This is a genomic window from Nonomuraea sp. NPDC049684 (assembly GCF_044465345.1).
Classification (GTDB): Bacteria; Actinomycetota; Actinomycetes; order Streptosporangiales; family Streptosporangiaceae; genus Nonomuraea.
Genome location: NZ_JBITLO010000018.1, coordinates 40,352 through 151,705, shown reverse-complemented (window position 1 = coordinate 151,705; position 111,354 = coordinate 40,352). Strand labels below are relative to the sequence as shown.

104 protein-coding genes and 4 pseudogenes (1 of these 108 running past the window's edge) are annotated in these 111,354 nt (G+C 71.5%); 56 read left to right on the top strand and 52 right to left on the bottom strand.

The genetic code is table 11. From position 1 onward, the window contains the following. Positions 1–745: the 3' portion of a ribonucleotide-diphosphate reductase subunit beta gene (locus tag ACIBST_RS41145; RefSeq protein WP_397178926.1), read on the top strand. The gene continues 251 nt to the left of window position 1, outside the view; the window shows 745 of its 996 coding nt (coding positions 252–996); its start codon lies beyond the left edge, outside the window; the stop codon is at positions 743–745. Positions 746–802: 57 nt separating this feature from the next. Here ACIBST_RS41145 and ACIBST_RS41140 read toward each other — a convergent pair whose 3' ends face one another. Next, positions 803–1,099, bottom strand: coding sequence for a DUF4287 domain-containing protein (locus tag ACIBST_RS41140; protein ID WP_397178925.1), 297 nt, complete (start codon positions 1,097–1,099; stop codon positions 803–805). Positions 1,100–1,204: 105 nt separating this feature from the next. On the opposite strand from ACIBST_RS41140, the gene ACIBST_RS41135 reads away from it, so the two are divergent. The 3 genes from ACIBST_RS41135 (at position 1,205) to ACIBST_RS41125 (ending at position 3,487) form a co-directional block, all read left to right on the top strand. Continuing rightward, the gene (locus tag ACIBST_RS41135; protein ID WP_397178924.1) at positions 1,205–2,050 is read left to right on the top strand and encodes an acyl-CoA thioester hydrolase/BAAT C-terminal domain-containing protein; all 846 of its coding nucleotides are present in this window, start codon (positions 1,205–1,207) and stop codon (positions 2,048–2,050) included. 81 nt (positions 2,051–2,131) lie between these two features. Then, positions 2,132–2,638, top strand: coding sequence for a GNAT family N-acetyltransferase (locus ACIBST_RS41130; protein ID WP_364418580.1), 507 nt, complete (start codon positions 2,132–2,134; stop codon positions 2,636–2,638). Between the two features lie 132 nt (positions 2,639–2,770). Continuing rightward, on the top strand, positions 2,771–3,487 hold the full coding sequence (locus ACIBST_RS41125; RefSeq protein ID WP_397178923.1) for an alpha/beta hydrolase: 717 nt from the start codon (positions 2,771–2,773) through the stop codon (positions 3,485–3,487). A 23-nt stretch (positions 3,488–3,510) separates the two neighbouring features. Here ACIBST_RS41125 and ACIBST_RS41120 read toward each other — a convergent pair whose 3' ends face one another. The 3 genes from ACIBST_RS41120 to ACIBST_RS41110 are packed head-to-tail and all read right to left on the bottom strand — an operon-like array spanning position 3,511 to position 5,835. Continuing rightward, positions 3,511–4,152: an NAD(P)-dependent oxidoreductase gene (locus ACIBST_RS41120; protein ID WP_397178922.1), complete on the bottom strand. Its 642-nt coding sequence runs from the start codon at positions 4,150–4,152 to the stop codon at positions 3,511–3,513. Beyond that, positions 4,149–5,003 carry an SGNH/GDSL hydrolase family protein gene (locus tag ACIBST_RS41115; protein ID WP_397178921.1) on the bottom strand — a complete coding sequence of 285 codons (855 nt, stop codon included), beginning with the start codon at positions 5,001–5,003 and terminating at the stop codon, positions 4,149–4,151. Before ACIBST_RS41115 ends, ACIBST_RS41120 begins: the two co-directional genes overlap by 4 nt. Positions 5,004–5,058: 55 nt before the next feature. Next, complete coding sequence (locus ACIBST_RS41110; protein WP_397178920.1) at positions 5,059–5,835, bottom strand: SDR family NAD(P)-dependent oxidoreductase; 777 nt, start codon at positions 5,833–5,835, stop codon at positions 5,059–5,061. A gap of 67 nt (positions 5,836–5,902) precedes the next feature. Between ACIBST_RS41110 and ACIBST_RS41105 the strand changes: the two genes are divergently transcribed. Then, a complete protein-coding gene (locus tag ACIBST_RS41105) occupies positions 5,903–6,370 on the top strand; it encodes a MarR family winged helix-turn-helix transcriptional regulator (RefSeq protein ID WP_397178919.1) in 468 nt (155 codons plus the stop codon). 122 nt (positions 6,371–6,492) lie between these two features. Further along, positions 6,493–7,248, top strand: a complete 756-nt coding sequence (locus ACIBST_RS41100; RefSeq protein ID WP_364393565.1) for a sigma 54 modulation/S30EA ribosomal C-terminal domain-containing protein — start codon at positions 6,493–6,495, stop codon at positions 7,246–7,248. 52 nt (positions 7,249–7,300) lie between these two features. Here the strand turns inward: ACIBST_RS41100 and ACIBST_RS41095 are convergent, their stop codons facing one another. Further along, a complete protein-coding gene (locus ACIBST_RS41095) occupies positions 7,301–7,726 on the bottom strand; it encodes a pyridoxamine 5'-phosphate oxidase family protein (RefSeq protein WP_397178918.1) in 426 nt (141 codons plus the stop codon). 211 nt (positions 7,727–7,937) lie between these two features. On the opposite strand from ACIBST_RS41095, the gene ACIBST_RS41090 reads away from it, so the two are divergent. The 9 genes from ACIBST_RS41090 to ACIBST_RS41050 all read left to right on the top strand — a co-directional run bounded on the left by ACIBST_RS41090 (position 7,938) and on the right by ACIBST_RS41050 (position 17,458). Continuing rightward, positions 7,938–9,104, top strand: coding sequence for a globin domain-containing protein (locus ACIBST_RS41090; RefSeq protein ID WP_397178917.1), 1,167 nt, complete (start codon positions 7,938–7,940; stop codon positions 9,102–9,104). A gap of 72 nt (positions 9,105–9,176) precedes the next feature. Continuing rightward, on the top strand, positions 9,177–9,668 hold the full coding sequence (locus tag ACIBST_RS41085) for a hypothetical protein (RefSeq protein WP_397178916.1): 492 nt from the start codon (positions 9,177–9,179) through the stop codon (positions 9,666–9,668). Positions 9,669–9,683: 15 nt separating this feature from the next. Next, positions 9,684–10,241: a hemerythrin domain-containing protein gene (locus ACIBST_RS41080; RefSeq protein WP_397178915.1), complete on the top strand. Its 558-nt coding sequence runs from the start codon at positions 9,684–9,686 to the stop codon at positions 10,239–10,241. Then, complete coding sequence (locus ACIBST_RS41075; RefSeq protein WP_397178914.1) at positions 10,234–11,667, top strand: nitronate monooxygenase; 1,434 nt, start codon at positions 10,234–10,236, stop codon at positions 11,665–11,667. Before ACIBST_RS41080 ends, ACIBST_RS41075 begins: the two co-directional genes overlap by 8 nt. Then, complete coding sequence (locus ACIBST_RS41070) at positions 11,664–12,854, top strand: TIGR04053 family radical SAM/SPASM domain-containing protein (RefSeq protein WP_397178913.1); 1,191 nt, start codon at positions 11,664–11,666, stop codon at positions 12,852–12,854. The genes ACIBST_RS41075 and ACIBST_RS41070 overlap by 4 nt, the downstream gene beginning before the upstream one ends. After that, a complete protein-coding gene (locus ACIBST_RS41065; protein WP_364418554.1) occupies positions 12,847–13,218 on the top strand; it encodes a hypothetical protein in 372 nt (123 codons plus the stop codon). Before ACIBST_RS41070 ends, ACIBST_RS41065 begins: the two co-directional genes overlap by 8 nt. Continuing rightward, on the top strand, positions 13,215–13,652 hold the full coding sequence (locus tag ACIBST_RS41060) for a hypothetical protein (RefSeq protein ID WP_352328625.1): 438 nt from the start codon (positions 13,215–13,217) through the stop codon (positions 13,650–13,652). Before ACIBST_RS41065 ends, ACIBST_RS41060 begins: the two co-directional genes overlap by 4 nt. Positions 13,653–13,762: 110 nt before the next feature. Then, positions 13,763–14,752 carry an Acg family FMN-binding oxidoreductase gene (locus ACIBST_RS41055; protein WP_397178912.1) on the top strand — a complete coding sequence of 330 codons (990 nt, stop codon included), beginning with the start codon at positions 13,763–13,765 and terminating at the stop codon, positions 14,750–14,752. Between the two features lie 72 nt (positions 14,753–14,824). Then, positions 14,825–17,458, top strand: a complete 2,634-nt coding sequence (locus ACIBST_RS41050) for a multicopper oxidase domain-containing protein (protein WP_397178911.1) — start codon at positions 14,825–14,827, stop codon at positions 17,456–17,458. An 89-nt stretch (positions 17,459–17,547) separates the two neighbouring features. Here ACIBST_RS41050 and ACIBST_RS41045 read toward each other — a convergent pair whose 3' ends face one another. Next, positions 17,548–17,997, bottom strand: coding sequence for a hemerythrin domain-containing protein (locus tag ACIBST_RS41045; protein WP_397178910.1), 450 nt, complete (start codon positions 17,995–17,997; stop codon positions 17,548–17,550). Positions 17,998–18,190: 193 nt separating this feature from the next. Between ACIBST_RS41045 and ACIBST_RS41040 the strand changes: the two genes are divergently transcribed. Beyond that, positions 18,191–18,979: a class I SAM-dependent methyltransferase gene (locus tag ACIBST_RS41040; RefSeq protein ID WP_397178909.1), complete on the top strand. Its 789-nt coding sequence runs from the start codon at positions 18,191–18,193 to the stop codon at positions 18,977–18,979. Here the strand turns inward: ACIBST_RS41040 and ACIBST_RS41035 are convergent. After that, complete coding sequence (locus ACIBST_RS41035) at positions 18,948–19,529, bottom strand: hypothetical protein (protein WP_397178908.1); 582 nt, start codon at positions 19,527–19,529, stop codon at positions 18,948–18,950. The genes ACIBST_RS41040 and ACIBST_RS41035 overlap by 32 nt on opposite strands. A 138-nt stretch (positions 19,530–19,667) precedes the next feature. Between ACIBST_RS41035 and ACIBST_RS41030 the strand changes: the two genes are divergently transcribed. Further along, positions 19,668–20,270, top strand: coding sequence for an RICIN domain-containing protein (locus ACIBST_RS41030; RefSeq protein WP_352328617.1), 603 nt, complete (start codon positions 19,668–19,670; stop codon positions 20,268–20,270). A 46-nt stretch (positions 20,271–20,316) separates the two neighbouring features. Here ACIBST_RS41030 and ACIBST_RS41025 read toward each other — a convergent pair whose 3' ends face one another. Then, a complete protein-coding gene (locus ACIBST_RS41025) occupies positions 20,317–21,729 on the bottom strand; it encodes an FAD-binding oxidoreductase (protein ID WP_397178907.1) in 1,413 nt (470 codons plus the stop codon). Positions 21,730–21,824: 95 nt separating this feature from the next. On the opposite strand from ACIBST_RS41025, the gene ACIBST_RS41020 reads away from it, so the two are divergent. Then, entirely contained in the window at positions 21,825–22,304 is a 480-nt protein-coding gene (locus ACIBST_RS41020) for a MarR family winged helix-turn-helix transcriptional regulator (protein WP_397178906.1), read from the top strand. Here the strand turns inward: ACIBST_RS41020 and ACIBST_RS41015 are convergent. Further along, positions 22,243–23,664, bottom strand: coding sequence for an MDR family MFS transporter (locus tag ACIBST_RS41015; protein ID WP_397178905.1), 1,422 nt, complete (start codon positions 23,662–23,664; stop codon positions 22,243–22,245). The two genes, ACIBST_RS41020 and ACIBST_RS41015, sit on opposite strands and share 62 nt — an antisense overlap. Before the next feature lie 98 nt (positions 23,665–23,762). On the opposite strand from ACIBST_RS41015, the gene ACIBST_RS41010 reads away from it, so the two are divergent. Then, positions 23,763–24,407: a TetR/AcrR family transcriptional regulator gene (locus tag ACIBST_RS41010; protein ID WP_397178904.1), complete on the top strand. Its 645-nt coding sequence runs from the start codon at positions 23,763–23,765 to the stop codon at positions 24,405–24,407. Here the strand turns inward: ACIBST_RS41010 and ACIBST_RS41005 are convergent. The 5 genes from ACIBST_RS41005 to ACIBST_RS40985 all read right to left on the bottom strand — a co-directional run bounded on the left by ACIBST_RS41005 (position 24,397) and on the right by ACIBST_RS40985 (position 29,097). Next, positions 24,397–24,987 carry a LuxR C-terminal-related transcriptional regulator gene (locus ACIBST_RS41005; protein WP_397178973.1) on the bottom strand — a complete coding sequence of 197 codons (591 nt, stop codon included), beginning with the start codon at positions 24,985–24,987 and terminating at the stop codon, positions 24,397–24,399. The genes ACIBST_RS41010 and ACIBST_RS41005 overlap by 11 nt on opposite strands. Before the next feature lie 44 nt (positions 24,988–25,031). Continuing rightward, a complete protein-coding gene (locus ACIBST_RS41000) occupies positions 25,032–26,249 on the bottom strand; it encodes a sensor histidine kinase (RefSeq protein WP_397178903.1) in 1,218 nt (405 codons plus the stop codon). Between the two features lie 77 nt (positions 26,250–26,326). Beyond that, a complete protein-coding gene (locus ACIBST_RS40995) occupies positions 26,327–27,838 on the bottom strand; it encodes a nitrilase-related carbon-nitrogen hydrolase (RefSeq protein WP_397178902.1) in 1,512 nt (503 codons plus the stop codon). Between the two features lie 106 nt (positions 27,839–27,944). Further along, positions 27,945–28,559: a TetR/AcrR family transcriptional regulator gene (locus tag ACIBST_RS40990; RefSeq protein WP_397178901.1), complete on the bottom strand. Its 615-nt coding sequence runs from the start codon at positions 28,557–28,559 to the stop codon at positions 27,945–27,947. 43 nt (positions 28,560–28,602) lie between these two features. Next, positions 28,603–29,097 (bottom strand): DUF6653 family protein, encoded by a 495-nt coding sequence (locus ACIBST_RS40985; protein ID WP_397178900.1) that lies wholly within the window; start codon positions 29,095–29,097, stop codon positions 28,603–28,605. A 111-nt stretch (positions 29,098–29,208) separates the two neighbouring features. Here ACIBST_RS40985 and ACIBST_RS40980 point away from each other — a divergent pair, with 111 nt between their 5' ends. Then, positions 29,209–30,186, top strand: coding sequence for a phosphotransferase family protein (locus ACIBST_RS40980; RefSeq protein WP_397178899.1), 978 nt, complete (start codon positions 29,209–29,211; stop codon positions 30,184–30,186). Positions 30,187–30,201: 15 nt separating this feature from the next. Here ACIBST_RS40980 and ACIBST_RS40975 read toward each other — a convergent pair whose 3' ends face one another. After that, the gene (locus ACIBST_RS40975; protein ID WP_397178898.1) at positions 30,202–30,804 is read right to left on the bottom strand and encodes a pyridoxamine 5'-phosphate oxidase family protein; all 603 of its coding nucleotides are present in this window, start codon (positions 30,802–30,804) and stop codon (positions 30,202–30,204) included. Positions 30,805–30,878: 74 nt separating this feature from the next. Between ACIBST_RS40975 and ACIBST_RS40970 the strand changes: the two genes are divergently transcribed. Beyond that, entirely contained in the window at positions 30,879–31,346 is a 468-nt protein-coding gene (locus tag ACIBST_RS40970) for a cupin domain-containing protein (RefSeq protein WP_352326554.1), read from the top strand. Between the two features lie 54 nt (positions 31,347–31,400). Here the strand turns inward: ACIBST_RS40970 and ACIBST_RS40965 are convergent, their stop codons facing one another. Both ACIBST_RS40965 and ACIBST_RS40960 read right to left on the bottom strand, forming a co-directional pair. After that, a complete protein-coding gene (locus ACIBST_RS40965; protein ID WP_397178897.1) occupies positions 31,401–32,303 on the bottom strand; it encodes a GlxA family transcriptional regulator in 903 nt (300 codons plus the stop codon). A 13-nt stretch (positions 32,304–32,316) separates the two neighbouring features. Next, positions 32,317–32,901, bottom strand: a complete 585-nt coding sequence (locus tag ACIBST_RS40960; RefSeq protein ID WP_397178896.1) for a cysteine hydrolase family protein — start codon at positions 32,899–32,901, stop codon at positions 32,317–32,319. Positions 32,902–33,101: 200 nt separating this feature from the next. Between ACIBST_RS40960 and ACIBST_RS40955 the strand changes: the two genes are divergently transcribed. After that, positions 33,102–33,620: a hypothetical protein gene (locus tag ACIBST_RS40955; protein ID WP_397178895.1), complete on the top strand. Its 519-nt coding sequence runs from the start codon at positions 33,102–33,104 to the stop codon at positions 33,618–33,620. Between the two features lie 60 nt (positions 33,621–33,680). Here the strand turns inward: ACIBST_RS40955 and ACIBST_RS40950 are convergent, their stop codons facing one another. Then, a complete protein-coding gene (locus ACIBST_RS40950; RefSeq protein ID WP_397178894.1) occupies positions 33,681–34,598 on the bottom strand; it encodes an AraC family transcriptional regulator in 918 nt (305 codons plus the stop codon). Between the two features lie 115 nt (positions 34,599–34,713). Between ACIBST_RS40950 and ACIBST_RS40945 the strand changes: the two genes are divergently transcribed. The 6 genes from ACIBST_RS40945 to ACIBST_RS40920 all read left to right on the top strand — a co-directional run bounded on the left by ACIBST_RS40945 (position 34,714) and on the right by ACIBST_RS40920 (position 41,856). Then, a complete protein-coding gene (locus ACIBST_RS40945) occupies positions 34,714–35,268 on the top strand; it encodes an NADPH-dependent FMN reductase (RefSeq protein ID WP_397178893.1) in 555 nt (184 codons plus the stop codon). A gap of 57 nt (positions 35,269–35,325) precedes the next feature. Beyond that, a complete protein-coding gene (locus ACIBST_RS40940) occupies positions 35,326–37,659 on the top strand; it encodes an ATP-binding cassette domain-containing protein (RefSeq protein WP_397178892.1) in 2,334 nt (777 codons plus the stop codon). Continuing rightward, complete coding sequence (locus ACIBST_RS40935) at positions 37,659–38,438, top strand: LLM class flavin-dependent oxidoreductase (protein WP_397178891.1); 780 nt, start codon at positions 37,659–37,661, stop codon at positions 38,436–38,438. The genes ACIBST_RS40940 and ACIBST_RS40935 overlap by 1 nt, the downstream gene beginning before the upstream one ends. A 97-nt stretch (positions 38,439–38,535) precedes the next feature. Further along, positions 38,536–40,308, top strand: coding sequence for an IlvD/Edd family dehydratase (locus ACIBST_RS40930; RefSeq protein WP_397178890.1), 1,773 nt, complete (start codon positions 38,536–38,538; stop codon positions 40,306–40,308). Then, positions 40,295–41,299, top strand: a complete 1,005-nt coding sequence (locus ACIBST_RS40925; RefSeq protein ID WP_397178889.1) for a C-terminal binding protein — start codon at positions 40,295–40,297, stop codon at positions 41,297–41,299. The genes ACIBST_RS40930 and ACIBST_RS40925 overlap by 14 nt, the downstream gene beginning before the upstream one ends. 149 nt (positions 41,300–41,448) lie before the next feature. Further along, positions 41,449–41,856, top strand: coding sequence for a nuclear transport factor 2 family protein (locus ACIBST_RS40920; RefSeq protein ID WP_397178888.1), 408 nt, complete (start codon positions 41,449–41,451; stop codon positions 41,854–41,856). Between the two features lie 13 nt (positions 41,857–41,869). On the opposite strand, the gene ACIBST_RS40915 is transcribed toward ACIBST_RS40920, so the two are convergent. From ACIBST_RS40915 to ACIBST_RS40900, 4 genes are all read right to left on the bottom strand, one after another. Beyond that, positions 41,870–42,430, bottom strand: a complete 561-nt coding sequence (locus tag ACIBST_RS40915; protein ID WP_397178887.1) for a GNAT family N-acetyltransferase — start codon at positions 42,428–42,430, stop codon at positions 41,870–41,872. A 21-nt stretch (positions 42,431–42,451) separates the two neighbouring features. Continuing rightward, entirely contained in the window at positions 42,452–43,159 is a 708-nt protein-coding gene (locus ACIBST_RS40910; RefSeq protein ID WP_352326912.1) for a response regulator transcription factor, read from the bottom strand. After that, entirely contained in the window at positions 43,144–44,373 is a 1,230-nt protein-coding gene (locus tag ACIBST_RS40905; RefSeq protein WP_364420580.1) for a histidine kinase, read from the bottom strand. The genes ACIBST_RS40910 and ACIBST_RS40905 overlap by 16 nt, the downstream gene beginning before the upstream one ends. A 935-nt stretch (positions 44,374–45,308) precedes the next feature. After that, on the bottom strand, positions 45,309–46,043 hold the full coding sequence (locus ACIBST_RS40900; protein ID WP_397178886.1) for a TetR/AcrR family transcriptional regulator: 735 nt from the start codon (positions 46,041–46,043) through the stop codon (positions 45,309–45,311). Positions 46,044–46,139: 96 nt separating this feature from the next. Here ACIBST_RS40900 and ACIBST_RS40895 point away from each other — a divergent pair, with 96 nt between their 5' ends. Continuing rightward, on the top strand, positions 46,140–46,826 hold the full coding sequence (locus ACIBST_RS40895; protein WP_397178885.1) for a GNAT family N-acetyltransferase: 687 nt from the start codon (positions 46,140–46,142) through the stop codon (positions 46,824–46,826). Between the two features lie 72 nt (positions 46,827–46,898). After that, positions 46,899–47,309 (top strand): hypothetical protein, encoded by a 411-nt coding sequence (locus ACIBST_RS40890; protein ID WP_397178884.1) that lies wholly within the window; start codon positions 46,899–46,901, stop codon positions 47,307–47,309. A gap of 226 nt (positions 47,310–47,535) precedes the next feature. Here the strand turns inward: ACIBST_RS40890 and ACIBST_RS40885 are convergent, their stop codons facing one another. Next, positions 47,536–48,534 (bottom strand): SDR family NAD(P)-dependent oxidoreductase, encoded by a 999-nt coding sequence (locus ACIBST_RS40885; RefSeq protein WP_397178883.1) that lies wholly within the window; start codon positions 48,532–48,534, stop codon positions 47,536–47,538. 82 nt (positions 48,535–48,616) lie between these two features. Between ACIBST_RS40885 and ACIBST_RS40880 the strand changes: the two genes are divergently transcribed. Continuing rightward, positions 48,617–49,219 (top strand): TetR/AcrR family transcriptional regulator, encoded by a 603-nt coding sequence (locus tag ACIBST_RS40880; protein WP_397178882.1) that lies wholly within the window; start codon positions 48,617–48,619, stop codon positions 49,217–49,219. An 895-nt stretch (positions 49,220–50,114) separates the two neighbouring features. On the opposite strand, the gene ACIBST_RS40875 is transcribed toward ACIBST_RS40880, so the two are convergent. Further along, a complete protein-coding gene (locus ACIBST_RS40875) occupies positions 50,115–50,711 on the bottom strand; it encodes a TetR/AcrR family transcriptional regulator (protein ID WP_397178881.1) in 597 nt (198 codons plus the stop codon). Positions 50,712–50,789: 78 nt separating this feature from the next. Here ACIBST_RS40875 and ACIBST_RS40870 point away from each other — a divergent pair, with 78 nt between their 5' ends. Next, positions 50,790–51,815 carry a hypothetical protein gene (locus tag ACIBST_RS40870; RefSeq protein ID WP_397178880.1) on the top strand — a complete coding sequence of 342 codons (1,026 nt, stop codon included), beginning with the start codon at positions 50,790–50,792 and terminating at the stop codon, positions 51,813–51,815. A 989-nt stretch (positions 51,816–52,804) separates the two neighbouring features. Here the strand turns inward: ACIBST_RS40870 and ACIBST_RS40865 are convergent. After that, positions 52,805–54,181: an MFS transporter gene (locus ACIBST_RS40865; RefSeq protein ID WP_397178972.1), complete on the bottom strand. Its 1,377-nt coding sequence runs from the start codon at positions 54,179–54,181 to the stop codon at positions 52,805–52,807. Between the two features lie 67 nt (positions 54,182–54,248). Between ACIBST_RS40865 and ACIBST_RS40860 the strand changes: the two genes are divergently transcribed. Beyond that, entirely contained in the window at positions 54,249–54,983 is a 735-nt protein-coding gene (locus tag ACIBST_RS40860) for an AraC family transcriptional regulator (RefSeq protein ID WP_397178879.1), read from the top strand. A gap of 473 nt (positions 54,984–55,456) precedes the next feature. On the opposite strand, the gene ACIBST_RS40855 is transcribed toward ACIBST_RS40860, so the two are convergent. Beyond that, entirely contained in the window at positions 55,457–56,581 is a 1,125-nt protein-coding gene (locus ACIBST_RS40855; RefSeq protein ID WP_397178878.1) for an NAD(P)/FAD-dependent oxidoreductase, read from the bottom strand. 544 nt (positions 56,582–57,125) lie between these two features. On the opposite strand from ACIBST_RS40855, the gene ACIBST_RS40850 reads away from it, so the two are divergent. Genes ACIBST_RS40850 through ACIBST_RS40840 form a run of 3 tightly spaced genes read left to right on the top strand, consistent with a single transcriptional unit; the run spans position 57,126 to position 58,388 of the window. Continuing rightward, positions 57,126–57,380 (top strand): transposase, encoded by a 255-nt coding sequence (locus ACIBST_RS40850; RefSeq protein WP_397178877.1) that lies wholly within the window; start codon positions 57,126–57,128, stop codon positions 57,378–57,380. Then, complete coding sequence (locus ACIBST_RS40845) at positions 57,269–57,499, top strand: hypothetical protein (protein WP_397178975.1); 231 nt, start codon at positions 57,269–57,271, stop codon at positions 57,497–57,499. Before ACIBST_RS40850 ends, ACIBST_RS40845 begins: the two co-directional genes overlap by 112 nt. A gap of 43 nt (positions 57,500–57,542) precedes the next feature. Further along, positions 57,543–58,388 (top strand): SDR family oxidoreductase, encoded by an 846-nt coding sequence (locus ACIBST_RS40840; protein ID WP_397178876.1) that lies wholly within the window; start codon positions 57,543–57,545, stop codon positions 58,386–58,388. Positions 58,389–58,543: 155 nt separating this feature from the next. On the opposite strand, the gene ACIBST_RS40835 is transcribed toward ACIBST_RS40840, so the two are convergent. Continuing rightward, positions 58,544–58,855: a hypothetical protein gene (locus tag ACIBST_RS40835; RefSeq protein WP_397178875.1), complete on the bottom strand. Its 312-nt coding sequence runs from the start codon at positions 58,853–58,855 to the stop codon at positions 58,544–58,546. Between the two features lie 246 nt (positions 58,856–59,101). Between ACIBST_RS40835 and ACIBST_RS40830 the strand changes: the two are divergent. Next, positions 59,102–59,936: pseudogene (locus tag ACIBST_RS40830) on the top strand (transposase family protein). A gap of 1,383 nt (positions 59,937–61,319) precedes the next feature. Here the strand turns inward: ACIBST_RS40830 and ACIBST_RS40825 are convergent. Next, positions 61,320–61,559: a hypothetical protein gene (locus ACIBST_RS40825; RefSeq protein WP_397178874.1), complete on the bottom strand. Its 240-nt coding sequence runs from the start codon at positions 61,557–61,559 to the stop codon at positions 61,320–61,322. A gap of 41 nt (positions 61,560–61,600) precedes the next feature. Between ACIBST_RS40825 and ACIBST_RS40820 the strand changes: the two genes are divergently transcribed. After that, complete coding sequence (locus ACIBST_RS40820) at positions 61,601–68,239, top strand: LamG-like jellyroll fold domain-containing protein (RefSeq protein ID WP_397178873.1); 6,639 nt, start codon at positions 61,601–61,603, stop codon at positions 68,237–68,239. Positions 68,240–68,289: 50 nt separating this feature from the next. Here ACIBST_RS40820 and ACIBST_RS40815 read toward each other — a convergent pair whose 3' ends face one another. From ACIBST_RS40815 to ACIBST_RS40805, 3 genes and pseudogenes are all read right to left on the bottom strand, one after another. Further along, a complete protein-coding gene (locus ACIBST_RS40815) occupies positions 68,290–68,517 on the bottom strand; it encodes a hypothetical protein (RefSeq protein WP_397178974.1) in 228 nt (75 codons plus the stop codon). 41 nt (positions 68,518–68,558) lie between these two features. Beyond that, a pseudogene (locus ACIBST_RS40810) lies at positions 68,559–68,876 on the bottom strand (hypothetical protein); the annotation flags it as partial. Between the two features lie 30 nt (positions 68,877–68,906). Further along, on the bottom strand, positions 68,907–69,284 hold the full coding sequence (locus ACIBST_RS40805; RefSeq protein WP_397178872.1) for a hypothetical protein: 378 nt from the start codon (positions 69,282–69,284) through the stop codon (positions 68,907–68,909). A 96-nt stretch (positions 69,285–69,380) separates the two neighbouring features. Here ACIBST_RS40805 and ACIBST_RS40800 point away from each other — a divergent pair. Further along, positions 69,381–69,989 (top strand): annotated as a pseudogene (locus ACIBST_RS40800) (Tn3 family transposase). A gap of 584 nt (positions 69,990–70,573) precedes the next feature. Here ACIBST_RS40800 and ACIBST_RS40795 read toward each other — a convergent pair. From ACIBST_RS40795 to ACIBST_RS40760, 8 genes are all read right to left on the bottom strand, one after another. After that, entirely contained in the window at positions 70,574–72,823 is a 2,250-nt protein-coding gene (locus tag ACIBST_RS40795; protein ID WP_397178871.1) for an alpha/beta fold hydrolase, read from the bottom strand. Beyond that, positions 72,820–73,794, bottom strand: a complete 975-nt coding sequence (locus ACIBST_RS40790) for an ATP-binding cassette domain-containing protein (protein WP_397178870.1) — start codon at positions 73,792–73,794, stop codon at positions 72,820–72,822. The genes ACIBST_RS40795 and ACIBST_RS40790 overlap by 4 nt, the downstream gene beginning before the upstream one ends. A gap of 294 nt (positions 73,795–74,088) precedes the next feature. Next, a complete protein-coding gene (locus tag ACIBST_RS40785) occupies positions 74,089–74,412 on the bottom strand; it encodes a hypothetical protein (protein WP_397178869.1) in 324 nt (107 codons plus the stop codon). Positions 74,413–74,671: 259 nt separating this feature from the next. Further along, the gene (locus ACIBST_RS40780; RefSeq protein ID WP_397178868.1) at positions 74,672–75,826 is read right to left on the bottom strand and encodes an alpha/beta hydrolase family protein; all 1,155 of its coding nucleotides are present in this window, start codon (positions 75,824–75,826) and stop codon (positions 74,672–74,674) included. Between the two features lie 10 nt (positions 75,827–75,836). After that, positions 75,837–77,258, bottom strand: a complete 1,422-nt coding sequence (locus tag ACIBST_RS40775) for a S41 family peptidase (RefSeq protein WP_397178867.1) — start codon at positions 77,256–77,258, stop codon at positions 75,837–75,839. Next, the gene (locus ACIBST_RS40770) at positions 77,255–78,301 is read right to left on the bottom strand and encodes an ABC transporter permease (RefSeq protein WP_397178866.1); all 1,047 of its coding nucleotides are present in this window, start codon (positions 78,299–78,301) and stop codon (positions 77,255–77,257) included. The genes ACIBST_RS40775 and ACIBST_RS40770 overlap by 4 nt, the downstream gene beginning before the upstream one ends. Further along, positions 78,298–79,188 carry an ABC transporter ATP-binding protein gene (locus ACIBST_RS40765; RefSeq protein ID WP_397178865.1) on the bottom strand — a complete coding sequence of 297 codons (891 nt, stop codon included), beginning with the start codon at positions 79,186–79,188 and terminating at the stop codon, positions 78,298–78,300. The genes ACIBST_RS40770 and ACIBST_RS40765 overlap by 4 nt, the downstream gene beginning before the upstream one ends. Next, on the bottom strand, positions 79,185–79,577 hold the full coding sequence (locus ACIBST_RS40760; RefSeq protein WP_352326697.1) for a GntR family transcriptional regulator: 393 nt from the start codon (positions 79,575–79,577) through the stop codon (positions 79,185–79,187). Before ACIBST_RS40760 ends, ACIBST_RS40765 begins: the two co-directional genes overlap by 4 nt. Positions 79,578–79,800: 223 nt before the next feature. On the opposite strand from ACIBST_RS40760, the gene ACIBST_RS40755 reads away from it, so the two are divergent. From ACIBST_RS40755 to ACIBST_RS40725, 7 genes and pseudogenes are all read left to right on the top strand, one after another. Beyond that, positions 79,801–80,016 (top strand): hypothetical protein, encoded by a 216-nt coding sequence (locus tag ACIBST_RS40755; protein ID WP_397178864.1) that lies wholly within the window; start codon positions 79,801–79,803, stop codon positions 80,014–80,016. Between the two features lie 13 nt (positions 80,017–80,029). After that, positions 80,030–80,680, top strand: coding sequence for a DUF3800 domain-containing protein (locus ACIBST_RS40750; RefSeq protein WP_397178863.1), 651 nt, complete (start codon positions 80,030–80,032; stop codon positions 80,678–80,680). Next, entirely contained in the window at positions 80,677–80,997 is a 321-nt protein-coding gene (locus tag ACIBST_RS40745; RefSeq protein WP_397178862.1) for a hypothetical protein, read from the top strand. The genes ACIBST_RS40750 and ACIBST_RS40745 overlap by 4 nt, the downstream gene beginning before the upstream one ends. Positions 80,998–81,015: 18 nt before the next feature. Then, the gene (locus ACIBST_RS40740) at positions 81,016–81,702 is read left to right on the top strand and encodes a tyrosine-type recombinase/integrase (RefSeq protein WP_397178971.1); all 687 of its coding nucleotides are present in this window, start codon (positions 81,016–81,018) and stop codon (positions 81,700–81,702) included. A gap of 1,143 nt (positions 81,703–82,845) precedes the next feature. Continuing rightward, positions 82,846–83,415, top strand: a complete 570-nt coding sequence (locus tag ACIBST_RS40735; RefSeq protein ID WP_352326681.1) for an RNA polymerase sigma factor — start codon at positions 82,846–82,848, stop codon at positions 83,413–83,415. After that, positions 83,415–84,107, top strand: a complete 693-nt coding sequence (locus tag ACIBST_RS40730) for a hypothetical protein (protein WP_397178861.1) — start codon at positions 83,415–83,417, stop codon at positions 84,105–84,107. The genes ACIBST_RS40735 and ACIBST_RS40730 overlap by 1 nt, the downstream gene beginning before the upstream one ends. A gap of 740 nt (positions 84,108–84,847) precedes the next feature. Continuing rightward, positions 84,848–85,807, top strand: a pseudogene (locus ACIBST_RS40725) (tyrosine-type recombinase/integrase); the annotation flags it as partial. A 30-nt stretch (positions 85,808–85,837) separates the two neighbouring features. On the opposite strand, the gene ACIBST_RS40720 reads toward ACIBST_RS40725, so the two are convergent. Together ACIBST_RS40720 and ACIBST_RS40715 are read right to left on the bottom strand one after the other, a co-directional pair. Further along, a complete protein-coding gene (locus tag ACIBST_RS40720; protein ID WP_397178860.1) occupies positions 85,838–86,227 on the bottom strand; it encodes a hypothetical protein in 390 nt (129 codons plus the stop codon). Between the two features lie 104 nt (positions 86,228–86,331). Continuing rightward, positions 86,332–86,859 (bottom strand): hypothetical protein, encoded by a 528-nt coding sequence (locus ACIBST_RS40715; RefSeq protein ID WP_397178859.1) that lies wholly within the window; start codon positions 86,857–86,859, stop codon positions 86,332–86,334. A 92-nt stretch (positions 86,860–86,951) separates the two neighbouring features. Between ACIBST_RS40715 and ACIBST_RS40710 the strand changes: the two genes are divergently transcribed. Continuing rightward, positions 86,952–87,311 (top strand): Tn3 family transposase, encoded by a 360-nt coding sequence (locus ACIBST_RS40710; RefSeq protein ID WP_397178858.1) that lies wholly within the window; start codon positions 86,952–86,954, stop codon positions 87,309–87,311. Between the two features lie 99 nt (positions 87,312–87,410). Then, entirely contained in the window at positions 87,411–87,557 is a 147-nt protein-coding gene (locus ACIBST_RS40705) for a hypothetical protein (protein ID WP_352330667.1), read from the top strand. A gap of 141 nt (positions 87,558–87,698) precedes the next feature. On the opposite strand, the gene ACIBST_RS40700 is transcribed toward ACIBST_RS40705, so the two are convergent. From ACIBST_RS40700 to ACIBST_RS40690, 3 genes are read right to left on the bottom strand one after another with little or no spacing between them, the layout of a single operon-like run. Beyond that, positions 87,699–88,856, bottom strand: coding sequence for a serine hydrolase domain-containing protein (locus tag ACIBST_RS40700; protein ID WP_397178857.1), 1,158 nt, complete (start codon positions 88,854–88,856; stop codon positions 87,699–87,701). A gap of 52 nt (positions 88,857–88,908) precedes the next feature. Next, positions 88,909–89,691, bottom strand: coding sequence for a DUF4097 family beta strand repeat-containing protein (locus ACIBST_RS40695; RefSeq protein ID WP_397178856.1), 783 nt, complete (start codon positions 89,689–89,691; stop codon positions 88,909–88,911). Positions 89,692–89,733: 42 nt separating this feature from the next. Then, a complete protein-coding gene (locus tag ACIBST_RS40690) occupies positions 89,734–90,879 on the bottom strand; it encodes a serine hydrolase domain-containing protein (RefSeq protein ID WP_397178855.1) in 1,146 nt (381 codons plus the stop codon). A gap of 141 nt (positions 90,880–91,020) precedes the next feature. Here ACIBST_RS40690 and ACIBST_RS40685 point away from each other — a divergent pair, with 141 nt between their 5' ends. Next, positions 91,021–94,167, top strand: coding sequence for a BTAD domain-containing putative transcriptional regulator (locus ACIBST_RS40685; protein WP_397178854.1), 3,147 nt, complete (start codon positions 91,021–91,023; stop codon positions 94,165–94,167). A 558-nt stretch (positions 94,168–94,725) separates the two neighbouring features. Here ACIBST_RS40685 and ACIBST_RS40680 read toward each other — a convergent pair. Beyond that, a complete protein-coding gene (locus ACIBST_RS40680; protein ID WP_397178853.1) occupies positions 94,726–96,174 on the bottom strand; it encodes an FAD-dependent monooxygenase in 1,449 nt (482 codons plus the stop codon). 63 nt (positions 96,175–96,237) lie between these two features. On the opposite strand from ACIBST_RS40680, the gene ACIBST_RS40675 reads away from it, so the two are divergent. Next, positions 96,238–96,909, top strand: a complete 672-nt coding sequence (locus ACIBST_RS40675; RefSeq protein ID WP_397178852.1) for a TetR/AcrR family transcriptional regulator — start codon at positions 96,238–96,240, stop codon at positions 96,907–96,909. Positions 96,910–97,274: 365 nt separating this feature from the next. On the opposite strand, the gene ACIBST_RS40670 is transcribed toward ACIBST_RS40675, so the two are convergent. After that, on the bottom strand, positions 97,275–98,093 hold the full coding sequence (locus ACIBST_RS40670; protein ID WP_397178851.1) for a tyrosine-type recombinase/integrase: 819 nt from the start codon (positions 98,091–98,093) through the stop codon (positions 97,275–97,277). Positions 98,094–98,711: 618 nt separating this feature from the next. Between ACIBST_RS40670 and ACIBST_RS40665 the strand changes: the two genes are divergently transcribed. Further along, positions 98,712–99,059, top strand: coding sequence for a VOC family protein (locus ACIBST_RS40665; RefSeq protein ID WP_397178850.1), 348 nt, complete (start codon positions 98,712–98,714; stop codon positions 99,057–99,059). On the opposite strand, the gene ACIBST_RS40660 is transcribed toward ACIBST_RS40665, so the two are convergent. Next, positions 99,025–100,086 carry a DUF4158 domain-containing protein gene (locus tag ACIBST_RS40660; RefSeq protein ID WP_397178849.1) on the bottom strand — a complete coding sequence of 354 codons (1,062 nt, stop codon included), beginning with the start codon at positions 100,084–100,086 and terminating at the stop codon, positions 99,025–99,027. The genes ACIBST_RS40665 and ACIBST_RS40660 overlap by 35 nt on opposite strands. Positions 100,087–100,298: 212 nt before the next feature. On the opposite strand from ACIBST_RS40660, the gene ACIBST_RS40655 reads away from it, so the two are divergent. Then, positions 100,299–101,342, top strand: coding sequence for an IS110 family transposase (locus tag ACIBST_RS40655; protein ID WP_397178970.1), 1,044 nt, complete (start codon positions 100,299–100,301; stop codon positions 101,340–101,342). 53 nt (positions 101,343–101,395) lie between these two features. Here the strand turns inward: ACIBST_RS40655 and ACIBST_RS40650 are convergent, their stop codons facing one another. The 3 genes from ACIBST_RS40650 to ACIBST_RS40640 all read right to left on the bottom strand — a co-directional run bounded on the left by ACIBST_RS40650 (position 101,396) and on the right by ACIBST_RS40640 (position 103,379). Further along, positions 101,396–101,572, bottom strand: a complete 177-nt coding sequence (locus tag ACIBST_RS40650) for a hypothetical protein (protein ID WP_397178848.1) — start codon at positions 101,570–101,572, stop codon at positions 101,396–101,398. A gap of 357 nt (positions 101,573–101,929) precedes the next feature. Next, the gene (locus ACIBST_RS40645) at positions 101,930–102,274 is read right to left on the bottom strand and encodes a hypothetical protein (RefSeq protein ID WP_397178847.1); all 345 of its coding nucleotides are present in this window, start codon (positions 102,272–102,274) and stop codon (positions 101,930–101,932) included. 538 nt (positions 102,275–102,812) lie between these two features. Then, positions 102,813–103,379 carry a helix-turn-helix domain-containing protein gene (locus tag ACIBST_RS40640; RefSeq protein WP_352328251.1) on the bottom strand — a complete coding sequence of 189 codons (567 nt, stop codon included), beginning with the start codon at positions 103,377–103,379 and terminating at the stop codon, positions 102,813–102,815. A gap of 95 nt (positions 103,380–103,474) precedes the next feature. On the opposite strand from ACIBST_RS40640, the gene ACIBST_RS40635 reads away from it, so the two are divergent. Then, positions 103,475–104,398, top strand: a complete 924-nt coding sequence (locus tag ACIBST_RS40635) for an NmrA family NAD(P)-binding protein (protein WP_397178846.1) — start codon at positions 103,475–103,477, stop codon at positions 104,396–104,398. A gap of 317 nt (positions 104,399–104,715) precedes the next feature. Here the strand turns inward: ACIBST_RS40635 and ACIBST_RS40630 are convergent, their stop codons facing one another. Continuing rightward, positions 104,716–105,057 (bottom strand): hypothetical protein, encoded by a 342-nt coding sequence (locus tag ACIBST_RS40630; RefSeq protein ID WP_397178845.1) that lies wholly within the window; start codon positions 105,055–105,057, stop codon positions 104,716–104,718. Between the two features lie 384 nt (positions 105,058–105,441). Between ACIBST_RS40630 and ACIBST_RS40625 the strand changes: the two genes are divergently transcribed. Both ACIBST_RS40625 and ACIBST_RS40620 read left to right on the top strand, forming a co-directional pair. Next, positions 105,442–107,439 carry a sialidase family protein gene (locus tag ACIBST_RS40625; RefSeq protein WP_397178844.1) on the top strand — a complete coding sequence of 666 codons (1,998 nt, stop codon included), beginning with the start codon at positions 105,442–105,444 and terminating at the stop codon, positions 107,437–107,439. A 418-nt stretch (positions 107,440–107,857) separates the two neighbouring features. Then, positions 107,858–108,907 carry a VCBS repeat-containing protein gene (locus tag ACIBST_RS40620; protein ID WP_352328255.1) on the top strand — a complete coding sequence of 350 codons (1,050 nt, stop codon included), beginning with the start codon at positions 107,858–107,860 and terminating at the stop codon, positions 108,905–108,907. Between the two features lie 20 nt (positions 108,908–108,927). Here the strand turns inward: ACIBST_RS40620 and ACIBST_RS40615 are convergent, their stop codons facing one another. After that, positions 108,928–109,893, bottom strand: coding sequence for an IS701 family transposase (locus ACIBST_RS40615; protein ID WP_397178843.1), 966 nt, complete (start codon positions 109,891–109,893; stop codon positions 108,928–108,930). 25 nt (positions 109,894–109,918) lie between these two features. Between ACIBST_RS40615 and ACIBST_RS40610 the strand changes: the two genes are divergently transcribed. Further along, positions 109,919–111,072, top strand: a protein-coding gene (locus tag ACIBST_RS40610) for an IS3 family transposase (protein ID WP_397178969.1) whose coding sequence is annotated in 2 segments (ribosomal slippage) — positions 109,919–110,117 and positions 110,117–111,072 — 1,155 coding nt in all. Because the reading frame shifts where the segments join, the coding sequence is not laid out codon by codon here. Positions 111,073–111,354: the final 282 nt, after the last annotated feature.

The following is a 111,354-nucleotide window of genomic DNA, read 5'->3' as shown; positions in this document are numbered from 1 at the left end:
CCCCGAGGCGCGCCTGTACCTGAGCAGGCAGCTGTTCGAGGAGGCGGTGCACGTCCAGTTCTACCTGAACCTGCTGGACACCTACGTGCCGGACGAGGAGGAGCGGTTCGCGGCGTTCGCGGCGGTGGAGAACATCCCCTCCATCAGGCGCAAGGCCGAGTTCTGCTTCCGCTGGATCGACTCCATCGGCAGCCTCCAGCGACTGGAGACCCGCGAGGACCGGCGGGCGTTCCTGCTCAACCTGATCTGCTTCGCCGCCTGCATCGAGGGCCTGTTCTTCTACGGCGCGTTCGCCTATGTCTACTTCCTGCGCTCGCGCGGCCTGCTGAACGGCCTGGCCTCGGGCACCAACTGGGTCTTCCGCGACGAGTCCATGCACATGGCCTTCGCCTTCGACGTGGTGGACGTCGTCCGGCAGGAGGAGCCGGGCCTCTTCGACGAGGAGATGGCCGGCCAGGTCAGGGAGATGCTGGCCGAGGCGGTCGACTGCGAGGCGCAGTTCGCCGAGGACCTGCTCGGGCAGGGCGTGCCGGGCATGTCGACCGCGGACATGCGCTCCTACCTGGAGCACGTGGCCGACCGGCGGCTGGCCCAGCTCGACATCGAGCCGCTGTACGGGTCGAAGAACCCGTTCGCGTTCATGGAGCTGCAGGACGTGCAGGAGTTGTCGAACTTCTTCGAGCGGCGGGTGTCGGCGTACCAGGTGGGGGTGACCGGCTCGGTCAGCTTCGACGCCGACTTCTGACCCCTACAGATCTACAACGTAAAGCCGCCCGGCGGGAGATGAATCCCCGCCGGGCGGTCAGGCGGGGCCGGGACGGTTGTCCTTGCCGTCCAGCCAGAGGACGTCGGACTCGTCGCGGTGGGAACCGGTGGTGCCGACGTGCCTGGCGTCGATCTGCGGCCCCTTCTTGATCACGTGGACGAGGGCCATGGCGTGGCCGCGTCCGAGCTCGTAGTCCTGCTTGAGCCAGTCGATGATCGTCCCGGCCTTGGTGGACGGGGCGTCGAAGCCGCGTTCCTTGGCCAGGGCGATGAACTCGCGGGGGGTCAGTCCGGTCTTGGCTTCGATGTTGTCCAGGTAAGCCTGGAAGGACATGGTGTGCTCCGCTCGTCATGGGGTGTTCCGGCCATGATGCACCATTTCGGTGAGCGCGCGGTCTCAGTAGAATGCCGTTCCGCCCAAGGCCGAGGGGTGACGGTGATGGACGAGCGCGAACTGAGCTCCCCGTGGGAAGGCGTCCTGGTCACGCCGGGCCCGGCCGTCCGCACGGGCGTGCTCGTGCTGGCGGGGTCGAGCGGGCGGATCGAACGGGACAGGGCCCGCCTGCTGGCCGCGGAGGGGGTGACCGCGCTGTCGATCCGCTGGTTCGGCGGTCCGGGGCAGCCGCCCGGCATCTGCGAGATCCCGCTGGAGACGTTCGTGTCGGCCGTCGATCTGCTGGAGTCCACCGGCGTCCGGCGGGTCTGCGTGCTGGGCATGTCGAAGGGGGCCGAGGCCGCGCTGCTGACCGCCGTCCGGGACCCTCGGATCGGCGGGGTGGTGGCGCTGTCGCCGACCTCGGTCGTGTGGGGCAACGTCGGGCCGGGGCCGGACGGGGAGAGGCGTCCCTACCGGTCGTCCTGGACGTGGCGGGGGCGGCCGCTGCCGTTCGTCCCGTACGACGACGACTGGGCCGAGGCCGAGCCCGAGCACGGCCCGCTGGCCCTGCGCGAGCTGTACGAGCTCAGCGAGCGCACGTTCGCCGGCCTGGTGCCGGCCGCGGAGATCCCGATCGAGGCGGCGGCGGCCGACGTGCTGCTGGTGGCGGGCGGGGACGACGCCATGTGGCCGTCCCTGCCGTTCGCCGGGCGGCTGGCCGCCCGGCGTCGCGCCGCCGGGCTCCCGGTGCGGGTGGTCAGCCGGGCCGAGGCCGGTCACCGTCCGCGCCTGCCGGGGGAGGGGCCCGCCCCCGAGTCTCCTGACTTCCTCTACGGGGGCGACCCGGTCGCCGACGCCGGGCTCGGAGCCGACGCCTGGCCGCACATCCTCGACCTGCTGCGCGGCTGACGCCCGCGGGCCCAAGCGGTGATCGTCTTCTGCTAGTTTTTACCTTCCGGCCGGATGTTGCATCCGGCCGAGAGTGCTTGTATGAGCATTTCTCCGGTAAGCGTGCGGCCCGTCGAGGCCGCGGACCATCCCACCGTCGAACGCCTCTGGCTCATGTTCCGCCACGACATGGCGGACTTCCAGGGCGGGCTGCCCGACCCCGACGGCACCTACCACGGCGACCGCCTGCGCACCGCCCTCGACGGCGAGGACTGGACGGCCTACCTGTTCACCAGCGGCGACCGGCCGGTCGGGTTCGCGTTCGTGCGTGCGGCGGCCGGACCGGTCCGGGTGCTGAACAGCTTCTTCGTCGTGCGCGGGGCGCGCCGGTCCGGGATCGGGCTGCGGGTCGTCCGGGAGGTGATCTCCCGGCATCCCGGGCCGTGGCGGATCGCCTTCCAGGACGCCAACACGGCGGGCGTGGCGTTCTGGCGGCGCGTCGCGACCGAGTTCGCCGGTGCGGCGTGGACGGAGGAGCGCCGGCCCGTCCCGAACCGCCCGGACGTCCCGCCGGACGTGTGGATCTCCTTCACCGCGGCGGAGAACTGATGGTGTGGTACGTTTTGCCACGCATCGAACTGAGGAGGTGAGACCGATCAACGTCGTGACAGGTCGGGGCTCCCTCATGCGCATCGCCTAGGGAGCGCCCGCACAAGGCATCCCGAAAGGCTCAAGACGCGCATGCGTTTTCTCACCCGGACGTCGGCCGACGGCGTCATCGAACGATCCTTCGCCCTCGGCGACATCCCCGGCGTCCTGTGGACCCCGCAGGACGCCGAACCCCGCGGCCTGGTCCTGATCGGGCACGGCGGCGGGCAGCACAAGCAGGCCCCGGGCGTCGTGGGACGCGCGCACCGGCTGGCGGCCGAACGCGGCCTCGCGGCGGCGGCCATCGACGCCCCGGCCCACGGCGACCGGCCTCCGGGCGCCGAGCACGAGCGACTCATCGCCGCGCTGCGGGAGCGGATGGCCGGCGCGGGCGACCCCACCCCGCTGCTGGCCGAGCTGCACGCGCTGCTGGCGGCCCGGACCGTGCCGGAGTGGCGGTCGGTCCTGGACGCGCTCGGCGACCAGGGGCCGGTCGGTTACTGGGGCGTGTCGCTGGGCTGTGCCCTGGGGATCCCGCTGGTGGCCGCCGAGCCGCGGATCGGCGCGGCGGTCCTGGGGCTGAGCGGCACCTCGCTCGCCTCGGCCCAGGCCGCCGCCGGGGTCACCGTCCCGGTGCGGTTCCTGGTGCAGTGGGACGATGAACGGGTGCCGCGGGCCGAGGCCCTGGCCCTGTTCGACGCCCTGGGCTCGGCCGACAAGACCCTGCACGCCAATCCCGGCAGGCACGCCGACGTGCCGGACTTCGAGATCGACAGCGCCCTGCGCTTCCTCGCCACCCGGCTGGGCTGAGACCGCCGCCGGCCGGAAGCGGGTCAGGAGCCGCCGGCGATCTCGACGACGGCGTGCCGGTTGTGCTCGCCGGCGAGGTGGCCGAGCAGGTAGTGGGCCAGGTCGGCGCGGGAGATCGAGCCGGCCTTGGCCAGGGGCGCGTTCTCGGCGGTGCGGTAGCGGCCGGTCAGGGGGCCGTCGGTGAGCATCGGCGGGCGCACGATCGTCCAGTCGATGTCGTGAGCGGCGGTGACGGCGGCCTCCATGCGTCTCATGTCGGCGTAGCCGTGCCGGTAGAGGCGCTGGATCACGTAACGGGTGACCAGGCGGCGGCCCAGCGGCGTGCCCGGCGGGATGTCCAGGCCCGCCGAGGACAGGCACAGCAGGCGGCGCACCCCGCTGTCGCGCATGGCGGCGATGACGTTGGCGGTGCCCTGGGAGTAGACGGTGGTGGGGTGGCCGCGGTCGGTGCTGCCCAGGCACGACAGCACGGCCTCGTTCCCGGCGACGGCGTCCCGCCAGGGGCCGGGGGTGAGCACGTCGCCGCCGATCACGCGCACCCGCTCGCCCGCCGGGACGCGGCCGGGGTCGCGGGCCAGGACGGTGACGTCGTGCCCGGCGGCGACCGCCTGCTCGACCACCTGGCGCCCGGTGCCGCCGGTCGCGCCGAGGACCATCAGCTTCATGCCGCACCGGCCAGGGCCCGTACGACGGCCTCGGCGATCTCGCGCTGGCCCTCGATGCTCAGGTGCACGCCGTCGTCGAGGAAGTGGTGGTCCTCGCGGACGGCGAGCCTGGTGTCCACGACCGGCTCCGGACGGCTCAGCAGGTGGTCGGCGATGGCGTCGACGTCCTTGCCGGCCCAGGTGATGCCGGCGCGCCGGAAGTGCGGGTAGGCGGCGGCGCGCGGCTCGTCGAAGGGGCTGGGGGTGAGCCAGACCCAGCGGACGGGCCCCCGCTGCCGGGCCAGGTCGTGCAGCATGGCCAGGTTGCGCTCGGTCTCGGCGGCGCTGACCAGGGTCGGCGCGCCGGGGGCCAGGTGCTGGGTGTCGTTGGCGCCGATCATGCACAGCACCAGGTCGGGCCGCTGGAAGCCGAGGGCGGGGAGCTGGGCGAGCGCCTGGGTGGTGGTGCTTCCGCTGATCGCCAGGTTGGTGAAGCGGACGGCGTCGCCGGGACGGCGCAGCGCGACGAGCCGGCGCAGGATCTCGAACCAGGACAGGCGGTCGGCGGTGGTGCTCTCCCCGACGGCGACGACATGGAAGGCGTCGCGGGCGTCGCCGGGGTCGCGGGCGTCTTCGGGGTGCAGGGGCAGCCGGTCGACGGCGTCGGCGAGGCCGGGGCGGGCCAGCAGCGTCTCGGCGGCCTGCCGGGTCTGGCGGTCGAAGGCGTCCAGCAGCGCGCGGTAGGCGCCGGCGTCGAGGCCGAACAGGGCGGCGAGGCGGGCCTCGTCGGCGCCGATCAAGTACGGCAGGGCGCCGGGCCGCTGGAACCGGACGAGCCGCTCGGTCATCGGATCGGTCATCGGGTCGGTCATGACATGGCCTCCGTCTGGACGGTGGATGCGGGGGACGGGCGGAGCGCGGCGTTCATCACGAGACCCGTCCGCCGGTGAGGTCGAGGGTCGCCCCGGTCACCCAGGAGGCGGCGGGCGAGGCGAGGTAGAGGACGGCCTGGGCGACGTCGGCGGGTCGGCCGACGCGCCCGAGCGGGAACGCCGCGGCGAGCTGGGCGAGCCGCTCGGCGGGCAGCGCGGCGAGCTTGTCGTTGAGCACGGCCGAGGGCGCCAGGCAGTTGACCCGCACGCCGTCGCCGCCCACCTCGGCGGCCAGGTGCCGGGCGAACATGACGACACCGGCCTTGGCGGCGGCGTAGGCGGCGTTGGCGCCTCCGGGCTGCCGGCCCGCGGTGGACGACATCAGGACGATCGACCCGTCGCGCCTCGCCAGCATGCCCGGCAGGAACTCGTGGACGGTGAGGAACACCGAGGTCAGGTCGGACTCCAGCACGGCGCGCCAGCGGCCGGGGTCGAGCCCCGCGGTCGGCGCGGGCGCGCCCTGCCCGCCGGCGAACGGGGCCAGGATGTCCACCGGCCCGAGCGCGGCCTCCACCGCGGCGCGGATGCGGGCCAGGACGCCGGCGTCGGTCACGTCGCCGGGCGCGGCCAGCGCCCGGCCGCCCTCGGCGGTGATCGAGGCGACGACGCGGTCCACCGCCTCGGTGTCGCGGCCGGTGACCGCGACCTTGACGCCGTTGGCGGCCAGCGCGTGGCAGGTCGCCGCGCCGATGCCGCGGGAGCCGCCGGTGACGAGGGCGACCTTGCCCTCCAGTCCTGGATGTCTGGGCCAGTCAGGCCGGTCGGTGGTCATCGCATTGCTTCTCTCTGGAGAAAGGTTCACCCTTGTGAATGGTTCTGTGCGGAGTACAGTATGCGCTGTGTCCGCGTCCCGCAACCGCCCGATGGGCGTCGCCTTCCTGCTCGCGCAGCTCGGCGCGCACGCCGCCGGCCGGTTCGCCGCGCGGGTCGCCGAGCTCGGCCTGTCGCCGTCCGACGTCGGGCTGCTGCGGATGATCGCCCTCCAGCCGGGCCGCAGCCAGCAGTCGCTCGCCGCCGACCTCGGCGTCGTGCCCAGCCGGGTCACCGCGCTGCTCGACCCGCTCGACCGGGCCGGCCTGGTCGAGCGGCGCCGCTCGGCCGGTGACCGCCGCAACCACGAGCTGCACCTGACCGAGCAGGGCGCGAAGGTGATGGAGGACGTCAGGAAGGCCGCGATGGCGCACGAGGCCGACCTGACCTCGTGCCTCAGCCCCGACCAGCGCGGCCAGTTGCTCGCCCTGCTGGAGCTGGTCGCCGCCGACCAGGGCCTGACGCCGGGCGTGCATCCCGGCTACCGCCGCTCCTGAGTCCGCCCGCCGCCCGGCGGGCCGTAGGTCCCCGCGCGGCGGGACCTACGGCTCTGGCAGCCGCATCCGCCCAGGCCAGAGGCTTGGATCATCACCACCGGATGCGAAGAAGGTGTTCACGAATGAGGCACAGGCCCATCGCCCTTGACGCCGACGACGTGCAGGTCAGGATCCGCGGCGGCGGCGTGCGCGCGGCCGACGTGCGGCGTGCCCGCCACACCGTGGCCGACCTGACCCGGCTCGCCCACGAGCCGGTGCTCGGCGCGACGGTCAAGCTCGCCGCCACACCGCAGGTCGCGGGGGAGCGGCGGACGGCCGAGGCCGTGGTGGACGTCCAGGGCCGGCTCATCAGGGCCCGGGCCGGCGCCGGCTCCACCCGCGCCGCCATCCACCTGCTCGGCGACCGGCTGCGGGCGCGGCTGCTGGAGAGCACCCGCGACTGGGAGAACCGGCGCGGCCGCCACCCCCGGCCGTCCCACCCCGCCCCGCCCGCCGGGGAACGCCGGATCGTCCGGACGTACACGGCCGCCCGCGCCGTGCCCGACGAGGCGGCCGTGGACATGGACGACCTCGACTACGACTTCCTGCTGTTCACCGAGGCCGCGACCGGCCAGGACAGCGTGATCTACCGCACCGGCGACGGCTACCGCCTCGCCCAGCTCGACCCGCGTCCCGACCTGCCGGCGCCGACCTGCGCGGCGATCTCGGTCAGCCCGCTGCCCGCCCCCCGCCTCACCGCCGCGCAGGCCCTCGACCGGCTGGAGCTGACCGGTTTCCCGTTCGTCTTCTTCGCCGACTCCGCGACCGGAGCGGGCTGCCTGCTCTACCGCCGCGACGACGGGGACTACGGCCTGGTGACCACCGCGCACGAGGACTGAGAACCGGCGCCGCCCCCTGGACCGGGGGCGGCGCCGGCCGTTCAGGAACCCGTCACACGACGGCCGCGCGGGCGGGGGCGATGCGCCGGCCGGAGATCTGCTCGGCCTCGACCACGATGTAGTGGTCCCGCTCGCCCGGCGCCCACGTCGTCAGCGGCAGCCCGGCCAGGCGGGCCAGCTCGGCGGCGTCGGTCACCTCGCGCGCGTGCCCCACCGCCGTGACCGACCAGCCGGTACGCCGCCCGGCGTCGAAGTCGTCGGCCTCGAAGGCCACCACGGCCCGCCGGGTGGCCGCCGCCAGCTTCGACCCGGTCGCGGTGCGGATCACGATGGACCGCCCGTCGAGACAGAAGTTGACCGGCTGGACGGCGGGCAGGGCACGATCGGTGAACACGATCCGCCCGATGGGCATCGAGGACAGCAGCAGGAAGCACTCCTCCTCGGAGAGCACCTGCAGTCCGGACGAGTCGAGCTGCATGCTCTCCAGGATCCCGCACCCGCCGCCGCCCGCGGCAGGGACGAAAGTCCCATCTTCCCCGCCGACCGGCCCGCGGGCGGCCGGATGTCCCGTCCGGGACCTTCGGCCCTTCAAGTGCGGACGTTCGCCCCGGTCAGCGGCCGGGCCGCGCTCCCTAGCCTGAGAACCGGCCCGCGGTCGCGGGTCTCACCCCTGGGACTGTGGAGGTCACATGTTGTCCGCGGAATCCGCCGCCGTCGTCCGCGCCACGCTGCCCGTCGTGGGCGCCTCGCTCGACGCGATCACCGAGCGGTTCTACGCGACGATGTTCGCCGACCGGCCCGAGCTGCTGGACGGCCTGTTCAACCGCGGCAACCAGGCCAGCGGCGAGCAGCGCAAGGCGCTGGCGGCCTCCGTCGCGGCCTTCGCCACCACCCTCCTGGACCACCCCGACCAGCGGCCCGACCACCTGCTCGCGCGGATCGCGCACAAGCACACCGCGGTCGGCGTCACCGACGACCAGTACGTGATCGTCCACAAGTACCTGTTCGGCGCGATCGCCGAGGTGCTCGGCGAGGCCGTCACCCCGCAGGTCGCCGCCGCCTGGGACGAGGTCTACTGGCTGATGGCCGGCGCCCTGATCGCCATGGAGGCCCGCCTCTACGCCGAGGCCGGCGCCGTCGAGGGCCGCACGTGGCGGCGCTGGCGGGTGGCCGGCCGCCGCGAGGAGACGCCCGACGTCGCCTCCTTCCTGCTCACCCCGCTCGGCGAGGAGCCCCCGCCGCCCGCCCGCCCCGGCCAGTACGTCAGCGTCCAGGCCGAGATGCCCGACGGCGTGCGCCAGCTCCGCCAGTACACGCTGTCCAACGCCGGCGACGGCCTGCGCCGGATCACCGTCAAGCGCGTGGACGGCGACCCCGCCGGCGAGGTGTCCACCCTGCTGCACGCCACCGTGCGCCAGGGCGACGAGCTCACCCTGTCGGCGCCCTTCGGCGACGTCACCCTGGACGACTCCGAGGCGCCGCTGGTGCTGGTGAGCGCCGGCATCGGCGGCACCCCCATGGTGGCCATGCTCGACCACCTCGCCGCCACCGGCTCCCGCCGCCGCGTCCTGACCCTGCACGCCGACCGCTCGCCCGACCGGCACGCGCTGCGCGAGGACATGACCCGCCTGGCCCCCGACCACGTCTTCTGGTACGAGCGCGGCGCCCAGGCCCCAGACCGCGACGGCCTGATGGACCTCGGCGGCGTGCCGATCCCGAAGGGCGCGGTCGCCTACCTGTGCGGGCCGCTGCCGTTCATGCGCGAGGCGCGCGCCGCGCTGCTCAAGGCCGGCGTGGCGGCCCGCGACGTGCACTACGAGGTCTTCGGGCCCGACCTGTGGCTCGCCGCCGGCTGACCGCCCGCCCCGGCGGCCCCCCGCCGGACCACCCGCCGGTCCACCGGCGATCCACGTGACCAGGAGGATGAGATGAGCGTTGTCCGAGGCGCGGCGAGGGCGCTTCTGGGCGCCGCCGGCGCCGCGATGACGGCCGCCGGTCCCGTCATGGCCGCCCGAGGCGTCCAGGCGCGCGGCGAGATCCGCGACGAGCTGCGCCGGCAGGCCATCAGCTTCCCCGCCAAGGGGCTGCCCGCCGGGCTCGCCGCCCACCAGGGCCGCGCCGTCCTGACCGGCCCGCAGGCCAGGGCCTACGCCCAGGTGATCGGCCGCAACGTGCTGACCGCCACCGGCGGCCGGACGTACGCGCAGGTCAGCGCCGAGCTGTTCGCGGCGGGCGGCGCGGACGCCGGGCTGGAGAGCCTGCGGCAGACCGCCTTCACCGGCCAGATGCTGCGCGCCTCCCTGCTCAACGCCTACCAGGCCTGGCAGCTCGGCAACCTGGCCATCGGCCTGGGCGGGCTGCTGACGCTCACCGGCGCCGCCCTGCTGACCTGCGGCGCCACCCTCGCCGCCGACGAGTGACGGGGGACGGGAACCATGCGACCGGCGACGTCCGGAACGACCCAGCTGGAGGACTGTGTGCTGTCCATCGGCCATCACTTCACCGAGACCTTCCACGCCGAGCACCGCGAGGTCAGGGACCTGCTGCTGGCGCTGATCGACGCCTTCGGCGCCGGCGACGCGGCGCGGGCCGGGAAGCTGGTGGCGGCCCTGTCGGCGGCCGTCGGGCCGCACTTCCGCTACGAGGAGGAGGCCATGTACCCGGGGCTGACGTCCGTCCTCGGCGCGCACTACGTGGACAAGCTGCTCAGCGACCACGACGACACGATCCGCAACATCCGCGAGCTGGCCGAGCTGGCCGACCTGGCCGCGATCGACGGCCTGGGCGAGATCGACGAGAACCAGGCCGCCTGGGGCATCGCCCTGGCACGGGAGATCCTGCCGCACGTCAGCGACTGCGACGGCCTGTCGCTCATGGTCGAGACGCTGCCCGAGGACGACGTCGTGCACATCCTGGCCACCCGCGAGGTGGCCAGGGAGATCAACGCCGACGTGCTCACCTGGGCCGGCACGCTGCGGGCGCGGCGTGTCTGAGGCCGGGCTCCCCGTCCTGATCCAGGGCGGCATGGGCGTCGCGGTGTCCGGATGGCGGCTGGCGCGCGCGGTCGCCCGTACCGGGCAGCTCGGCGTGGTGTCGGGCACCGCCCTGGACGTCGCCCTGGCCCGCCGCCTCCAGCGCGGCGACCCCGGCGGCGACCTGCGCCGGGCGCTGGCCTGCTTCCCGATCCCCGAGATCGCCGACCGGGTGCTCGGACGCTGGTTCGTGCCCGGCGGGATCGCGCCCGGCACGCCGTACCGGCCGGTGCCCCGGCTCGGGCTGCGGCCCAGCCGGGCCCGCGACGAGCTGACCGTGGTCGCCAACTTCGCCGAGGTCTTCCTGGCCAAGCAGGGCCACGACGGGCCGGTCGGCGTCAACTACCTGGAGAAGATCCAGCTCGCCACGCCCGCCGCCGCCTACGGCGCGATGCTGGCCGGCGTGGACTACGTGCTGATGGGCGCCGGCATCCCGGCGGAGATCCCGGCGCTGCTCGATGCCTTCTCCGCGCACCGCCCGGCCGAGCTCACCGTCGCCGTGGCCGAGGCCGGCGACGCCCGCCACACGGTCGGCCTCGACCCGGCCGCCCTGTGGCCCGCGCACCGGCCCGCCCCGGCCGAGCCGCTGCGGCGTCCCAAGCTGCTGGCGATCGTCTCCTCGCACGTGCTGGCCGCCTACCTGGCCCGCTCGCCGGTGACCAGGCCCGACGGGTTCGTCCTGGAGACGCCGGTGGCCGGCGGGCACAGCGCGCCGCCGCGCGGCCGGCTGGTGCTCGACGAGCGCGGCGAACCCGTCTACGGGCCGCGCGACGAGGCCGACACCGCCAAGGTCGCCGCGATCGGCCTGCCGTTCTGGCTGGCCGGCGGCTACGCCACCCCCGGCGGCGCGGCCGGCGCGCGGGCCACCGGAGCCGCCGGCATCCAGGTCGGGACGGCGTTCGCGCTGTGCCGGGAGTCGGGCCTGGACGACGGCCTGCGGCGGCGCATGCTGAGCCGGGCCCGCCGGGGCGCGCTGGAGGTGCGCAACGACCCGCGCGCCTCGCCCACCGGCTTCCCGTTCAAGGTCGCGAGCCTGCCCGGCACCCTGTCGGAGCCCGGGGTGTTCGACCGGCGTCCCCGGCTGTGCGACCTGGGCTACCTGCGCACCCCGTACGTCAGGCCCGGCGGCGCGATCGGCTACCGCTGCCCCGCCGAACCCGTGGACGCCTACGTCCGCAAGGGCCGGCCCGCCGAGGAGGCCGAGGGCCGCCAGTGCCTGTGCAACGGGCTGACCGCCGCCATCGGCCTGGGCCAGCACCGCGCCGACGGCTACCACGAGCCCGCCCTGCTCACCCTGGGCCAGGACCTCGGCTTCCTGGACGGCCTGCCCGACGACCACTCGGCCGCCGACGTCGTGGACCACCTCCTGCGAGGAGCACCCGCATGACCGCACCACCCGGCGGACGGCCGCTGCGCCGCGTCCGGCGCGACGTCGCCGCGAGCCCGTTCATCGTGATCTGGGAGGCCACCCGCGCCTGCCCGCTGGCCTGCCTGCACTGCCGCGCCGAAGCCGTGCCCGACCGGCACCCGGAGGAGCTGACCACCGAGGAGGCGTGCCGGCTCATCGGCCAGGTGGCGGACTTCGGCACGCCCCCGCCGCTGTTCGTGATCACCGGCGGCGACCCGTTCGAGCGGCCCGACCTGCTCGACCTGGTCCGCCACGCCCGCGCCCGCGGCCTGGCCCCGGCCGTGTCCCCGTCGGCCACCCCCGCCCTCGGCCCGGCGAACCTCGCCCGGCTGCGCGAGGCCGGGGCCGCCGCCGTCTCGCTCAGCCTCGACGGCGCGACCGCGCCCGTCCACGACGCCTTCCGCGGCTACGACGGCGTGTTCGCCCGCACCCTGCGCGCCTGGCGGGCGGCCCGCGCGGCCGGGCTCAAGGTGCAGATCAACACCACCGTGACCCGCCACAACCTGGCGAGCCTGCCGGACATCGCCGCCCTGGTCCGCCAGGAGGGCGCGCTGCTGTGGAGCGTGTTCTTCCTCGTGCCCACCGGCCGGGGCCGCGACCTGGCCGCCCTGACCCCGCACGAGACCGAGGACGTGCTGCACTTCCTGCACGACGTCGGCACCGCGATCCCGGTCAAGACCACCGAGGCCCACCACTTCCGGCGGGTCGCCGTGCAGCGGCTCGTCCTGGCCGGGCAGGGCGTGGACCACGCCGGGGCGCTGCGGCTCGGCCCGCTCTACCGCACCCTGCGGCGACGCGCCGAGCAGGCCGGGCTGATCGAGGAGCGGCGCGGCCGCCGCCCGCCCGTCGACGTCAACGCCGGACGCGGGTTCGTCTTCGTCTCCCACACCGGGACCGTGCACCCCTCGGGCTTCCTCCCGCTGGACGCCGGGAACGTGCGCGACCGGCCCCTGACCGGGATCTACCGCTCCTCGCCGCTGTTCACCGCGCTGCGCGACCCCGATCGGCTGACCGGCCGGTGCGGCGCGTGCGAGTTCCGCACGATCTGCGGCGGCTCCCGGTCACGCGCCTACGCTTGCTCGGGAGACGTCCTCGGCGAGGAGCCGTGGTGCGCCTACGAGCCCGGCAGCTTCCCCTACCAGAAGGAACTGGCCGCCCATGTATGAGCGAAGAAGGCCCGGCGGGCTGGCCGCGCCCTACGACACGATGCTGGCCGCCTACGCCGCCGCGCTGGCCGGCTCGCCGCTGGCCGCCTCCAGCAAGGCCAGCTACCTGCGCCGCGTCGGCCGCTACCTGACCTGGGTCGCCGCCGCCGCCGACCGCGGCCTGCTGGCGGGCGAGCCGCTGGCCGACACGACCGTGGCCGTCCGCACCGCCCACGCCTACCACGGCGAGCTGGACGGCCGCTACGCCACCAGCACGATCAACAGCACCCTGGCCGCGCTGGAGGACTTCTACGCCCGCCTCCACCTCGGCGCGACCGGCATCCCGCGCCGGACGGCGCCCGGCGACCGGGCGGGCGCGCGATGACCTGGTGGTCGGTGGTGCGCTTCCTGCACGTGCTGGGGGCCGCGCTGTGGGTCGGCGGCCAGCTCGCCGTCTCCCTCGTCCTGCTGCCGCTGGCCCGCCGCCTGCTGGACGACGAGCGCCGCGCCCTGGTGCTCGGCGCCGTCGGCCGCCGCTTCGGGCTGCTCACCGCCGCCCTGTTCCTGCCCCTCCAGCTCGCCACCGGCGTGGCCATCGCCTGGCACAAGGGCGTCACCTGGGCCTCGCTCGCCGAACCCGGCTACGGCCGCGTCCTGGCCGCCAAACTCCTGCTGTTCTGCGCCGTCATGGCCGCCGCCGCCCTGCACGGCTGGGCCGCCGCCCGCGCCCGCCCCCGCCTGGCCCGGACGATGGCCGTCAGTGCCCTGGTGGGGTCGATCGGCGTCGTGCTGCTGGCCGCCGCGCTGCCCGCCACCTGATCATGGCCGATCGGAGGCGCGGAAAGGGACTTTCGTCCCTGACGGGAGCACCGCCGGCCGCGCCATCGTGGAGACATGCCCGCAGCAACCGTCGTGCCGGGAGCCCCGCGATGACCGGCGTCGCCCGCCCCTGGGACGGACCCTTCGCCTCACATGCCGGCGTGCGCCGGATCGTCGCCTCCGCCGTCGCGGCGCCCTCGGTGCACAACACCCAGCCCTGGCGCTTCCGCCGCCTCGACGACACCACCATGGAGCTGTACGCCGACCTCGACCGGCTGCTCGCCGTCACCGACCCCCTGGGGCGCGGGCTCGGCATCAGCTGCGGGGCCGCGCTGTTCAACCTGCGGCTGGCGGTCCGGATGACCGGGCACGACCCCGTCGTCCTGCCGCTGCCCGACCCGGGCGGCCGGCCCGAGCTGCTGGCGACGGTACGGGCGACTCCCGGCGGGCCGCCCACCCCCGACGAGCGGCTGCTGCACGACATGATCCCGCACCGGCGCACCAACCGCTTCCCCTTCGAGCGCCGCCCGCTGCCCAGGGACGTCCTGCTCGACCTGGTCAACGCCGCCCACGACGAGGACGCCACGCTGCTCCTCGTCAAGGGCGGGACGGCCAGGCGGGTGCTGGACATGGTCGCCCTGGCCGACGACACGCTGACCGCCGACCCCGCCTACCGGGCCGAGCTGGCCCGCTGGACCCGGCCCGAAGGCGGCTCCGACGGCGTCCCCGCCCACGCCTTCGGCCCGCGCCCGCGCTCCGGCGAACTGCCCATGCGCGGCTTCGGCGGCGGCCAGGTCGCCGACTTCGAGCCGGAGCCGCGGCTCGTCGCCCTGTTCACCCGGGGCGACGGCCCGCACGACTGGCTGCGCGCCGGGCAGGCCCTGCAACGCGTCCTGCTGACCGCCACCGCGCACGGCGTGGCGGCCTCGATGTTCAGCCAGCCGCTCGACCTGCGCCCGCCGCAGCACCGCGGCGACCGGCCCGGCCCGTTCGGGCACGTGCAGATGCTGATCAGGCTGGGGTACGGGCCGCCGGTCCCGCGCGTCCCCCGGCGCCCGGTGTACGAGGTCCTCGACCGGACAGGGGCCCGGCGTGCCTGAACGTCCCGGCCCCCGACCCGCCGGCCCCCGATCCGCCGGCCCTCGCCCGCCACAGACAGGAAGGTGCCCGGGATGCCGGTCGACATCCGTATAGAGAGCGGCCGGCCGATCGGCCTGCCGCCGCCGCCGAAGCGGGCCCGCGCGTCCTGGCACCTGCGGGCCAACGCGATCGTCGTCGCCTGGCTGGCGCTGACCGTCGTGGCCGCGACGGCGGGCGACGTGCTCCCGGCGCCGTCGTGGCTGCTGATCCACGTGTTCCTGCTGGGCGCGGTCAGCACGGCCGTGCTCATCTGGAGCGAGCACTTCACGGTGGCGCTGCTGCGCGTCCGCGGCCCGTCCGAGCGGGGGAGCCTGACCCGGCTGGCCCTGCTCAACACGGCCACGGTCGCGGTGCTCGCCGGGGTGGCGTACGGGCCGTGGCACCTGGCGGCGGCGGGCGCGGCGCTGCTGGCGGGCGTGGCGCTGTGGCACGCGGCCGTCCTGGTCCGGCTCGTCCGCGGCGCGCTGCCCGGCCGGTTCGGCCACGTCATCGGCTGGTACGTCACCGCCGCCTGCGCGCTCGCCGCCGGCGGCACCCTCGGCGGGCTGATGGCCGCCCAGACCGTCCAGGGCGCGCTGCACGAGCGCATGAGCGCCGCCCACTCCCAGGTGAACGTCTTCGGCTGGATCGGGCTCACCGTCCTCGGCACCCTGTTCACCCTGTGGCCGACGGTCCTGCGCACCCGCATGTCGGACCGTACCCGCCGGGCCTCGCGCGCGGGCCTGTGGCTGGCCGCGCCGGGACTGGCGGTGGCCGTCACCGGGCTGCTGGCGGGCTGGCGGTGGGTGGCGCTCGCGGGGCTGGCGGCGTACGCGGCGGGCGGGCTGGCGGCGCTCGTCCCCCTGGGCGACGCGCTGCGGCGCAGGAGGCCGCACACCGGCGCGGCGTGGATGCTGGGCGCGGCGATCGTCTGGTTCGAGGTGGCGCTGGCCGCCGATCTGGTGGTGGTGGCCACCAGGCCGGCCCACCAGGTCGCCGCCGCGCTGGCCCCGCTGCTGCCGCTGGTGCTGGCCGGGTTCGTGGCGCAGGTGCTGCTCGGGTCGCTGCTGCACCTGCTGCCCGCGGTGCTGGGCGGCGGTCCGGCCCGCTTCAAGGAGAACGCGGCGCTGCTGGAGCGCGGCTGGCCGGCGCGGCTGGCGGCGCTCAACGCGGGGGTGCCGCTGCTGGTCCTGCCGGTGCCGCGGCCGGTCGCGCTGCTGGGATGGGCCTTGGTGCTGGCCGCCGCGCTGGCCTTCGTCGCCCTGGCGGCCACCGCCCTGACCCGCCCCCGCCCACCCGCCGCCTCCTCGGCGGCCGGGGCAGAGACCGGGCCGGGGTGGCGGCGGGCGTTGCCTGCCGTCGCCGGGGTGGTCGCCGGGTGCCTGGTGACGGCCGCCGCGGTCGTCGTCGCCACGTCCGGCGGGTCGGGACCGGCGGCGGTGACCGCGACCGGCTCCCGCACGGTCGAGGTGACGCTGTCCGGGATGCGCATCCGCCCCGCCGTGATCGAGGCCCCCGTGGGGACCGTGCTGACGTTGCGCGTCACCAACGCCGACGCCCAGCGGCACGACCTGCGCCTGGCGACCGGCGAACGCACCCCGACGCTGGCCCCCGGCCAGAGCGCGACCCTGCGCCTGGCGCCGCTGGGCGGCCCGGTGGACGGCTGGTGCACGGTCGCCGGGCACCGCGCCGCGGGCATGACCATGCTCCTGGCCCCGACCGGCGCCTCGGCGGCGTCCCGCCCCCAGGAGGCCACCGGCCACGCCGGGCACACGTCGGCCGAAGCCGCCCCCGCCATGCACGGCCCGCTCGACCTGGCGGCGCCCATGTCGTCCGGCTGGCGACCCCACGACGCGACGCTCAGGCCCGCGCCCGGCGGCACCGAGCACCACGTCGAGATCCGCGCCGACGACCGGCTCGTCCAGGAGGTCGCGCCCGGGGTGCGCCAGCGCGTCTGGACGTTCAACGGCGCCATGCCCGGCCCGGTGCTGCGCGGCAAGGTCGGGGACGTGTTCGTCGTGACCTTCGTCAACGCCGCCACCATGGGCCACGGCATCGACTTCCACGCCGGCGCCACCGCCCCGGACGGGCCGATGCGCACGATCCAGCCGGGCGAGCGGCTGACCTACCGCTTCCGCGCCGACTACGCCGGGGCCTGGCTCTACCACTGCTCGACCATGCCGATGACCCAGCACATCGCCAACGGCATGTACGGCGCCGTCGTCATCGACCCGCCGGACCTGCCCAAGGCCGACCGCGAGTACCTGCTGGTCCAGGGCGAGCTGTATCTCGGCGAGCCGGGCGGCCCGGCGCAGGTCGCCAAGATCCGGCAGGGCGCCCCGGACGGCTGGATGTTCAACGGCACCGCCGCCGGCTACGACCACGCCCCGCTGGCGGCCACGGCGGGGGAGCGGGTCCGCATCTGGGCGGTGGCCGCCGGTCCCAGCTCGGGCACGTCGCTGCACGTGGTGGGCGCGCCGTTCGACACGGTCTACAAGGAGGGCGCCTACCGGCTGCGCACCGGGGACGCGGGCGGCGCGCAGGCGCTCGACCTGGCCCCGGCGCAGGGCGGCTTCGCCGAGCTGGTCTTCCCGGAGGCGGGCACGTACCCGATCGTGGACCACACGATGCGGCAGGCGGAGGCGGGCGCGCACGGCCTGTTCAAGGTCGGCGCCCCGCAGGACTGACCCGCCGCCGCCAGTACGCGTGAGCCCGGCAGCCGACGGTGAGCAGCCGACGGTGAGCAGCCGACGGTGAGCAGGTGACGGCGAGCCGGTCAGCCGGTCGTCGCCGGGGACTGGCCGGGCGTGATGCGGTCCCAGGCGGCCAGCGGCAGCATGATGACGGCCGCCGGGAACAGGCCGTGCTCCTCGTGGTCGATGTGCCGGTGGAGGCGGTCGACGGCGTCCAGCACGGCGGGCCAGTCGGGCGCGGCCGGGTCGATCGCGCCGAGGACGCCGTGGATGTCGGCGTGCTCGGCGCACAGCCGCTCCACCTCCTCGGCCAGCGACCCCTCGGCGCGCAGCTCGGCGAACAGCCCGCTCTCCTCGGTGTCGGTGTGCGGGACGAGCCGGGCCATCAGGTCCGCCAGCAGCCTCACGGCGTCACCGTGGCGCAGCTCTCCGACGGCGCGGCGCAGCGCCCCCGCGCACTCCTGGATGTCCCAGTGCTCCTGGGACAGGCGGCCGATCAGTGGGAACTCCCGGCAGCCGCAGTAATTGCACATGGTCACGTCCTCACAGCAGGGTCGCTTCGACGGCGGCCGGGGCGCACGCGCGTGCCGCTCCCCGGGCCGCCCCCTCGCCTCCACCCTTCCCGGCGGGACGGCGCGCCGGTCAGGGCCGAAAGTCCCCGATCGCCCCGCCCTCCGTCGGAAAACCACATGACGGACGCCCGCGCCCTCGGGGACGATCCCGGTCATGGAGTACGGCGAACTGGTCGCGCGGGCGTCGGCGGCGGCGATCGAGGGCTGGGACTTCACCGCCCTTCGCGGCCGGGTCGTCGAGGAGCCGCCGCCCTGGAGCTACGAGCGCCTGCTGCGGGACCGGCTGCCCGGCGCGGCCTCGCTGCTGGACATGGGAACCGGCGGCGGCGAGTTCCTGGCCGGGCTGGCCCCGCTGCCGCCGCGCACCGCCGCCACGGAGGGCCACCCGCCCAACCTGCCGATCGCCCGCCGCCGCCTGGAGCCGCTCGGGGCCGAGGTGGCCGCGATCCGGGAGGACGAGGTGCTGCCGTTCCCCGCCGGCGCGTTCACCGTGGTGGCGAACCGGCACGAGTCCTACGACCCGCGCGAGGTCCGCCGCGTGCTGGCCGCCGACGGGGTCTTCGTCACCCAGCAGGTGGGCGGCCGCGACCTCGAAGAGGTCAACCGGGCCCTGGGCGCGCCGCCGCCCGCCTATCGCGGCTGGGACCTCGCCCGTGCCGCCGCGGGGCTGGCCGAGGCCGGGCTCACCGTGACGTGGAGCGCGCGGGCGCGGCTGCGGACGACGTTCCACGACGTCGGGGCGCTCGTGCTGTTCCTGCGGATGGTGCCGTGGCAGGTGCCCGACTTCGACGCCGTCCGGTACGGCCGCCGCCTGCGCGCCCTGCACGAGCGGATGGCGGGCGGCCGGCCGCTGACCGCCCGCGCCCATCGCTTCGCCCTGCTGGCCCGCCCTTCCCGGCCAGGGCCTGCGGTCAGCTGCTCCACGCCTCGTGGACGGTGGTGATGGCCGAGGAGACGGGCCGGCCGCCGGGCCAGGTGACGGCCGGCCGGCCCGGCACGGGGACGCCGTCCACGGTGATCGAGGCGTGCTCGCAGGGGATGATCTGCATCGACAGCCCGTGGCTGACGCCCAGCAGCGGGAAGTCGGCCATCGAGAACGGCCTGGCGTCCAGCGGCCCGGTGATGCTGACCGCCAGGCCGGCCGCGTCGGCGTGCGTGCCCGTGGCGGGGTCCACGCGCAGGTCCACGGCGGCCCGCTCCACCCGCGCGGCGGGCCAGGACGGCAGCGCCGTGGCCTCGTCGAAGTGCCGGACGAAGTGCTCCTCGATCCACGTCCCGAGCTCCGGGGCGTCGCTCACGACGCGCAGCCGGCCGGGCGTCCACACCACCATCACCGCGCCGGCGCCGTGGGTGGACCAGTCGACCTGCCACAGGGAGGCGTACCCGGTGGGGACGTCGCCGTCGTAGAGGGTGACGTACGGGTTGGCGCCGGCGAGCAGCGGCCGGCGGGTCACGTAGGCGCTCGTCGGCGCGCCCTCACTGGTGCTGAGCATGAGCCGATCATGGACGCTCCCACCCCTCGATGGCCAGCCCGCCGCCGCGTCCGGCCCACTTGAGTAGGGCGGTACTCATGCCCTCCCGCCGCCGCGGGCGCACCCTGCAAGGGACGGAACAGCGGAAAGGAGCATACGGTGCGCAAGGGCGTACATCTTCGACGGATCGGCCGCCGGGGGCTGCTGGCCGTGATCATGGTCGTGTCGGTCGCCGTGCCCCTGTGGTCGGCGGCGGCTCCGGCCTCCGGGGCCGTGGCGGCCCGCGAGCGCACGCTCGCCGAGCCCTGGTCCTATTTGTTCGAGATCCGCAGGCGCTTCCCCGCGCCGGAGAAATGCGTGGACGTCGACAACGGCTACACCTTCGACGGCGCGAACGTGAAGCAGTGGGAGTGCGTGAACGTCCCGCAGCAGCACTGGCAGTTCCAGCGGGTGGCCCCCGGGAGCGAGTGGTTCTTCCTGCGCGCCCAGCACAGCGGCAAGTGCCTGGACGTCGACAACGGCTACACCTTCGACGGCGCGAACGTCAAGCAGTGGGAGTGCGTGAACGTCCCGCAGCAGATGTGGCGCTGGAAGTACGCCTACACCGACGCGTGGTGGAACACCTTCTACTTCCTGGAGAACCAGAAGAGCGGCAAGTGCCTCGACGTCGACCACGGCTGGACACACAACGGCGCCAACATCCAGCAGTGGACCTGCGACGAGTACGCGGGCCAGCAGTTGTGGTACTTCCGCCAAGTGTGACCGGGCCGGACGGCGCCGGCCCGGACCGCTCCGGGCCGGCGCCGCCTCACGGCGCGGCCGGGGCGATGTTGTGGTTGACGCGGAACAGCCGGTCCGGGTCGTACCGGGCCTTGAGCGCGGACAGCCGCCGGTGGTCCGCCTCGGACCAGGCCCGCCTGACCCGGTCCGGGGTCACGTCATGGTCGAACAGGAAGCCCGGCAGCATGGCGCCGGTGTCCCAGCGCCGCAGCCGGTCCAGCACCTCGTCGGCGGCCGCGCGCGCCGCCTCGGCCCGTCCGGGCGGGGCCGGCAGCCGCATCCACAGCAGGAAGGCCGCGCCCCGGGTGCCGGCCGCGTGCGGGCGGGCGGGCGGCCGGTCCAGCGCCCCGCCCAGGTGGCGGAGCTGGATGCCGGGGAACGGGCCCTCCGTCCGGGCCGGGTCGATGAACGAGGCCAGCTCCGCGGCGGCGTCGTCGTCCAGCTCGCGCAGCAGCGCGCTGCGCAGGTGCGCCGAGACCGGGTGGCGGGGGTCCTGGTAGATCTCGGTGATCCGGCTGTACGGCATGGCCGCGCAGGTGTCCTTCTCCGGGCCGAGCGCGCGCAACGGCCGCACCAGGCGGGCGCCCTGCTCCTCGTCCCCGACGTACACCGTCCGGACCTGCACCATCGAGCGGCCGCGGAACTCCGGCGGCAACTGCGGCGCGTCGGGGAAGCGCACCAGCGTCACGGAGGAGGACATCTCCTCCGGCTGCTCCCTCGCCCAGGCCAGGTAGGAGCGCAGGACGTGGGCGGTGTGCCCGGGATCCTCGCCCGGGTAGTACAGCTCGCCGCCGTGGACCGTGCGCAGCGGCAGCAGCTCGATCTCGGCCGCGACGACGACGCCGAAGTTGCCCTTGCCGCCGCGTACCGCCCAGAACAGATCCGGCTCCGCGCCGGGCGAGACGGTCCGCAGCCGGCCGTCGGCGGTGACGACGTCGAGCGAGCGGACGCGGTCGGCGGCGAACCCGTACGTGCGGGCGGCCAGCGGGAGCCCGCCGCCGGTCAGGAAGCCCATCACCCCGACCTCGGCCGACGATCCGCACAGCGGCGCGAGCCCGTGGGGGGCCGCGGCGGCGACCACCTCGCCCCAGCGCAGGCCCGCGCCGATCCGCGCGGTGCGGGCGTCCGGGTCCACGGTCAGCTCGCGCAGCCCGCCGGTGGCGATGAGGACGGCTCCGTCGGCGGGCAGCGACTTGCCGTGCCCGGTCGACTGCACGGCGACCGCACGTCCCGTCCGGGCCGCGTAGGTGACGGCGGCGGCCACGTCGCCTGCGTCGGCGGCGACCACGACCACCGCGGGCCGGTGCTCGACCGTCAGCAGCCAGCCGGAGCAGGCGTCCGCGAAGCCGTCGTCGCCCGGCAGGAGCGTGCGGCCCCGGATCAGCGCGGCCAGGGCCGCCACGTCGTGCGTCGGGCGGGGGCTGACATCGGTGTCGGACATGGTGCACCTCGCTAAATAGTTGGTCGGGCCAACGTTGGTTCGGCCAACAATACAGCCAATCGTGGGTGGCGCCAACGAGTTGTTAGATTGCCTCTGTGAACACCCCAGAGGGCGGGCTGCCGGAGCGGCTGCGCGCGCTGCCGAGCAGGCTGGCCAACCACGCGGCGCTGACCGCCAACCGGATCGTGGACCAGGCGTTCGCCCAGGCCCAGGTCCGGCGCTACCACTACGCGCTGCTCGCCGCGCTGGAGGAGTACGGCCCGGCGAGCCAGGCGGAGCTCGGCCGGCGTACCGGCATCGACCGCAGCGACATGGTGGCGACCGTCAACGACCTGGCCGGGCGCGCGCTCGTCGAACGCGCGCCCGACCCGGGGGACCGCCGCCGCAACATCGTCACCATCACGGCGGAGGGCCGCCGCCGGCTGGCCGAGCTCGACCGCCTGCTGGCCCGCGCCCAGGACGAGTTCCTCGCCCCGCTGCCCCCCGCCGACCGCGAGCGCCTGGTCGACCTGCTCACCCGCCTGGCCGACCATCACGGCGGGCCGAGCGGAGGAACGCCACCGGAACCAGGGTGACCAGGCACAGTCCGAAGGCCCACCAGAAGGCGGTGCCGTAGGCGTGCGCCGGGCCGTCGCCCCGGCGCAGCCCGCTGTCCAGGACGGTCGTGAGGATGGCGGTGCCCAGCGCGCCGCCGAGCCGGTTGACGACGTTCAGCGCGCCGGCCGCGCCCGGCGTCTGCCGCCTGTCGACCGAGGCGTACGCCGCGGCCATGGTGGGCGCGGAGACGCCGCCGATACCCAGGCCGTACAGGACCAGGCAGAGGGTCAGCAGCCAGGTGTCCGGACGGGCGGGGGCCTGGGTGAAGGCGAGCAGCCCGGCCAGCGACAGCACGAGCCCGCCGGTCACGACGGCGCGCGGGCCGTGGCGGTCGGCCAGCCGCCCCGCGGCGAACGAGCCCACGGCGGCCCCGAGCGCCTGCGGGGTGAGCAGGAGGCCCGTCGAGAGCGTGCCGGCGTGCCGGTCGTGCTGGAAGAACAGCGGCAGCAGGATCATGGAGCTGTAGAGCGAGGCCCCGAGCAGGAACAGCGCCACGCAGGCCGCGGTGAACCCGCCCCTGGCGAACAGGCGTACGTCGATCAGCGGCTGGCGGCGGGTGCGCAGCGCGTGCACCAGGTAGCCGGCGACCAGCGCCAGCCCCGCGCCGACCAGCACGGACGGCGTCCACGCCCCCTGGCCTCCGCCCGCCGTCGTCAGCCCGTAGACCACCGCCGCCAGGCCGGGGGAGAGCAGTGCCAGGCCCAGGAGGTCGAGCCTGGGCGCGGGCCCGTCCTCGTCGTTCTCGTCCCGGGCCAGGACGCGGGCGGCCACCGGCAGGACGAGCAGGCAGACGGGCAGGTTGAGGTAGAAGATCCAGCGCCAGTCGAGCTGCTGGACGACCAGGCCGCCCACGATCGGCCCGAGCACCGGGGCGAACATGACGGGGATCGTCAGCACGCTCATGGCCCGGCCGATCCGGGACGGCCCGGCCGCCTGGGCCAGGATCGTCTGGCCCACGGGGTTCATCAGCCCGCCGCCCACGGCCTGCACGAGCCGGAACGCGATGAGGGCCGGCAGTGACCAGGCCAGGCCGCACAGGGCCGAGCCGGCGGTGAAGACCGCCACGGCGGCCATCCACGTGCGCCTGGCCCCGAACCGCCGGCTCAGCCAGCCCGACAGGGGCATGACCACCGCGATCGCGAGCAGGTAGCCGGCCGCCACCCACTGCACGTCGGTCAGCGACGTGCGGAAGTGCGCCGCCATCGCGCCGGCCGCGATGCCCACGGCGGTGGCGTCGATGGTGGCCAGGATCGGGGCCGCGATCAGGACGATCCCCATGCGCAGCAGATGCGGATCGAGCCGGTCGCGCGCGGCCCCGGCGGCGGAGGTGCTGGTCATCGAACACCCTTAGGATCGATTGACTAGGACGACTCCAAACACTAGGTCCGACCTAATAGTTAGGTCAAACCTAATGACTGTATGGAAGGGCAGAGCGCGTGACCGAACGATCCAAGGGCTTGCGGGAGCGCCAGAAACACCAGACCCGGCAGCTCATCTCCGACGTCGCGACCGGCCTGTTCCTGGAACGCGGCTACGACGACGTCACCATCGCCGACGTCGCCGCCGCCGCCGGCGTGGCCAAGATGACCGTCACCAACCACTTCCCGCTGAAGGAGGACCTCATCCTCGACCGGCACGAGGAGGTGGTCGGCGGCCTGGCCAGGGCCGTGTCCGGGCGGCAGCCCGGCGAGTCGGCCCTGGAGGCCGCCCAGCGCGACTACGACGAACGGCTGCGCCGCCGCGACGGCGCGATCCCCGACGCGGGCGCCGACTGGCAGCGGATGGTACGCGAGACGCCCGTGCTGCGGGCCCGCCTGCGCCAGCTCCACGACCAGGCCGAGGCCAGGCTCGCCGCCGTCCTGGCCGAGGAGACCGGCGACGGCGGCCTCACGCCCCGCCTGGTCGCCGCCGCGCTAGCCGGGGTGGAGCGGCTGCTGTTCGACGAGGCCCAGCGCCGGGTCCTGGCGGGGGAGGAGTCCGAGCAGATCTTCGCGGCCCTCGCCCGCACCGCCCGGCAGGCGTACGACCTGCTGCGCCCCGCCATCGGCGACTACGCCCGCCGCGCCCCGGTCAGCGGTTGAGATAGGCCAGGACGGCCAGCACCCGGCGGTTGTCGTCCTCGGACTCGGGCAGCTGGAGCTTGCCGAAGATGCCCGCGATGTGCTTGTTGACCGCGCTGGCGGAGATCACGAGCTGGTGCGCGATCGCCGCGTTGGACCGCCCGGCGGCGATCAGGCTCAGCACCTCCCGCTCGCGCGGGCTCAGCTCGCCGGTGCGGCCACGCGCGTCGCCGCGGGTCAGCAGCTTGGCGATGACCTGCGCGTCCATCGCCGTGCCGCCCCGGCTCACCGAGGTGACCGCGTCGATGAACTGCGCGGTGTTGGCCACCCTGTCCTTCAGCAGGTAGCCGACCGCCCCGGCGCCGTCGGCCAGCAGCTCGCGGGCGTAGAGCTGCTCCACGTACTGCGACAGCACCAGCACCGGGAAGCCGGGCCGGTCGCGGCGCGCCTGGATCGCGGCCTGCAGACCCTCGTCGGTGAACGACGGCGGCAGCCGCACGTCGACGACCGCCACGTCCGGCCGCTCCTCGGCCAGCGCCTTGCGCAGCGACGGCCCGTTGTCGACGGCGGCCACGACCGTGAAGCCGTGCTCGGTCAGCATGCGGACCAGCGCGTCCCGGATGAGGAACAGGTCCTCGGCGACGACTACTCGGACCTGATCGCGCACGGCACCTCCAGATGCACCCGGGTGGGCCCGCCGGGCGGGCTGTCGACGGCGATCGTCCCGTCGAAGACGGCCAGCCGGCTCTGGATGCCGCGCAGCCCGGTGCCGTCGGCCGGATCGACGCCGCCGCCGCCGTCGTCCACGACGTCGCAGCTGAGTATCCCGTGCCGGTGGCGCAGCGTGATCTGGACGGTCGCCGCCCCGGCGTGCTTGCTGGTGTTGGCGAGCAGCTCGTTGACCGCGAAGTAGACGGCCGACTCCACCGGCGGCGCGGGCCGTCCGGCCAGGTCGGTGGTGACCTCGACGTCGAGCAGGCAGTCCAGGGCCAGGGCCCGGATCGCGTCGGCCAGGCCGCGGTCGGCCAGGACCGGCGGATGCACGCCGCGTACCAGGTCGCGCAGCTCGTCCAGGGCCTTGGAGGAGGACTCGCGGGCCGTGGACAGCAGGGCGCGGGCCGCCTCCGGGTCCTCGTCGAACAGCCGCTCGGCGTGGCCCAGCCCCATGCCCAGGGCGACCAGCCGGGCCTGCGCGCCGTCGTGCAGGTCGCGCTCGATCCTGCGCAGCTCGGCGGCCTGGGTGTCGACGCTGCCGGCGCGCGTCTCGACCAGCGTCTCGACCCGCTGCTCCAGCGCGGCCGTGCGCGAGGGCCCGAGCAGCGCGCCGCCCCACCGGGCGCGCAGGCGCAGCAGCGGGGGGCCGATGTACAGGCCGAGCGCGATCAGCGCCAGCCCGACCGGGATCGCCGCCAGCGCGGCGGCCGTCGAGGTGACGTGGATGACGCCGTAGGCGTTCGCGCCGCCGGCCCGCAGGTTGGCCCGCCACACGAACGGCTGCACCGCCACGCCGTACAGGCCGTAGAGCGGCATGCCGAGCGCCAGCGCGGACGCCCACGTGCCCATGAGCGGGTCGAGGACGCCCCACAGCACGTCCCGCCAGGTCGCCGGGTCCTTCAGCAGCGCGGACGCGTCCGTCCCGGGCCCGTAGGGACGCTCGACGCGCACGCCGAGCCGGCCCGCCAGCCGCCGGGCCGCGTCGGCGACCGCGCGTTGCAGCGACACCGCCCGCCGGAACGCCCCCCGGCCCACGCCGGCCGCCGCCGGGACCGCGCTGATCACGACCAGGACGGCCGCGAGCACGCCCGCCACCGACAGCCCGATCATGGCCAGCGCGCGCAGCGGCGTCGCGAGTCTCGCCCGCACTCCTCGTCTCCCCGTCATCCGGGTCCTCCCGTTCCGCGCCCGTGGCATCATCGCACCTTCCTCCGGAAATCCCATGGTCAGCCCCGGTACGCGGCCCGCCGGAGCACGGCGAGCCCGGTCAGCCCCGCCAGGGCGGCGGCGCACAGCCCGGCGAACAGGTCGCCGACCAGGCCGTACAGCGTCCAGACGCCGCGGGTCGGGACGGAGACGACCATGCTCTGCTGCGCCGTGCCGAAGTAGTTCGCCCTGGCCAGAGGGGTGCCGTAGGCGTCGACGGTGATCGCCAGGCCGTTACTGGCCGGCCGGACGAGGCTGTAGCCGTTCTCCACCGCCCGGAACACCGCGTTCGCCGCGTGCGTGCGCTCGATGCCCTTCCAGTCGTTGGCCGGCACGAACATCACGTCGGCGCGGGTGCGCAGCGTGGCGGGGAAGTCGGCGTCGAAGCAGACGACGTGGGCCAGCCGCCCGTACGGCGTGCCGGTCACCGGCACGACCCCGTCGCCCGGCCGCAGGCTCTCCATGCCGGGCACCGGATGCGCCTTGTCGAAGACCGACGCCACCCGCCCCTCGGGGGTCACCAGCACGGCCAGGTCGCGGGAGCGCGGCTCCCCGTCGAGGACGACGGCCACCCCCATGTCGAGATAGACGCCCTTCTCCCTGGCCAGGTCCTGGGCCCTGCGCAGGAAGCCGGGGTAGTCCTCGCCGAGCACGACCGCGGCGGTCTCGGCCCAGGCCACGACCCGGGCGCCGCCGTCGGCCTCGATCCGGGTGCGGGCGAACAGGTCGTCGTCGATCACCGCGAACGCCCTGCGCAGCGTCGGCTTCTGCGCGGGCAGGACCCGCGGGGTGTGGACGTCGCCGATCTCCCGCATGCGCTGCTCGGCGGCCAGGGAGGCGCTGATCCCGGCGACGCGTACCAGCTCCGGCGCGGCCGGCGCGGTCGCCAGCCGCAGGCCGCCGCCGAGCAGCGCCGAGACGAGCACCGCGACGTACGTCAGCGTGACGCCCCGGATCGACGGCCAGGCCATCCGGCGTTCCAGCGCGAGGTTGACGACCGGCGCGGCCCAGGCCATCAGGAAGCTGATCCCGTAGACGCCGGTGACGGACGCCGTCTGGAGCAGCGGCAGGTTCGCCGACTGCGTCGCGGCCAGCGGCCCGAAGATCGTGCCCAGCGGGGTGAGCGTGGCGATCAGGAACTCGGCCGTCACCCGGGCGGCCGGGAAGACCAGCGTGCCGGTGAGCGGGCCGAGCCGCCGGACGAGCAGCCGGTCGGCCAGCAGCGGCAGGCTCAGGACCAGGCCGAGCAGCAGGCAGCCGAGCAGGATCGGCAGGACGGTGAGCCGGCCCGCCGCCGCGACGAAGACCACCGTCGTCGCGGCGGCCGACAGGCCGACGGCCGCGAGCCCGGCCGGCACGCCCGAGCTGCGGGTGAAGCGCATGAGGCCGACGGAGAACAGCCATCCGGCCAGCGGGATCGACCATTCGCTGTTCGTGCCGAACAGTCCGAGCACGATCCCCGCCGCCAGCCAGGCGTGTCTTCGCCGGCCGCCGGCCAGGTGGGGGATTGCCGTGGTTGCGGTGTTTGCCATGCTCAGCAGCCTCGCCGATCGCGCGGCGGCCGCCATTGCGGCTGACACTCGACTCCCCCTGCAGTTTTCTGCACCCCCGCCAGCTCACCCCAGGGCGGTCACGACGTCATCCGCCGGGACGGGCCAGCCCCGAGGCGACGACGTCGATGAGCAGGTCGATGATCCTGGGGTGCAGGGCCGGGTCGCCGAGCCGCTCGGCGAATATCGGCACCAGCAGCACGCACTGCAGCACGCCGATGATGACGGCGGGCTCGGCGTCGACCAGCTCGCCCGCGGCCCGGCGGGCGGTGACGTACTCGGTGAGGGCGGCGGCCGGGCTGCCGGACATCGCGGCGACCCGTTCGGGGTCGAGCTTGCGGGCCACCGCCTGCATCTCCTCCGGATGGGTCATCAGGCGGCGCCACAGGGGGTTGACCGACAGCTCCTCGACGGTGGCGTGCAGGAAGCGGCGCAGCGCCTCGCGCGGGTCGTCGGCGCTCATCAGCGCGCCGTCGATGACCCGGCGCCGCACCTCGCCGGTCTGGCGCAGCATCAGCTCCAGGTACAGCGCCTCCTTGGAGTCGAAGAAGACGTAGAAGCTGCTCTTGGCCACCCCCGTGGGGGCCATCAGCTCCTCCAGGGAGGTCTTGCGCAGGCCCTGGCCGGTGAACAGCTTCTCGCCGTTCGCCAGCAACAGGGCGGTGATGCGGGCCTTCTCCTCTGCGGTGAACGCGGGCGGCATCGGGGACAACCTTCCTGCAAACGATCGTGCCGATCGAATGTTGTCACGAACCCGCGGCGGCGGCGCGGCGCAGGCCCTCCTCGTAGATGGCCACGAACCGGTCGATCTGCCACAGCTGGGAGACGATGATGAGCGTCAGGCCGAAGAGGGACGGCCACGGCTCGACCCGGACGAGCCCGTACACCATGACGCCCAGCCCGGCGGCGGCCATGGCGAGCAGCCGGCGGATCGTCCGGCGGTGCGCCGCGGCGGCCGGGGAGTGGTCGGCGGCGTACAGCTTCTCGCCGTAGATGCCCTTCGACGCCCAGCTGCGCGGCTCGTGGACCGGCCGGAACGCGTGGGGGTTGAGCCACATCCAGATCACGCCCGCCGCGATCGGGGCCAGGGACCACCAGCCGAGCGCGTCGCGGAAGTAGATCGGCAGCAGGATGGGGGCCAGCCCGGCCATCCGGGTCCACACGCTCCACGGGTTGGCGTGCCGCTTCCATGCCTCGTCGTCGAGCCCGAACGTGGCCGCAGCGGCCTGGGTGAGCTTCATCGTCGCTCCTTGAGGGGGAACCGCCGGGACCTCCCCGGCGCTCTGCATCCATAAAACCAGATCAGACTTTTGTTTTCAACGGCGGGCTCCCGCAGGTGATAGAAAACGATCATGACCCGGACCTTCCTGCGCGCCGACGACGTCCGCGACCTGGTCGCCGAGCAGTTCGGCGCCGACCGGCGGCCCGCCGCGCTCGACCGGCTGACCGGCGGCAGCAAGAAGGGCGTCTACCGGCTCCGGCTGGACGACGCCACCAGCGTGATCCTCTACGTCTGGGCGGCCGGCGAGAACTACTGGCCGGCGTCCCCCGCGGGCGAGGACGACCCCTTCGCCGACGCGTCGGGGGCGGACCTGTTCGCCGCCGCCCACGCGGCCCTGACCGCGGCGGACGTGCGGGTCCCCCGGCTGCTGGCGCTCGACCCCGGCGGCCGCCACCTCGGCGCGGCCTTCGCCCTGGTCGAGGACGCGGGCGCCACCACGCTGGAGGCCCTGATGGAAGGCGACCCGGCCGCCGCCGCCCGGCCGCTGGCCGCGCTCGGCGACGCCCTGCGCCGCATGCACGCCACCCCCGGCCCGTCCTACGGCAAGCTCGCCCACCTGGCCGACGGCCGGGCCCGGCCCTCCCGGCCCGCCGAGGACGTCGTCCTGGACCGCGCGCTCGCCCACCTCGCCGCCGTCGCCGCCCGCGACGCCAGGATGGGCGAGGCGCACGACCGGATCGCCGCCCACGTACGCCGCCTGCGCGAGGCGGTCGCCCCCCGCGAACGGTACGTGCTCGTGCACGGCGAGCTCGGGCCGGACCACGTGCTCGTCACGCCCGCGGGCGAACCCGTCCTGATCGACTTCGAGGGCCTGACCTACTTCGACGCCGAGTGGGAGCACGCCTGGCTGCGCATGCGCTTCGAGGACGCCTACCCCGCGCTGCGCCCGATCGCCCTCGACCCCCACCGGCTGGAGCTCTACCGGTACGCCCAGGTGCTCTCGCTGATCGAGGGCCCGCTGCGCATCGCCGGGACCGACTTCCCCGGCCGGCGCTGGATGCTGGAGCTGGCCGAGTGGAACATCGCCAAGGCCCTCGCCGTCCTGTGACGGCGGCCCGTCCGGTCAGCCCTCGCGGGGGAGCGGGGGGAGTGGGGGCAGCGGGAGCGGCAGCCCGGGGAGGCCGTCGATGCTGGTCGCCACGTGCTCCTTCTTGTGGAAGTACGCGTCGAGCGACTCGTCGTCCTCGCGGGCGAAGCGGGAGCCGTGCAGCGGGCGGTCGGCGTCGTAGGTCATGAACGGGACGGCGTACCCGCAGGTGTCGCGGATCAGCCGGGCGGTCACGACGATGATCGCGCGCAGGCCGTGCGGGGCCGGGTCGATGTCCGGGAAGTGCCGCAGCAGCCCGGCCCAGCGGGGGTCGTCGCGGAAGACGGGCTCGCCGTGGCCGTGCACGCGCACGATGTTCGGCGGGCCGTCGAAGGCGCACCACATCAGCGTGACGCGGCCGTTCTCGCGCAGGTGGGCGATGGTCTCGGCGTTGCTGCCGGCGAAGTCGAGGTAGGCCACGGTGTGGTCGTCCAGGACGGCGAACGAGCCCTTCAGGCCCTTGGGCGAGAGGTTGACCGTGCCGTCGCCGGCCAAGGGGGCGGTCGCCGTGAAGAAGATGGGTTGTGACTCGATGAACGCGCGCAACCGGCCGTCGATCCGGTCGTAGGTCTTTCCCATGATCCGGATTATCCTCTTTCGCCGTTTCGTGTGGAGGTGAGGGCGTCGTTCCCGCGGGTGGCAGAATGCCGGGCATGATCGCGAACGAGAGCCCGGAACCGCGTCCCCTGCTCCGGCGTCCCGCCGAGGGCGAGCTCATCGACGTCGCCGGGGTCCGGCACTTCTTCCGGCTGACCGGGGAGCACACCGGGGACCGGTTCGCGTTCGAGGAGTTCACGCTGGACCCGGGCGTCGTCGGGGCGCGCCCGCACGTCCACCAGGGCCACGACGAGTACTTCTACGTCCTCGACGGCGAGCTGACCCTGCACGACGGCGACGGCGAGGTGACAGCCGGGCCGGGCCACCTGCTGGCGGCGACGCGCGGCACCCCGCACGGGTTCAGGAACGCCGGCGACGGCGTCGTGCGCGCGCTGTGCCTCTACACGCCCGCGGGCTACGAGGGGTACTTCCGCGAGGTGCACGCGGCCGTCGCCGCGGGCGCGCAGGTCACCGACGAACTGCTGGCCGAGTTCCGCTCCCGCTACCGCACCGCCTCGCTCTGACCCGCAGCTCTCACCCGCCGCCCTGTCCCGCCGCCTGATCCGTCGCGCCCAGTCTCAGGAGGCGGTGGCGCGGGTGCGCAACCGGCGCAGCATCCGGGCGTCGGCGAAGCCCACCTCGCGCGCGGCGACCTCGGCGGTCGCGCCGCGGCCGAGCAGGTGTTCGGCCCGCTCCAGCCGCAGCGCGGTCTGGTAGGCCAGCGGGGTGAGCCCGGTGGCCCGCCGGAACAGCCGGGTCACCGTGCGCTCGCTGCATCCCGCGGCCCCGGCCAGCAGGCTCAACGGCAGCCGCTCGGTGAACCGGGTCTCGATCAGGTCCTGGATGCGGTGGACCGTCTCGTCCACGTGCGAACGCCGTCGCAGCAGCGGGCTGACCTGCTCCGCGGTGCCGTCGCGGTGGGCGTGCACGAGCATCGCGCGGGCCACCTGCCCCGCCGCGTACGGCCCGTGCCGGGTGGTCACCAGGTGCAGCGCCACGTCGATGCCGCTGGCCACGCCCGCCGAGGTGACGACCCGGTCGTCCTCGACGTACAGCGCGTCCCTGACGACGCCGGCCCGCGGGTAGAGGCGGGCCAGCTCGTCCTGGACGCTGTGGTGGGTCGTGCACCGGCGGCCGTCGAGCAGCCCGGCCCGGCCCAGCGCGTCGGCCCCCGCGCACACGCTGGCCACCGTGCCGCCGGACGCGTGGTGCTCGCGCAGCCGGCGCAACGTCTCGCCGCCCGCCGGCCGGGCCGGCCCCCGCCAGCCCGGCACGACGATCAGGTCGTCGGGCGTCAGGGACGGCCACGAGGTGCGGGCGTGCAGCGTCAGCCCCTGCACGCTGGCCACCTCGCGCTCCTCGGCGACGTAGTCGATGGTGTACGGCCGGCCGAGGTCGGCGGCGGTGGAGAACACCTGGGCGGGCCCGGCCACGTCGAGCAGGTGCACCCGCGGGATGAGCAGGAAGACGACTCGGGACATGACCGGCGCCTCCTCAGTTCCCGGTGAGCTCGTCCACGGTCCTGATCGTGGCGAAACGACCCGACAGAGCGTATTCGGTACGGGCGAGGATCTCGTCCACGCCGAGCGTGCGCGGGTCGTGCACGAGCTCGTCGAAGGGGACGTCGTCGGGCGCGTCGCGGTGGGGGACCGGCGTGGTGGCGGTGGCGTCGATGGCGAAGTCGACCTCGAAGCCCAGGTCGGAGGCGAGGCGCGTGGTGGTCTCGCAGCACTGCTCGGTCCGGATGCCGCAGACGGTCAGCCGCCTGACGCCGCGCCGGGTGAGGAACTGGTGGAGGTTGGTGGTGGTGAAGGCGTTGTGCGCCGACTTGGTGAGGATCGGCTCGTCCGGAAGGGGTTCCAGGCCGTCCATCAGCTGGACGAACCCCCGGGCCGGATCGAAGACCGTGCCCGAGCCGGGCCGCGACCCGAGCACCCACACGACCGCGTCCCCGGCCTGCCTGGCGGCCGCGGCCAGCCGGTTGACCTGCGGGACGATGTCCGGCCTGGACGTGTGGCGCCAGTCGGGAAGCTGCAGGAAGGAGTTCTGGACGTCGATGACGACGAGGGCGCTGAGCATGCCACCCAGGCTGGCCGGACGAGGGGCCCCGGCGGAAGGCACGACCTGGTCAGCGTGTGGACCGATCCAGTCGGCGACCCGCCGCCGGGCCGATATCCCCCCAGCGTGACACCGTAATCCGCGGGCCCTCGCAAGGGCCGGTGCCGCCTGCCACCATGGAGTCGCCAGCTGATCCGGACGATCTCTGGAGGGGGCGTGTCATGAAGTGGTGGGAGGGCGACGACGGGCGCCACGAAGGCTGGGATGCCGCCGTCTTCCCGGACGGCCGGGTCTCCACCGGCCCGGCCGACGGCGGGGCGAGGGTGCACCCGATCGGCTCCGACGGCCGCATCGGCTACGGCCGCGGCGACGTCGTGGACGGCCGCACCGCGATCGGCTGGCGCGGCCACTGCGCCTGCGGATGGCAGGGGCCGCTGTGGGAACGCGTGGCCCAGACCCGCCACGACTTCGCGGCCCGGCGCATCTACGCGCTGAGCGAATGCCTGCTGTCCGGCGCCGCCCCCGACGACGTGGCCGTCGCGATCCGCGCGGAGTGGGAGACCCATCTCGACCCGCCGAGCCTGGTCGCCGTCCGCCAGGCCGCCGAGGCCGTGCGCCGGGCCCAGGGCCACCTGGACGCCGCCGTGCGCGCGGCCCGCAAGGACGGCCGCTCCTGGACCCGGATCGGCGAGTCCGCCGGCGTCCGCCGTCAGTACGCCCAGGAACGCTGGGGCCCCTGACCCGCCCGGCTCGCGGGGCCGGGGGACCGGGCCGCCGACCGGCGATGGCGGCCGCGGGGATCAGGCCGCCGAGCGGCGGTAGCGGCCGGGGGCGACGCCGAACTCGCGTTTGAAGGCGTTGCCGAAGGCGAACTCGGACCCGTACCCCACCTGCTCGGCCACCCGCGCCACCGGCGCGTCGGACTCGCGCAGCAGGCGGGCCGCGCTCATCAGCCGCCACCACGTCAGGTACGCCAGCGGCGGCTGCCCCACCAGCCCCGTGAAGCGGCGGGCGAAGCCGGCCCGGGACATGCCCGCGTGCGCGCCGAGCGACTCGACGGTCCAGCGGCGGGCCGGGTCGCGGTGGATGGCGTCGAGCGCCCGGCCGACGACGGGGTCGGCCAGCGCGGCGGCCCAGCCGGAGACCGTGCAGGGCTCGTCCTGGGTCTCGAAGTAGGCGCGCAGGACGTACAGCTGCAACATGTCGAGCAGGGACGACACGACGGTGTCGGTGCCGGGCCGCGGGCTGTCGATCTCGGCGGCCAGCAGCTCGACGGCGGCCCGCAGCTCCGGGCGGCTGCCGAGCGTCGCGGGCAGGTGGATCACGCCGGGCAGCGAGGCCAGGATCGGGTGGGTGCGGTCGAGGTCGAGCCGGTAGCCGCAGGACAGGACCACCGTCTCGGCCCCGGTGCCGCCGAACCCGGCCGACGCGAACAACTCCGAGTGCGGCTCGCAGTCGGCCTCGGCCAGCGGCCGGGCGGGATCGTCGGCCAGCCCGAAGTCGTCGCCGTGCGGCAGGAACACCACGTCGCCCACGCTGAGCGGCACGGGCTCGCCGTCCGGCGGGATCAGCCAGCACGATCCGCGCAGCACCACCTGGAAGCCCGCCGACCCCGGCACCGAGCGGAACGCCACCCCCCAGGGCGCCCGCCAGGAGATGCGGGAGGAGGTGGGGCGCCCGCACCGCATGAAGGCCATCACGTCGCTCAGCACGTCCATGGAGCTGAGTCTAAGGGCTGAGACGCTCGCGTATAAATGGTGGATAGCAGCGCATTCAGTATCTCAGCCGCTCTCCCTACGGTTGGTTTCCGTAACCGAACTGAGGGAGAAGGACATGCTCAGGGTAGGCATCATCCTCGGCAGCACCCGGCCTGGCCGCAACGGCGAGGCGGTGGCCCACTGGGTCCGCGATCTGGCGGCCAAGCGGGGCGACGCCGACTACCGGCTCATCGACCTGAAGGACTACAACCTGGGCAATTTGGACGAACCCGAGCACCCCGCCATGGGCAACTACCGGCACGAGCACACCAGGCGCTGGTCGGCCACGATCTCGGAGCTGGACGCGTTCGTCATCGTGACCCCGGAGTACAACAACTCCTACCCGGGCGCGCTCAAGAACGCCCTCGACTTCCTGTACGCCGAGTGGACCAACAAGGCGGCCGGCTTCGTCGGCTACGGCGTGGACGGCGCGCCCCGGGCCATCGCCCACCTGCGGCACGTGCTCGGCCTGCTCGGCGTGGCCACCGTGGCCAACCAGGTCGGGCTGTCGATCCACACCGACTTCGCCGACGGCTTCCGGCCCGCCGCCGCCCACGAGGACCGGCTGAACGCCGTCCTGGACCAGGTCCTGGCCTGGGGGTCGGCGCTGCGCCCGCTGCGGGCGGCCTGAGCCCGGCCCGGTGGTCGCCCGGCGGTTGCCCGGCGGGCGATGGGTAGATTGCGCAGAGTGGAAGATGAGCTGGGCAGCGGCATCCGGGTGCGCGGCGCGCGGGTGCACAACCTGCGGGACGTCGACGTGGCGATCCCGCGCGACGCGCTGGTGGCGTTCACGGGGGTCTCCGGGTCGGGCAAGTCGTCGCTGGCGTTCGGCACGATCTTCGCCGAGTCGCAGCACCGGTACCTGGAGTCGGTCGCGCCCTACGCGCGGCGGTTGCTGCAGCAGCTGCCGATGCCCGACGTCGACGACATCACCGGCCTGCCGCCCGCGGTCGCGCTCGGCCAGCGGCGGGCCACGCCGTCCGCGCGGTCCACGGTCGGCACGCTGAGCCGGGTCTCCAACTCGCTGCGCATGCTGATGTCCCGCGCCGGCGCCTACCCGGCCGGCGCGCCGCGCCTGGACTCCGACGCGTTCTCGCCCAACACCGTCGCCGGGGCGTGCCCGCAGTGCCAGGGGCAGGGGGTGTTGCACGAGGTCACCGAGGAGTCGCTGGTGCCCGACCCGTCGCTGAGCATCGCGGAGGGCGCGATCGCGTCGTGGCCGGGCGCCTGGCAGGGCAAGAACCAGCGCGACATCCTGGCGACGCTCGGCTACGACATCCACGCGCCCTGGCGGAGCCTGCCGCCGGAGCAGCGCGAATGGATCCTGTTCACCGACGAGGAGCCGGTGGTCACCGTCCATCCCGTCCGCGAGGCGGGCCGGATCCACCGCCCCTACCAGGGCAAGTACGCCAGCGCCCGGCGGCTGGTGCTCAAGGCGTACGCCTCCTCGGCCAGCGAGAAGAGCCGCCTGCGCGCCGAACGGTTCATGACCGCCCGCGCCTGCCCGCTCTGCGGCGGGCGGCGGCTGCGTCCCGAGGCGCTGGCGGTCACGTACGCGGGCCGCACCGTCGTCGAGCTGGCCGCGATGCCGATGGGCGAGCTGGCCGGCGTGCTCCGCCCGCACCGCGACGAGCCGGGACCGGCGGGCGCGCTCACCCGCGACATCCTCGACCGCATCGAGGTGCTGGACGAGCTGGGGCTTGGCTACCTGAGCGTCGCCCGGCCCGCGCCGACCCTGTCCAGCGGCGAGCTGCAGCGGATCCGGCTGGCCACCCAGTTGCGCGCCGGGCTGTTCGGCGTCGTGTACGTGCTGGACGAGCCGTCGGCCGGCCTGCACCCCGCCGACTCCGCCGCGCTGTCGGACCTGCTGCGCCGCCTGCGCGACACCGGCAACACCGTCTGCCTGGTCGAGCACGACATGGACGTCGTGCGCCAGGCCGACTGGGTGGTGGACGTCGGCCCCGGCGCGGGCGGCGACGGCGGGCGCGTCCTGTACAGCGGGCCGGTCGCCGGGCTGCGCGAGGTCGCCGCGTCGGTGACCCGTCGCTACCTGTTCCACACCGTCGTGCCGGAACGCCCGGCGCACCGGCCGGCCGGCTGCCTGGAGCTGCGCGGGCTCACCCGCAACAACCTGCGGGGCGTGGACGTCGACGTGCCGCTGGGCGTGTTCACCGCCGTCACCGGCGTGTCAGGGGCGGGCAAGAGCAGCCTGCTGGCGGCCCTCGCCGAGGCCGCGGAAGGGGAGCGGCGGGTGGTGTGGGTGAACCAGCAGCCCATCGGCCGCACCCCGCGCTCCAACCTGGCCACCTACACCGGCCTGTTCGACACGGTGCGCAAGCTGTTCGCCGCCACCGACGGCGCGCGCTCCCACGGCTACGGCCCGGCCCGGTTCTCCTTCAACGTGCCCGGCGGACGCTGCGAGACCTGCCAGGGCGAGGGGTACGTCGCGGTCGAGCTGCTGTTCCTGCCCACGACGTACGCGCCCTGCCCCGACTGCGGCGGCGCCCGCTACAACCCCGGCACGCTGCGCGTGACCTACCGCGACCGCACGATCGCCCAGGTCCTGGAGATGACGGTCGACGAGGCCACCGGCTTCTTCGGCGACGTCCCCGCGGTACGCCGCCCGCTGGAGACGCTGCACGAGGTGGGGCTCGGCTACCTGCAGCTCGGGCAGCCCGCCACCGAGCTGTCGGGCGGCGAGGCCCAGCGCATCAAGCTCTCCGCCGAGCTGCAGGGCCGCCGCGCCGAGTCCACGCTCTACCTGCTCGACGAGCCGTCCACCGGCCTGCACCCGCACGACACCGACGTGCTCATGGACCGGCTGCACGACCTGGTCGGCGGCGGCGGCACGGTCGTGGTCGCCGAGCACGACATGCGGGTGGTGGCGACCGCCGGCCACGTCATCGACCTCGGGCCGGGAGGCGGCTCGGCCGGCGGCACGGTGGTGGCCGCGGGCACGCCGGCGCAGGTGGCCGCCAGCCCGCGCAGCCGTACCGCGCCGCACCTGAAGGGCCTGCTGTGATGCGCCGGGCGTTGTACCTGCCGCCGTTCGGGGAGCTGGCCGACCCGCGGGTGCTCGCCGACCTGGCCGCCCGCGCCGAGGACGCCGGGTTCGACGGCGTCTTCCTGTGGGACCACGTCGTGCGCCCGCTGAACGCGGAGCTGGCCGTCTGCGACGCCTGGATCGCCCTGGCCGCGATCGCCGCCGCCACCGAGCGCGTCCGCATCGGCACCAGGGTCACGCCGCTGTCGCGGCGCAGGCCGTACGAGGTGGCCAGGCAGGCCGCCGCGCTCGACCATCTCAGCGGCGGGCGGATGGTGCTCGGCGTCGGGCTGGGCTCGGACAACGGCGGGGAGCTGAGCAGGCTCGGCGAGACCGGCGACCCGCGCGTCCGGGCGGAGATGCTCGACGAGGGCCTCGACGTCATCTGCCGGCTCTGGACCGGGCTGCCCGTCCGCCACCGGGGCCGCCACTACCGCGTCGACGACCTGGCGTTCCAGCCGCAGCCCGTGCAGCGGCCGCGGATCCCCGTCTGGGTCGCCGCCCAGTCGGTCAAGCGGGCGCCGCTCCGCCGTGCCGCCCGTTTCGACGGTCTCTGTCCCGAGACGACCCCGGTCGGGCTGCGGGAGATGCTGGCCGTCGTCGCCGAGCACCGAGGCGGGCTGGAGGGCTTCGAGGTCGCGGTCGGCGTCCCGCCCGGAGTGCACCCCGGCCCGTACGAGGACGCCGGCGCGACGTGGTGCCTCATCGAGTTTCCCGAGGTCAGCAGCGTCGAGCAGGTGATGGCGGCGATGATCTGAGGCGTTTGGGCGATGACGGCAGCAGGGTAGGCCAGTCATCGCCGCCCGAGGTGCGCCACCACCCGGCCGGCGGCCCGCGCGAGTGAGGAGCGAGCTGATGCGTCCGACCGGCCATCCCGAGAGCGGCGGCCTGCGCAGCCAGGCCTGGTGGGACAACGCCGGAAATCCGGAGATGACCGCGCTCTACCTCGAACGGTTCCTCAACTTCGGGCTGACCCCGAAGGAGCTCCAGTCCGGCCGGCCGATCATCGGCATCGCCCAGACGGGCAGCGACCTGGTGCCCTGCAACCGCCACCACCTCGCCCTGGCCGACCGGGTCAGGGACGGCATCCGCGACGCCGGCGGCATCCCGCTGGAGTTCCCCGTCCATCCGCTGCAGGAGACCGGCAAGCGCCCGACCGCCGCCCTCGACCGCAACCTCGCCTACCTCGGGCTGGTCGAGGTGCTCTACGGATATCCGCTCGACGGGGTCGTCCTGACGACGGGCTGCGACAAGACCACGCCCGCCTGCCTGGCCGCGGCGGCGACGGTGAACATCCCGGCGATCGTCCTGTCCGGCGGGCCGATGCTCAACGGCTACCACCAGGGCAAGCGCATGGCCGCCTCGGGATCGGGGCTGGTGATCTGGCAGTCGAAGCGGCTGCTGGCCACCGGCGAGATCGACCACGACGAGTTCATGGCGCGCGTGGCCGCCTCCGCGCCGAGCATCGGCCACTGCAACACCATGGGCACCGCCCTGTCGATGAACAGCATGGCCGAGGCGCTGGGCATGTCGCTGCCGTGCTGCGCGGCGATCCCCGCGCCCTACCGCCGCCGGGCGCAGATGGCCTACGACACGGGCCTGCGGGCGGTGGAGCTGGTGCGCGAGGACCTCACCCCGCGCAAGATCATGACCATGCGGGCCTTCGAGAACGCGATCGTCGTCGCCTCGGCCATCGCCGCCTCCACCAACGTGCCCATCCACGTCAACGCCATCGCCCGGCACGTCGGCGTGCCGCTGACGATCCACGACTGGCAGCGCGTCGGGGGCGACGTCCCGGTGCTGGCCGACGTCGCCCCCGCCGGCGAGTTCCTGGGCGAGGACTTCTACCGGGCGGGCGGCGTGCCCGCCGTCATGCGGTCGCTGCTGGCGGCCGGGCGGCTGCACGCCGACGCCATGACCGTCTCCGGCCGTACCGTGGGGGAGAACCTGGCCGACGCCCCGCCCGCCGACCCGGAGGTCATCCGTCCCTACGACGCCCCGCTGGCCGCGCGCGGCGGGCAGCTCGTCATGACGGGCAACCTGTTCGACTCGGCCGTCATGAAGACCTCCGTGCTCAGCGACGAGTTCCGCGCGGTCCGCGACTACCGGGCGATCGTCTTCGAGGGGCCCGAGGACTACCACGCCCGCATCCAGGATCCGGACCTCGGCGTGGACGAGAGCTGCATCCTCGTCATCCGCTACACCGGGCCGATCGGCTACCCCGGGTCGGCCGAGGTGGTGAACATGGAGGCGCCGTCCGCGCTGCTGCGGATGGGCGTCACCACGCTGCCCACGCTCGGCGACGGCCGCCAGAGCGGCACCTCCGACGCGCCGTCCATCCTCAACGCCAGCCCCGAGGCCGCCGCCGGGGGCAACCTGGCCATCCTGCGCACCGGCGACCTCATCCGCGTCGACGTGGACAACGCGCGCGTCGACGTGCTGCTGACGGAGGAGGAGATCGCCGCGCGGTGGGCCAGTCACACGCCGCCGGCGCTGGAGAACCAGACGCCGTGGCAGGAGATCTACCGCGCCACGGTCGGGCAGCTCGACGGCGGGGGATGCCTGGAGCTGGCCCTGTCGTACCAGGACCTCGTACACACCAAGGGGATTCCCCGTGACTCGCACTGACGCCAGAGGCACCATCATGATCGCCGACTCCGACTTCGGCGACGTGGACATCGAACGCGCGATCGTCGAGGCCGCCGGGTTCGCCCTCCTCGCCGAGCAGTGCAAGAGCGAGGACGAGGTGATCGAGAAGGGCCGCGACGCCGACGGCGTGCTGACCCAGTACGCGCAGATCGGCTCCCGCGCCGTCGAGGCCCTCACCCGCTGCCGGGTGATCGCCCGCTACGGCACGGGCGTGGACATCGTCGACGTCGACGCCGCGACCAGGCGCGGCATCCAGGTCACCAACGCGCCGAACGAGTGGTGCGCCGAGGAGGTCGCCGACCACGCCGTCGCGCTCTGGCTGGCCGCCGCCCGCAAGATCTGCCAGTACGACCGCGCCACCCGGCGCGGCGTGTGGCAATGGCAGACCGGCGAGCCGATCCTGCGGCTGCGCGGGCGGGTGTTCGGGCTGCTGTCCTTCGGCGCCATCGCCCAGCTCATCGCCGCCCGCGCGCGGCCCTTCGGCGTCGAGGTCTGGGCGCACGACCCCTTCATGGACGACTCCCGGATCCTCGCGCACCACGTGCGGCCGGTGTCGTTCGACGAGCTCGTGGCGGGCGCCGACTACCTGGTGATCCAGGCCCCGCTCACCCCGGGGACGCACCACGCCTTCGACCGCGAGACGCTGCGCAGGATGAAGCCGGACGCGATCCTCGTCAACACCGCGCGCGGCCCGATCGTGCAGGACGAGGCGCTGTACCAGGCGCTCGCCCAGGGATGGATCGCCGGCGCGGCCCTGGACGACATGGAGGAGGAGCCGGCCAAGCAGCGCGACTGGCGTCCGGACAACCCGCTGTTCACGCTGCCCGGCGTGATCGTCACCCCGCACGCCGCCTACTACTCCGAGCAGGCGATCGAGACGGTGCGGCGGTTCGCCGCCGAGGAGGCCGTCCGGGTCCTGACCGGGCAGGCGCCGCGCAGCCCCGTGAACGACGTGACCGTCCGGCGCTGACGGCGGCCGGGTGGTCCCGGCGCCGTAGCCGCGCGGCAGCGTACGACGGCGGGAGTAGCGCCGGCCGTCTCCGCCCGTACGACGACGGCGGCGGGCGCGGGCGGCGAGGATCGGGACGGCAGCCACCCCCACACCCTCAAGGACGCCGAATGGGCATCACCTGCGAGCGCGACCTCGCCGACTTCCTGACCGCCTACACCCGGGACATGGCCGTCTCCTGCGAGGAGCCCGCCGCCATCATCGACCGCTACTTCGTGCCGGACTTCGAGTACTGCAACGACGGGCTCGTGATCGACCGGCAGCGCATGATCGACCACGCCCGTCCCGTCCGGCGGCAGGTCGACAAGGAGGCGATGGCCGCCGGCGACGGGTCCGGCGTCGAGATCCACGAGACGCTGGTCTCCGGCGACCGGATCGCCGCCCGGTGGACCCTGCGCACGAGGCTGCGCAAGGGCACGACCTTCGCGGCGGAGGTCTTCATGTTCGGCCGCCTGGCCCCGGACGGCCGCATCCGCCGCATCGACCAGACCACCAGGCGACTGGACGAAGCCGGGTAGCCGCGCCCGCGGTTCAGCCCGTCCGGCGGCCGGCCCGCCACTCCGGGGCGAGCACGGACCAGACCTCGACGTCGTGCCGGACGCCCCGGTGGGGGTAGCTCTCGCGCAGGACGCCGTCCTTGCTCATCCCGAGCCGCCGGGCCACCGCGATGCTGGCGGTGTTGCCCGCCGCGGCCTGCCACTCCACGCGGTGGATGCCGCGTTCCTCGACGGCCCAGTCGATGATCACCCGGATGGCCCTGGTCACCAGGCCCTTGCCCGCCGCCGACGGCTCCAGCCAGCAGCCCGCCTCGGCGGTGCCGAGCCGGACGTCCATCGTCCGGAACAGCACGCCGCCGACCAGCGTGCCGCCGGTCCAGATGCCGTAGATGCGCCCGGTGTCGGCCGCGGCCTTGTCCGCGTACGCCTGCAGCACCGACCTGGCGGACTCCAGGTCGGTGACGAGGTCGGGCAGGGAGATGAACCGGCCGATGAACTCGCGCCCGCGGTCCATGTGGCTCAGGAACTCCTCGGCCCGCCAGGGCTCCAGCGGACGCAGCTCCGCACCGTCGTCGCCCAGGGAGATCGCGAACATTGCTGCCTTTCCGTCCAGGCTTCACCCGTCTTGCGGGGGAATCCTCTCACGGGCGGCCGGGCCCGTTGATCGCGGCGGGCCGGGCACGGCCTGCAGGTAGGTCAGCACCGCCATGACGCGCCGGTTGTGGTCGTCGGAGGGAGGCAGGCCGAGCTTGGCGAAGATGTTGTTCGTGTGCTTGCCGACCGCCTTGTCGGTGACCTGGAAGTGGGCGGCGATGGCCAGGTTGGACAGGCCCTGGGCCATGAGCGTCAGCACCTCGCGCTCGCGCGGCGTCAGCGCGGCCAGCGGTTCGTCCCTGTCGCGGCGGGTCAGCAACTGGGAGACGACCTCCGGGTCCATCGCGGTGCCGCCGGCGGCCACCTGGCGCACCGCGTCGACGAACCGGTCCACGTCGCCCACCCGGTCCTTCAGCAGGTAGCCGACCCCGCCGGAGCGGTCGGACAGCAACTCCCTGGCGTACAGCTGCTCCACGTACTGCGACAGGATCAGCACCGGCAGCCCCGGCACCCGGGCGCGCGCCTCCAGCGCGGCGCGCAGGCCCTCGTCGGTGAAGCCGGGCGGCAGCCGCACGTCGATCACCGACACGTCGGGACGGTGCCGGACCAGCGCCGCCAGCAGCATGGGCCCGTTGTCCACCGCCTCCACGACGGTGCAGCCGTGCGCCGACAGCAGGCGGACCAGCCCGTCCCGCAGCAGCGCGAGATCTTCGGCTATGACAACGCGCACGGGACCTCCATGGTCAGTTCGGTCGGGCCGCCGGGACGGCTGCTGACGGTGAGCGAGCCATCGAAGGCGGACAGCCGGTCCTCGATGCCGCGCACGCCGGTGCCCCGGTCGCGGCGGACCGGGCCCCGGCCGTCGTCGCCCACGGTCAGCCGGAGCACGCCGGCGGTGTGCCGCAGCCGCACCCAGGCGCGGGAGGCGCCACTGTGCTTGGTCACGTTGGTCAGCGCCTCGGCCGCGGCGAAGTACACGGCGGACTCCACCGGCGGCTGCGGGCGGCCGGGCAGGTCGATGTCGATCTCCACCGGCATCGGGCACAGCAGCGCGGACGCCTCGATGGCCCCGGCCAGGCCGCGGTCGGTCAGCACCGGGGGATGGATGCCGCGCACCAGGTCGCGCAGGTCGCCCAGCGCCTGCCCGGCGATCTCCCGCGCCTCGTCGATCATCCGCAGGGTCTCGTCCGGGTCGCCGCAGCCGCGGGCCAGCCCCAGGTGCATGCGGATGGCGATCAGCTTGGCCTGCGCGCCGTCGTGCAGGTCGCGTTCGATGCGGCGCAGCTCAGCGGCGCGCGCGTCGACCAGCGCGGCCCGGGACGCGGTCAGCTCCCTGATCCGCGTGTCCGGCGTGGGCCGGGCGTCCAGCAGCCGCCGCGCCAGCCGCGCCTGGCCGGTGCGGAACAGCGGGACGGCCATGAGCACCACCACGGCGATGGCCACCGTGGACATGCTCAGGGCGAACGTGTTGAGCAGGCTCGTCTCCGCCGGCCGCAGCCGGAGGAAGACGTAGTCCAGGGCGGACAACATGGCCCACACCGCCAGCACGGGAGCAGGGCCGGTGACGCCGTGCACGGCCAGCCAGGCCAGCTCCCGCCACCTCCCCGGCCGACCGCCGCCGCTGTTCCCGTCGCCGTCGCTCTCCGGGATGCTGTTTCCGGTGCCTTTCCCGTCGCCGTCCAGGCCGAGCGTCCGGCCCGCCCAGCGGCGCTGGAACCCGGCCAGGCGGCGGGCGGCCGCGAGCAGCCGGCCGAGCGGCGCCCGCCCGAGCCCGGCCACCGGCACCAGGACGGCGCTCACCGGCACCAGGACGAGCAGCCCCAGCGCGGCCACGCCGGTGACGGCGTTCAGCGCCAGGCCGGTCACCGCCTTCAGCGCGTACGCCGCCAGGCCGGTCACCGCCCGCCACGCCGGCCCGCCGGGCGAGGGTCGTCTCCCCGTCACAGCTGCAGTCTGCCCGATCGGCGAGGAGAAGGCGGTGGGGCCGGCCCCACCCCCCGGGGTGGCGTTCTCCCACCCCGGCAGGTGGGCGCGCACCCATGGAGGCCGGGACCGCGGCTCGCCAGGCTCGATTCAGTCCGGCGAACGAGGGAGAGACATGATCGAAGTGAGGGCGCTGACCATGCGCTACGGCCGTACATAGGGCAAGCGACCTTGGACAGGTGGTCCGAGGACCTGCGCGGCGGAGCGACCACATGCCACGTACCCGCGTCGTACCGCCACCCCTTCCCCCGGCGCTCGGTGTCGGTCGTGACCAGGCACCCTTGTTCCTTGTCCAGATGGGGCTTCACCGGCGCCCCGGCCGTGCCGACCACCCAGACTGTCCCGTCCCGCTTGACCGACAGGTCGTCGGGAAACCCGTCCTTGACGGCCATGGCGGGCCATCGGCATTGACATCAACAACATCGCAGGCCCCGCCGATCTCACAGGGTCTTTGTGACCGGCGTTCATTGACGTGTAGCGCTTCCGGCCGCCCCCCCCCGAGAAGGGGAGCTTGTCGGCGAAATCGGTCATGGCAGCGACGAATGCGTGAGGCTTGTCGTTGTGGATGACGTGCTTGGCGTCGATCCGCCGGTAGACGGTCTGCGGGGCGAGCCGGCGTACCCGGCGGGCGTCTTCGTCGTCCATGGCTCCGACGAACCCGTATCTCGTACCAGTTCCAATTGGCGTCCAGCAGCAGGACGGGGCAGGTCGTCGTCTGGAGCGCGGCGCCCTGACATTCGACCTGCCCTGAACAGCCACCACAGCACATCGGAACGGTGGACGGCGACTTCTCGGCCCGCTGATGCTGTTGGCCGTTTGGTCGTTTGTCAAGGGTCTGGAAATGCCCCACCGCCAGGTGATATTCGCGTTCCTCCTCACCCAGCGGCCGGGGCCGGCTACCGGGCTGGGCGGGCGATCAGTGCCTCGATGCCATCCAGCAGGAGGTCGAGGCCGAACCGGAAGTCGGCGTCCTCCGTCCAGCCGGTGGAGTCCCTGAGCAGGCCGGAACGCATCATGGCCGACAGCGCCGGGTACGTCGCGCGGTCCAGGACCTCGGTGAGTATCTCGCCGTACTCGGCGGCTCCCTTGGCCCTGGCCGCGGGGTCCTTGCCGCCGGCGCCGAGCGAGTGCGTCAGTGTGGCGTCGGTGAGGGCGTAGCCGCTCAGCACCGTGGTGGCGTTGAACTTCTGGCCGTCGTCCAGCCCGGTGTCGGACAGCGCGTCCAGGGCCCGGTCGAGCCAGAGCAGTCGGCGGGGGCCCATGGGCGGGGTGCTCTGGCGCAGGTCGAGCAGCCAGGGCCGGGACAGCAGGAGGTCGCGGGTGAGCCGGGTCCAGGTGGCGAGGTAGTCGCGCCAGGACAGGTTCCCGCGTTCGGGCGGTGGGGGCACGGCGCTGTCGGCCATGACGGTCAGCAGTTCGTCCTTGCTGCCGACGTACCGGTAGAGCGCCATCGGAGCGACGCCCACCTGGGCGGCGACGTTGCTCATGGAGACGGCGGCCAGCCCCTCGGTGTCGGCGATCTCGATGGCGGCCGTCGTGATCGTGGCCAGGTCCAGGCGCGGCCTCGGTCCTCTGCGCGTGGTGGGTTCGCGGCCCCACATCCGCGCCACGACGGGTGGCAGCTCTGCCATCGAACATCCTCTCGTGTGCCGGACTCTGTGTACGTCATATAGCCTCATAATCGTGTATGTCGTACAGAGTAGACCGTACATCATGAGGGAGGCGTCATGGAGATACGTACGTTCGCACCGGGCGATCGCGCCGAGCTGCGTGAGCTGTTCGAGCGCGTGGGCGAGGGCGCTCCCACGGCGTCTCTGTGGGGGCATGTGGACTCGGAGGCGGCCGTCTACCTGGACCCCTACATGGAGCTGGAGCCGGACTCGCTCTTCGTCGCCGTCGCCGGGGGCGCCCTGGTGGGCTATCTGACGGGATGCCTCGACAGTGCGCGGTTCCCCGGCGAGGGCGAGCGCATGGAGCAGGCGATGCGGACCTACCGGCTGGTGTTCCGGCCCAGGCCCGCGGCCTTCTTCGCGCGCAGCCTGGCCGATCTGGCGTGGGCCGCGATCCGCAGGCAGCCTGGCGCCGGCGAGTTCGCCGACGCCAGGTGGCCCGCGCACCTGCACATCAACGTGGCACCCGAGGCGCGAGGGACCGGCGCCGCCGATGGGCTGATGAGCCGACGGCTCGACCGGCTGGGGAAGGCCGGATCCCCCGGTTGCCACCTGCAGACCCTGGTCGAGAACACCCGGGCGGTGCGGTTCTTCAAGCGCATGGGGTTCGCCGAGCACGGCCCGGCACCACTGGTGCCCGGCCTCCGGCACGACGGCCGGCGGGTCCACCAGCGGACGATGGTCTGGAGCGCCGGCCGTACTGCCGAGGAGGCGGGAGCGCGGACGTCCGCCAGGCGTCAATAATCCCAGGCCGCCGCACCGCCACCATCGTCGGCCGCCGCACCTGACATCGACCAGTTCGCCACCAAGGCGGCGGTGGCGAACTTCCTGCCGCTGCTGGCCGAGCGCTTCGCCCGCCAGCGGCTGCACGCCTCGGCCCGCGTGGAAGGGGGTGGGGGAGGTGAAGGGTGGCCGATCGTGCGGAAGTTGGCGTCCATTCGGATCTTGGTCATCGTACGGTGCCGCATCAGCGCCAGCCAGGCGTTGACGAGGCCGGCGCCGAGCAGCGCCAGGCCCACCATCCACAGGGTGCCCAAGGCGACCCGGCCCTTCTGCGCCCACGCCAACCAGCACAAATACCGAGCAGCCGCCTTCGTGGCGATCACGCTAGGCCATGGCTTCACCGGCCCGCCGAAGGGGGCTGCTTGCAGCGGCCGACCCAGGATGATCGGCCCCGACCCCGTTCGCCGACCTGACGTTCCCTCCACGGCGACGCCGACACCGTGACCAAGCAGACCGACTCGGTCTGCTGCGCCACGGTGGGGAAGACGAGGAACCGGCGGCCGCAGAGCCGGACCTGGCCGAGGTGTCCCAAGGTCGCTGAGCAGGACCTCGCTAGACTGCGAGATCGCAGAGAACGGACGCATCTCAGAGGCGGTCATCCATGAAACAGACCCCCGTCCATCCTCGGACCGCGTGACTGAGCACGCGGTCCGGGACGTGGTTCATCGCGTCATGCGGAGGCCGTGTCGGAGTGGACTCCCTGGTCGAGCAGGGCGTTGATCATCTCCTGGAGTTGATCGCGTCCGATGGTGCCGAGTGCGCCGGTCAGGGCCTGGGCGAGCTTGTCGAACGGGTCGTCCATCGGCAGTTCCTTCACCTTCTCGGCCAGTTCCGCCACGCTCCACAGCCCGTCCTTGTGGATGTGGGCGCCGAGGGACCAGCCATGATTGACCGTGACCGTTCCGCCCCGTACCGACAGCACCTGACCGGTGAGCGGGCAGGCCGCGCCGGCCAGGTAGGCGGCGACAGGTGCGCAGGCGGCGGGGTGCAGTGGGTCGAACCGGCCCACCGGCGGTTCCTCGCTCATGCCGGGAACGGCGAGAGTGAGGCGGGTCCGGGCCATCGAGGGCGAGATGCAGTTGACCCGCACGCCGTACCGGCCGAGTTCGAGGGCCGCCACGGTGGTCAGCGCCGCGACCCCGGCGTTGCCTGCCGCATAAGAGACCTGCGCGGGCAGGGGGTTGAGCAGCCCGGAGCCGGAGGAGGTGTTGACCACGGCGCGGTCGGCGCGGACTCCGGCCTGATACCGGTCGCGCCAGTGGCGGGCCGCCCAGTGCGTCACCGCGAAGGTGCCCTTCAGCTTGACGGCCGCGACGTCGTCGAAGTCCTCCTCCGACAGGTCGGTCAGGCCCGTGTTCCGTTCGATGGTCGCGTTGTTGACCACGACGTGCAGGTCGCCGAAGGACTCCAGAGCCGTCTCCACCATGCGGCGGGCGCCGTCCCAGTCGGTGACGCTGTCGGTGTTGCCCACGGCCTGTCCGCCGCGCGCGATGATCTCTTCGACGACCTTCGCGGCTACCCCGGCGTCGCCGCCCGTGCCGTCGATGGCGACGCCGGGGTCGTTGACCACGACCTTCGCGCCTTCGGCGGCGAAGAACAGCGCCTCTTCCCGCCCGATGCCGCGCCCCGCTCCGGTGATGAGGACGACGCGTCCGTCCAGACTTCCCATGAATGATCTCCCTCCACTGACTGCAGTCTATGTAGTAATTCACAGTATGCATTAATTCAGAAGATGTCATAGACTGCCGTGCGTGGTGGAGAAGCACGGACTGCGAGAGCGCAAGAAGCAGCGCACCCGGCAGGCACTGATCGAGGCGGCGGTGCGCCTGTTCGAGGACAAGGGCTACGACCAGGTGACGGTGGCCGAGATCGCCGACGCCGCGGAGGTGTCCCCCCGCACCTTCTTCCTCCACTTCCAGACCAAGGAGGATGTGCTTCTGGCCAATGCCGACGTGCGCGTCGATCTGGCGCTGCAGGCGATCGCCGAGCGCCGCGCCGGGGAAGGGCTGCCTGAGGTGCTGGTGCGGGCGATGGACCAGATGATCGCCGACACCTGGGACAGCGACCTCCCCAGCGGGCTCGCGGCACTGCGGGCACGGCTGGCGGCCTCGGTGCCGGCGCTACAGGCCCGCCTGCTTCAGCGATACCTCACGGCGCAGGCCGAACTGGCCCAGGCTCTGCAGCGGGCATTCCCCGGCAGACTCGACACGATCACCGCCTCCGCCCTGGTCGGCGCAATGGTGGGCGCGGTCAGCGCATCCGCAGTGACCGCGCTGCAGCGCGGCGACGGACCCGGCGAGGTACGGAACGCCATGCGGCAGGCCATGGCTCTGGTGGCGCGATCCGTCGCCTGACCCCGTCCGTCCGGCTATGTGCCGAAGCCGTCACTGGCTCGCGTGGGGGAGGCGATTCACCGTCACAGGTGATCAATTGTCCTCAAGGTGCGTGGAAGGTGCAGGTGTGGCGATCAGACTCTTGCGCGCGGCCCCGGCCACCGGCGACACCGCACAACCCGTCCCACGCCGGGCACTCCGTACCGCCTGAGCGCCTCCCTGGGTGCTGCTCCCCACGTGCCTGTGGAGGTTGCCGTTCGCCTTTCACTTCGACATGGGCCAGCTCAACGACGGTCCTGTGTCACCGTTGTGGATCAGCATCCCCCATGTCTTCGGGCTCAGCGTGCTCACCGAGTTGGCGGCGCTACTCGGCATCGGTCTGGTGCGCGGCTGGGGAGAGGTGGTCCAAAGCTGGATCCCGATCATCGGCGGCACACGTCTCTGCCATGGCCGGTGGGCTGCTCCTGCCCGCGGTCTCGGTCTGGATGGTGCTCTCCTGGCTCGGTGTCGCCGACAGCATCGCGTACGAGAACGGCTGGTGGCAGGCGCCGGCGAAGGCGTGCATCGCCCGACGGCGCTCTGGGGCCCGATGGTGCTCGCCCTGGCCTGCTCCTACCACCTGCGCCGCCGCCCCTCCCGCGGTCGAGAGGTCCCAGCAGGATGATCTCCGTTGTGCTCGATCTCTCGCGGTAGCAGAGAGCGCAGGACGGGGCCAAGCCGAAGCCGCGGGGGTCGGTGACGAACTGTGGGCGGTGATCGAGTCGTTGTCGCCCCGGCGTCAGCGGCGTTTCCGCCATCCGGGGCGCAAGCGGCCGGGGCTCGGGCATGACCTGCTGGCGGCGCCCGGCCGAGTGGAACCCGAACACCGGGAGCAAGGCCGTGGCCGCACCGGGGGTGCCGTCCTCGGCGTCGTGTGTCAGGGCGCTGTGACGTAGCCGGTGTCGATACTGCCGATGGTCAGGTCGGTCAGCGCCTCGATCGCCTCGGCGACGGAGGCGCGCCCCCGGTTCAGCTCCCCGGCGATCGCCTCGGCGGCGCCCAGTGCGCCGACGCAGCGCAGCCGGAGGGCTTCCGGCGTGAGCCCGGAGTACGGCCGCAGGGCGGTGGCCATCAGGTCCGTGTAGCCATCGAGCAGTTCGCGCTCGATCGCCTCCATCTCCTGGTTCCCCTTGAGCGCGGCCGAGATCGCGGTCCATTCGGGCATGTCGGTGGCGCAGGCGAAGTAGGCGGCGCTCAGCACGCGGGCGATCTCGCGGGGGACGGCCGGGGCATCGCGCAGCGCCTCCTCCGAGGCGGCCCGGTGCCGCTCGTCGAGCCGCCGGTAGAGCGCGATCAGCAGTCCGGGACGGGTGCCGAAATGGTCGTAGACGACCGGCCTGCTCACTCCGGCGGCCTCTGCCAGGCTGAGCAGCGTGAGGCTGTCGGTGCCGTGGGCGCGCACGATCGCCATGGCGGTGTCGAGCAGTTGCTCCCGCCTGGCCGGCTTGGACAGGCGAGTCGATCCGGTGGCCATCGTCCTCCCTTGCGTTGCCTTCCAGCTTAAGCTACAAAATGTAAGTTACAGAATGTAGGTTAGTGGGAGGACGTCACTGTGGAGCATTCCGTACTGATCATGGGTGGATCCGGCCAGGCAGGCGCGGGGACCGCCACCCTGCTGCGCCGCTGGTACCCGGAGCTGCCGCTGACGATCGCCGGCCGCGATCTCGGCCGCGCCAGACGGGTCGCCGACGAGCTCGGCGGCGCGACAGCCACAACCATCGATCTGCGGCGAGGTGACCTCGGCCTCCGGGAGGCCGACGGCTACTCGGCGGTCGTGGCAACGGTGTGGGACAGCCAGCTGAACGGACTGCGTCACGCCCAGGACCGCGGCCTGCCGTACGTCAGCATCTCCAGCGGCCTGGTCGACATCGGACCCGAAGTCATCGCCACCGGCCTGCGAGCCGGCGCGGCGCCGATCCTGCTGGCCGGCCACTGGTATGCGGGGCTCGTCGTCCTTGCGGTGCTCGGCCTGGTCGGGGAGTTCGCCCGGCTCGACACCATCGAGGTCAGCGGGGTGCTGGACGAACACGACAGCGGCGGGCCCGCGGCCACGGCGGACATGGAACGCCTGCTGGCCGCCACCTCGGCGGGACACGTCCGCCGCGACGGCGTCTTCCACTGGGTCACCGGCCCCGAGGCGGAGGTGGAGGTCACCAGCGTCGACGGCACCGTCCTGCCCGGCCGGATCGTCCCCATTCTCGACGTGCCGAGCCTGGCCCTCGCGACGGGCGCGCCCAACGTCCGCTTCGCGTTCGCGATCGGTGAATCGGCGGACAGGCGGCGCGGCGGCCGCGCCTCCACGGAGGTCAGGATCGACCTCGAAGGCGTGGACCACGCGGGGGCACCACTCAGGACGAGCCGCTACCTCCTCCACCCGGAAGGGCAACGCCCCCTGACGGCGCTCGGCGTCGCCCTCGGCGTCGAGCGACTGCTCGGCCTGCGCGGCGACCCCGTGCCGCCCGGCCTCCACACCCCCGAGGCGTTGATCGACCCCGGCCACGCGGCCGAGCGGATGGCGGAGATCGGCGCCACCTTCACCGACTCCGCCGATCGAGAATCGCGGGCGGTGCACCCGTGAGACGACCTGATTCATGATGGCGCTGTCACGCACTTGACGCGCGTACATCCAGTGCTGACGCCTCGGCCATGGCCCACTGCTTGGTCCCTGCGACGAGCCTCAAAACAACCCTCGTGAATCGGCGCGAGATCTACGTGTGGGGGCACCGACGTCGAGCTGCTCGCGAAGTGGCCGTAATCCTGGGGAATCGGTCGAGTATCGCTGACCTGCACCGATGAGGGGGAGGCGGTCCGCTTGGCGAGTCACTGCCCTGGACTGTCGTCCAGGGGCGCACTGCGGCTGGTGACAGCGTTCTTACCGGCACCCCGTGCATGCCGATGCGGTTGCGGCCCCCGCCTCGCCGCCCCAGCCGAAGCTCACGTACATGAGCGATCATGGCGGCGCGGCGACCAGAAGAACCGTCCGCCGGGGCGGTGCGCGACTCCGGCACGTTTATCCGGTACATCGCCGCCGGGGTCGCGCGGCGGCCGGCATGAGCGTCGCGCCGAAGATCACCGCCCTGCGCGGCGGAGGCGTCCCCCTTGCCGTGGCCGCCGATGCCTTCCTCGCCACAGCGCGCACCGCCAACCCCAACACCCACCGCGCCCACGCCTCGGCCGTCGACCGCGTCATCGCCCTGCCCGGCCGCGACCGGCCGCGCACCGACGTCACCGACACCGAGATCGGCGCCACGCTCACCGAACTGTGTGGCGGACGCGCGGCTGTTCAGAGAGCGTTTTGCAGCCACCCTTGCCCCGCCGATGACGCGAGTGTCGAGAATCGAACTTGGCCTGACAGCAGGAGAGGCACTCGGCGCGCTTGCTGTCGAGATCGAACTTCTTCAGCCCGCCTTCGGTCGGCGGAGAATCTCAGAGAGTCGGGGGCCGGTCAGTGGCCCTGACGCCGACTCCGGCGGCGATGGTGTGGATGGATTCACCGCGCGCGGCAAGCGAGGATGGCGGCGCGTCTGTCGTCATCAATCACTGGCCCAGCGATCCGTGATCTGCTGATCAGTGGGTGCGACGCCGGGGAGCGGTTGCCGGCTTGTTTCGGCCATCGGCTCCATGTCCAGCGGTCTGCCGCGGGCCGCCGGCCCGCGACGGCAGCAGCACGACGATGATCACGGCGCCGAGCGCCACGCAGACGGCGCCCGCCGTGAGCCCGCCCGAGTAGCCCATGATGGCCAGCGCGGCCACCCCGACGGCACCGCCGACCTGCTGAACGGAGGTGAACAGGGCTGCGCCGAGACCGGCGTCCTCCTCGGTGGTGCCATCGACCGCGGCCACTGCCATGACGGGCAGGCTCAGCCCGTTGCCCACACTCAGTATGAGCATGCCGGGCAGGACGTGGGCGATGTGGGAGTCGCCCGCCGCCACGCCGGACAGCAGCAGCAGGCCGGCGATGTTGACCAAGAACGCCAGCGGGAGCGCCCAGCGCGTCCCGATCCTCAGCGAAATGCGGGAGGACAGCCACATGCCTGCCAGGATGCCGGCGCCGTAGGGCAGATAGGCGATGCCGGCCAGGAACGGGCTGTAGCCCAGAACGGTCTGCACTTGGATCATCAGCAGGAACGACATCGCGTACATCGCCATCGAGAACAGCAGGGTCGCGCCGTTGGCCACCGCCCGCGTCCGCGAGGCCAGGAACGATGCGGGCACCAGCGGCGCCGCCGCCCGCGACTCCGCCACCAGGAACGCCGCCGCCAGGGCCCCGGAGAACACGACGGCCCCGTAGACGATCGGATCGCTCCAGCCGGTCTCTCCGGCCCGCAGCAGCCCGTACACCAGCGACACCGCAGCACCGGTGACCAGGACCGCGCCCGCAACGTCGAGGCGGCGTCGGCCGGGGGCGCGGGACTCGGGGACCAGGCGCGGGAGCAACGCCAGGGCCACGGCGACGATGGGCAGGTTGATCAGGAAGATGCCGCGCCAGGACACCAGTTCGGTCAGCGCCCCGGACAGCACGAGGCCCGAGGTTCCGCCCAGGGCCGCGATACCGCCCCAGATGCCCAGCGCCTTGGCCCGCTCCTCCGGCCCCGGATACAGCAACGTGATCATCGACATCGCCGCCGGGCTGGCCATCGCAGCACCGCCGCCCTGCACGAACCGCCCGACCACGAGCTGCCACGGCTCCTGAGCCAGCCCGCAGGCCAGGCTGGCCACCCCGAACAACGCCACCCCGATGAGGAAGACGCGACGGCGGCCCAGCAGATCCGCCATCCGGCCGCACAGCAGCAGCAAACCGCCGAAAGCCAGGAAGTAGGCGTTGACGACCCAGGGCAAGCCGGACGCGCTGAAGCCCAGCTCATCGCGAATGCTGGGCAGGGCAACGTTCACGACGGTGTCATCGAGCACGAGCATGAACTGGACAAGACACAACACAATCATCGGCACCCGACGACGCTATGATCCGCCGTATTTGGCCACAATCCGCGATGAGGCCAGACTATGTCGCATGGAGGACATGAGCGCGATCATCGTCGGCCACTTCCCGCTCGCCTCGGGTGACTGGATCTCCCCGCACAGTCACACCCACCACCAGATCGCCTGGACCCGGCGCGGCGTCCTGAGCGTCGGCGTGGGCGAGGTGTACTGGGTCCTGCCGCCCACCAGGGCACTCTGGCTGCCCGCGGGTGTCACCCACACCACCGGCGCGACCCGCGACGCCGTGCTCTGCAGCCTGTACCTGGCTCCGGAGCGCTGTCCGCTGGACTGGCCCGAGCCCACGGCGGTCGGCGTCGACGGCCTGCTGGCCGAGTTGATCGGGTATCTGGCACGCACCGACCTCACCGACGACGCGCGACTGCGCGCCGAGGCGGTGGTGCCCGACCTGCTACGCCCCCTGCCCACCCGGCCCATCGACGTGCCCCAGCCCACCGACGAGCGGGTCCGGGTGGTGGCGGCCGCCCTGCTGGCCAACCCCGCCGACCCGCGCAGCCTGGAGGCCCACGCCCGCGCGGCGGGCGTGAGCAGGCGGACATTGACGCGGTTGTTCGTGCGCGACACGGGCATGAACTTCGACCGTTGGCGCACGCAGGTACGGCTGCGCGCCGCCCTCCCGCTGCTGGCCGAGGGGCAGCCGGTGTCGCGGGTGGCACACGACGTGGGGTACGCCACGGCGAGCGCCTTCCTGGCCGCCTTCCGCCGCACCGTCGGCACCACCCCCCGGAGTTACCTGCTCAGTCGTTGACTCTGATCTTCTCCACGGTGAGCCGGGGAGAAGACCCTGGCAACGCGCTGACGGCTTGTCCAGCACGATCTAGATGGTCGACGGGCCGCCAGCGCTGGTCGCGAGTGCGGTGAAAGGCCCACCGACACTCGTCGCTGTCGTAGGTGCTTGTGGAAGCGTTCTGTGCGCCGCGTACGGCTCGACCTCGGCCAGCCTGTATCCGGTGGGCTGGTCCCTGTTCACCTGCAGAAATGTCACTGATGGCGGCTGGTGGAGCAAACCTTACCGACAGGCCGAGGCCCGGCGATCCAGCCGGAAGAGGCATCAAGATCAACTCTCTACCGCTGTTTCCTGCAGCCAGCCTCCTCGAAGGCCGGTCCTCCAGGTGGTGCAGCACCAGCGACGCGGTCAGGCGATCGTGCTTCCTCCCTCATGGGCGTTCGTGGTGGTGTGCCCTCGGCAGGCTCAGACCCGCTGCGGGAGAGGTCGTACCGTCAACTTGCCGGGGTGTCATGGGAGAACCGTTCCGGGCGGAAGCCGGCGAGCCTCTCGTCCCTCCTCCCGCTGACGATCTCCGACGCGAGCAGCCGGCCGATCACCGGCCCGAGCGTGATGCCGCTGTGGGAGACGGCCTCGTAGTAGCCCGGCACGGACGGCACCGCTCCCACCGAGGGGTATCCGTCGCCCGGGATGGGCCGGTCGACCACCCGTGTCCTGACGATGCGGGAGTCCTCGAACCCGGGAACGACCTGTCGCGCCGACTCGTGGAGCAGCCATTGGAGCGCCGCCGGATCTTCGCCGGTGTCGATGAGCGCGTCGACCTCGCGGCTGTGGAGGACCACCGAAGCGTCTCCGTCAGGTCGGATCGCGACGCGGGGCGCGTGCATGGTCCGGCGGATCGGCACCTGAGCACACTCGATCCGGGTGACGAGGCCGGGCTCCCGGCGCATCGGCAAGTGCCGCGCGACGAGCCCGGCGACCTGGGCGGCGCCGGGTCCCGCGGCGTTCACGACGGCGTCGACGTCGAGACGGCTGCCGTCGGACAGAGCGACGGTCCGGACGCTCCCGTCGGCGCCGGTGCCGACGTCATGGACCGTGGTGCCGAACCGGGGTTCAGCCCCGGCCGCGACGGCCTGGCCGACCAGGCGGCCGACGAGATGGCGTCCGTGCACCCAGGCTTCGTCGGGAAAGAACACGACCGGAACCTCGTCGGACACCGTGAGCGCGGGTTCGAGGTGGCGGCGTACCTCGGCTCCCGTGCGTACCTCGGCCCGGTAGCCCCAGCCGGCCAGCAGCGCGGCCGTTTCCAGGAGGCTCGCCTCCGCCGCGGGGTCGTCCGCCCAGCGCAGGTGGCCGTCGGGGTGCCACCATGGGTCCGGCCCGATGAGCCCGGCAAGCTCGCGGTACGCCGCCATGCTGGCGACGTTCAGGTCGAAGTAGGGCCTGCTCGCGGTCTTGGCACTGGCGTTGACCCACGAGAACGACCAGTCGGTGATCCCTTCACCCGGCCGGCCCGCGTCGACGAACATCACCTTGACGCCGTGCCGCGCCAAATTCCAGCCCACACAGGCTCCGAGAACGCCTACCCCGATGACAGCAACACATCCAGGCCGCTCCACGACCCGATTCTCTCACGAACACCGTCTCCTGCCCTCTGGCAAGCGTCGCGACTCTCCTCACTACCCGCGCCGTCGGCCGCCCGTCAAGGTAACCGGCGGCGTGCTCGCCGCCGGCGCGGGCGTGGCAGTCCGGGCATCCAGATCGCCCGCGAGCTCGCCGTCGGCAGGTGGATGCTGTACCGGGCGCTCGAGGACGGCGACCCGGGCAGTCCCATGACCTGATCGCTCCAGCCCGCGTCCATCAGAGCCTTCCACCGACACCGAGGGTCAGGCCGAGGCCGACATGGCACATCCCCGCGAGGCGGCCGTGCAAGTGCGCCGACGCCCACCGGGTCTGAGGCGTGTCGCTGATCGTTGAACGTAGAGCTCTCCGGTAGTTGGTTCAACGACCAAGAAGGACGAAACACCGGAGACCTCGTGGCCGGCGTAGTGGTGACGAGGCGGCACGACCTCACTGACGCGCAGTGGGCGGCGCTGGAGCCGCATCTGCCTGCCGCGTTGGGCAAGAGGCGTCCGCCGAGGTGGAGCAGGCGGCAGTTGATCGATGGGATCCGATGGCGTGATCCGGACCGGGGCGCGGTGGCAGGACGTTCCTGCCTGCTACGGCCACTGGTTCACCGTGTATGGCTTGTTCCGGCGCTGGCAGCGGGAGGGGATCTGGTCGCGGATCCTGGCCGCCTTGCAGGCGTGCGCGGACGCCGGTTCGGCGCCGCGTCCTTCGAGGTCATGCTCGGGCGGGCGCTGCCGGTGTTGTCCGTGCGCGAGGTCTCCGAGCGGTGGCGGCTGGCGTTCACGTTGATGCTGGAGGTCTACGGCCGTTCGGTCGCGCCCGCCCCGGCCGCCGCGGTGCCGCTGCCCGAGACCGCGACCGTCATCGCGTTCGTCACCGCGGGGCTGACCGCACCATCCCCTTCCTGAGGAGCATCATGGCCACTTTCGCCGTCACCGGATCGCCTCGGGCATGGGCGCGGCCAGCGCCGCCGCCCTCGCCGAAGCCGGGCACACCGTCATCGGGGTGGACCTGCGCGACGCCGACATCATCGCCGACCTGGACACCGCCGAGGGGCGGAACAAGGCCGCCGGGGAGATCCTCTCCCGCTGCGAAGGGCGTCTGGAGGGGGTCGCCGCCGTCGCGGGCGTCGGCCCGAACCTGCCGGACGCCGCCACGGTGCTGTCGATCGACTACTTCGGCCCGGTCCGGCTGCTGGACCTCCTGCGGCCCGCGCTGGCGGCCTCGGGCGCCGGGCGCGCCGTCGTGATCGGCTCCAACTCCGCCACCACCGTCCCGCTCAGCGACGACCGCCTGGTGGAGCTGGCGCTGGCGGGGCAGGAGGAGGCTGCCCGCGAGCACGCCCGTGCCGCTGCGGAAGCGATGCCCGCCGAACTGCGCGAGCTCGCCCCCAGCACCTCCGCCTACGCCTCCGCCAAGTTCGCGCTCGCCCGCTGGGTGCGCCGCACCGCCGTCACCCCGGAATGGGCGCGGCATGGCGTGCTGCTCAACGCGATCGCGCCGGGCGCCGTGCTCACCCCGCTCATGCTCGGCTCAGCCGGTGGGACCGGCGACGCCGACGACTTCCCGACGCCGATGCCCCTCGGCGTATTCGGCGAGCCGGTGGACATCGCGTTCTGGGTGCACCAGTTCCTCAAGCCCGAGGCCCGCTTCACCACCGGCGCGACCATGCGCCCCGACGCTCAGCCCGTGGCGATGACCATGGGTTGGCAGAAAGGACTCGATCAGCGACGAGGGTCATGTAGAGCGAGGCCCACCACACCACCAGCAGGATGCCTCAAAGCGCTCTGTGCTTGAGCCGCGTAGCTGATGGTCGATGATTTTTTGGACCAAACAGGTTCCCGGGGAAACCCGACACTGCATCCCAGGATGCCCACGGCGGCGAGCGGCATGAGGACCTTCTTTGTATGCCGACCACCGTCGATTACCTTTGTTAGCCGGACTGCAGCTCGCTAGCCTGCGGCGACGAGGTGATTTCCTCGTTTGGTGTTTGCAAACCACCAGCCTGAGCCGCCCATGGGACGCCAATCGAACGCGACGCATGCCTGCTCGATCTCCGCGACGATTTCCGCGACGGAGGCTTCTCGGGGCTCGAAACCTGTCTCACCGAGTTCGCCTGCACGCATCAGCCCTCGATCGAGCAGATCACGGATCACGGCGATGGCAGCTTGAGGGGGCTTCGCGTAGGACAGAATCTCGTCTAGGGAGATCCAGTCATCGAGTCCCGATGTCAGGACCGCACGCACTATCTCTTCTTCAATCATGGCAGGTGAACCTTGTTGTGAACGCCTTCGGCGGTGAAGATGTCCATGGTCGCACCGCCCGAGGCTGACGTGGTGCGCCATTGAGGGGATCTCGGAGAGATAACTCGGGGCGATTGAGGACTTCTCGGACAGGAGCGATGACGTGTCGGGCCTTTCGGGAGGAGTCGTCGAAGGCCGGAGACAGGCGTGGATCCTCCGGTAGTTGAGTTCTCACCGCAAGAAAGCACAGCCGCCGAAAGGCTCCACATGATTACTCATCGTGCCACGCTCGACGTCTCCCGCGCACTCGTTCAGTACGTCGCCCGGTTGCTGCGCAATGAGCGCCAGCTGCGCGGCACCTCGAAGGGCGGCCGGGCCTTGACCCGTTCTGGCAGGCGGTCACGGTGCTGCGCTGGTCCCGAGGCGAGCACGACATCCCCAAGTTCGGCCGCGATCACCACGTTTCCCGGGCCACCGCCTACCGCTACGTCCACGAGGAATCGCAGTTCTCGCTGCTCAAGCACCGGGTCTTGGTGAGACTCTCGACCGCGCCCAAGCCGAGGGACTTGCGTCTGTAATCCTGGACGGCGTGCTGATCCCGATCGATCGCTGTGCCGAGCAGACGCTCAGCGTCATAGGCGAGTCCATCGACGTGTGGTATTCAGGCAAGGCCCACCAGCACGTCGGCAACCTCCAAGCCTTGTCGTCGCCAGGCGGGCTGCCATTGTGGATCGCCGAGGTCGAAGCCGGCTCCGTTCACTACCTCACCGCCGCTCGCATGCACGTGCTGGGCGCGCTGTACGTCGCCGCTGCACACGGCCTGCCCACCCTCGCCGACAGCGGCTACGACGGCGCCGGAATCGGCATTCACACCCCGATCACGCAGCCCGAAGGAGACCAGGTCCTCAGCCCGGACAACCGCACCTACAGCCGACTCCTACGTGCCCTGCGGTGCCTTGGTGAGCGCGGATTCGCCCTGCTCAAAGGTCGATGGCGCACCCTCCAGCACATCGCCATCAGCCCCAGCGGAATCGGCGACATCGCCCGCGCGGCGCTCGTCCTCACCCATTTCGAGCACGACCACCTGCTGGCTATTCGCTGAGATCACGTCAGTGCTCATCAACCAGACTACCGACGCCATCCCTCTGGTACATGGAAATCATTCTTCCCTCGGAAGTAGCGAAAATGAAAGAAATAGGATTCTTTCGAGAGCTTGGCCACGGGGATCCGGGCGGCCCTACGCTTGTTTGCCGGCATAAATAAGGTCAATGCCGATCGACGCTTCGTGATCGAATATCTTCGAAACGGATCACATCTGGCGGTATCGGGGACCGAGGTCCAGGACATCATCTCGGCGGAGCACGTCCTAATCGGTTCGCTCTTTACACAAACCGATGGCTGCTGGATGTGCCGAGCGATATGAGCTACTACGTAGCTAACTACGGAGTCGACCTGCCGGCCGAATTCGTCAGTAGAGTTCACAATTTGAAAGGAGTGCCTCCAAAACTGACCAGAGAGCAATTGATCGAGGTGGAACACGCCATTTTCGGCGGCTAGAGGGTGTCCCGTTCTGGTGGTCCTGTACGACTGGACCACCAGAACATCGATGCTGTTCGATCTAGCCTTCCCCTGTGTACCGCTCAAATATTGTCCGGGTGGTGCGCGCCGTTGGGCTCTGTGTTGGGACGAACTGGCCTTAGCAGAAAACGATGGCCATGCCCAAGACTTGCTCGAAGCGGACTACAGGGGAATATGAACGTGAGAGCCAGCGCCAGTTCGTCACGAGAGTGAGCACCAGTGGCTGATCCTTGGGGCGCGGCATGGTTACGAGCGCAGATCGCGTGCCTGCGCGCGGTCGGGGCCTGCGGTGGGGGCATCGGCGGCCCGGCCGGGGCCCGCGGTCGTAGCGCTGGGTGGTGACGGGGGAGGCGCGCCCCAGGAGCGCCTGGACCTCCTCCACCGGGACGCCCATGGCGGGCCCTGAGCTGCGCGTCGGCCCTTGGCGCCAATACTCGGCCGGATCTTCCCGCTGCCCCGGTTCGCCTCGGCGTCGTCGCAGAGCTCGGCGATGGCATCGGCGCGGTCGGGCGGTGGGGTGGAGGAGTTCGATCCTGCCGGGGCCGGGGCGGGTGCGTTCTTGAGGCCGTGGGAGTCGCGGTCGGGTACGCCCCTCGTTCGGTGGTGCCTGAGCAGGTGTGATGGGCGGTTGTGGGATGGCCGAATGTGGCCATCGTGATCGTCTTGACCTATCGCTTGGTCGGGCTCATCGTCGAGAGGGCTTCGACGGCGAAGCGGGCGGGGAGGGGGGCGATGGGGGCCGGGGATGCACTGATCAACGTCCACGGGGACCTCGCGTACACGCATGTGACGTCGGCGATGGACGCGAGCCGGCGGATCGCCTACAGCGTCCTGGACGCGACCAAGGGGGAGCCGGACGCGGCGTACACGGCCGACGGCCCCGCCGAGCCGCCGTTCAAGCGGAAGGTCACCGATGGTCGGTCACGGGATCGCGGGCGCGGCCGCGATGCCGACGGTCAAACCTGGCGGCAGGATCGAGGCCGGCGCGCCCCCAGTGCCGTCGGAGAACCTGAAAGGCGCCGTCACCTGCGCCGGAGCCCGCAGCGTCGACTTCAACGAGGCCGACCAGGTCGTCCACAGCGTGCCAGCGATCGCCGCTCGAAAAGGCGATGCGCACCGAGAACACCGACAGCAACGACGAACCCATCCAGCGCCTGGATGCGGACTGATCGGCAAGGAGCTCACTTCGTGCACGACAAGAACCTGATCAAGGTCTACAAGGACCGCGAGTACACCTCCACGACAATGGTCCGGCACAACGGCACCGTGGTCGGCTTCGCCCTCGGCGCCGACCGCCGCGTCTACTACAGCGTGCTCAGCCTGGACCAGGCCGATCGGGCGCGCGGCGCACTCGACGCGGCCTACTGGAACGCCGACCCGGCCGTGTTGGTGTTCCCCACCGAGATCGTCGACGTGGGCCCCGAGACGCCCCAGGTGGCGGTCATGCCGGTCGTCAAGAAGCTGGGCTCGGCAGAGGTGCCGCCCTCGGAGAAGCTGCTGCCCGGCGAGGAGGACCCGTTCCTGTCCACGACCGCCCGGCTGACCTCCGAGTTCCCCATCCAGGTGGTTTCCGACGGCCGCTACCTGCTGGTGTTCCGCCAATCGGTGGCGGCGGGCGCGGCCGGCTCGGTCTATGAGACGACCACCGGGCGGCTGACCGGCGACGCCGCCGGAGGCAAGGCGGCCAAGGCCGACGCCGCGCTGCTGTGCGACCGCTTCGTCCTGGTGGGCGCCGAGCTCAAGCCGGTGGTGGACGTCCGCTACCAGCGCAGCCGCAGCCGGATCCTGCCCGCCTCCGGCGGTGACACGCTGGGCACCCGGGACATGGAGGGCCGGCTGTTCTACGAGCCGACCATGAAGCTGTCGTTCGCCGGACGGCTCACCGGCGGCCTGTTCACCGCGCTGACGCTGCCCACGGCCGTCACCGGGCACACCCGCTGGCAGATCTTCACCGCCGACGCCTCCGGCACCGTGCACGGCCACAACCTGGAGCAGACCCCCGACGGGCTGTTCAACCCCGCCGGAACCCAACTGTGGACCAGCCCCGACCCCAAGTACGCCGCCTCGGTGCTGGAACGGTCCCCTGGGATCGACTCGCACACCCGCAAGCTGCTGGTTCCCGTCAAACCGCCGCAAGACCGGGCCGGAACAGCGTTGCGCTTCGACGGCACGGGCGCTCCGGTGATCGCGGGCGTGGACGTCACGGCCGCGCCGGCGGGGCCGTACACGCTGGAGGCCTGGATCAAGCCCGCCGCCGCCACCGGGACCGGGCTGATCATCGGACGCACCCAGCGCACCAGCATGGACAGCCCTGTGCACGTGAGCCTCCAGGCCGACGGCAAACTGCGGTTCGGCCACGGCACGCAGACCCTGACCTCGACGACGGTGGCGCCGATGGGGGTCTGGGCGCACGTGGCGGCCGTCTTCGACGGAGCGGCGCTGCGGCTGTATGTGAACGGCGCGGCGGCGGGCTCGCTCACCACGTCCGAGCAGGTCGACGTCAGCGCCCGGATCGTGGTCGGCGGGCGCGGCCTCGGCCAAGCCTCCGCCGACGTGTTCACCGGCCAGATCGACGAGGTGCGGGTCTGGACGATCGCGCGCGCCGACTTCGCCACCCGGGGCCAGCGCCTGTCGGGCGGCGAGACCGGCCTGTACGCCTACTTCCCCCTCGACGAGGGCGCCGGCGTGGAGGTCCGAGACCGGAGCGCCAACAAGTTCTCCGGCCGCTTCGACCCCGGCCCCGTGTGGGCCGACTCCGATGCCCCCGTCTACGACGGCCCCGGCATCACCCGCCAGTCGTTCACCGTCACCGGCCGAAAGGCTGTCGCGGGCCTGACCGCGACGCTGTACTACCAGCAGCAGTCCTCGGTGACGGGCTACGGCCAGGCGCCGGTGCCCGAACGCAGGCAGGCGCGCGTGATGCTGGCCTTCGCCACCTCCGGGCCGCCGCCCAAGGGCGAACCGGCCGATCGCTCCTACGTCGCCACCCTGGACTTCGCCGTCTCCAAGGACGGCCGGCTGGCCAGGCTGCCCGGCGTCGTCGACCTGGCCTGGATCGGCACACCCGACCCGACCAAGGACACCGAGCGACTCCGTCAGGCGGAGGAGGCGGTGACCGTCGCGCGCGGCAAGCTCTATACCGACCAGCAGCTCACCGACTGGATGCCGAGCAGCGTGGCCCGGCTGAAGCAGCTTGAGGAGGAGTTGACCAGGGGCGGCATCTTCAGCCTGTACACCCTCAACAGGACCATCGTCGGCCCGGCCAGGAACGCGGAGCGGCAGCGGGAGGCCGAGATCATGGCCGAGGCGGTGCCGCTGGCGCAGAGGTACCTGCAGCAGTTGGAGGCCTCCCAGCGGCTCGGCGCCGACAAGGCGGCCCTGGACGCCGCGCTCAACACCCTGGCCACGCTGACCGGCGCGCAGGCGGGCGCGGCCGAGGCGGTGCTGCCGATGCCCACGCTGCACACCGACCGTGCCGGGCTCACCACACTTGGCGCGCTGCTGTCCTTCGCCTGGACGGGCAACGCCCCCGCGCTGCTGGACAGCTCGACCGGCGAGGTGGCGCTGTACTTCCGCGGCGGCGCCGGCCAGTATTTCGCCACCTACTACGCCGCCACGATCGCCCCTGCGGTCAAGCAGTTCACCGTCGCCGACGGCACGTTGCGGCTGTCGGCCCGCGACATGGCCCTGCGCTCGGCCGACTTCGCGGTCAAGGTGACCGCCACCGGGGCGGGCCTGTGCACGGTCGAGGTCAGCCGCGGCACGACCAAGGAGACGTTCCCCTCGGTGCCCGACCGGGCCGACCAGCTGGCCTCGGTGCTGAACGGCACCGCCAAGGGAGCCGAGCTGGGCACGGTGCTGTCGCTCCAGGACAAGGTGGTGACGCTGATAGAGCCGCTGGCGACCGCGCTGACCGCCGGCTCGGCTGTGACGGTCGGCGCCGACAGCCGGACGGCCGAGGCGACCCCGGCCGGCTCGGCGCAGATCACGCTGACCAGCGGCGGCCTGACCGCCGGCACGGGCGCCAAGGTGCGCACCCCCGCCTACGACTACACCAAGGCCACCTGCAGCGCCCCCGGCGTGTCGGTGGCCTCGGGTTCGCTGATCGTCAGCGCGCACGCCCAGAGCGCCACCGGGCCGGTCCCCGCCGGGACCGCCGCCGACGTCAGCCAGCCGCTCGGCCCGCGCTGGCACGGCGACTCCCCCGGCCGGGCGTTCTCCTTCGACCGCGACGCCAAGAACCGTCTGCACCTGGCGGACACCGCCAACATCGCGGCCCTGGCCGCCTCCGGCGACCTGACGATGGAGGCGTGGATCAGGCCGACCGTGGTCAACAACGGCGCCCTGATCCTGGCCACCGACACCGGCCCCACCCGGTACGCGCTGAGCCTGACGCAGCTCTTGAAGGGCGACGGCTCCTTCGCCTACCAGATCGACGCGACCGTCAACGAGCAGAGCGTGCGCACCGTCGACCTGTTCCCGCCGGGGGAATGGGCCCACCTGGCCGTCGCGTTCACCCAGGACTGGGCGATGCGGATGGACGGCGTCGGCTACCTGGACGCCGGCGGTCCCGGCGGCCTGGACATCGTGGAGAACCTGACCATCGAGGCGTTCGTCCAGATCGAGTCCAGCGGCCGGCACGGGCTCGTCGGCAAGGGCGTGCTCGGCGACGGCGGTCAGACGGCCGTGCCCTACTGCCTGTACGTCGACAACGACAACCGCCTTGCCTTCGCCTTCGAGGCCGGATCCGGTACGGCCGCCCCCGTCGTGCACAAATCCACCATGGCCCTCACAACTGGCAGGTTCCACAGGGTGGCCGTCGTGCGCAGGAACCCGACCGGCATCGAGACGGGCGTGGAGATCCGCTTCTACGTCGACGGCGCCGACGCCGGGACGCACCGCTACAAGGGCGCCAAGCCCGTGGGCAACGGCGCGCCCGCCGAGCTGGGCCGCATGGTCGAGGGCAAGACCGTGTCCGGCCTGAAGGGCATCCTGTCGGAGGTGCGGATCTGGAACGTGGCCAGGGACGCCGACCAGATCGGCGTGTCCATCAGTCCCAAAGCGCAGGGGCTGGTCGCCTGGTGGAGGTTCCCGGAGTCCAAGGGCTCCACCACTCAGGACATGTGCGGCTCCTATCCCGCCACGCTGCGCGCCGTGACCCGGGTGCGCACCCCCGACCCGGCGGGCAACAGGTTCACCCTGTACCGCAACGGCAGCCCCGTGGCGACGGAGCCGGCGACGCAGGCGGCCGTTGCCCGGTCCGCCGCGCCACGCTCGGTGGTGGGCGAGGGGTTCACCGGCGACCTGGACGAGATCCGGGTCTGGCGGACCGCCCGTACGCAGGAGCAGATCCTGGACAACATGTTCGGCCGCGTCAAGGGAGACCGGCAGCACCTGCTCGCCTACTACCCGTTCGAGGCCGACGACACGGTGGCCGGGGCGCTGGTCAAGGACGCAGGGCTGAGCGGCCAGCACCTGACTCAGTCGGCGCCCGGTCCGAAGATCGTACTGTCCACGGCGCCGATCTCCACCGACGCCGCCCGGATCCGCTCGGCGCTGACCGGCATCAAGACCTCCTTCCACGGCACGATCGCGACCACCCCGGCCGCCACCGAGTACGGCGACGTGCAGCGGCTCCCGGACGACTCGATCATCGGGGTGCTCAAGCGGGCCTACGGCTACCTCCAGGACGACAAGTCGTGGGCGCTGAGCACCGGTTTCAAGGTCGGCGAACTGGCCACCACCTGGGTCGGCCAGGTGCAGTTCGACCCCCAGCTCATCGGCTACATCGAGGGCGCGCCGCCGATCCCGTCGGAGAACATGATCGACGAGAAGAAGGACTACGCGGGCACCTCGTCGGTCGCCTTCGTGCAGGCCGACAACGTCGTCAACACCTTGTCCTCCCAGCGGGACGTCAGCGTCGACAGCGCGATGAAGATCGCCTTCGACCAGGCGTTCGGCGACGAGGTCTGGGCCGTCCTCGCGCCGCTGGGCGCCGGCACCGCCAAGCCGATGAGCGCGGTCAAGCAGGAGTGGGGCTTCTACCTGTCCCTCGACTTCTCCAACAGCTGGAGCGACACCACGGAGGTGTCCCAGGGCGCCAACACCACCCGTACCAGCAAGGTCACCCTCGCCGGCGGCTGGGAGGACGCCGACGGCACCAAGCACGTCAACCCCACCGTCGGACGCCGCTGGGTGCCCGCCAACACCGGCTTCGCCGTCGTGCAGTCCGAGACCGCCGACATGTACGCATTGCGCTTGACGCACACCGGCGCCGTCGTCGCCTACCGGATGCTGCCCAGCCCCGACATCCCCCGCGACTGGAACCTGATCCCGTTCCCGATCAACCCCCGCTACACCAAACAGGGCACCCTGGACGGGATCGTCGGTTTCCACGAGTACGGCCAGGTACCCGGCCTGCGTCCGTTCCCCGACCCGCACTTCCCCAACGCCGCCGACGGGGTGAGCGGCGAGTACAGCTACTACCGACCCGCCGAGGCCTACCGGATCAAGAAGCGCATCCAGCGCGAGCAGCAGCAGTTGCAGGGCTTCTACGACTCGGTGTCCATCCAGACCCACACCTGGGACCCCACCCACGGCCAGGCGGCCAAGGTGCTGAACGGGATGACGGGCGGCACCGGCGCCACCACCGAGGCCGGTTCCGGCGGCGACCCCGAGGCCAATCGCGCGGCCACCAGATCAGCCTCGCGCCGCAACATCGTCAACACCTACGTGTGGACCGCCGCAGGCGGCTTCTTCGCCGAGACGACGGCCACGACCGACCAGGTCACCGAGACCACCTCGGGGGCGTTCTCCTTCAAGTCCACCTTCGGCGGCAACTACGCCATCAGCTTCGACGTCATGGACTTCGGCCACAAGTTCGGCCTGGAGGCGTCCATGAGTGCCGGGTACAGCGTCACCCGCAAGAAGTCCAAACAGGCCACCCGCACGTTCAGCCTCGATGTGAGCTGCGGGCCCGGCGCCGAGCTGCAGAAGTTCGTCGGCGACAAGCCGCAGTTCGACGCGGCGGGCAAGCCGATCCTGGTGCCCGGCCGGGTCGACGCCTACCGGTTCATGACGCTCTACCTGGACACCACCACCGACAACTTCGAGGACTTCTACGGCAAGGTGATCGACCCCGAGTGGCTGGACCGGGGCACCGACCCGAACGCGCTGGCGCTCAAGCGGGCCCAGCAGGCCGAGACCAAGCCGCCGTGCTGGCGGATCATGCACCGGGTCACGTTCGTCAGCCGGGTGCTGGACACCGGTGTGAGCACACCGTCACTGGCCCAGGAGATGGGGTCGCTCGGCATCGCCAGCGACTACGCGCTCATCACCAAGCTCCAGCCGCACCTGACCGGCGCGACGAAGGACTTCGCCGCACTCAACAAGGCGGCCAGGGCCGCGCTGGTGGGCAACTTCGCCCGGCTGGCCCCGTACGCCGACACGATCGTGGGCCGCCTGGCGGCCTACTACAACCTGCAACCGGACGACGCCCCGCTCACCGCCGCGCCGCCCGCCGCGGCGGCGGCCCCCGACGGCAAGGTCACCCTGGGCGCGACGTCGGTCCCCAAGGGCACGAGCCTGACCTTCACCTACTCCACGCTGCCCGCCACGGTCAGCGACAAGAACTGGATCGGCCTCTACCCGGCCACCAAGGCCCCCAAGGACGGCGAGTCCATCGACTGGCGCTACACCCCCGGCGCGACCGGCACGCTCGTGATGCCGACCGACAGACTCCCCGGCCCGGGCGCGTACGCGGCGTACTACCTCCACAACGACGGCTACACGGTTCTGGCGGGCCCCATCCGCTTCACCGTGACCTGACGTACCAGGCGACGCCGGCCGGCCCCGGCCGGCGTCGCCGACGACAGCGTTCACCCGCGTCCTTGGGAGGCGTCCGCGGTCCGCCCGAGCCGGCCCTCCCACTGCGCGAACACACCTTGCTGCCGATCAGCCTCACCGCGCGTCACGGCCGCAGGTGGGCTGGAATGGTAGCCCGGGAAGTGGGCGGCCCAGTCCTCCGGCATGAGGTCGAAGCGCTGGTAGGGGAGGTGATCGCCGGCGACGTAGAGGACGTCGCCGTCCAGGCTGATGGCCAACACGAGATCGCCGGCAGTGAGAACGGGTGCCCCATGGGTTGCCGTGTTTCGGCGTCCCACAGCTGAATCGCGCCGTTGGCCATCCCGACGGCGAGCACGCGCGCATCCGGGGAGAAGGCCAGGGCGGTGACGTCCGCGGCCGAGGTGGCGTCGTACGTTGCCGTTCCAGAGGGCGGTCTGCCCGCTCCCCGGGCCGACGGCGAGGTAGCGCCGTCGGCGCTGAAGGCCAGCGCGCCGGACGCGCCGATCCTGCCCGCGCGGCGGGTCGGCCCTGCTGCGGTGAGATCGGCGACATGCCCCTGCGAGCTGACCAGTAGCCGCTCGGTGGGGTCGACGGCGAGGCGGCCGCTGATGAAGGGCACGGTCGCGGAGATGCCGCCTTTGATCGGATCCTAGACGATGGTCTTGCTGAGGTGGGAGGCATCGTTGCCGAGGATGGGATTTCCGCCGATCAGGATGCTGTCGCCGGCGAATGCGAGGCTCTTTCCGTCTTGGAGGGGCGGGGAGGTGGCACTGAGGCGTCGGCCGTCGAGATCCCAAAGCCATGCCCTGAACGGCGGTGTCTGCAAGATGTCGCTGTAGGCCAGGACCCGGCCGTCGCGCCGGAAGGCGGCGACCACCAGGCATCCCGCCGGCACTTCTGAGGCGGTTACCGGACAGTGCAGTGGTGGCGGGCCGGGCAGGCACTGCCCGGTGCTGCCGTCGCGTAGCTCGACGCGGTCACCGTACGTGATGGCAAGCCGGTGGCCGTCCGAACTGAACGTCGCCATGGTGACGCGGTCGTCTCTCCGGCCGCCGTCGGAGAGGGCAGTGAGCCGACGCGTGCGGGCGCCTGCGGGACCTGACCCGGGTCACCCTCGTGCGCGATGAGACCCCGACCGAGATCGCCAAGCGCTATCCGCACGCCGGGCCGCTGCTGGGCGCGCTGGAACGAGGACTTGGTGGCCGCCTGCTGGCCGGATCTGCTGCGGATGGCCGGGGCGTTGAAGTACGGGCAGGCCACCGCCTCGCTGATCGTAGGCAAGTGGTCGGCGGCCTCCCGGCAGAACCCCCTGGCTGCCGCGCTGAAGGAGTGGGGCATGCTCAGAAGGACTGTCCACCTGGCCGAATAGCTGTCGGATCCGGCCTTCAGGGGGAAGATCTCGCGGCAGCTGAACAAGGGGGAGAGCCTGCACGCGCTGCGCCGCGACCTGCATCACGCCCAGCAGGGCACGATCATCCGCCCGCATCTGGAGCAGCAGGCCGAACAGGCGTGGTGCCTGACCGTGCTGACCAACTCGGTGGTCGCACATCTCGCCCGGCCACAGCGACAACATCAACTTCCTCGGCGTCATCAACGTCGACGTAGAGGCGGAGCCGGCCAAGCTCGACGCCAGCGGATGGCGGCCACTGCGGCCCGCGCAACAGCGCCAGCTGGGACCGACTCCCTGAGCAGCCATCGCTTCGTGCCGTTGAAGGAGGCACGGGCAGGGTGAGATGGCCCCGCGACCGACGACGGGCCATCGTGCTGCCGGCGGGGCGAGCCGGAGTATGCCGTAGACGTCCGTCATGGGGGCCCGGCCGTGAATGTCACGGTGCGCCTGCGTCTGGCGGCACCCAGGAGACGAGCGCGGGGGTTCGATCGATGCCTTCCGCGTGGCGTGTCAGGCGCGCAGGAGATTGATGGCGCGCTCGTCGAGCTGCTGGGCGCAGCGTAGGCCGCGGGCGCGAAGCGGGACAGGTCGCGCCGCATCTCGGTGATGGTCCTGCGGGTGCGGGCGGAGGCGACGCCGTCCATGTGGTCCATCGCCCGGCCCCATGGGGCGCAGGCTTGTTCGATGTTGCCCTGGGCGAGGAGGAGTTCGGCCTCGGCGGCCAGATCCAGCATGACCGCAATTGGATACCTCGCCGAGTTGGAGGCGCTGGCCGGAGGCGAGTGTCCGGCCCCGGCCCGCACCGCCTGTACGTGGACGAGATCTCCTTCTCCTGCGCGCGCTGCGGCGGCGGCCCCGTGAGGATGCCCGGCGTGACCGGCGCCTGGTACGACGCCCACCCGGAGCCGATCGAGGTGGCCTGCGGCTCACGTGGCCGGCTGTACTCCCTGCGGGCCGCATACGGTGCCCGCCGCAGGTAGGCGCAGGCTGATCAGATAGCGGTTGACGTGGGCGATGATGCAGGATTTGCCGGCGTTGTAGAGGCCGTGACCGTGGTCCTGGTACTCGACCGTCCCCGATCCGGGCACCCGCCGTACGAGGTCCGCGGTGGCCTCGAAGTCCGTCCAGGAGCCGACGCCCAGGTAAGGCGGCAGGCCTGTGGAAGGCAGCGGCGCGGGTGGGTTGGTCGCGGGGGCCGGCCAGCCGACGCAGGCGAGCGGGTGCCACAGCTCGGTTCCGGCCAGGTTCGGCAGCAGGCGCTCGCCCTCGCGGCGCGAGGCCCGGTACTCCGCGTAGTCGCGGAAACCTAGGCCGTCGAGGCAGTGGGTCATGTTCATCCCGGTGAACGAGGGGACCTTCGGGCTCTTCGTGCTCTGCCGGACGTAGTCGGCGAAGCCCGAGGCGTCCCCGCCGGCGGCCCGCTTGATCGCCTCGGCGAGCTCTGTCCACCGGGGGTAGCCGGGCGCGGGGCCTGGGGAGACGATGCTGGGAGCGGCTGCCTCCTTGAGGTCGAAGCCGCTGTAGGCGGCCTGCGGCGGCTCGCCCTCGACGGGCACCGGGACGCGGTCGGCCCGCGCCACCAGCGACCGCCAGACCTCGCCGACGTCCTGGCCGTGCAGCGCGCAGGCAGTGCTCGCCGTGCACCAGGCGGCGAAACGGGCGAACGACTCCTCGTGTGGAAGCCTGGTCTGCGCCCGGGACATATACGGATTGGCCGTGCCGTCGAACACCATCGCGCGCACCCGGCCGGGGAACAGCCGGGAGTAGGCGATCGCGGGGATACCGCCGTAGGAGTTGGCGATGAAGCTCAACTGGTCCTCGCCGAGGGCGGCGCGGACGGCCTCCATGTCGCGCGCCACGGAGGCCGAGTCCATGTGGTCGAAGAAGTCGGGGTCGGCGGCACGGCAGCGCTCGGCCGCCGCCTGGTTGCGCCTGCCCAGCTCGGCGTACTCCGCGCGGGTGTCGGGCCAGGTGATCCAGGGGCCGGAGACGAGGCAGTCGTAGGGCAGCACGCCCTTGTCGATGGTGTTGCGAGGCTCGACGCTGACCACGTCGAACCGGTCGCGCAGCTCGGCGAAGCTGCCCGCGTTCTCGCTCAGCTCCGCCACTCCCGAGGCCCCCGGTCCGCCGGGGATCGCGAACACGGCACCGATCCGCCGCTGGGCGCCGGTGGCGGGCAGCAGGCCGACGGTCAGCTCGATCCGCCGTCCTGACGGCTTCGCCCAGTCCAGCGGGACGGTGACGGATGCGCAACGCAGCTCTTCGGCCAGCCGCTTGTCGGCGCAGTCCGCCCAGGCCGGTGTCGACGGGCCCGTGCCCGTGTCCGGCAGGCCTGTCACAGCCGGGAGCAGGACGACCGTGGCCACGCCGATCGCCGCCACCCTGATCCGGCGCCCGGCGGGCGCCATCACGGTGGCGCCCGCCGTCAACGCGACGGCCACGTACCCGACGAGTAGGACCGCCGCCACGGCGGGTGGCAGGATCCCGCCGCCGGTCCCCGCGATCTGGAACGGCAGGTTTTCGATCATGAACGAACCCGCCTGCGCGCGCAGCGGCATGGGCAGCGTCCTGGCCACCACCGGCAGCACCACGATGATCACGGCCAGGGCGACCAGCGCGCCGGGCGTGGAGCGGACGACGGCACCGACGCCGAGCCCGATCAGCGCGACCGCGGCCATCGACAGCCCGGCGACGATCACCGAGGCGAGCACCCCCGGCTCAGACAGCGGCGTGCCCAGCGTCACCCCGACACGCAGGATCTGCCCGGCCCGATCGCCGAGCACCGCCATGGAGGCCGCGTGCATGGCGAACGCCAGCACCTGGCCCGCCACCAGCGCCACCGCCGCCAGGGCCGGAATCTTGGCCAGCAGCAGTACCTGCCGGCGCGGCACGGCCACCAGGCTCGCCTGGATCGTCCCGGTGCTGTGCTCCGAGGTGATTGTCAGGGCACCCAGGACGGCGAGGACGAAGTAGGCGAGGGCGATCCCGTTGCCGATGCCGTCCCCGTTGGTGGGGAAGGCCAGCCGCTGGTCCAGGGGCTGGCGGTCGAAGCCGCGGCCGATCATGAAAGCTGTCGCGGCGCAGGCTCCGATGGCCGACGCCGAGCAGGCCAGCAGGTAGAGGTTCGAACGCAGAGAGCGGAACTTCAGCCACTCGGAGGCGATCACGTCGATCATCGCGCGGCCCGCCGTACTGGGGCGCGCCCAGAGCCCTCGCCGGTGACGGTCGTGTAGTCGGTCCTGTCCTCGCTCACCGTCGTGTACTCCGTGCTGTCGCCGGTGAGCCGCATGAACGCCTCCTCCAGGGACGCGCCGCGCGGCGACAGCTCCACCAGCGCGATCCCCGCCGCCAGCGCCAGCTCACCGATCCGGGCCGCGCCCAGGCCGCGCACGGACAGGGCGCCGTCGTCCTCGGTGGTCACCGTCGCCCCCTGCGTGCGCATCACGGCGGTGAGCCGTTCGGGACGGGACGTGCGCACCAGCACGTCCCCCTGGAAGTGCCCCGCCAGGTCGTCCATGGTGGTGTCGGCGATCAGCCGGCCCCGCCCGATGACGACGACGTGGTCCGCCGTCACTGCCAGCTCGTTCATCAGATGGCTGGACAGCAGCACCGTGCGGCCTTCGCCGGCGAGCGAGCGCAGCAATCCTCGGAGCCAGCGGATGCCCTCCGGGTCCAGGCCGTTCAGCGGCTCGTCCAGCATCAGCACCGCCGGATCGCCGAGCAGCGCCGCCGCAATGCCCAGCCGCTGCCTCATCCCCAGGGAGAACCCCTTGATCCGCCGGTCCGCGACGCCGGTCAGGCCGACCTGTTCCAGGACCGCGGCCACCCGGGCCATGCCGATGCCGTTGCTGCGGGCCAGGCAGCGCAGGTGGTCACGGGCGGTCCGACCGCCGTGCACCGCCCCGGCATCGAGCAGCGCCCCCATGGTGCGCAACGGACTGCGCAACGACACATACGAACGCCCGTCCACCAGCGTCTCGCCTGCGGCGGGAACCTCCAGCCCGAGCACCGCCCGCATGGTCGTGGACTTCCCCGCGCCGTTCGGCCCCAGGAATCCGGTCACCAGGCCCGGTCTCACGGTGAAACTCAGATCGTCCACGGCGACCGCGCGACCGTACCGCATGGTCAGGCCTCTCACTTCGATCAAAACGCCCCCTCGTCGATGGCCTCGGGACCGCCCGGTTCGGCGGCGTGGCCAGCCTGATGGCCGAGGAGCAGAACCTCCATGGGCCTGCGCCTACGGGGCAGGTGGACAATTGCCACCAAAGCAGGTGGGGCCAGCCCTACCTCCGCAGTCCTGCGAACAAGGCAGACTGCAACGATGATCCGGACACGACCCGCACCCGGCAGCCGGTCAGCCGCCCTCGCGCTCAGAGCGGCGGCCGGCCCGGTGGACCTCCCACCCGCCCACGCGGGAACCGGCCGTGCTGCGTGAAGTACTTCAGCAACAGCGCGAAGGCCAGCGAGTGCCCTCCTGTTTCGCACTGACCAGCCCGACCTCATCGCCCAGCACAGTCCAGTGCTCGATGAGTTCAGCCATGCCAAGCGGCGGACGTTCCATACCCATGGACCCGCGCCAGGCGCTTCGGCATTTCTTGCTGGGGGTCATACTCGAGATGCTCTGCGACAGGTAGTGCTTGCAGGCTTCCTCGGCCTTCGTGAACTCCGGGGTGTTGGCTTTGTCGTTCTTCGCGAAGGAGCCGTCTGCGCCGGGGGCGGGGAACGACGGCACGCCGTTCTCGCGCATGCACTTGGCGAAGGCCACTGCATCGCCCTGTGACGCCCTGGACGCCTCGGTCCGGCCGGGTTCCTCGTCACCTCCGCAGGCCGCGGCGGCCAATGCGACTGCGGCTAGGGCGGACGGCCGCCGTGATGTTCCTGCGCGAGCGCCCCTGACCGGGGATGCCATCCATGTCGATCTCCATCGTCGTATGAATGTCCGAGGTCGTCGGGGCGTCGGTCGTCGGCGCTGCGGGGCGGGGTTGCGGTCGGCCTCACCCGGTCGCTCCACGGCGCGCGGGGATTCATGACCGACCGCAGGCCTCGGGGCAGAATTTGACCTCGGGGTAGCGTGATGACGGCTTGTCCATGAGGGGTTGCCGTTGGGATTTCAGATGCTGGTCGAGGAAGGCTGCCACGTAGGTGCGGGTGAGCTCGGCGGCGCGCGCCGCGGGCAGAATCCCGTACGCGGGCTTGATGCCGAGGGCGCCCGCCAGCAGCGGGCCGTCGGTGAAGGACTGGTGTTCGGCGCCCGACAGCACGATCCAGCGCTTCCACCCGGTCAGCAGCTTCCAGTCGCGGCCCCAGGAGGTGTCTCGGCCTCCGGGGATGTGCTGCGGCGAGCCCAGGAACATGAACGGCCGAGAGAATCCGCTCTTGGGGATGCGGGCGTAGGTGGTGCCGTCCATGTCGATCCCGGCGCGCACCCGGGAGTCCCTCACCATGGCCGCCAGGGCGCCGGCCCCGCCGATCGACTGGCCGGCCATCGCGATCCTGGAGCGGTCGATCCGGTCGGAACCGTCCCACTGCGATGGCAACTGGTCGAGCACGAAGGAGACGTCGGCCGCCCGGCCCTGAACCACTCCCGTGCCGAAACCCGGGTCGGCGTCACTGTCGCAGGCGAGGCATTCGGCGACCCGGCCGTCGGACAGGGTGGTGGCGTAGCTTTCGTAGGTGTGGTCGATGCCGGCCACGACGTACCCGCGGCTGGCCAGGTCCTCGGCCAGGGACGTGAGTGTGCTCATCGGCTTGGTGAAGCCGGGGGACAGCACCACCAGCGGAAGCTTCCGTCCCGTGGGTTCGGCGTCTTTGATGGCGTTCGTGCGCGTCTTGCTCAGCGTGTCGTCCGGCACGCCCGTGATCCCCAAGCTCTTCAGGGTGAGCTCCGATTCCCTCGGCGTCATGTACGGCGCCCGCTGCCCGTCCCGCTGCTTGGTCGGATACCACAGGGTGACCTTGAGCTCCCTGGCGTCGACGTCGAGGTTCCACGGATCGGGGCGGGAGGCGTCCTTCAGATACAGGGCGGTGGTTCCCACCGGCTGGTCGCCGGTGGGGGCCGGCAGGGTGGCCGGCCCGGTCGGCGTGGGCGACGGGGCGGCGGAGCGGGGCGGCGCGGGTGCGGAGCAGGCCGATGCTGCCAGGACGGCCAGTCCCGCGGCGACGGCCAGGAGGTGTCTCATCGAGCGGTCCTCACTGGTGCAGCAGGGTCAGGGCCTTGGCCAGGGCGGGGTCGCGCCCGGCGGCCGCGTCCTTCGGGGTCAGGGGCACGTGGTGGTCGGGCGGCACGCCGATCCGGTCGATCACCTCGCGGTTGGGCCCCAGGTGGTGCCTGGCGGGGAAGCCCAGCGTGGTGTTGTTGCCGAGCAGGTACGACTGCGCCGGGCCGGAGATGACGCCGGCGGTCCTGGTGCCGACCAGCCGGCCGATCCCCAGGTCCTTGACCGCGGAGCTGAAGTGCTCGCACGCCGAGGCGCAGCTGCGGTCGGTGAGCACCATCAGCGGCAGGTTGAGCAGCTCGACGGTGTCGTCGGTCCACGAAGTCTCGCACCTGCCCTCCACCGTGCACTGGTAGGCGGTGACCTTGCCGTGGGCGAACGCGCTCACCAGCCGGATCGCCTCCCTGGGGCTGCCGCCGCCGTTGCCGCGCAGGTCCAGCACGACGCCGGTGAGGGTCCGGCCGGTGCGCAGCCTGGAGATCGCCTTGAACACCCTGGTCGCGGAGTCGGGAGCGAACCCGCGCAGCCGCACATAGGCGATGTTGTCGTCCAGCAGCTTCGACTGCACCACTTGCAGGGTGGTCAGATCCCGCTGGTAGAGGCCGGGCTTGAGCGTCACGCTCCAGCGGCGGCCGGTGCTCTGCCGCAGGAGCCGCAGCCGGACCGGACGCGCCTGCGGATATTGCGGGTTGAGGGCCTCGATCGCGGGCGTGGCCTTCCCCTCGATGAAGGGCGCCGAGCCGTTGATCGATTCGATGATGTCGCCCGGGCGCAGGCCGGCGGCCTGCGCCGCGCCGCCCTGCACTTCGGTGACGAACAGCGGGGCCAGCGCGACGCCGGGGTTGCCCTCCACCTGCGGGCCGTTGACGTTCGCCTGGAGACCCAGGCCGTAGCCGTCGCCGTCGTAGGAGTCGGGGTGCCGCCCCCCTAAGTCGTGCGCCCAGTGGGCGTGATTGTCGCCGAGGCCGGCCACGATGGCCTCGAGGGTGACGACGGCCAGCTTGTCGCGCAGGTCGGGGACCCGATCGGTGATCTTGCGATAGACGGCCTCGAATGCGGTCCAGTCGGCTTTGCGGTCACCGGTCAGCGCCGGCATGGTGGCCTCGGGCAGATCGCGTCCATTGCGGTTGAGCTCTTGGGTCAGGGCGATGAATCCGGCGCCCAGCAGCGAGCGGGCGTCCAGCGTAGCGCCGCTGTAGTAGTTGCCGAGGATGCAGAAGTAGGCCTGCTCGATGACGTCGATCGTGGTGGCCGTCTCCGCCCCGGGAGGTGCCTGGGGCGCTGCGCAGACCGTGCCGGCTGCCGTGTTCGTCTGGCTGCGCGGCGGCGCGGGGGCTGTGCAGGCCGCTGCCAGGAGGAGGGCGAGCCCGGCGGTCGCGGTCCTGATGACGGTCATGACAGGCGCCTGCGGATCCACCAGAAGGACAACCATGTCAGGCCGAGGGTGAGCAGGGCGTAGATCCCGGTCTCGATCCACTGGAAGGGCCAGAAGCGCTCAAGGGGCTGGTAGGTCGCCTGCTGCCGGTAGCCGAGCCGGTTGATCTCGACTAGGCAGCCGTCCCCGGGGCCTGCTGGCGGTGCGCAGGGGCCCGATGTCGTGGAGACCTTGATGGCGGCTCCCTCGCCGCTGGTGGGGATCAGGCGTCCGGATGGGTCGAGCAGGTTGTTGGACAGGATCCAGGAGCCCAGGTGGCCGGGTACGGCCGGATTCAGGGAGAGCCGCGGGGGCGCGCCTCCGTCCCGGGGGATGTTGAGGCCGTCCACGTTCGTTATGCCGAGCTCGAAGGTAGAGGTGATCGGGGGCATCAGGTGGGGCCGGACCAGCAGCGGCATGGCGAGCTGGATCGCGGCGAAGGCGGCCAGGGTGAGGGCCATGGCGGGCAGCGTGCGGCGCACCAGCATGCCCACGGTGATGCCCAGGACGAAGGCGAAGGCCGCATACCCCATCGGGGCGATGCCACGCGCGCCGAACACCAGGGGAGCCATCAGGGCCAGGTCTTCAGCGGCTACTTTGTCCAGAGGGTCGGACCACCAGGTCACCATAAGGCCGCACAGGCCGGCGGCGGCCACGGCGACCAGGCCGGTGAGGGCGAGCTTGACCGCCAGCCAGCGGCCGCGGGTGATGCTCTGGTTCCACACCATCAGGTGCGTGCCCGCCTCCAGCTCGCGGGTGATCAACGGTGCTCCCCAGAAGAGCCCGACGAGAGCGGGCAGGAGCAGCACGACAAGGCTGACGGCCATGAAGGAGAACTCGTGCCCGCCGAAGAATTGGTCGTAGAAGCGGTCGCAGGTGTTGGCCGGGGTACAGGCGGCGATCCCAGCAGAGTATCTGGCGGCCAGGTCCGGGCCGGTCAGAGCCAGCGCGACGGCGAGAATGACGAGTACGGCGGCCATCATCGCGGCCGAGCCGCGCAGCTGGCGCCAGGTCAGCCAGATCATCGCTGCACTTCCAGGGCGACTCGCCGGTTCTCGGTGGCGTGCTTGTCCATGTAGGCCAGGACGATGTCTTCCAGGCTGAGCTGGGTGACCGTCCAGGCGGGGTCGTGGATGGGGGCGTCGGTGCGGATCACGTACGTGCTCTGCCGGTCGGTGTGGCTGGCGGAGATCACGTGCTGGTCGGCAGGGAGCCGGTCGGGATCGCGGCGCGGGCCGGTGAGCCGGTGATGGGTGGCCAGCAGCTTGTCGGTCTCCCCGGCCACCTGCACGCGGGAGTCGACGAGCACGATCAGGTAGTCGCACGTGCGTTCCAGGTCGGAGACCAGGTGAGAGGAGAGCAGCACGCTGAACTTGTGCTCGACGGTCGCCTCCATCAGGCCCTGCAGAAACTCGCGGCGGGCCAGCGGGTCGAGCGAGGCGACCGGCTCGTCCAGGATCAGCAGCTCGGGCCGCTTGGCCAGGCCCACAGTGAGGGCGAGCTGGGCGCGCTGGCCGCCCGACAGCTTGCCCGCCCGGTGGGCGGGATCGAGACCGAGTCGCGCGATTCGTTCGCGCGCCATGGGGGCGTCCCAGCGGGGGTTGAGCCGTGCTCCCAGCCGCAGGTGATCGGCGATGCTGAGCCCGGCGTAGGTGGGGGTGTTCTGGGCCACGAAGCCGACCTTGGCCAGCTGCGCCGGACCGCCGGCGGGCCGGCCGCCGAGCACGGTGATGCCGCCCGCCGAGGGCTGGAGCTGGCCGCTGGCGAGTTTCAGGAGCGTGGTCTTGCCGGCTCCGTTGGGGCCCACGAGCCCGACGACGTGGCCCGCCGGGATGTCGATGGTGCACTCGCGCAGCGCCCAGCGTCTGCCGTATTTCCTGCCCAGTCCCTGGGCCTGCAGGACCGCGTTCACGCTATGTCCTCCTGAGCGAAGGTCCGAAAGGTGGTCATGAAGAGGGCCTCGATGCTTTCCTCGTCGAGGCCGGCCCGGCGGGCCTTGGCCAGCCAGCGCTGCAGCTCCATCCGCAGCGGGCCGTGCGCGGCCAGCGAGGTGTCGGTGAGCGTCGCCGTCACGAACGTCCCCACCCCCGGCCGGGCGGCCACCAAGCCCAAGTGCTCGAGCTCTCGGTAAGCCTTCAGGACGGTGTTGGCGTTGATCGCCAAGTGCGCCACCACCTCCTTGACGGTGGGCAGCTGGTCACCCTCGCGCAGCACGCCGAGCCGCAGCGCCTGCCGTACTTGCTGGACCAGCTGCAGATACGGCGAAACGCCCGACCTGCCGTCCAGATGGAACTCGATCACCTGGATCCTCCATATATCTAGCCTGCTAGCACTTTAGAGTCACAGATGTTAAAGGAGCATAAGCATCGCCGTGAAGGTCTCGCCCAGTGACACCCGAAGTGGTCCATCGCCCCAGCCCGACCGCGGCCCTACTACGCCGAGGCAGATCTTTGCCGCGCCGAATGACTGCCGCAGTACATGCCGCATTTACTGCGGCAATGGTCCTGGAGGCGTCACGGTGCACATGATCTACATCGACGACAGCGGGCAGAAGGAGTCCCGCCGTCGACAGATGGGCGAGCTCGTCTCGGTGGGCGGTGTGATCGTCCCCGAACCTTCGGTCGCGGGGTTCGCGTCCGCGCTCGACGGCATCCGCACGGAGCTGGAGATTCCCGAGGGCGAGGAGATCAAGTGGAAGCCTCACATTCCAGGCATCGGCGGGCGGACAACTGATCACTGAACCGCGCCAGCGGATGCTCCAGGCCGCCATCGAGCAGGGCATCAAGGCTGCCGTCGTGGTGTGGGATCGCGGCCACCTGCCGTGGGAGAAGGCTGATGTCGAAGCCGAGATCCTCAAGTACCTCTACGAGCGGGTCACATTGCATCTGCGGGAGCGGAATGATGTCGGCATCATCATCGCTGATCAGCCGGGCGGTGGCCGCAAGGACGAAGTGAAGTGGCTGGCCGACACCCTCGGCCTGACCCGGGACGGCACTCGCTTCGCCACACCCGATCGCGTCGTCTCGCCCATCCTCACCGCGCCCTCCCATCACGTTCCGCACCTGCAGCTGGCAGACCTCGTCACTGCGGCGACCACCGCGGCGGTCGCCGGCCAATTCGCCGGGATGAAGCTGGCGAAGTGGCTGAAGGAACTGGCCCGCACCAACGCGCATGGACTCGTCGGCCAAGCGGGCGTGGCGCTGTGGCCTCCCGATTTGGTGGACCTGCACTACTGGATTCTCGAAGAAACCCACTACGCCAAGGGATCCTCGGGGTATCCACTCGGTCCGTCCCTCGGCCCTTTCAGCCAGCCTGGACGGACCTACCAGCACGACGATGGCCTGTCTGAGCCTGGTCAGGCCGCGAACGTATCCACATCCATGACGGGGAGCAGCAGCGCATGACCGTTCACGCCCTCGATCGCAGCACGCCCGCCGACTACAGCACCGCCGTGGAGGCATACCTTCTCTCGGCTGGAATAGCTGCCTCCTCCCAGCGGATCTACCGGATCTCACTGCTCACCTGGGCCTGGCTGGCCACGGGGCAGCAACCGCCATTGGGCCGCAACCGGCGCGGCGCCGAGCCACCCGCCGTGGCGGTGGCCTCGTTCGATGAGGTGCCAGCCGACGTGCTCGCCGAGATGTTCGCGCAGCGGGCCCGGCTGGTCGACGCCGATACCGTCAACCGTGAACTGTCGGTGATGAAGGCTGCCGTCACCTGATGGCGCGCCCGCGGATGGCTGGCCCGCAACCCGATCAGCGGCATCGAACGCCGGCCCGCGCCCCCTGACCGGACTCGGGCGCTGCCCCGCGCACAGATCGCCGCGCTGTTCGACCTCAAGATCGGCGTACGCGAACGTACGCTCTGGAAGGCCCTGTACGAGACGTGCGCACGAACCGAGGAGATCCTCTGCCTCGACGTCGAGGACCTGCTGCTGGCCGACAAACGCGGCCGCGTCACCTCCAAGGGCGGCACCATCGAATGGGTGCACTGGCAATCGGGCACCGCCCAACTCCTGCCCCGGCTGCTCAAAGGCCGCACCCGCGGGCCCGTGTTCCTCACCGACCGCCGGGCGCCTGCCCACGTCCCCACGCGTGACACATGCCCGGTTACCGGGCGCGCCCGCCTGTCCCATCGGCGAGCTGCCGAACTCTTCGAGGCCCTCACCCGGCCACTCGCTCATCCGGGCATCACCGACCCAGCCGAACTCGAGGCACGCGGCGGGTGGACGCTGCATCAACTGCGCCACTCCGCTCTGACGCATGAAGCCGAGGACGGCACCAACACCCCAACCTTGTTGGCCCGCTCCCGACACGCCTCCGTACGCTCCCTGGAGCGCTACGCCCGGCCCAGTGTCGACGCCGTGGCCGCCCATGTCGCCGACCGCGATCCCCTGCGCCGCCGGAAGCGAGGCACCACCGCATGAGCTCCGGCGTGGTGCGCTACCGCAAATTCCTGCGGACTTCCTCCTCGACCCCGTGTATGAGGCCCCCCACTCGGGTCCGTGTCACCAGCCACAGAGCTCCGCTCGGGCGCTCCGCCTGAGCGGCGCATCGCATCCACTGCCGGCACCGTCGCTGAGGACTACCGCCAGCTCGGCGCCGAGATCCTGCAGCTCCTGGCCGCCGCGGAACAGCAGTCATGAACCAGCCCAGCATCGACACCCCAGGCAGCCTCGGCAGCGTCTTCGGGGCCAGCGCCGCCGGCGGACTCGGGGGAGCTCGGGTTCGGTTCCGACATGACTGCCTCTCCGTCTCCATGACACGCCCTTGCAAGAGCGAAAGACGGACTACCGCGACTGGCCGGCCCCCGGGGTGCTGGACCTGATTGCCGGTGTGGGCCAGGAGAACTGGGCGCCAGTATTGAGGAGGGACGCCTCCGCGGAGCGAGGTCTATCGGAATCTGTTCATCGCCGCGGCGAGCGGTGCCAGTGTGGTCGGGCAGTACCGGCCAAGGCCGAAGGCAAGGAAGGCTTCCATCCAGGCCAAGAAGGGCTTCCCAGCACCCTGCCCATGCGGCGTGATCAAATGACTGCAGTTACCAGCGGTATGGATACCCTCGTCGGCAAGCCCCTTGCTCTCGCTGACACGTTCTTCCGGTCAGCGAGGCAGGCGTTGCCCCCAATATGTGAGGTTTCCGAACGAGAGCGTCGAAGAAGACCGCAGAGCGGGACACGACGATGCACGTCATCCAGGAGGATCTGCCGGCCACCAGGAGCGGTGGCGAGGCATTCGAGGAAGGGCATGCAGATGGTGCGTTCGGGCCGGACTGCTACGAGGACGGAGCCGTCGTAGTCACCGACGCCTGCACACCCCGTGCGTCCCGGCCGCCTACGCGTCCCGCGACGCCATCCGCGTACCGGCCATCCGCGCCTGCACCTGCTCGGTGAACCGGGCGAAGACTTCACTATGTCCTGGGGGAGGCGGACGAGTAGGCGGTGTTGCCCGACAGCGCCGTTGCGGGGCATGGCCCGGACACTTCATCGGTTCGGGTCGAAGACAGGTGTGAACCATTTCGGTCTGGCGCGACAAGAGTACGTGTGACCGGCATACGCCAAGAAGGGGTCGACATGCATGACCCCATACGCGACGTCATCAAGGCTGACGATGCGACCCTCATCGAGAGGTCGCTGAACGAGCCGGAGACCTTCGCCGTTTTATTCGACCGGCATGCGCCGTACCTCCATGGCTACGTGGTCCGGCGACTGGGTCCCAGCCAGGCCGAGGACGTCGTGGCCGACACCTTTCTGACCGCCTTCCAGCGCCGGGGCGATTACGACAAGGCCCGCGCCAACGCCCGCCCATGGCTGTACGGCATCGCCTCCAATTTGATCGGCAAGCATCGGCGCACCGAGATGAGCCTCTACCGCGCCTACATCCGCAGTGGGGTGCATCCGGCGGAGGTGTCCGGCGCACCGGTCGAGGACGGGGTCGGCACCCTGGCCGTCAACCGGCCGCTGGCACGGGCGTTGCTGAAACTCAATCGAGCCGATCGCGATGTGCTGCTGCTCGTCGCCTGGGCCGAACTGAGCTACCAGGAGGTCGCGGACGCACTAGCCATCCCTGTGGGAACCGTGCGCTCGCGACTCAACCGGGCCCGCACCCGGGTTCGTCAGGCACTAGAACGAGGAGCAGAATGATGGACGAGCTCAAAACCATGTGGGTGACTCCCCCGGGCACTCCGGACGACCTCGCCGGAGCGCGGCGGCGGCTGCTGGACGGAATGGACGGCCCGCCCGCGCGCCGGCGCATCTTCGGGGGAGGCCGGGCGATCTTCACCGGTCCACGGCTGCTGGTCGCGGCCGGCGTCGCGGTGGCCGTTGTCGCCGCACCGCTGGTGATCGGGGACGGCGAGCCCGCTTACGCGGTGGCGAAGAACCCCGACGGCACGCTGATCGTGACGATCAACGAGCTGCAGGATCCCGGAGGCTTGCAGGCCGCGCTGAACGCCCAGGGCATCAAGGCCGACGTCACCTACAACCCACGGGACAAGAAGTGCGCGTCCGGCCGGTTCGTCGGCGCGGACCATATGTACGGCTCGCCCAACCCCAAGAACTTGACCGCGGAGCAACGTAAGGAGTTCTACCGGCCAGAGAACTGGCGGTCCAGGGACGTCATCCGCCCCGTCTCCAAGGGCAAGTTCAGGATCTCCCCGAAGTTCATGAGGCCCGGAGAGACCCTGGTGCTGGAGTTCAGGCTCGGCAACGATCCGGGGGTCAGCTGGAGCCTGGGGGCCTGGCTGGCCAAGGCGGGTAGCTCCGTGCGGCCCTGCACGCTCGTGGATGAGGGAGGGCACGACAAGGAGCACGCCGAGGAGATGGCGGGAGGCTGACAGTGAGGCTCCTGCGGGGCGACCATGGCCCCGCAGGAGTGCAGGCCCGCGCCGACCAACCGGTGCCCGCGGTAGTCAGTTCCTGGTGCCGTTGGCGGCGTACGGCCAGCGGGAGTGTCACCGCGGCGCCGACGCCGGCGCCGGCCGCCGGCGCGGTACGGACGGCGCGCCACAGGCGCTGACGCCTCAGACCGCCGCGCGGCCAGCAGCGCCGCAGGCAGAGCCCACCACCACATCGACCGTGGAGGCCACAGGTCGGGTGGGCGAGACAGCGGCCGGAGAGAGCGTCGGACAAGCCTCACGTACGCGATTCCGCTCCTGGCGGCCTGCTGTTACGAAGCGGGGGCTCAGTTCATCAGCGGGCCCCCGTCACCTGCGATACGTGCGCGACCCCGCGACGGCGAGAAGTGCTGGGACTGCGCCTACCGCCAGGCCTTCGAGTTCAGCCAGGCCACCTGGGGCTCGAGCGTCACATCAACTGGCTGACGCGGCTGCGTGCCGCGCATCGGAGCCTCTCGAGCACCCGGGCCGGGACACCAGGATCTGAGGTCCTAGATCGGCGAAGGTGATGTTCGGTGCAACGGTGGCCAGTAGCCTGGGTGGAGACCGGCTGCCGGTCTCCACCCGGGCTACGGTCAGTGGCCCTCCTGGCTCTCGCGCTCGGCCACGCAGGCCCGCCACCCAAGCCGATTCACGCGGTGACGCCCGACATCGACGGCGTCCCCGACGCATGGGTGGAGATGATCGAACGCTGGCATGCCACCTCCACGCTGTCTCCCAAGGTCAGGGGCACCTATCGGACGATCATGGCCAAGGCGGCACGATGGCTCGCGGCAGAGCATCCCGACGTGATCGAGCCCGGCCGGTGGACTCGGGAGATCTGCGCTGCGTGGGTTGCGGCCATCGACCGGATGACGGTGGGTGACTACGTCCAACGCCAGGCCGGCCTTGAACGACACGGCGGAAAACCGCTGTCTCCCCAGACCAAGGCCGGCTGTCTGAGCGCCACCCGCGCCTTCTTCCGGGACGCTCAGGAGTGGGGTTGGATCGTGCGTCGCTTCGACCCGGCCCGCGCCCTGGCCACCCCCAGAAGCATCGCGGCCCTGCTCGCGCCCAACCCCCGCGTCATCGCCGACGACATCTGGGCCAGGATCCTCTGGGCTGGGCTCAACCTCGAACCCGAGGACTGTCCGACCAACACCTACGGGCTGGGCTATCCGATGGAGCTGATCCGAGCGGTCACGCTCACCTGGCTGTTCGGCGGCCTGCGCAGTGACGAGATCTCCCGGCTGCGCGTCGGATGCATCCGATGGCAGCACGACGGCGTCCCGATCTCCGCCGACGCACGTGACGTGCCGGCCACCGAGGCGGTCTGCCTCCTGGACGTCCCCACGCACAAGACCGGCACCGCGTTCACCAAACCCGTCGACCCGCTGCTCGGCCAGGCGATCGAGGCGTGGCAGACCGTCCGGCCCCAGCAGCCGGCCATGCTGGACCGCAAGACCTCTGAGCAGGTCCACTTCCTGTTCGCCCACCGCGCCAAGCGCATGGCCAAGACCTACATCGACAGCGCGGTCATCCCCTCCCTCTGCCGGAAGGCCGGAGTGCCGAGCACCGACGTCCGCGGCAACATCACCAGCCACCGGGCCCGCTCCACCATCGCCACGCAGCTCTACAACGCCAAGGAGCCGATGACCCTGTTCGAGCTTCAGGCCTGGCTCGGGCACAATTCAGCCGACACCACCCAGCACCACGCCAAGATCACCCCGAACACATTGTCCAGGGCCTACCGCGACGCGGGCTACTTCGAACGCAACGTCCGAACCATCGAGGTCCTGGTCGACCGGGAAGCCGTCGAGAACGGGGCCGCGGCCGCCGGCGAGCCGTGGCAGTACTCCGACCTGGGACACCGGTTCTGCAACCACACCTTCTTCGAGCAGTGCCAGCACCGGATGGCCTGCGCCAAATGCGACTTCTACCCCCCGAAGGACTCCTCCAAGGCGCTGCTGCTGGAGGCCAAGGACAACCTGCAACACATGCTTGCCGCCATCCCCCTCACCGACGACGAACGCGCCGCGGTCGACGACGGCCAGGCTGCCCTGGACCGGCTGCTCGGCCAACTCGCCGACATCCCCACCCCGCCGAGCCCACACCCCGGCACATCAGTGCCCCGGCCCAGGCGACCCTGCTGCCGGTCATCGAGATCAACCGGAGGCCGACCTGGTCAGGCCGCGCCGCAGCCGAGTGGGTGCCGCACCCACTCCGGGTGGGCGTCGCCGACCTCGATGCTGTTCTCATCAAGAGCGTTGGCGATATGGAAGCGGCCAGTGTCGTCGAACACGAACTCCACAGCGAGGGTCCCAGCCGCCATATCGCGACGTGATGGCCGCCACTCAAGCAGCGCCACCTCGCGCAGCTCCTGGCCGATGAACGGCTCAAGCTGTTCATCGGCTCCGGACCACGCCGGAGTCAGCTCGAACCACTCCCAGCCGGCGATCGCAGCCGTCGTGTCGATGGTGTTCCAGCCGATCGACAGCTCATCGAACTTCGAGTGGCTGATCTCTACCTGGACGCCGTCGAAGTCCAGGACGACGGGGCAGTCGGCATACCAGTCCCCGTCCTCGACGAAACGCACGAGCGCGAACCCGGTCAGACACCGGCCGACCAGCGCGGCCAGGCCCGGTCCGTGTTCCTCGCTGATGGCTTTGAGTCCGACGAGGAAGGTCGGCTCGAAGCCGGAGATGCCCATCACGACAGGCGATTGTCCAGGTTCATCGCGAAACCGGCCAGCCGATATCCACTGCCGAGCCGCAGGGCCACGCTTGACAAATCAGATTCCACATAATGCTGCGGTATCTGGCGGGCCCGGCGCTGCGGGCGCGGGTCACCGCGGCGACCAACAAGGTCGAGTCCTACAACGGATTTTCCAAGTGGCTCGGCTTCGGCGGGGTGCTGGCCGACAACGACCCCGAAGAGCAGGAGAAACTGATCAAGTTCAACACGCTGCTGGCCGACCTGGTCGTCTTCCACAACGCCCTGGACATCTCCGACGTCGTGCGGCAGCTGGTTGCCGAGGGCTGGAGCATCACCGCCGACCAGCTCGGCCAGATCGCGCCCTACCTGCGGGCCCACATCAGCCGCTTCGGCGCCTACGCCACTGACGAGCTGCGCCATCGGCCGGATCCGTTCGACCCCCTGCTGTAGGAGGTCGACTTCACCGACGTTGAGCTGGCCGCGTGATCTCCGAGGCGCCGGCGGGGCGTCTGCGCGGAGCCGGTTCAGCAGTCCCGGTAGCGTGCGGTCATGACCGAGATGCTGACGCTAACGCCCGATGATGCCTTGGCGATGCTGCTGGAGGGCGACCAGCGGTTCGTCGCCGGCGCGCCGGAGCATCCCGACCAGGACGCCGCCCGCCGCGCCGAGACCGCGCCGGAATTTCCTGGCCATTGACCACCGGGACTCACAGCCCGGCTGCTGCCGGCGCGCTCCAGGTTCGGCATGGCCGGGAAGGTGTCCGCCGAGTCGCATGCGGTGCGCGAGCTCATCGGGCCTCGTGCTTGTGAGGCCGGATGAGCCGGTGATATCGAGTGATTACCGGGAACTCGGCGGGCACATCTCCGCTTCCATTTCCTTGGTGAGGATGCTGATCGGGTTGTCCCAGTCGCCGTTGATGTTGGTGACGACCATGTGCTTGCCGTCCCGGGTGCCCATCGCGTACGTCCAGGAGCCGTGGATCCTGCCGCCGTTGCCCCAGACCGTCGCGCCGCAGGACAGCTTCTGGGAGAAGACGCCGAGCCCGTAGGCGGTGTTGTCGATCCAGTGCACGCCCTTGGTGGAGACGGTGGTGAACATCTCCTTTTGCTGTGCGGGCGGCAGCACACGGCCGCTCAGCACTGCCCGATAGAAGGTGTGCAGGTCGCTCATGGTCGAGACGATGCTGCCGGCTGCCCCGGCCCAGGAGGGGTTCATGTCGGTGAGGTCGTAGGGGGTTGTGGTGTCCTCGCCGACCAGGAACTTGACGTAGTGCCGTGCGTGCGGCTTGCGCAGCTTCGTGACTTCGCCCGGCAGGTACGTCTTCCTCAGGCCGAGCGGGCGGATGATGCGCCGGTTGATCTCGTCGGCGTAGGACCTGCCGGTGACCTTCTCGATGATCATCCCGGCGAGGATGAAGTTGGTGTTGGAGTAGCCCCACCCCTTGCCGGGCTCGAAGGAGGGTGGGTTGCCCATGGCTGTCTTCACCAGGTCCTCGGGACGGTAGCTGTTGAAACGGACCTTGAGGAAGGCGGTGCTCCACTGTTTGGTCGCCAGGTCCGCGTCCGAGGTGTAGGGGAAGATGCCGCTGGTCTGGTTGAGCAGCTGCCGGATGGTGATCTTGCTGCCGTCGTGGCCGTTGCCCTTCACCACGCCGGGCAGCCACTTGTCCACGGTGTCATCCAGGCTCAGCCGGCCCTCGGCCGCCAGCTTCAACACCACGACAGCGACGAATGTCTTGGTGGTGCTGCCGGCCCGGAAGTAGTCCTGCCGGCTGCGCTTGCGGCCGGTCTCGGTGTCGGCCACGCCTGCCGTACCGAACCATGACCTGCGGCCGTCGCGGACGTCGGCCATGGCGCCCGGCATGCCGTCAGCCACGGCTTGGTCAAGCACCCGCTGGAGTCCGGCGTGGTCGTCGGCCGCCGCCGGCGACGCGCTTACGGTCACGGCAGCTGCGGCGGCGAGCAGGCAGGCGGCGGTGCGGAGGGTCTTGATCATGGGTTGATCGCCTTTCATGCAAGTGAAGTGTTCGCATGGGGAAATCCGTGAGTCAGCTGGTGACACGGTGGAGCAGGATGTCGCCCTGGGCGACGTGGGCGTGGAGCTCGACGGTGTTGCCGGCCGACATCCCGGGGTCGTCGCCCAGGTTGTCGCGGACCCTGCCGAGCGTGGTTTTGGCGTCCAGCAGTACGGCGCTGCCGTCCGGGATCCCGACGTCGATCGTCCCGGCGCCGACGTCCAGATCGGCGCGCCCGCGCGCCATCGCGCCGACCTTGACGGCGCCTTGCTCGACGGTCACGCGCAGGCCGTCGGCGGCCCGGTCCACCGTGACGTCCCCGGCGCCGTTGCCGATCACGGTGGCGCCGATGCTCTCGCCGACCTTGATCTGGCCGCGGGCGGTGGTGAGGGCAGCCGTGCCCCCGGACGTGGCCACGGTGATGTCGCCGTCGTCGGTGCTCAGGCGCGACTCGCCGGTGCGGGCGAGGTGGATGTGGCCACGGGAGACGTGGGCCCGTACCTCGCCCAGGCGGCCCTGGCCGTTCAGGTGCCCGTCGCGGAGGCTGATGTCGAGCGCCGAGCCGCTGGGCAGCTCGACCGTCACCGCGACGCGGCCGGGCAGGGATCGGATGCTCGAGCGGTCCTTGACCGTCAGGCGGCCGCCCGCGTAGGTGACGCGGGCGCGTTCGGCGGCCGCGACGTCGGTGGCGTCGGCCGGATCGGCCGGCCGTACCTCGACGGCGGTGTCGGTGCGCTGGGTCGCGCTGATGCGGATGTCGGCCGCGGTGAACGACACGACGGCGACGATCGGCTCCGGTGTGTCAAAGGTATCCATTGATGGTCCACTTTCAGCGGGGGTCGGTGGCGGGCGGCGTGCTTACGCACCGATGGAAACGCCGAACTCCGCTTCGATGACTTTGAACATGGGGTCCCAGGACTTCCACTCGGTGTTGGTGTGCACGGCGACGGTGTGCCGGCCATCGGGAGTGCCGACCGCGAAGAAATAGGAGCCCCAGAAGCTGCCGCCGACGCCGCGCAACGTCCGGCCGCCGGTCGCCTGCTCGTCGAATTCGAACAGGCCCAGGCCGTAGCGGGTGTGCGGCATCCAGTAGCTGCCCTCGGTGGAGACGGTGGTCCACATCTGCCGGTGCTGGGAGGGCGGAAGCAGGCTGCCGGTGGTCATCGCGTTGAAGAAGCGGATCATGTCCGTCGTAGTGGTGACGATGTTGCCGGCCGCGTAGCCCGCTGAGGAGTTGAACTCGGTGACGTCCAGAGGCGGCAGGCCGGGCTCCTCCATCAGCGATTGCCAGTTCTCTGGGGTGACCGCTGCCGGGTCGGCGCCGTCCTTGAGGAACTGGTGGGAGTAGCCGCGCGGATGCGGACTGGGGTAACCGGTCTCGGTGGGGGGGCGCACGCGGGTGTGGGTCAGGCCGAGCGGCTGGACGACCCGGCGGTCGACCTCGTCGGCGTAGCTGTTGCCGGCGACCTTCTCGATGATCGCGCCGGCGATGTAGAAGCCGCCGTTGGCGTACTCGAAGCGTTCGCCGGGCGCACCGACCGGCGGCTGGGACACCGCCACCCGCAGCAGCTCCTCGGTGCTGAAGGTGTCGAAGCGATGCCGGTCGAACCCGGAGCGGGTGGCGTAGCGGTGGCTGACCTCCGGGGCCAGGCCGGTGGCGAACAGGCCGCTGGTGTTGCTGAGCAGGTGCCTGATGGTGATCTTGTCGCCGTCGTAGCCGTTGACGTCCAGCACGCCGGGCAGGTGGGCGTTGACCGGGTCGTCGAGGCTGAGGCCGGCCTCGGCCTCCAGGGCCAGAAGCGTCGCGGCCGTGAAGGCCTTGCCGCTGCTGCCGGCGTGAAAGTACTCGCCCGGCACGCGCGGGGAGCCGGTTGTGATGTCGGCCACGCCAGCGGTGCCGAACCAGGTGCGGTCGCCGTCTTTGACCTCGGCGACGATGCCGGGAATGCCGACCTCGGCCACCGACCAGTCGAGCACCTGCTGCACGTTCTCGTGTGCTGCCATTGCACTGCCTTTCGGACGTTTCTTCCGTACGTCCTCCAGGGTGTCCACCGGCGCTTACATGCGTCTTAGAACGCTCTTTTAGCCGGTATGGCGCCACTTTCAAACGGCACGTGCGCGTCGTTGTGCTCATAGCCTTTGTGCATGCGGATGGAGTTGCTGGGACCGGTCCGGGCCTGTGCCGACGACGGCACGCCGATCGAGGTCGGCGGCGTCATGGTCCGAGCGCTGCTGGCCCGGCTGGCTCTGGCCGAGGGCGAGATGGTGCCGGTCGACGCGCTCGTTGACGGCCTGTGGGGGGAGCATCCGCGCGGGGGCACCGTCAACGCACTGCATGGGCTGGTGCATCGGCTGCGCAAAGCTCTGGGCGAGGCCGAGCTCGTGGAGAGGGCGGCCGGCGGGTACCGCCTGCACGTACGCGCCGAGGACGTCGACGCCTGTCGGTTCGAGGAGAAGGCGAAGCGGGGCGGTCGCGAACTGGCCGCGGGTGACGTGCGGCGAGCGGCCTGGCTGCTGGACGAGGCGCTGGCGCTGTGGAGGGGAGGCGCGCTGGCCGACGTGCGTGACACCCCCTTCGCCGCCACGGCCGGCGCGCGGCTGGACGAGCTACGGGTCGCGGCCATGGAAGACCGTTTCGAGGCGGAGCTGCGACTGGGCCACCACGACGAGATCTTGGCCGATATGGCGGCGATGGCCGCCGGTCACCCGCTGCGCGAACGCCTGGCCGGATTGCGCATGCGAGCGTTGCAGGCGGCAGGCCGCCAGTTCGACGCGCTGGCCGTGTTCGACCAGGTCCGCGGCACCCTCGCCGAGGAACTAGGCGTCGACCCCTCCGAGGACCTCCGCGAGACCTACCTCGCCGTACTGCGGGGTGAGCGGGAGTACCCCCAGGCGCGACAGGCTCGGCCGCACGCAGTGCCAGGACGTCTGCCCGCCCCGCTGACCAGCTTCGTCGGCAGGCAGGAGGAGCTGAGGTTGCTGGCCGGGTTGCTGGAGTCCTCCCGGCTGGTCACCGTCGTGGGCCCCGGGGGAGTGGGCAAGACCCGGCTGGCCGTGGAGGCCGTGAGCCGGCATCGGGTCCATCAGCGAGGCCGGGCCTGGCTGGTCTCCCTGGCCGCGGTGAACACGGCCGACGGGCTGGTGGAGGCGGTGCTGAGCACGATCAGCCTCGCCGGAGCCCAGCCGGCCGGCACGCTACTGGAGCGGGTGGTCAACCTGCTCGCCGGTGGTGAAGGCGTGCTGGTTCTGGACAACTGCGAACAGATCTCCGGAGCCGTCGCGGAGTTCGCCGGGCAGTTGCTGGAGCGCCAGCCGGACCTGACCATTCTCGCCACGAGCCGGGAACCGCTGGACGTCATGGGTGAGGCGCTGTGCCGCCTGGGACCCCTCGGCCTCCCCCCGGCGCACGCGGATCGCGATCGTGGCTCCGCATCGGCCGCGGTGCGGCTGTTCCTCGACCGGGCGGGAGCCGTACGACCCGGCTTCGCGCTGGACGCGTCGACCGCGCGGCCGGTCGTGGACATCGTGCGCCGGCTGGACGGGCTGCCGCTCGCCCTGGAACTGGCCGCGGCACGCCTGCGGACCATGAGCGCCGAGCAGATCGCCCGGCGGCTGGATGACCGCTTCCGGCTGCTCAGCACCGGTAACCGGACCGCCCAGCCCCGTCAGCAGACGCTGCATGCGGTCATTGAGTGGAGCTGGGATCTCCTCACCTCACAAGAGCGCACACTGGCCGCCCGGATATCGATATTTCCGGCGCGGACGGGTATCGCGGTGATCGAAGCGGTCTGCGCGGATGAGACGCTTCCCGCGGACGAGGTCGTCTACGTCCTGGACTCCCTGGTCGACAAATCCATCGTGGAGCGGGCCGGCGACGGCTACCGGATGCTGGAAACCATCCGGGCATACGCGGCGGGGAAGCTTCGACTCGCAGGAGAGACCGACGCCGTCCTGCGTGGGCTCACCCGGTACTTCGCGGACCTGGCCGACGCGCACGAGCCGCTGCTGCGCTCGGACAAGCAGGCGGAGTCGCTGCGGCTGTTCCAGGCCGAGTACGACAACCTGATGTACGCCCTGCAAACGGCCATCGACGGAGACGACGCCGAGACCGCGGCCCGGATGCTCGGACCGCTGTACTGGTACTGGGTCATGCTCCGCTACGACGCCCGGGCCGAGACCTACATCGCCAAGGTCACCGAGTTCGGCGACGCGCTGCCCGCGGACGCCCGCGCCGCGTTCACCGCGATCCACCTGGTGGGCGTCGAGGGCGGCCCGATCACTGACCACGAGCGGCTCTGCGCGCTCATCGGCGACTGCGCGCGCACGGGCGCGCTGCGCCGCTATCCGATGCTGCTGACGATAGTGCTGGTGATGGCGGCGATACTCGGGCTGGACGAGCTGGTCGATCAAGAGATCGCCCGGGTGCGCAGCGGCCCGGACCGCTGGGCGATCGCCTGCACCTTCATGATCGAAGCCATGCGCCATCGCGAGCAGGGCGACCGGGAGAGCACCGCGACCGCGATGACCACGGCACTGCGCCTGTTCGAGGAGACGGGCGATCGGTGGTGGACGGCGAAGGCGCTGTACGGCCTGGCCCAGATCCACGCCATCGCCGGAGACCACGACCAGGCGATCACCGCCTACGAGCATAGCCTCGCGATCGCCACCGACCTCGGCTCGCAGGATGAGGTCTCCACCCGGCTCGGGCTCGCCACGGAACGCATGCGCGCCGGCGACCTGGCCGGCGCGAGGCGCGACATCGACACCGCCGAACGAGCGGCCTGGCGGCGTGGCCAGCCGGCGTTGGAGATCGAGGTGCTCGGCATCCAGGCAGAACTGCACCGCCGCTCCGGAGAGGTCGAAAGCGCCGATCAAGCGCTCGACCGGATGGAGGCGCTCCTGCGCAAGCTGCCCCAGTCGGCGGAGGCCATCGACCCTCGGCTGCTCCTCGCTCGGGTAGCCAACCTCCTCACCGCTGGCGACGCCGTACGCGCCCGCGAACTGATGCCCCGCGCTGTCGAGGCGGCGCAGGCGATCATGGATGCCCCCTTGGCTGCTCAACTCCTGGCCAGGCTCCTGTTGCTGGAGGGCGATCCGGCAGGCGCGGCCACCGCGCTCGGCCTGAGTCAGGCCATCCGCGGCGCCTTCGACCACGGCGACACCGAACTGCGCTGCCTCTCGGAGATGCTCGCTGAGTCGCTCGGCCGTACCAACTACGACAGCGCCTATGAAGGGGGCGCCGACCTGACCCCACACGAGGCCACCGACCGTCTGACAAAGCTACGTGTATAGGTCCAGGCTGGCAGAGGCGTTTGAGCCGATTGTCGTACATGAGGCAGGTCAATTACGAGGTGAACGGCCCGGATCGGCTGGCCGATGACGGCAACGAGCACTGCGGTGCTGCCCCGGTAGCGAGCCGAAACACCATCGCGGCTCCTTGGGACAGGACACATTCACAGCGCAGCCGCCGGCGCCGCCCTCGGCTCGGGGCTCACGAGCACTCCTCGTTGATCGGCGGTGTCTCCGGCTCGCGCGGCGTCGCCCGGATCGCCGGGATTCCCCGCGCGCGTGGGGCGCGTCCGTCTGTGGAAGGTGTCGCGGGTGGCCGGCTTGCGGCCGGCTTGGGAACGCTCCCGCGAGCGTAGGTTTCGCCCCCTGCCCGGTCCAGATCTCCCATGCCGCCCGCCGCGCCTCTCCATGTCCAAGCAGCGGGGACGGCAGGCGGTCCGCGCACCTGACGGAAACCGCGACGGTCGCCACGTCTCAGCGTTTGACAGTCTGGGAACCTCGCCGTCCGATCTGGACCAGGCTCGTCCGGCGTTCAGCAGGGTCCCGCCGTGGCGGGGCGGGTCAAGCCGCCCCCGTCCAGTCCAGCAGGGCCTGCTGCTCGGCCTCCATCGGCCCCGCCCAGGCGAGGTGCCCGTCCGGCCGGACGAGGAGCGCCTCGGCCTGCTCCAGGTCGGGCGAGGGCTGCCAGGCCGTGGCGGTGACGATCTGCATGCGGTCGTCCCGGCCGCCGGGCGTGCCGGCCCGCTTTCCCGTATGGACGAGCAGGAATCGCCCGTCGTGCAGCAATTCGTACAGACGCTCAACCTCGGGCCGCTCCGCGACGCTGATCGGCAGATCGGGCACCCGGGCCCCAGCCGGGAAGCCGTCGCCGTAGTGGGTGTCGATCGCCGAGACCGAGGCGGCGAGGTCGTGGTTGACCTCCCCGATGCGCAGGAGGCCGTCGAGCATGCCGCGCAGTGCCATGACCGGCCGCCGGTACTGCGGCACCAGAGTCAGTTCCATCAGCAGCGTCTGCACCTCGGTGTTGGCGGTGACGGCCGCGCCGACCGGGCGGCGCTCGGCGTCGTAGGAGTCCAGCAGCCCTTCCGGAGCCCAGCCCTTGACCTGGGCGGCGAGCTTCCACCCCAGGTTCATGGCGTCCTGCAGGCCGGTGTTGAGGCCCTGTCCCGCCGCCGGGAAGTGGATGTGGGCCGCGTCGCCCGCCACCAGGAGCCGGCCCTGCCGGTACCGCCCGGCCAGGCGGGTCGCGTTGCCGAACCGCGACAGCCAGCGCGGCTCGGCGACGCCGAAGTCCGTGCCGGCGACGTTCGTCAGCGCTTGCCGGAACTCCTCGTACGTCAGGGGCAGGCCGGACGGTACCCGCATGCGTTCGGGATCGATGACCACGAACCGGGTCAGCCCGCCCTCCAGCGGCACGGCCAGCACGCCGCGGGCCTCGGCCGCGCGCACGGCGTCCGGCTCGGTGACGGCGAAGTCGCCGAGCATGCCGGACAGCGTCTCGTCGGTTCCGTCGAAGGGGATGCCGGCCGCCTGCCGGACGATGCCGCGTCCGCCGTCGCAGCCCACGACGTAGGAGGCGCGCAGCGTCTCTCCCCGGGCTGTCTGGACGACGACGCCGTCCGGCTCCTGCCGCACGGCGGTGACCTGACAGCCGCGGACGATCTCGGCGCCCAGCTCGCGGGCGCGGGCGTCGAGCAGTTCCTCGGTCCGGGCCTGCTCCAGGAACAGGGTGTAGCCGTGCCGGGTGTCGAGGGCGGTGAAGTCGAGGCGCGTGTTCAGGCCCGCGAAGTGCCACCCGGGCAGGGTGTGACCGCGGGCGAGGAAACGGCCGGCGATGCCGCGCAGGTCCATCACCTCGATGCTGCGCGGGTGCAGCGTGAGCGCCCGCGACTGGCTGGTGGGCGCGTCGTTCCGTTCGAGCACGCGGACCGCCACGCCCGCCAGGGCCAGCTCCGCGGCCAGCAGCAGTCCGGTGGGCCCGGCTCCCACCACGATCACGTCGATGTGCACGCTTGCGTCCCTCCTATTAAATGAACAACGTTCATAAAATCGAGGTCATTAGTATCACTGGGCATGGGACCCACGTCAACCTCCTCGTCCGCCCAGCGCTCCCGGGGCCGCCCCCGCAAGATGGGCGTGCCGGAGGCGGTCGCCACCGCCCTGCGCCTGGTCGACGAGGACGGGCTCGACGCGCTGACCATGCGCCGTCTGGCCGCGGCCCTCGACGTCCAGGCGGGCACGCTCTACCGGCACTTCGCCACCAAGCAGACGCTGCTCGCCGCCATGGCGGAGGAGATGCTCGCGGGCTGCGCCGACCCGCTGCCCGACGGGCTCGCCTGGCGCGATCAGCTCACCGAACTGGCCGGACGGCTGCGCACCGCGCTGCTGTGCCACCGCGACGGCGCACGCGTCTACGCCGGCACCCACTCCGTCGGCCCCAACACGCTGAACTACGCCGAGACGCTCGTGGGCGTGCTGCGCGAGACATGCCCGACCCCCGAGGCCGCCACCCGTACGGCACTCACGATCATCCACTTCACCGTCGGCCACACCCTGGAGGAACAGGCCGCCCAGTCTCTCGCCGGCTCCGAGCTGCCCGCCTCACTGACCCTGCTGCACGCGGCCCTCGACCCCGACGCCTACCCCAACCTGGCCGCCGCCGAAGCCACACTGACCAGCACCGATTTCGCCGCCCACTTCGCCCACGGCCTGAACCTGATCATCACAGGACTGACCACCGACTGACAGTGATGATGTAGATGAGCGCTTCCCGCCAGGGGCTGACCCACCGACTGACTGACCTTGGGTCCTCAACGGGATCTGTCGTCCCCGGCCGGGAAGCGCTCATCTGCACTCACCGGACGTGGCGCCTGTGACTTCATAGGAGCCTGGCCAGAGGCCCCATCACTGTCTTGTCCGCTTGCCCGGCTGGTGCGTGCCGCCCTGCCCCTCGGTCAAGACGACAGGACGACGATGACCTCCATCACACCCGACACCGCCCCGATCAGGCCTGTCGTTAACGAAGCCGTCACCGGGTACATGCGATCGCGTCGACCCTGGTCGACGCGTCGGAGCGGTGCTTGGCATGAGCGTCGGGCGGAGCACGTAGCTCAACGGCTCGTCCGGTCGCGGTGTCGGCGGGCGGCGCGGATCTCGGCGTCGGCCACCTTGTCGTCCAGCAGCGCGTACAGCTGCGTGGTTTCGGCAGAAGCGTGGCCGAGGCGGCGGCGCACCGCCTCGATGGAGACGCCGGCGTTGATGAGTTCGGTGGCGTGGGCGTGGCGCAGTTGGTGGATGTCGATCTCGACGCCGGCGGTGGCGCAGTAGGTCTGCCAGCGGTGGTGGGCGGCGTCGTAGGACAGCGGGCCGCCGCGGCCGTTGATGGAGGCGCGAAACAGCGGCCCGGCGCTGTAGCCGGCGCGGGCTAGATACAGGCCGCAGACTTCGGAGGCGCGGGCGCCGCACACATAGGCGGTCTCGAACAGCACCCGATCGCGTAGCCGGTCCAGCGGTAGATCCTTGCGCGGCCGCCGCGAGCAGATCGCCGCCAGCACCTTGGCGACGTCGGCGGCCGCGGCCGGGCGGGGCAGGGTCTTGGGCACCTTGACCGTGTCGATGCGGTCCATCGGGTTGGCGGTCAGGAGGTCGTGCCGGACCGCCCACTTGGCGAAGGAGGCGACGGCGGCGCGTTTGCGCTTGCGGCTGGCCGGTGACAGATCGGCGAGCTCGGCCAGGAACGCCCGGACCGGTCCGGCGGACAGTGCGCCGAGTTCTTCGCCGTGGTGGGCGGCGAAGGCGATCAGGTCGCCGCGGTAGGCGCGCCGGGTGTGCGCGGAGGCGCCGGCGTTGGCCAGGTCGGTGAGGAAGTCGTCCAGGTGCCGGGCGAGTGAGTGTGCGCGGCCGAGTTGCTCGGCGATGACCGGATCCATCGTGTCGACCTCCACCACCCGCCGGGTTGCCAGATAACCGGGAATCGAAGCGTCCGCGCCGGGCGACGGCGGCCCAGCTCGCGCTATGCCGGTGATCGCTATCTCGCCAGATAACAAAAGTCATCTAAGAACTGGTCGTGCCCCACGCCTCTCTGACTTCCGTGGTCGATCAGGACCGCTTGGCCCTCAGCGGCCCTACCTCTCCGCCGGAGGGGTAGGGCTCGGGCTGCAGGGAGGCAGGGCCCTGGCCGGATACGACAAGCAGCAGGCTTACCCCGAGGCCGTCGCGGCCGCGCACGCCGACTTCGCCACCCTGCGCCCCCGAACTGCACGGGAATACACGACACAGGATGTCGTGATTCGTTGGGAGGCTTAACGGAGTGATCCCTCAGACACCCTGAGCGGTCACTCCATGCGGGTCTGGGCGCGCAAGCAGTTCCGGGGGCCGAAACCTCGGCGGTCGAGCTGCCAGGTTCGGACAACCGTCGGTGCCTGCTGCTGCGGTCCTGGCCGTTCGCAATTCACTCACACGAAGGAGCATCAGATGGGGTCTCAACTCAACCCGTGCCTCGCTTTCAACGGGAACGCACGGCAGGCGATGGAGTTCTACGGGACGTCTTGGGCGGCAAGCTGGAGATGGGCACGTACGCCGAGTTCGGCTCGCCGGACGCACCCGCCGACCGAATCATGCATGCCACGCTCCGCACCCCGGACGGCTACACGCTGATGGGTTGGGACGTCCGGGAAGAGATGCCCCACACCCCGGGCAACAACGTTGCGGTCTTCCTCGGCGGCGACGACGCCGAACTCCGCGGCTACTTCGAGAGGCTGTCCGCCGGCGGCACCGTGACGTTGCCCTTGGAGAAGCAGTTGTGGGGTGACGAGGCCGGCTCGCTCGTGGACCGGTTCGGTATCACCTGGATGGTCAACATCACCCAGCAGCGGTCGCGGCCTGGGTCATCTTGAACAGGATGTTCTCCTTGCCCGAGACGCGTTTCAGCTCGGCGACGAACTCCTCGGTCACCTTGGTGTCGGCGCGCGCGTTGATCCGCTTCACGGTGGTGATCAGCAGGTCCGTCATCGCGTCGATGATCTCCCGGCGGCGGCAGTGCAGATAGGCCGCCGGCAGCGTCACCCGCAACTCGTGACCATGCCGGCGCAGATGGCTGGGCGAGGACACCGCCACGCGCGCCCGCCAGGACAGCAGAACGCCGGGGGCGATGTCGTCGAAGACGTCCTGCGGCAGCCCGATCGCCTCGATGGCGCCGAGCTTGAACACCTCCTTCTCCATCGTGGTGACGCTCACGTTGCCGGGGTCCTGCCGGATCGCCGCGAACACGTCCACGCCCTCAGCCTCCGCCGACACCTCCTCACCGCCGTCCCCGATCTCACCACCGGCCTGTGAATCCCGATCTTCTGTCTCGGCGCCGTCCTCGCCGCGGCGGGCGATCAGGGTGAACATGCGCTCGGCCACGTCGTCACTGACCCGTGACCAGACGCGCAGTGTTAGTGCCTTCTCGGATTGGTCCAGCGCAGAGCCGACGATCCGCTGCAGTCGCTGCTTGGCCGGCGGCTCGATCCGCTCATCCTTCAAATGGGCCAGCAGCGCCGCCCGTACCCGGTAGGCCCGCCGCTCGGACAGGCACACGTCGCCGGACAGCCACTCGGCCGCCTTCTCGGCATCCTCGACACCGCACTCCCGAAACCCGGTGAAGGCACGCACGTCGGCCCTATGCGCCTTGCTGGTCCGCCCGTCCCACTCGTAGAACGCCAAGTCCGCAGCCGGGACCTTCACCGCGGCGGCAACGTACTCGACGGCCTCGTCCGGCAGCTCGCCACGCCCGCGCGGAAACCAACCATGGAGCTGGTGAAACTTCAGCATCAACGCGAAGACCAGCTTCGTCGGCCCGCGACGCCCTGACAGGAGCTCCATCTCCTCATCAAGCAGCGTCCAGTGGCCGACCAGTTCGTCTTCATCGAGGGCACGCGCCATGGCACTTCAGGCTCTCTGCCCAGGGGTTGCCAGCAATCAAGGCCAGCTACCGCAAGTCCGATCCCCCGAGATCCGGACCAATTGCATACCGCACACGATCCGACACGTCCCGCAAACCCCGAAAATTCTGGGAGGGACCCTTCCAGACGGCTCAATGGCCAGGGCAAACGCGATCGCGTGTACCTGGTGACAGCTTCGTTAACGACAGGCCGATCAGCGAAGTCACCGGCGGGGTCGACACCCACCAGGACACCCACACCGCAGCGGTGATCGACGGTGTCGGCCGAGTGCTGGGCACCGAGCAGTTCCCCGCCACGCCGGCCGGATACACCGCCCTGCTGACCTGGATGCGCTCCTTCGGACAACTGACCCGGGTCGGCGTCGAAGGCGCCGGCGTCTACGGAGCCGGCCTGACCCGGCTGCTGCAGGCCGAGCGCATCGATGTGATCGAAATCGACCGGCCCGACCGCAAGACCCGCCGTTTCCAGGGCAAGTCCGACCCGATCGACGCCATCGCCGCCGCCAAGGCCGCCCTGGCCGGCGACCGGACCGGCACCCCCAAGCAGCGCGAGGGCCAGGTCGAAGCGCTGCGCTGCCTGCGCATCGCCCGCCGCTCGGCCATCGACCAGCGCGCCGACACCCAGCGCCAGATCAAGGCCCTGATCGTCACCGCCCCCGACCACCTGCGCTCCCAGCTGCGCCGCCTGCCCACCAGCAAACTGATCGCGACCTGCGCCGCTCTGCAACCCGACCACGCTCAGGCCGGCGACCCAGCCACCGCAACGATGATCGCTCTGGCCCGCCTGGCACGCCGCCACCACCAGCTCACCGCGGAGATCTACAACCTCGACGAGCTGCTGCAGCCTCTCGTGGCCGCCATCAACCCCGCCCTGCTCTCCGTGCACGGTGTCGGTCCCGACACCGCCGGGCAGCTCCTGGTCACCGCCGGAGACAACCACGACCGGCTCGGCTCCGAAGCCGCCTTCGCCATGCTCTGCGGCGTCGCCCCGACCCCCGCCTCCTCCGGCAAGACCCACCGGCACCGCCTCAACCGCGGCGGCGACCACCAAGCCAACGCCGCCCGCTACAAAATCGCCCTGGTCCGCCTGCGCTGGGACCCCCGCACCCGCGCCTACATGCAACGACGCACACAAGACGGCCTGTCCAAGAAAGAAATCATCCGCTGCCTCAAGCGCTACATCGCCCGCGAGCTCTACCAGATCAACACCAAAAGTGATCATGGCCCTAACGGTTGACATCAATAGGAGCATCGCCGGCGTCGAGAGCCGGATCACGAAAGGGCATCTCCTCAGGCCAGGCGGGCCGCAACCGTCGGGGAGTCCGCGCAGGGGGCGGCCGCAGGAGACCAGGTCGTCCAGGACGGGGCGAGCCCGGTCGGGACCGCGGCATAGGCGGCGGTCAGGGTGGGCGCGGGGATGACGAGCGACCCGACATAGGTGTCGTGCATCCAGACGACGGCTTCCATGTAGCGGGTGCGCTGGGTAGCGAAGTCGGTCAGGGCGATACGTCACGGTACATGGCAGCTCCAGGAGGGTCTGGGCGCTCGGCCCCGTATCCGCGTGCTGGGAAGAGCGGGAGGTCCCCGGGGAACGCCGATTTGATCGACAGCAGCCGGTCCGGCCGTACGGCCACGCGCGAGGCCTGCCACGAGCCTCCCGGCGGGGACAGTCCTGGAGGGCTGCTGACAAGCCAGCCGGGGAAGGCTGCGCTCGCAAGTCCGGCCTCGCTGCGGCGGGGATGATCCGCAGTTGTGTTGCAAGGTGCGGTCGGCCCCGCCCTGGCGGGGTTGCCTCCATCCTTCCGGGATCGAGGCCGGCGCGCGTTACGGCACCGGCTCGACATGCTGGCCAGCCAGCTCGGGCACCAGCTCCTCGAGCCGCGTCAGGAAGGTTTCGATCTCGCTGCGGCCGTGGGCCAACAGCCACACGAGGCGGATGATCTGCCAGAAGGCGTGGCCACGATCCTGGGTCAGGCCGGCAAGCCCCAGTCGTCGCCATCGGTCGGCCTGGCCAGGGATGCTGCGCTCCCACGCTCGGCGAGCGTCCTCTGCGTCGTCGTCGCCAGGCAGTGGCGGGTAGAGGCGGGCCTCAACCTGGGCGGGGCTACCGAGACGTCCAGCGTGCTCGCTCATGGCGGCTTCGTAGCGGTTGAGCAGAGCCTCGGTCAAGACGTACCGCAGGGCGAGCAGCTCCTCGGTGAGCTGCTGCTGGGCGCTCGTCTTCAGCCTGCTCGGCGAGGGCGGCGATATCGTTGACGGCGTTGGCGTACTGCCGGCAGGAGAACAACATCGACGGGAAGACCTCGCCGGCGGCGACGAGGGCGGCGCCCGTGAGGCGGCTCTCCCTGATGATCTTCCAGCAGTGCGCTTCGCTCATACGTTCGATGCTGGGGTGCACTCTACCTTGATCGCCACCGGCCATGCGGGGGATCCCGTGACAGCGAACCTTGATTTGCGAACAACGAGTTGGAGCGGTCACCTGCGCCGTCCACGGTAAAGACGGCGATCCCGGGCTGTTCTTCGCGCAAGCCTGACGCCGAGAACGACCGGGTGAGGCCAGCCCGGGCGTTCACCCCCGAAAGTCGAGCGTTGGCCGTGTCCAGATGGTAGGAGGCGATCGGCCACTCAGGTTCGCCTGCCGCCGCTTCGCCGCCTGACGATTCGAATCAAGCAGGCAGGACGGGGGACGGTCTTTCAAGCAGGCTTCTCAGCCCTGCGGGCTCAGCCCCGCCACGGCCAGCCGGAACAGCCGGTCCGCGCGGGCCGCCGGGTCAGGGTGGTGCTCCGTCGCCAGGACGACACCGACGATCAGCGCGATCAGGTCGGCGACGGTGACGCCTTCCGCCACCGCCCCGTCCTGTACGGCGCGCTGCAGCAGGGGGTTCCCCGCCTCCGCCATCATCGCCGAGCAGGTGTTCTCGTGTACGGGGTCGGTCTCGGCCCCGTCGTAGGCCAGTGCCGCTGCCAGCCCTCGGGCCGCGACGCAGTAGGCGACGACGTCACTGAGCCATTGCAGGAGCGCGTCACGGCTGTCGCCCTTGCCTGTCAGCTCGCGGGCACGGGCGGCCAGGGCCTCGATGCGTTGATGGGAGACCGCCTCCAGCAACGCCCGGCGGGTCGGGAAGTGGCGGCGCACGGTGGCCGAGCCGACCCCCGCGACGCGCGCGATCTGTTCCAGGGAGGCGCCGGCTCCGTGTGCGGCGACCTCCTCCTCGGCCACGGCGAGGATGCGCGCATAGTTGCGCCGGGCGTCTGCGCGCTGGCGGTCGGGCATGGGCGTCATCTCCAGGGTTGCTAAATGGCGGGGGCCGCCATATCTTATCGCACAGAAAACGGCGACCCCCGCCGTTTATAGCTCCGAGGAGCACAATGACTGCACATCCCGCACCCGTCCTGGTCACCGGTGCCACCGGCAGGCAGGGCGGCGCCACCGCCCGAGCCCTGCTCGCCGCAGGCGTACCCGTACGCGCCCTGGTGCGTCACCCCGACACCCAGCGAGCCAAGGCCGTCGAGGCGCTGGGCGCCGATCTGGTCACCGGTGATCTCCACGATCGCGATTCGGTGGTGCGGGCCGCCACGGGTGTCCGCGCCGTCTTCTCCGTTCAGATGCCCGCCCTGGCCGCCGAAGGTTTCGATTTCGACGGAGAGGTGGCCCAGGCCGTCAACCTCATCGAGGGCGCGCAGGCTGCGGGAGTGCCGCAGTTCGTGCACACCTCCACCAGTGGCGCCGGTCAGCACACCGAGGCTCCCGGCTGGATCGCAGGACGCTGGAGCTCCTTGGACGCCAGCCTGGGAGCCAAGAGTACGATCCAGGACCGGGTCCGTGCGGCCGGCTTCTCCCGCTGGACGATCCTCAAACCGGGTTTCTTCATGGAGAACTTCCTGCCGTCCATGGCTTTCCTGTTCCCGCGGGGTGTGGAAGGCGGTTTGGTGAGCGTCGTGAAGCCGGACACCCGGCTCTCCCTCGCCGCGGTGGACGACATCGGCAGGGCAGCCGCCGCAGCCATCGCCGAGCCGGAGCGGTTCCACGGGGTCGAGCTGGAGCTGGCGAGTGACCACCTGTCCATGACGGAGGTCGCCGAGGTTCTCTCCCGCGCGCTGGGCACACACCTGCCCGCGCCGGACATGACCGAGGAACAGGCACTCGCCGCCGGAATGCCGGCGATGGGCGCCTCACACGAGTGGATGAACATAGCCGGGCAGCCGGCCCGCCCGCAGTACGCCAGGGACCTCGGCCTTCCGCTCACCAGCTTCGAGGAATGGGCTCGGCAGCACCTGCGGCCCGCGGCTTGACACAGAGGGGACGGCCGACTGCTCGGCGTCACCCCGGAGCTGGTCCTCATCCCTGCCCCGACCATCGTCTTGCTGATCTCAGCCGTCAAGATGGCCCGCCACGCCTGACCGTGCGCACCTCCTTGCCTTACGTCCTTGACACTCCACAAATGCAGCTGACCAGCTATTTCGCTCGTCAATCCGAGATCACCGTCGAAGACGGGGCAGTCGAGGGTCACCGAGGCGGAGTCACGCCTTCTCGCTGAAGTGCTGCGACGGGAGACGGCCCGCTCAAAGTAGATCGGATAGGCGCTACGCCACGCCAAGAGCGGAGCTGGTCAGCCGCCGAGGACGAGCTGCGCCGGGCCGGCACCGACCGCGACCTCCAGCGCGAGCGCGCCGCGGCCGCCGAGCAGCAGGCCCAGGCCGCAGAGGCCGGACGCGAGCGCGCTGCCGAGCAAGGGCGAGAACTGCGCGACCGGCTGGCCGTCGCCCAGGCCGCCGCCGGGCTGGTGCTGTCCGACCTGGCCGACCTCAGCGGCGACCTCGGCGACGGCGTGCGCGGGGTGCGGTTGCCCGAGGCCGGCCTCGCCGTCGCCCGGCAGCCGGACGGCGCCGTGGTGCTGCACCACCAGGGCCGGCAGATCCGGCTGAGCGACGGCCGGCACGCTGCCGCGCACGGCCGCGCCTTGGCCGCCGCGCTGCTGGCCCTTGCCTCGCCACGATCCTGAGCGCCCTGCGCCCCGTCCCCATCTGCTGTTCGACGCCGGCGACGGATGGCCGCGCTCTCCGATCGTCGAGGAGGCTGAGTGCAGAGATCAGCGGTACGCCTGTCGCCGCGCTCCGGGCGGGAGAGGAGGGTTTACCGTCTGCGCAGCGTGCCGCGAGCGGGAGGAGGGCAGGCCCACCGTCGGGACATCGGCCCGCGGAGGTGACCGCACCCCGTTGGCCGGTTGCGGACAATTCCCGTCTCCGCCTACCCGAGGGGTGTAATCAACCCCTTGCGGTAAGTAACGTCAATGCCGGTCCGGTCCGTGCGGGACCGGCCGTGATGGAGGTAGCACATGCCATATCCCACGCGCGCGGAGCGACTGGACCGCGTCCGGGCCACCCTGCAGGGCCGCCCGGCCACCGAACGCCTCGCCCGCCGGGCAACGCGGCCCCCGGCCGTCTTCTTGCTTGTCGGGGTGATGCTGCGCGGTGCCGCGCGCCTGGAGGCCGGGCTGGAGCTGACCGAGCTCGAACAAGAACTCGTCGACATGCTCCGGACACTGGCGGACGACGACGAGGAGGTCCGCGCGTTCGGCCGCACCTTCACCGAGGAGAACGCTGCCGCCACCCGCCAGACACTCTCCGCCACCGTGGCCGATCGCCCCCTCACCGAGGGCTACACACAAGACGACCTGGCCAAGGACATCGCCGCCCTGGGCGAGGAACTCCGCGCCCTGCCCAACGTGAACTTCGTGAACATCGATGCCCTCGCCGAGGACGAGCCCCTCGACAGCGAGGACTTCCTCCGGGCCATGGCCGACTACGGCTACGGCGTCACCGTCGTCGGCAGCTCCCGCTCTGACGCCGCGACCCCGGTCTCGCCCCCGCCGATAGACCTGAGACTGGACCTGCAACGGTTCGAATGCCGGCGCAGTACCGGAGACACGGTGTTCGGCCCTCAAGACGAGATCTACTGGGCCTACGCCTCAGCCAATGAGACCGCCAGGAACAAGTGGAACAAGACGCGGGAGTACGGCGACGTCCAGACCGGTTCGGTGCGCGTGTTCGATGCGGGCACCACTCTGTTCAACGGCCGGGTCGGCAACAGCCTGCCCATCCACATCCAGTGCTGGGAAGCCGACGACAGCCCCTCCTCCTGGCACAGCAAGCTCGTCGAGGACCTGAAGAAGATCGGTGACAAGCTGCAGCAGATCGCCTACCAGTTCAAGGACAATCCCGCCTGGTACTGGGAGGGTGGCGGATCGGACATCGGGGATTACCTCACTGTCATCACCGCGCTCGTCCAGGCGCTGATCGAGTGGTTCCGCAACGACGACGACCTGGTGCAGAGTCGCACCATCGTCTTCAGCCGGCCCGCGCTTGCCGCGCTGGCCAACCGCCCGGGCGCCATCGACCACTGGGGCTTCAACGGCATCGGCCGTTTCGATCTCCACATCCGCCTTACCCTGCCTGACGAGGAACGGCTGCGCCTGACCACTTCCTCCAACGCCGGCACCTGGAGCCAGGGCGCGCTGCTGCCCACCGCCACCGCTCGCACGGGCGCCGCGCTGGCTGTCTTCGACGACAAGCTGTACTGCGCGCACACCAGCGGCGACTTCCAGCAAATGTGGTGGTGCCACTACGACGGCACCAACTGGAGCGGCGACACCCTCTTCCCCGGCCCCCTCAGCAACGCCACGCCCGCACTGGCCGCCTACGACAACAAGCTGTACTGCGTCCACCGTGGCAGTAACGACAACGAGCAGCTGTACTGGTCGACCTTCGACGGCACCAGCTGGAGCGCCGCCACGCCCATCGGCGGCCACGCCAGCCCCTCCGCGCCGGCGCTGGCGGTTCTCGGGAACACCCTGTACTGCGTCTACCGTGGCCAGGGCAACGGCCACCTGCATACGGTGTACTACAACGGCAACGGCTGGTACCACGGCAACGCCTGGGACCAGAAGAGCGCGGACGGTCCGGCACTCGCCGTGTTCCAGAACAAGCTGTACTGCGTCTTCCGCGGCCCGGACTCCGACGAAAGACTCTACTGGGCGCGCCGGAACATCATGGGCGGCGGCAGCTGGAGCAGTTCCGTCCCATTGGGCACCCACAACAGTGCCGTCTCACCCTCCCTGACGGTCTTCAACGACGGCACCGGGACCAAGCTGTATGTTGTCCACCGCGGCAGCTACACCAATCGCAACACCAAGCTCTACTGGTCGAGCTTCAACGGCACCAGCTGGAGCACCGACACCCCCTTCAGTCCCGCTGCCACCTCCGTCGAACGCCCTGCCGCCGCGGCGTACGACGGCAAACTCCACGTCGTCCACCGCGGCGGCGGCCTGCTGTAACCATCACCGCCGCGGCCCCGCCGAGCGCGCGGCCCCGCCCCTTGGGCGCCGCCTGGGGGCCCTTTGTCCAGCCACATGGTGGCGCATTGGCCGGACAAAGGCCCCTCTACCGCTCAATTCTGTACGCAGCCTCAAGGGCCCTCCTGGCCGGGGAACCCGACATCGAACGGGCAACGTCACAGGTCATAGGCGTCACTGCCCCCTTTCTCTCGTACTTGGTCTGCCCCCCAGCTTCCCCGGCTCAGGCATCCGTCACGACGGCCAACCCGTGCGGCCAGGGCTTTGTCCTGCGCAGCAGCGTTCGGGTCAATCAGCGATGGGATTGGAACAAGAAGAACAGCCGGACCTTCGTGGCTCCGGTTGCCACGATCAACGCCTACGCCCACCCCGCAGAAGGGCATGAAGTGCGCCTTTCTGTGTGATCGGCCTGTTCTCCGGCTACGTCGAAGTCGGCGAGCACCCGCTCGCCCGGAGCCGCCGCCGCGACTGTGAGCAGCCCCTGCCGCTCGACACCTGGAACGGCGAATGCGATCCTCGGCGCAGACCCGTCGCTCCAGCACAGAAAGAGGAACACGTGCTGCGATCAGCTCAACGCCCATCGAAAACCCGTCGTGCCGCAACGATCCTCCTCGCGACAGTCGTCGCGCTGGCGTCCACCACGCCCGCGCACGCGACCGCGACTCCCACCATCTCCCTGAGAGGCGTGACGGACTGGGACGGCGACGGCCACCAGGACCTCATCGCCATCGACAGCAGCACCGGCTACTTATGGCTCTATCCGGGCGAGAGCAGGCGCGGCTACAGCTTTCAGCCACGGGTGAGAATCGGCAACGGCTGGAACGATTTCTATGTCCGCGGCATGACGGACTGGGACGCCGACGGCCACCAGGACATCCTCGCCATCCAGCGCAGCACCGGCCTGCTGTGGCTCTACCCGGGCGAGAGCAAGCGCGGCTACAGCAGCCAGCAACCCGTGGTGATCGGCAACGGCTGGGGCGGCTACCACATCCGCGGGCTGGCCGACTGGGACGGCGACGGCCACCAGGACATCCTGGCGCAGTACGAGGGAAACGGCCTGTGGCTCTATCCCGGCGAGAGCAAGCGCGGCTACAGCAACCAGCCAAGGGTGGGAGTCGTCATGGCCGGCGTCCTCCGCTACATCCGATGGGTGGCCGACTGGGACGGCGACGGCCACCAGGACGTCATCGGCAACGGCACCGGAAACGATCTGCTGATCCTCTACCCCGGTGAAAGTATCCGGGGTTTCAGCAGCCAACCCCGGGTCCAGATCGGCAACGGCTGGCAGCGGTATGTCGTCGCGAGCGTCGCCGACTGGGACGCCGACGGCCACCAGGACATCATCGCCATCAACTACGACACCTGGGACCTGTGGCTCTACCCCGGCGAGAGCAAACGCGGCTACAGCAGCCAGCAACCGGTGAAGATCGGCAATGGCTGGATCGGCTAGTAGTGCTTTGTTAGGTTTGCTTATGCCTGCTGCGGCGTGACGGTTTCAGCCTTCGATGGCAGGTAGGGCATGTGCCGGTCCAGGTCGCGAGCAGCAGTTGTAACTCGCGGATGACCTTGTAGAGGGTCAGACCGGCGCAGCCGCTTTGGGTCGAGTCGCAGCATGGTGATGAACAGGTGTGCGGCGGTGACGAGGGTGACGTGGCGGTGCCAGCCGGTCCAGGATCGGCCTTCGAAGTGGTCCAGTCCCAGGCCGGTCTTCAGCTCGCGGTAGTCGTGCTCGATCCGCCAGCGGATCTTGCCGTAGCGGATCAAGTCGGCTGGTTCGGTATCGGCGGGCAGGCTGGACAGCCAGTACTTGACCGGCTGGTCCTCGTGGTCGGGCCACTGCGCGATCAGCCACCGCTCAGGCAGAGTGCCGTCGTCGGCGCGAGCGATGCGGTGCCCGGCCGGGCGCACCCGCAGGAAGACGAACTGCGAGCTCATGGCGCCCTTGGAGCCTTCGCGCCAGGTGAGCGTGACCGCGGCGTCGCGGCCGGCGGCCCGGACGTGTCCGGCCAAGTTGACGGCGGTGTCGGGGTAACGCAGGCCGGTCCGGGTGGGAGGCCGGCCTCGGCCGGACCAGACCCGGGGCACTGCGACCGCGTCTGGGGTGTGCGCGAGGGCGTCGCCTTTGACCTGCACGATGTAGCCGATCCCGCGCTCGTCCAGGGCGCCGCGGAACTGACTGCTGTCGCCGTAACCGGCATCGGCCACGACCAGCGGAGGCTGCAGCCCTTGCTCGATCAGCGCATCGAGCATCTCCACCGCCATCATCCACTTGGGACGATGCCGCTCCCGTCCGGGGATCCCGCACCGGTCTCGTCGCGCGGCCACCTGTGGATCGGTGGGTTGCGTCCACGGGAGTTGGAGTTGGCCCGGTTTGGTGGACAGCTGATCTCTGGGGAACCCTGGTTCCCGGAAGAAGGAGTCTGCTGTGCCGAACAACTATCCGCCGGAGTTTCGCCGGCAGATGGTGGAGCTGGTGCGCGCGGGACGGACGCCGGAGGAGCTGGCCAAGGAGTTCCAGCCGTCCGCGCAGTCGATCCGTACCTGGGTGCGCCAGGCCGATCTGGATGACGGCCGCCGCCAAGACGGCGTGACCAGCGCGGAGAAGGAGGAGCTGGCCCGGCTGCGCCGCGAGAACAAGATCCTTCGTGAGGAGAAGGAGATCTTGCGCAAGGCCGCGGTTTTCTTCGCGCGGGAGACGGATCTGCCGAGAGGAAGTTCCGGCTGATTCATGCGGAGAAGGACCACCACGAGGTCTCCCTGCTGGCCCGGGTGCTGGGTGTGTCGCGCCAGGGCTACTACGCCTGGGCGGCTCGCCAGGTGCGCGGCCCATCGGCTCGAGCCCGCCGCGACGCCGAGTTGACCGAGCGGATCCGCGAGCATCATCGGGCCTCGGACGAGATTTATGGTGCGCCGCGCATCCACGCCGACCTGCGTGAGCTCGACGGGGTCCGGGTCGGTCGCAAGCGGGTGGCCCGGCTGATGCGCCGGGCTGGGCTGGCCGGGGTGAGCAGGCGTAGAGGCTGCCGGACCACGATCGCGGACGGGCGCGCTGCGGCTGCCTCGGATCTGGTCAAACGCCAGTTCATCGCAGCCGAGCCGAACCGGGTCTGGACCGCCGACATCACTTACGTGCCGACCTGGCAGGGCTTCGTCTACCTGGCGGTGGTGCTGGATGTGTTCTCCCGCCGGATCGTCGGCTGGGCGATGGCCGAGCACATGCGCACCGAACTGGTGACCGACGCCCTGGCGATGGCGCTGCACCAGCGCCGCCCCGAGGCCGGGGTGATCCATCACAGCGACAAGGGCAGCCAATACACCTCCATCGCCTTCGGTCAGCGCTGTGAGCAGGCGGGCGTCCGCCCGTCCACGGGCCGTACCGGGACCTGCTTCGACAATGCGATCACCGAGAGCTTCTTCGCCTCGCTGGAGTGCGAGCTGATAGACCGGCGCACATTCCGCACCAGGTCAGAGGCCGAACGAGCCCTGTTCAGCTACATCGAAGGGTTCTACAACCCACGCCGCCGCCATTCCGCCAACGGTCAGCTCAGCCCGGCCGAATACGAACGCCGACACACGCTCACGAACGCCCAAGCCCTCGACTATGCTGCCGCGTAGTCGCAAGCCCTGATGTGTCTATCGAACCGGGGCAACTCCACCGGCCGGGCCCCCAGATGATTTCGCCGCAGTGCGCAGGGCGCCGTCTCTTGCTTTACCAATGTCTTTTCAGTCTCGTGCCGGTCATTCGCGCTCGTTGCCATTTGCGCGAGAGGAAACGCGTGGGCTCGGTGAAGTGGGGGGGGGCCCCAAAAGGGGGCCCCCCCCCGTGAAGCAGTTGGGGCCAAAGGGAAACATAAGAAAGCCAGTACAAAAACCCATAAAACAAAGCGCCACAACCCC

Bases quoted from the DNA above. Each gene is read 5' to 3' on its own strand.
- ACIBST_RS41140 (WP_397178925.1), bottom strand. From the start codon at position 1,099: ATGTCCTTCCAGGCTTACCTGGACAACATCGAAGCCAAGACCGGACTG.
- ACIBST_RS41135 (WP_397178924.1), top strand. From the start codon at position 1,205: ATGGACGAGCGCGAACTGAGCTCCCCGTGGGAAGGCGTCCTGGTCACG.
- ACIBST_RS41130 (WP_364418580.1), top strand. From the start codon at position 2,132: ATGAGCATTTCTCCGGTAAGCGTGCGGCCCGTCGAGGCCGCGGACCAT.
- ACIBST_RS41125 (WP_397178923.1), top strand. From the start codon at position 2,771: ATGCGTTTTCTCACCCGGACGTCGGCCGACGGCGTCATCGAACGATCC.
- ACIBST_RS41120 (WP_397178922.1), bottom strand. From the start codon at position 4,152: ATGAAGCTGATGGTCCTCGGCGCGACCGGCGGCACCGGGCGCCAGGTG.
- ACIBST_RS41115 (WP_397178921.1), bottom strand. From the start codon at position 5,003: ATGACCGACCCGATGACCGATCCGATGACCGAGCGGCTCGTCCGGTTC.
- ACIBST_RS41110 (WP_397178920.1), bottom strand. From the start codon at position 5,835: ATGACCACCGACCGGCCTGACTGGCCCAGACATCCAGGACTGGAGGGC.
- ACIBST_RS41100 (WP_364393565.1), top strand. From the start codon at position 6,493: ATGAGGCACAGGCCCATCGCCCTTGACGCCGACGACGTGCAGGTCAGG.
- ACIBST_RS41095 (WP_397178918.1), bottom strand. From the start codon at position 7,726: ATGCAGCTCGACTCGTCCGGACTGCAGGTGCTCTCCGAGGAGGAGTGC.
- ACIBST_RS41090 (WP_397178917.1), top strand. From the start codon at position 7,938: ATGTTGTCCGCGGAATCCGCCGCCGTCGTCCGCGCCACGCTGCCCGTC.
- ACIBST_RS41085 (WP_397178916.1), top strand. From the start codon at position 9,177: ATGAGCGTTGTCCGAGGCGCGGCGAGGGCGCTTCTGGGCGCCGCCGGC.
- ACIBST_RS41080 (WP_397178915.1), top strand. From the start codon at position 9,684: ATGCGACCGGCGACGTCCGGAACGACCCAGCTGGAGGACTGTGTGCTG.
- ACIBST_RS41070 (WP_397178913.1), top strand. From the start codon at position 11,664: ATGACCGCACCACCCGGCGGACGGCCGCTGCGCCGCGTCCGGCGCGAC.
- ACIBST_RS41065 (WP_364418554.1), top strand. From the start codon at position 12,847: ATGTATGAGCGAAGAAGGCCCGGCGGGCTGGCCGCGCCCTACGACACG.
- ACIBST_RS41060 (WP_352328625.1), top strand. From the start codon at position 13,215: ATGACCTGGTGGTCGGTGGTGCGCTTCCTGCACGTGCTGGGGGCCGCG.
- ACIBST_RS41055 (WP_397178912.1), top strand. From the start codon at position 13,763: ATGACCGGCGTCGCCCGCCCCTGGGACGGACCCTTCGCCTCACATGCC.
- ACIBST_RS41050 (WP_397178911.1), top strand. From the start codon at position 14,825: ATGCCGGTCGACATCCGTATAGAGAGCGGCCGGCCGATCGGCCTGCCG.
- ACIBST_RS41045 (WP_397178910.1), bottom strand. From the start codon at position 17,997: ATGTGCAATTACTGCGGCTGCCGGGAGTTCCCACTGATCGGCCGCCTG.
- ACIBST_RS41040 (WP_397178909.1), top strand. From the start codon at position 18,191: ATGGAGTACGGCGAACTGGTCGCGCGGGCGTCGGCGGCGGCGATCGAG.
- ACIBST_RS41035 (WP_397178908.1), bottom strand. From the start codon at position 19,529: ATGCTCAGCACCAGTGAGGGCGCGCCGACGAGCGCCTACGTGACCCGC.
- ACIBST_RS41025 (WP_397178907.1), bottom strand. From the start codon at position 21,729: ATGTCCGACACCGATGTCAGCCCCCGCCCGACGCACGACGTGGCGGCC.
- ACIBST_RS41015 (WP_397178905.1), bottom strand. From the start codon at position 23,664: ATGACCAGCACCTCCGCCGCCGGGGCCGCGCGCGACCGGCTCGATCCG.
- ACIBST_RS41005 (WP_397178973.1), bottom strand. From the start codon at position 24,987: ATGCTGACCGAGCACGGCTTCACGGTCGTGGCCGCCGTCGACAACGGG.
- ACIBST_RS40995 (WP_397178902.1), bottom strand. From the start codon at position 27,838: ATGGCAAACACCGCAACCACGGCAATCCCCCACCTGGCCGGCGGCCGG.
- ACIBST_RS40990 (WP_397178901.1), bottom strand. From the start codon at position 28,559: ATGCCGCCCGCGTTCACCGCAGAGGAGAAGGCCCGCATCACCGCCCTG.
- ACIBST_RS40985 (WP_397178900.1), bottom strand. From the start codon at position 29,097: ATGAAGCTCACCCAGGCCGCTGCGGCCACGTTCGGGCTCGACGACGAG.
- ACIBST_RS40980 (WP_397178899.1), top strand. From the start codon at position 29,209: ATGACCCGGACCTTCCTGCGCGCCGACGACGTCCGCGACCTGGTCGCC.
- ACIBST_RS40975 (WP_397178898.1), bottom strand. From the start codon at position 30,804: ATGGGAAAGACCTACGACCGGATCGACGGCCGGTTGCGCGCGTTCATC.
- ACIBST_RS40970 (WP_352326554.1), top strand. From the start codon at position 30,879: ATGATCGCGAACGAGAGCCCGGAACCGCGTCCCCTGCTCCGGCGTCCC.
- ACIBST_RS40965 (WP_397178897.1), bottom strand. From the start codon at position 32,303: ATGTCCCGAGTCGTCTTCCTGCTCATCCCGCGGGTGCACCTGCTCGAC.
- ACIBST_RS40960 (WP_397178896.1), bottom strand. From the start codon at position 32,901: ATGCTCAGCGCCCTCGTCGTCATCGACGTCCAGAACTCCTTCCTGCAG.
- ACIBST_RS40955 (WP_397178895.1), top strand. From the start codon at position 33,102: ATGAAGTGGTGGGAGGGCGACGACGGGCGCCACGAAGGCTGGGATGCC.
- ACIBST_RS40950 (WP_397178894.1), bottom strand. From the start codon at position 34,598: ATGGACGTGCTGAGCGACGTGATGGCCTTCATGCGGTGCGGGCGCCCC.
- ACIBST_RS40945 (WP_397178893.1), top strand. From the start codon at position 34,714: ATGCTCAGGGTAGGCATCATCCTCGGCAGCACCCGGCCTGGCCGCAAC.
- ACIBST_RS40935 (WP_397178891.1), top strand. From the start codon at position 37,659: ATGCGCCGGGCGTTGTACCTGCCGCCGTTCGGGGAGCTGGCCGACCCG.
- ACIBST_RS40930 (WP_397178890.1), top strand. From the start codon at position 38,536: ATGCGTCCGACCGGCCATCCCGAGAGCGGCGGCCTGCGCAGCCAGGCC.
- ACIBST_RS40920 (WP_397178888.1), top strand. From the start codon at position 41,449: ATGGGCATCACCTGCGAGCGCGACCTCGCCGACTTCCTGACCGCCTAC.
- ACIBST_RS40915 (WP_397178887.1), bottom strand. From the start codon at position 42,430: ATGTTCGCGATCTCCCTGGGCGACGACGGTGCGGAGCTGCGTCCGCTG.
- ACIBST_RS40900 (WP_397178886.1), bottom strand. From the start codon at position 46,043: ATGGCAGAGCTGCCACCCGTCGTGGCGCGGATGTGGGGCCGCGAACCC.
- ACIBST_RS40895 (WP_397178885.1), top strand. From the start codon at position 46,140: ATGGAGATACGTACGTTCGCACCGGGCGATCGCGCCGAGCTGCGTGAG.
- ACIBST_RS40885 (WP_397178883.1), bottom strand. From the start codon at position 48,534: ATGGGAAGTCTGGACGGACGCGTCGTCCTCATCACCGGAGCGGGGCGC.
- ACIBST_RS40875 (WP_397178881.1), bottom strand. From the start codon at position 50,711: ATGGCCACCGGATCGACTCGCCTGTCCAAGCCGGCCAGGCGGGAGCAA.
- ACIBST_RS40865 (WP_397178972.1), bottom strand. From the start codon at position 54,181: ATGATTGTGTTGTGTCTTGTCCAGTTCATGCTCGTGCTCGATGACACC.
- ACIBST_RS40860 (WP_397178879.1), top strand. From the start codon at position 54,249: ATGGAGGACATGAGCGCGATCATCGTCGGCCACTTCCCGCTCGCCTCG.
- ACIBST_RS40850 (WP_397178877.1), top strand. From the start codon at position 57,126: ATGGGATCCGATGGCGTGATCCGGACCGGGGCGCGGTGGCAGGACGTT.
- ACIBST_RS40840 (WP_397178876.1), top strand. From the start codon at position 57,543: ATGGGCGCGGCCAGCGCCGCCGCCCTCGCCGAAGCCGGGCACACCGTC.
- ACIBST_RS40835 (WP_397178875.1), bottom strand. From the start codon at position 58,855: ATGATTGAAGAAGAGATAGTGCGTGCGGTCCTGACATCGGGACTCGAT.
- ACIBST_RS40825 (WP_397178874.1), bottom strand. From the start codon at position 61,559: ATGGGTTCGTCGTTGCTGTCGGTGTTCTCGGTGCGCATCGCCTTTTCG.
- ACIBST_RS40805 (WP_397178872.1), bottom strand. From the start codon at position 69,284: ATGGCGACGTTCAGTTCGGACGGCCACCGGCTTGCCATCACGTACGGT.
- ACIBST_RS40795 (WP_397178871.1), bottom strand. From the start codon at position 72,823: ATGATCGACGTGATCGCCTCCGAGTGGCTGAAGTTCCGCTCTCTGCGT.
- ACIBST_RS40780 (WP_397178868.1), bottom strand. From the start codon at position 75,826: ATGAGACACCTCCTGGCCGTCGCCGCGGGACTGGCCGTCCTGGCAGCA.
- ACIBST_RS40775 (WP_397178867.1), bottom strand. From the start codon at position 77,258: ATGACCGTCATCAGGACCGCGACCGCCGGGCTCGCCCTCCTCCTGGCA.
- ACIBST_RS40770 (WP_397178866.1), bottom strand. From the start codon at position 78,301: ATGATCTGGCTGACCTGGCGCCAGCTGCGCGGCTCGGCCGCGATGATG.
- ACIBST_RS40755 (WP_397178864.1), top strand. From the start codon at position 79,801: ATGATCTACATCGACGACAGCGGGCAGAAGGAGTCCCGCCGTCGACAG.
- ACIBST_RS40750 (WP_397178863.1), top strand. From the start codon at position 80,030: ATGCTCCAGGCCGCCATCGAGCAGGGCATCAAGGCTGCCGTCGTGGTG.
- ACIBST_RS40745 (WP_397178862.1), top strand. From the start codon at position 80,677: ATGACCGTTCACGCCCTCGATCGCAGCACGCCCGCCGACTACAGCACC.
- ACIBST_RS40735 (WP_352326681.1), top strand. From the start codon at position 82,846: ATGCATGACCCCATACGCGACGTCATCAAGGCTGACGATGCGACCCTC.
- ACIBST_RS40730 (WP_397178861.1), top strand. From the start codon at position 83,415: ATGGACGAGCTCAAAACCATGTGGGTGACTCCCCCGGGCACTCCGGAC.
- ACIBST_RS40710 (WP_397178858.1), top strand. From the start codon at position 86,952: ATGCTGCGGTATCTGGCGGGCCCGGCGCTGCGGGCGCGGGTCACCGCG.
- ACIBST_RS40705 (WP_352330667.1), top strand. From the start codon at position 87,411: ATGACCGAGATGCTGACGCTAACGCCCGATGATGCCTTGGCGATGCTG.
- ACIBST_RS40700 (WP_397178857.1), bottom strand. From the start codon at position 88,856: ATGATCAAGACCCTCCGCACCGCCGCCTGCCTGCTCGCCGCCGCAGCT.
- ACIBST_RS40695 (WP_397178856.1), bottom strand. From the start codon at position 89,691: ATGGATACCTTTGACACACCGGAGCCGATCGTCGCCGTCGTGTCGTTC.
- ACIBST_RS40690 (WP_397178855.1), bottom strand. From the start codon at position 90,879: ATGGCAGCACACGAGAACGTGCAGCAGGTGCTCGACTGGTCGGTGGCC.
- ACIBST_RS40685 (WP_397178854.1), top strand. From the start codon at position 91,021: ATGCGGATGGAGTTGCTGGGACCGGTCCGGGCCTGTGCCGACGACGGC.
- ACIBST_RS40675 (WP_397178852.1), top strand. From the start codon at position 96,238: ATGGGACCCACGTCAACCTCCTCGTCCGCCCAGCGCTCCCGGGGCCGC.
- ACIBST_RS40670 (WP_397178851.1), bottom strand. From the start codon at position 98,093: ATGGATCCGGTCATCGCCGAGCAACTCGGCCGCGCACACTCACTCGCC.
- ACIBST_RS40660 (WP_397178849.1), bottom strand. From the start codon at position 100,086: ATGGCGCGTGCCCTCGATGAAGACGAACTGGTCGGCCACTGGACGCTG.
- ACIBST_RS40650 (WP_397178848.1), bottom strand. From the start codon at position 101,572: ATGGAAGCCGTCGTCTGGATGCACGACACCTATGTCGGGTCGCTCGTC.
- ACIBST_RS40640 (WP_352328251.1), bottom strand. From the start codon at position 103,379: ATGCCCGACCGCCAGCGCGCAGACGCCCGGCGCAACTATGCGCGCATC.
- ACIBST_RS40635 (WP_397178846.1), top strand. From the start codon at position 103,475: ATGACTGCACATCCCGCACCCGTCCTGGTCACCGGTGCCACCGGCAGG.
- ACIBST_RS40625 (WP_397178844.1), top strand. From the start codon at position 105,442: ATGCCATATCCCACGCGCGCGGAGCGACTGGACCGCGTCCGGGCCACC.